This window comes from Buttiauxella sp. 3AFRM03, assembly GCF_003675305.1.
Taxonomy (GTDB): Bacteria; Pseudomonadota; Gammaproteobacteria; order Enterobacterales; family Enterobacteriaceae; genus Buttiauxella; species Buttiauxella ferragutiae.
Genome location: NZ_CP033076.1, coordinates 802,458 through 917,568 on the forward strand (window position 1 = coordinate 802,458; position 115,111 = coordinate 917,568).

Genomic DNA, 115,111 nt, shown 5'->3' on the forward strand with positions numbered 1-115,111 from the left:
GCGTCCCCTTTCCGTCACAGTGCTGGCATTGTTTTTTAACCGTCTGCAGTTCTACCCTGGGTGAGATCTTCACTTCACCATCTGCACCGATGTAGCCAGGGTAACGAACCACCTGTTCCTGAACATCCACCAGCCCTTTACCTTTGCAGTGTGGGCAGCCTGATGAGCTGGCAGCTGAGCGCGAATATTCAGTAAAGGCAAATCGGGCGAGAAGGAGCATGCAATTGCCAAACTGAGTTCCTGCCGCCTTACGTACATTTTTTGGCGCATCATCCATCGCCATACGTGCCAGCTCCTGCACGGCTTTCTGCTCATCTCCTGTGCTGATGCCGTTCTTACCGAGGAATGCCCAAAGACCAAACCTCGCTTTTGCCGCTGTGGAGCCGAGCGCTGCCATAATATCTGTTCCAGTGATCCTGTCAGGAGAGGTGGATTTGGATGAATCGGTGATAGCCAGTCCCTGCGGGCTAAAGTGTTTCAAGGATGCTTCAAGTTTCATGCGGCCCTCTCATTCTTAGTGTACCGGCAAGATTTAGCTTCAGGTTGCTGGCGACTAAGCTGCTGAGCCTGCGCCTGGTCAATTGGGTAGAAGTGTCCGTTTTGGAAACGACGATAGACAGTACCGAGAGCACCATTGCGGTTTTTTGTAATATTGATTTCAGCAATGCCGCGAGCGGGTGACTCCGGGTTATAAACCTCATCGCGATAGAGCATCATGATAATGTCGGCGTCGGCTTCAATCTCACCCGAGTTTTTCAGGTCTGCGTTGAGCGGGCGCTTGTTTGGCCGGGATTCAACGCTGCGGGATAGCTGGCTCAATGCAATAACAGGTGTTTTGTTCATCTTCGCCAGTGATTTAAGGCCCTTCGATACATCACCCACCGCCAGATCATGACGGCTGTTATTTTGCAGCTTAACCAGGCCAAGATAATCGACAGCAATCAGCTTTGTTTCTGGATGCGCCTGCTTGTGGCGTACAGCAGCCTGCTTAATCTGCTCCACATTGAGATCGGTAGCATCAATGATCCAGATATGGCGACCGGTCATACGGCTGATACCATTGGCAATTCTTGCCCAGTCCTCATCCTCCAGCTTGTCCGGAGATTTGAGGCGGGATGCCGAAATACCGCCAGCTGCCGACACATGGCGCTCTGCTATCTGAATAGCGCCCATTTCCATGCTGAAGAACAGTACTCCCGCGCCGGGCTCTGTCACTTTGTCGATGATATCCAGCACCATCTCGGTTTTACCCATTGAGGGGCGCGCAGCGAGCAGGATCAGGTCAGTTAAGTCAAAACCACCGGTAATCGAATCCAGTTCATCAATTCCCGTCAGTATTGTCCGTCCTTCACTGCGACCACTCATTTTCTCATCCAGCCGGTCGATGATTTCAGGCAGCAAATCATCAATGTTAATGGCTTTTACTGCGCTTTCTTCCGTATCAAGAGCACTGATGGCCATCTTCACTTCATCAAGTGCGTTCATGGCCTGCTCACTCGTCACCGATTTACGCAATGTATTCAGTGTGGCTTCCAGCAGGTCCTCAGCCGCTCGCAGTGCCGCGTTTCGCTTCAGTACAGCGGTATACTGGATGAGAGACGATTTTGCCCAGGCTTTCCTGCTGGAATCCATAATCGTCGCCTCATGCTTTGGCAGCGACTCGCACAGCAGAACGGGGTCAATAACACCGGTTGTTTTGGCCTGTCGACAGATAGCCTCGAATATTTCGCGATACTGCCAGTTTCCGAATGTTGAGGACGGAAGCGATGAAACGATCTCCATCACCTCAGGGTCGGTACCGCGCAGGAACATGCCCCCGATCACCGCCCCTTCAATGTCCTCATTTCGCCAGAGAGCTGAACTCATGCCGCCACCTGCCCTTTCTGCTTGCGGTAACTTTCCCAGTTAAAAATTAACTCAGTCCCGCCACCTTCAACCATACGGTCGGTGAGCCGTTCACCAATGGCATCAGAAATCTGCGCAGGGGTAAGATTGCTCAGCAGGATGGTGGGCAGCATGCGTTCGTAACGCGTATTGAGAATATCGAACAGAATGATTTTCTCAGCGTCCGTACCGTACTGAAGGCCAACCTCATCGATGATCAAAAGGTCACGACTGGTGTACAAATGAACCAGTTCATCCTCGGTCATGTCGGATTCTTTCGACCAGGTGCGTTTGATTGCGCGAATAATTCGCATGACTGAGGTCATCAGGACAGTGCTCTGATGGTTGCGGATGATATCTTTCGCCAGTGCGGTTACAAGATGGTTTTTGCCGGTTCCGGGCTTTCCGGTGAGGATTAGGCTTGTGCCGTTCGCCAGCATGTCAGGCCAGGCAGCGGCGTATGCTTTCATGATACTCAGGCATTTTGCGGCGCTGTCACAAACAACGTCGTAGTTGCTGAATTCGCATGCTTCAAAGCGCGGCACGATATGTGCTTCACCCAGTAACATCTCAGTCTGGAGGGCGACCTTTGCCTGCTCTGCAACATCGATTTCTTTCTGGATGCAGCCCGGGCAACGAGATGATTTTTCGGATACCCGGCCTCTGAACGCCATCCACAATCGTGTTTTCTGATAATCCCCGTGAAGACTACAGGTCGCCGGATTCGATTCCTGGCTATCATAGCAACGATCGGTGGGAGCAACTTTCCCATCAGAAAATGCCAGCTCTTCAGTGAGATTATCAATCGTGATACCCAGAGACTGAATGCCACGTTTGTGGGTGTCATAATTTATATGGCTCATGTGTTACCTCTCGCCCACACGGGTGTATTGGTTGTGCCGTAGTCACGATCGTTAAATCCGGAATGCTTGTTATCTTGTGGTTTATGCTGCTGCGAACCCGTTATTGCCCAGGTATTCTCAAACTCCAGACCCGGACCAAAGAAACGCGCCCCCTGCATCACAAACTCCGTACCTGATTTTCCGGTAGTCAGCAGGAATGCTGCGTAACGTTTAACCCCTTCCAGCATGCTCTCAGCCGTTACCCCATCATGTAGACGGGCATTCCACGCCTGGTAAGCTTTGTTCTTCGGGTTACTTCCCTGCCTGGCGGGATAAGCTTTCCAGGCACTTTCAAACTCTGGTGAATATCCATTCTTAACAGGCTTAGCAGGTGTACTGGCGTCAGCCTGTGCACCTGGAGTTTTAATCTCTGTAGTAATCTCTTGTGTATTCTCTGTAGTAGTCTCTGGTAATGGTTGGGTCATATTGCCCCGTTGCATTGGGCCATCCTGACCTGGTGCATTAGTGCAATCTGCTTCACTGCATTTGGTCATATTGCTCTGCTCCATTTGGTCAATTTGACCAAATGCTTCGTTCACTGGTTGCGCTGTGTTTTCAATAGCTCCCAGCGCGGCATAATTGATGCTGTACCACTTGCTACGGTCGCGTGGATCACGATTGTGATTCCCGCTTACCACCATCCCTTGCTGCTCAAGGCTTAACAATGCGCGTTTGATGGTTGCTTCACTCCAGAACGGGAATTGCTTCTGCCAGTTGGCAACGCTGTTGTATACCCATCGGCGATCCTGATAGTGATGCCGTGAGGAAGCCATCCAGTAATGGATTTGCTGAAGAATTACCGCTTCATTGAGGCCGATTGCGCAGGCCAGAGAAGGCAGCACCTGAAGGGGATTTTCGTTAATCAGCAGTCGACTCATTACCTACCCTCGAAAAAAAGTGTTGGAACGCCTCATGCTGCATGCAAAGCCTCCTGCAGGTCGCTGTCATGTGTGAACTTGCCGTCCCACCCCTTCTTCATCGGTAAATTACCTTTCAGGTAATGGCGATATAGCCAGACAGCACCTTTGCGCAGCAGGATTGGTTTGTATGCGTCAAAACTTTCGATATCCACATTATCGGGATCAATGCGCTGTCGCTTCTCCCTGAGATACTGATCGCGCGCATAGTGTTTAACCCGCCACGCTGCCTTACGAGATTCTGGACGTTCGTCGAACAGCCAGTTGTGATCAGCGAGAAAAGCGTTTATCTGGCTGACGTTCACGCCGTTCAGCAACTTGCAGAACTGGAAGGGACTCATGCCATCCTGGAAAAGGTTCTCCAGGTGATCGATGTACTGCGCCTGACGATGGACGTAACCGAGCGCTTTGTTTTTGGACTCAAACTCATCAGCCCATGCGCGAGCAGCAGCAGCCGGATTATTGAAATCAGGCATGATACTCAACGGATGCGCTGGATCTGGCTTGTGAAAGTAGGCACTCTCCATTTTCTCAAAGAATGACCATGCTTCATCGGTATCAATGATTTTGGACATGCGAGCGGCGCCGCGTACAGTCCACAGAACTTGCTGGCTTGTATGTTTACTAACCAACCCACTGATAGTAGGCAGCCTCTTAAAATGCTGTAACTCCAGGCCTTCCAACTTAAAGTAATGCTCACCTTCAATAAAACGTTCCTGGTTGCGGGTGAGGTTCATTTGGATATTTTTAACATCCGTTCCGTAACCAACGGCCAGCGCCTCGGTGGTCACAACACGTACACCTTCCCACTGGATTTCCGGCAGATTTTCAGCGTTGATAATTTTCAGTTGACGTTTCATTGGTTCTCCTTTGTGTTGCGTGACATGTCACGCTGGAGCTGGCTGAATACTTCAGGCATCACTGTGCGCGGTAGTCAGGAGGCATTACCGTCACCTTTCGGGCGTGGGAAGATGTCATCTAGTGAGCAATCTGCGCCCAATTTTTTGAAACCATCAATAATTAAACGACAGTCCTCTAGATTTGGTTTTCTGATGCATAATTCGTAATTTGAAATACGCGAAGGTTTCCATCCCAAGGCCACGGCAAATTCTGCTTGCGTTAGTCCAATACTTTTTCTCTGCCTAGCAATGTTGTTCATTGCAGTCTCCAAAAATAAATTCAACCCATTACACACATTTTGTGATTAACAGTCAACTACGATTTGTGTATAACATCTATCCACATAACGTGTTAGATTAAAGGAATGAAAACCATGCATGAAATTATCGGGGAAAGGATTAAAGCCCTGCGAGAGGCGAAGGGACTTAGCCAAGTACAGCTTGCCAAACAATGTGGCTGGGCAGCCCCTTCACGTCTTGGTAACTATGAACTGGGAACCCGGAAAGTTAGCGCGGATGATGCTTTGCTGCTTGCGAATGCTTTGGGTGTATCACCAGCAAAAATATTATTCGGAGACGATTCAGTGTCCGTTTATAAACAATACGACTACCCACTTTTCACTACAGTTCAGGCCGGGCAGTTTGCTGATGTTGGCACATTCACTGAACGTGATGCTCAGGAGTGGGTAGCTACGGCTAAAAAGGCCAGTAAAGACGCTTTCTGGCTAGAGGTTGCAGGACATTCAATGACAGCTCCGCAGGGAGTAAGACCAAGCTTTCCTGAGGGCATGCTGATACTTGTCGACCCAGCCGAGGATGTAGAGCCTGGAGATTTCTGTGTAGCCAGTGTGTTTGGTGACACTGAGGTGACGTTTAAGAAATTCACATGGGATGATGGACAGCCCTGGCTGGAACCGTTAAACCCCAACCCTAGATACCACAGCATTCCGTGCAATGAGACTTGCCGTATAATAGGGAAGGTAGTTAAGGCACAGTGGCCCGAAAATATCTTTGACTAGAAACCACATCAACACCCCTTGTAGTCGTTTAACTTAACCCGCATCTTGCGGGTTTTTTATTAATTACTGCACAGTGACCGGGCATACTTTTCACGTTATTTTAAGCGCCCTTACACACCACCGTCCCTTATATTAGAAAAATAAAATCACAAAACAAACAATCACATATCGTGAATAAAAAATAAAATACACATTTTGTGATTGCAAAAATAAACACACTATGTGAATATTATCTCATCGGCAAACAGCAGAGCCAATGAGATGAACACAAGCGACAAACAAGTTTTAAATAGCCACACCTTAAGATCCTCCTGCCATCAAATTGACAGGGTAATTTCTTGCCTGACTTTAGTTCAGAATTCAGGTGTCAATGAAAGCATCGAAGCGACGATCCTTCTATGCAAAGGGGTACTTGCGAGAACTGTTGATGAACTGAACGAAACATTTGGATCTGACTGGCCGGAGAATAAACAATGAAAACTCCAATCGAAATGCTGGAAATTATCAGCGCAGAAATCATCGAAAACACAACGTTACTTGAACTTATATATAAAAACAGCGCTGAAGAGCCTCAAGTTGATTGTTCAATCGCATGTCTACTTCGCTCTCTTTGTAAGACCCGCGAAAAAATAGAACATTACGTTGAGATATGTATTAATAATCAACGAAAATAAAAACAAGTAATTAATCGAAGTAAATACAGCTTAATCGCTGGGGAATTCCACAACCATAATTCAGTGGGGTACATATTATGAGTTTTATAAAAGACATTATTGCATATAAAAGTGCATTGCTCTATGCCGCATGCGGACAAGAGGTTATTGCAGCGCTATATCTACGCAAGGCTTACGGGGCTTAAGTATGGAGGAAAATGAAAAGACTCACAAAGAAATAGCAGATAAGGCGGACCAACTTTGCTGCTTACTAAAAGTCTCCGCTCTCGCGACTGTCGAATTAGAAGAATGTGAAATGAGTGCGTTATTCACTCTGGCCTTTGAATTATCGATTACCGTCAGTGCTTATCTCAATGATAACGAAAGTGGACTCATCGGTAATGACAAACCTAATTGAAATACGCCGCCACCGAATTGTTATTGCAAAGCTGAATTCAATGGAGCGAAAAACCGGTAGCCATTTTACGTTAGTGAAGTTACCGAACAATGAAGTGACGACCATTGAACTAAATGAAGAAATACTAACTAAAGCACTAATAAAAATATTCGAAGCGATGGTGTACAACTCCAATAAACGAATGGAAGCCGAGCGACATATATCAGACCATTACAGCGCATGTATGGGAAACAAATTAAATAAGCTTTCACCGCTGGGCATGGAATTTATGAATGCGGTTATAGCGAATTTAGCAGAACAGGCATTTGAGCATCAAGGAGTCAGCAATGGTAACTGAGCAACGAACCATCAGCTATATGGGTGTAAATATTCCGGCCCCAGTATTACCCATTGAGTTGCATGTTTTGCCCGATTTTACGGGGCGCGTAGTTGTCCACTTTGAAAAAGGGCGTGCCATTTGCGATCGCCGCCTTCATGAAAGTGAACACGTGGCTACCCTGGATGGATTTTTAGAGCTAGCCCGCATGGCTGGATACAAAGTGAGGAATGAGAAATGACCACCAGCAAAGTTAAAACAGGTATCGACGCAGCATTCAGCCGCCCTCTCCGTCCGGTGTATGTCGTGTCTCGTCACGGTTTCCGTAAGCGTTGCCTGAGCCGTAGCGCGGCGTTAAATAACCTGGCGCACTACATGACCACTTACGCTTTCCGTCTGGCGGGAGTCAGGACCCATTACCCGGATATGCCCGTACAGCGCGATGGCGTTTTAGTCCACCAACTCGGGCTACCAACTGAAATTTATCTGTCTGCTCATACCCGCTGCGTTCGCCGTATTCGTCGCCTGCTGGCCCGTAAGCGTGAGATCAAGCAGTGGCAGGAGAAGCACGACGCGCTAACCGAACAGTATCGCGAATTCATGAAAACGAAGCCGTTCTAAGGTGGGAATTATGCTTTTACCAACTGATATTCTCCGCGCCGCACTCTGCTGCGTGGCTGACCATGGATGATCGGCGCGATATGGCAGACCTTAACGACACTCTGGTGAAAGCCAGCGTCCAGATTGACGACGGATGTGACCTTACAAAGCAGCTGGTTTGGAAGATGAATGCCAGGCGGGATATGCGGAACGGCATCAGTGTACTGATGCCACCAGCTCCGAAGGTAGCGGCATCGAAGATCGAACCGAAGAAGAAGCCCCGGAAACGGGGTTATCGAGTAGTGCAAAAAGCGATTGGCGCGGTATGAGGTGGATATGAGCAATGTAATTCAATTGGCCCCTAACGAGTGGGTTTGCGAAAGTGTTCTTATCGCGGTTACCGGGTTAAAGCCCGGAACCATCCTCCGGGCCAGGAAAGAGTGCTGGATGGTTGGGCGAGAATATATTCACGTCTCACCGGACGGAAATCCGAAGCCATCCAGTGAGTGCATGTACAACCGTATGGCGGTAGACGCATGGGTTGCCTCACTCAAAAATAAACAACCAGGGTGATTTGACGCCATGAAAAAGGTAACCTCACATCGCTCTTGGGCGTCTGGAGGAATCAATGGATAAATTCACATATCCGACAGGCGTTGAAAATCACGGTGGCACATTGCGCATCTGGTTTAGCTATAACGGTAAGCGTGTCAGGGAAAACCTTGGTGTCCCTGACACTGCTAAGAACAGGAAGATTGCTGGGGAACTGCGGACATCAGTATGTTTTGCCATCCGAACAGGAACCTTTGACTATGCAGTGCGGTTTCCTGACTCACCTAACCTCAAGACTTTTGGGGTAGGTAAAAAAGAAATTACAGTGAAAGAGCTTGAAGAAAAGTGGCTGGATCTGAAAAAGATGGAAATATGTTCGAACGCGCTCAATCGCTATGAGTCGGTCGTAAGGAATGTAGTGCCAAGGATCGGGGGAGATAGACTGGTAACCTCAGTGAATAAAGAGGAATTACTGTACATCAGGAAAGATTTGCTGACCGGTCATCAAACACGATTGAAAATGAAATCCCCGGCCAAGGGACGAAGTGTTGTTACTGTGAATTATTACATGGCAACAATCGCCGGAATGTTTCAGTTTGCTGCTGATCACGGCTACTTAGAGGCGAACCCATTTAATGGAATTAAGCCGCTAAAAAAAGCCAGAGTAGAACCAGACCCGCTAACTCGTGACGAATTTATCCGCCTGATAGATGCATGCCGGCATCAGCAGACGAAAAACCTGTGGTCATTAGCAGTGTACACAGGAATACGTCACGGGGAGCTGGTCTCCCTGGCCTGGGAGGATATCGATCTTAAAGCGGGAACAATTACCATCAGGCGCAATTATACAAAACTTGGTGAGCTCACACTACCTAAAACCGAAGCAAGCACTAACCGGGTAGTGCACCTTATCCAGCCAGCGCTCAGCATACTGAAAAATCAGGCGGAAATGACAAGGTTAGGTAATCAGCATCAAATCGACGTTCAGCTCCGCGAGTATGGCCGAACGGAGCGCCATGACTGTACATTTGTCTTTAATCCACAGTTTGTCAGACGGTGTAAGCAGGTCGGGTTTATCTATAAGGTTGATTCGGTAGGTGACTCATGGGACGCGGCGCTGAAGCGCGCAGGTATCAGGCACAGGAAGGCGTACCAGTCACGGCATACTTATGCGTGCTGGTCTTTGTCTGCTGGAGCCAACCCGAGCTTCATTGCCAATCAGATGGGACATGCAAGCGCCCAGATGGTTTTCAATGTGTACGGGGCGTGGATGGCTGACAGCAGCACAGAGCAGATCGCAATGCTTAATCAGAAGCTGGCCGATTTTGCCCCACTGATGCCCCATAGCCCACACAACAACATAAGAGCATTATTAAAATCAGTAAGTTAAATACGGTTACCCGACATGTCAATTGTGTGGAAGGCAATACCACGCTGTACGCCTTGCCTAAAGCGGAGACGGTACTTCGTTGGCGCGAGATGACCGACGACAACTTCCGCTTTTGCTTTAAATTCCCGGCCACCATTTCCCATAACGCCGCGCTTCGTCAGTGCGGAGATTTGACCGCCGAATTTCTTGATCGCCTGTCTCCACTGGCACAGCGCATCGGGCAATACTGGCTGCAACTTCCCGCAAAATTTGCCCCTGCCGACTTACCTGCGCTGTGGTATTTCCTCGACGCTTTGCCAAAAGAATTCACCTACGGCGTCGAAGTTCGCCACCCTTCTTTCTTCGATAAGAGTGCCGATGAGCAAGCATTTAATCGGGGTTTGCATCTGCGTGGTGTTAACCGGGTTATTCTGGATAGCCGTCCGGTGCACAGCGCTATCGCCAACAACGAAGCGATGCACGAAGCCCAGCGTAAAAAACCCAAAGTACCGGTTCATGCCATCGTCACCGCAAATCACCCGATGGTGCGCTTTATCGGCAGCGACGATATGGTGCAAAACCAGGCGCTTTTCGACGTTTGGCTTAAAACCTTGCCAAAATGGCAACAAAACGCCACGCCTTACCTGTTCCTGCATACGCCTGACATTGGGCAAGTCCAGGATTTAGTCCATACACTATGGCGCGGATTGCAGCAGGCTCTTCCCGATTTGGGCAATGAACCTGCCATTCCTAAGCAAAACTCCCTATTTTAGGGGTAGCGACAGCTTATAGGTTGCACTGCTATTATATGCAGTGCTGGAACTATCTCTAAAGGATGTGAGTATGGTAAGCGCGCTCTACGCCGTTTTGGGTGCTTTGTTGCTGATTAAGTTCTCGTTTGATGTTGTCCGTATGCGTTCGCAATACCGGGTCTCTTATGGTGATGGTGGCTTTAGCGAACTTCAGAGTGCGATTCGTATTCACGGTAATGCGGTGGAATATATTCCTGTCGCATTGCTGCTTTTATTATTGATGGAAATGAACGGCGCTGAAACCTGGATGGTGCATGTTAGTGGGTTGCTGCTGATTGTTGGCCGCCTGATGCATGCGCACGGTTTTCACCACCGTTTAATCCGCTGGCGTCGTTCCGGCATGAGCGCCACCTGGGCTTCATTGATCCTGATGGTGCTGGCTAATCTGTGGTATATGCCATGGGAGTTGGTTTTCTCGCTGCATTAACGCAAAATATGCCCCTTTCGAAATTTCGAATTTCCGGATTTAACATTATGTCTGACCGCGATACCTTGTTTTCCGCCCCGATCGCCAAATTAGGTGACTGGACCTTTGACGAACGCGTAGCTGAAGTGTTCCCCGATATGATTCAACGTTCGGTACCGGGCTACTCGAATATCATTTCGATGATTGGCATGCTGGCGGAGCGCTTTGTGGCACCGGGTAGCCAGGTTTACGATCTTGGCTGTTCACTTGGCGCGGCAACGTTATCGGTGCGTCGTAACATCCAGCACGACAACTGCAAAATTATCGCGGTAGATAACTCCCCTGCTATGGTCGAGCGCTGCCGCCGTCATCTTGACGCCTTCAAAGCGCAAACTCCGGTCGAGGTCATCGAAGGTGATATCCGCGATATTGTTATCGAAAATGCCTCGATGGTGGTGCTGAATTTCACCCTGCAATTTCTTGAACCCGATGACCGCAAACTGCTGCTGGAAAAAATCTATCAGGGGCTGAACCCTGGCGGCGCGTTAGTGCTGTCGGAAAAATTCAGTTTTGAAGATGGCGAAGTCGGCGAATTGCTGTTCAATATGCACCACGATTTTAAACGTGCGAACGGCTACAGCGAGCTGGAAATCAGCCAAAAGCGCAGCATGCTGGAAAACGTGATGCTCACCGACTCTGTCGAAACACATAAAAAACGCCTCAAACAAGCCGGATTTGACCACGCAGAATTATGGTTCCAGTGCTTTAACTTTGGCTCTTTGGTTGCACTGAAATCAGGAACGCCTGCATGATCGACTTTGGTAATTTTTATCAGCTTATCGCAAAAAGCCCGCTGGCCCCGTGGCTGGAAACACTGTCGGCGCAAATTGCCACCTGGCAGCGCGAGAACCTGCACGGTCAATTCAAACACTGGTACAACACCGTTGAATACCTGCCTGAACTAGCGCCATATCGCCTGGATTTATTGCACAGCGTAACGGCAGAATCTGAGGCACCGCTCAGCGATGGTCAGCGTCTGGGTATTGAAAAACTGCTACGCAACCTGATGCCATGGCGCAAAGGGCCATATTCGCTGTATGGCGTGGACATCGACACCGAATGGCGTTCAGACCTGAAGTGGGATCGTGTTTTGCCACACATTTCTCCACTTACCGGGCGCACGATTCTGGATGTCGGCTGCGGGAGCGGTTATCACCTGTGGCGCATGATTGGCGCGGGCGCGCATCTGGCTGTGGGTATCGACCCAATGCAACTGTTCGTTTGCCAGTTCGAAGCGGTGCGTAAGCTGCTGGGTAATGACCAACGCGCGCATGTCCTGCCACTTGGCATTGAGCAACTGCCAGAGCTGAACATCTTTGATACCGTCTTTTCGATGGGGGTGTTGTATCACCGCCGTTCACCGCTCGACCACCTTTACCAGTTGAAAAATCAGTTAGCCAAAGACGGTGAACTGGTGCTGGAAACGTTGGTGGTAGAAGGCGACGAAAATACGGTACTGGTGCCTGGCGAACGCTACGCGCAAATGCGTAACGTCTATTACATTCCATCGGCATTAGCGTTGAAAAACTGGCTGGAGAAATGTGGTTTTGTTGACGTAAAAATTGTCGACCATTGCTACACCACCAGCGAAGAACAGCGCCGCACTAGCTGGCTGACGACCGAATCGCTGGCCGATTTCCTTGACCCGAATGACAGTAGCAAAACTATCGAAGGCTACCCTGCCCCGCTACGTGCCGTTCTGGTGGCGCGCAAACCGTAATATTATCTGCACAATCCAGCCCCGATAAATCTCGGGGCTTGAGACTGATGACAAACTTCTTCGTAGGTCAGATAAGCGCAGCGTCATCCGACACCACTGGCGTAAATGGTGGATGACGCTAACGCTTATCCACCCTACAAAACACATTTATCACCCTTTGTCAGCAATCTGGGCTTTTTATACCTCAGGCGTTTTCTTCAATCCATGCCGCAAGCGTTGCGGGTGTTTTCAACACACTGGCAACGTCCGTCGGTGGAATAGCACAGCCAAATTCTGCCTGCACTTCCAGAACGATATCTACCGCAGTAATTGAATCAAGAATATAGGATTCAATAAGCTCGTCGTTAAACGCGACTTTGCGGGACAACACATTTTCAAATATCGCTAATACTTTCTGTTCCATATATATGCCCTTAGATCTTCAGCAGGTACGCGCCTGAACATCGAGTAATTTACGGTCAATTTTGCCGTTAGTGTTAAGAGGTAAGGTATCCATGATGACAATCTGCGAGGGCACCATGTAAGACGGTAAAATTTGCGTGAGGTTAGCTTTAATCTCTTTTTCCGAGAGCTTTGAAGCGCAAAAGGCAGCCAGGCGTAATACAGCACCATCTTTTTTGGTCAGCGGTAAAACCACTGCTTCACTGACGCCTGAAAGCGCAAGCAATCGGCTTTCAATTTCATGAATTTCAATACGATAGCCATTGAGTTTAATCTGGCTGTCGTTACGCCCCTGGCAATATAAATACTCTTTACCCGCGCGCCCTAAATCACCGCTTTTGTAGCCGCGCCAATGCTTACTTTCATTCCACAAAAGCTTTTCAGCATTCTCTTTTGGTAATCCAAGATAGCCTCGCATCACATTTTTACCCCAGATAATTAATTCGTTATCTGCGGTAATTTCCATTTCTGAATGCGGCATCATCGCGCCGATAGGCAATAGATCTCCTTCTTCGTGCAGGATCTCATCGCTTATCTCAATCACTGTGGTGGCAATCGTTGCCTCTGTTGGGCCATAAGAGTTGAGTATTTTTGCCTCAGGGAAAAGACGGCGCAGATGTTTTACCAGGGTTTTGCTCAGCACCTCACCAATAAAGACAAAAACTTTCAGATCGCAGAGATATTCTGCACGAAATTCTGGTAGCAATAATTTTTGATAAGCGAAAGATGGAGTAGAAACCCATACAGAGACTTTTTGCTGTTGCAAATGGGCTAGCCAGTTATCCGCAGTAATATCCTCTTTAGCATTAAGCACGATATGACCGCCAGTCGCCAAATTGCCGAGTAATGGAATTAACGATAAATCAAAACTGAATACCGCGTGATTCATCAGCACCGGATGCGCAGGCAAAGAAAAATCATTACGAACCCACTGCATGAAATTCCAGACGCTTTCGCGACCAATCTGCACTCCTTTGGGTTTACCGGTGCTCCCCGAAGTAAACATAATGTAGGCTAAATCCTGCTCTTCCAACTGCTGAGCCGTGACTCCGGTTGCTACAAATGCCTTTTGCTGAACATCGTAATAATAAGGCGCACCAGCTAATTCACAGATTTCTTTCAAGCGTTCTGCCGGATAGATATTATCAACTGGAATATAGGGGATTTGATGTAATAAACAACTATAAATGGCGCTGGCAAACTCTGCTTGTTGATGTCCATAAAGCACCACAGGAACATTCTTGGCGAGTTTTAGCACAGCAAAACGTTCCGCCCAGTCAAGCACAGCACAACCGAGTTGCTGCCAGCTCAAACTATTATCGCTGCCACTTATCGCCAATTGCTGAGCGTTTTTCGGTTCAAGTAACACAGCATGTAGATAATCACTTAGCTGTTGTAATTCGTCATTATTCTTCATACAGGAGACATTCCGCTAAAAATATAAAGAGAGGCTGCTGCACTTGCCAGCGTCAACATTCGCCCCATAAAGACAATTAAAGGCATTTTTAACCATGTGGACATTTTTTGGCTGCGCTTTGCCAGCCAAAGGATCATATTGTGAATAACCGATATGCCACCAAACAACGCACCGCTGACAACGTAATTCAGCTCCAGTCCATTCCAGGCTCCCATGCAAAACAGCGTGCAGAAAATACCGATATTTTGCGCTGTCACTTTGTGGTTTCTGAAAAACTCAACCTTCATCAGATTCATATAAATCGGCATAAAGACTACGTCTCGCAACCACTCCGATAAGCTAATATGGAACCGACGCCAGAAATCTTGCGGGTTTTTTGCCAGTATCGGTAAATTGAAATTGGCGGGTAAATTCAGCCCAAACAAACGCCCGGCGCCTATCGCCATATTGCTGTAACCCGCAAAATCAAAATACAGATAGAAGCTATATGCCAGCGACATCACTACGCCAACAGTCAGCGTAAAAGGCCGATGGCTCCAGTGGCTAATCACCAGGTTATCAATCAACATGGCAAACAAAAATTTCTGCACGATGCCATAAAAGATTTGTTCCATAGATTGCAGGAACACCGCAGTTGTCAGCCGAAATTTAGGTTGAGTGATATCCTGAACCCAGCTTCGCCAGCGATACATCGGCCCGGCGAGAATAACAAAGGGTAAAAAGAGGTAGCTAAAGTACTGGAAGAAATTGCGGGAATCTTTCTTATTGCGATAAAGTAAAACGTCCACCGCTCTGAAAGTCATGAAAGAAAGACCTAACATTCCCCAATGATTATTCAGATGTAATTTAACCAGAACCAATGGCAGTAAACTCAATGTCACCGACTGCCAGGTTTTCAGCCACGACTTATCTTTTAAGACCGCAATCACGTATAAATACGCAAACATCAATAATGGAATAGTTATCTGGTTTTTGAAAACGTATCCCCAGACAGCAATTAACGCAAATGCAGTAAACAGTGAAGCGTAGGTCAATCGGTTACCCAGCAAACGATTAACGCCTGCAAACAATAGCGAACTGGCAAACAATACAGCAAAGAAAGGTGCACTGGTATACATTCACTGACTCCTAAAATTGCTGATATTCAAAATGCAATTTGATATTCATGCTGTTATCCACTGAAGACCATGTCACGATGGTTACCAGCAGAAACAGATAAAGGAAAAAGAGTCGGATGGCTTTTTTCATTTTTTGAATGCCTCGGAAATAAAACGGTCCATGGCCACCCATGCCAGTTCAGTAGGATGAAGACGATCCCAGTTCCATCCCGGTTGATAGCTTTGGTCGTACATATCAAAATAAGGCGTGTTATATTTTTTCAACGTCTGCTGGATGAAACGATCTGTCGGCTGGAATTTATCAGTATTCTTTAGCGCCCACGGATTAAGCGGATCGATAATGACGACGACATTAACCTGGCGTTCATGCAGCAGCTTCATCATTGCTATAAACGCCTCTTTTTCTCGGCCCGATGGAGGCGCGGTATACCAATCTTCTGGCGTTTTATCGTCGGCAAATATCTCTTGATCCATCCATAACGTGGCGGCACTTTCATGACGAGCACGGTTAAGTTGCTGGGCTTGCTGTAATTCTGCATTCCAGTTAATATTTAACTCGTTAGCGGGCGCCACCGGCCACGGCTGCGTATTTGACTGGCGAATATGTGCCAGTGATAAGAAATAATCTCTGATCATTTCGCAGAATGAAGAGAACTGATATTTAATTTCACGCCAGACAATTTTTGTGTGCCAGCCAAAAATACGCATCTGGCTAAAAGTGAGATGATCCACATCTTGCGCATCGATATGGGTTAAATAATGGGTCAAAACAGGACGCATAGTGGCATCTGACATTAATGGTTTAAACACCGAGTCCGGGAAATGGTCAGCGAAAATCGTCGGAGGAATACCATCAAAAAAGAAACTATCGGGTGACAAGAGCAATACCAGTTTCGTTTTTGGTGACAGATCTTGTTTAAAGCGCGTCAGCAAGGCGAGTTGCGTCATGTTATCGACGAAGCTATCACCGTAGGCCACAGTGGGCTGATGCAGTTTGGTATTAAAAAAATTATATACCGCAAAATGCTCATCTTCAGACGTGGCAACTTCCGATGCTCCGAGGAAGAAAATGGCGTTACCATTCAGAGCATGTGAAATGGTTGCCATTTTCTCTGCCTGAACTTTACGTGTACCTTCCATTGTTTTTATTAATGGTAGAAATTTTAATGCCGGTTGTAAGCTATCGATAAAAGGTGGAATGGTTAAAACCAAAGCAGCAAGGATTGCCATGGAAATGTGCAATAAAATAGCTTTATTTATTTTCATGATCGGCACAACTTTATCGAAACCAAATAAAATAGAAAATATTACTCTATCAACATATTTCTAAAGGGATTTTGATAATAAAGAAATGGACCACTCTATTCATTGAGTGATTGGTATCCGTATGTAACGCTATGTACAAAGCAACAAAAATAACCAATATTTAACAAATTAGCTACAATCACCCATTTTATTGCGGCCATTATGTATATCGAGAATCAAAGTCTCAGAGAACGGCTATGACGCAGAGAACATCTCTATGCTGGGTCGCCATGCATAACGCTCACAGCATGTCTATTTCACTAGTTGTTTATGCAACTGTTCAGCTATTTTCTCGATGCGTTCTGTTAGCTCTTTAGTGACATTGGTTAGCTCAGTATTCATCTCAATCAATTTGATCATCTGTTCGGCTTGTTCTGCTGCAAATTTTAATCGTTTTTCATTGGCCTGCGCTAAATCTTCCCGATGCAAAGCATCAGCTTCCCCGTGTGCTTTATCCCTTTCGGCCTGGCGCGTTTGCGCAAGTAAAATGAGTGGAGCGGCATAAGCAGCCTGGAGACTAAATGCCAGGTTTAACAAGATAAATGGATAGAGGTCAAAATGGCTCACGCCCGTAACGTTAAGAACGATCCAAACTAAAACAATAAGAGTTTGTGCGCCAAGAAAAAAAGGCGTGCCAAAAAACCGGGCAAACGCTTCAGCTTTTAATGCAAACCAACTTTCCCCGAAGGTTGGCATTAAATGCTGGTGAATACGATGGAAACGTAAATGATCGCGATTCGTTATTTTGCCAGATGGCTCTTTGCTGGATAACGTCATTTTCACTACTCCTCAGCCATTAATGGATATTAATAAAACTAAAGTCTAGCAGAGGATTAAAGCGCGTTTCGGGGAGGGTTTCGGGAAAAAAGAGCACAGGAAAAGTCTGAGAAGAAAAAGATGACAGGATCTGCCCATTCAAAGAAAGAAGCATCAAGCCTTTACTCTACAATGCCGATATCTGAGATCAAAGGCACAAATTATGATCATGTTTTGAGAAATAACTTGCCGTTTCATCAGAATATCTTACCGTAGGGAAAAATTGGTTTATACCAGTCTGGCGAAAAATGAAAAATATAAGCAATGTAGATATCAACAGAGAACGCCTGGAAAGGTGGTTATCTGAGACAAATTTGACACCGGGTTCACGGCTTCCTTCAGAGCGGGAACTATGTGAATTGCTGGATACCCGAAGAATGACATTACGGCAAGTTTTGCTGGAGTTGGAAGTTGCATCCCTTATCTTCAGGAAAAATCGTAGCGGCTGGTTTATTGCCCCCAAGCGATTCATCTATAACCCTAAAGCACAGTCCAGCTTTAATGCAGAAGCCCGGGCGCAGGGGCGGCAACCATTTTGGGGATACCTGGAAGAAGAACAGTGCGAAGTGCCCCCCCTTAATGTGGCAAAGGCTTTCTCAGATAATTCTCGCAGTTATCGGGTTACTGGCTGGTGTGGCCTTGATGGGCACAAAGTTTTTTATCACGAGTCTTATATTGATGCTGACTTTGCCCCTGACTTTATCAAAAAAATAAACAATCAGTCATTTGCAGATGTCTGGGAAAAAGAATATGGCCAGTTTTTGAGTATAAAAAGCATGCTATTTAAGCCCGTAAAAATACCCGACCAGGCATGCAAGGAATTAGGTGTTGCGCCAAATTCGTTCGTTATTCTGGTTGAAAAGCATCGGGCAACGCGTGAAAAAAGAGTCGTTCAAGTTGACTTCGAATACTGGAGATTGGAGTCCGTTGAACTATATATCCAGGATGAATGAGGGTAAAAATGAAAACATCTGAAAGAGTCTGCCTTGCTGAGCGAGCCAGGAATATCCCCCTGTATTTACATGCCTACGCATTTCATTTAAATATGCGATACGAACGAATTTTGCCAGGAGATCTACTGGATATCGCACATCAGAACCAATTACGGGGTGTGAAAATTCATGTTGAAGATGGTGAGTCTCAGGCATTACAAATGCTGAGTGACCTTCAGTTAATTGATTTCAGGAAGAAAGCAGAAAACTACGGTCTTGATGTTAATATTGAGACAAGCGCTTCTGATCAAAAAACTCTGAATGATGCCATCAGGATTGCCCACCTGACAGGCGCATCATCAGTACGTTTTTATCCTCGCTATGAAGGGCATCTGCAAGATGTAATGAAAAAAATAAGCCTGGATATAGAATACTTATCTCAATTTGATGATTGCGGCTTAACATTCACAATTGAGCAGCATGAAGATTTGAAAGGGGAGGAACTGGTCAGCTTAGTAAAACATAGCGGGATGAAGAATCTCTCAATTCTTTTTGATTTTGGCAATATGATCAATGCTAACGAAAAACCACTCGACGCCCTACGCGCAATGGCTCCTTATATAACACAAGTACATGTAAAAGATGCCAAAATCATTAAGGATAATTCCGGATGGGCGCATGAAGCATGCCGCTCGGGGTATGGGGAATTACCAATGGAAGACATGCTCAGGGAGTTACTGCTGCTTGGAGAAGATAAGCCCCAGGTAATTTCTTTCGGACTGGAGGAAGAAGTCGAATACTTCGCCCCTGCTTTCCGTTTCGATGATGAAGGCGATAATCCATGGATACCCTGGAGAACCGCAAGTTATACGCCACTTCCTGAAACCGATAAAGTTGATGAACGCCTTGCTCAGGAAGCAGAACACGCAATAGAGCAAATACACTACGTCAGAAATATATGTAATAAATTTATTAACGAAAAATAATTTAAAGTATTTCCAATCAACATCACAGGCACAATTTACATAACTTTCTAATCACAGTGACATTGCTCAATCGTGAATATAGAAAGTTAATCTCTCTACGCTTCTATGTAAGTGAAGGAATAATTATGTTCATGAACAAGTGGGCACGACTGTGTTTTTTAGTCCTTGGCGGTGGAACGATATTTAAGCTTTCAAGTATGAAGGATGTATTTTACGTCCCAATGCAAAATGATTGGGGTTTAACTAACACACAGATTGGTCTTGGTTTTACTGTATATACAATAGTCCAGACAACAGGGCTATTTCTTTCTCTTTATATTGCTGACCGCTACTCTAAGAAAATACTGTTACCCTTTGGATTGATTGGTGTTGGACTATGTGGGTTGTATTTATCAACCCTGCCTTCATTTACAGGCTTCCTGCTTTGCTTTGCAGCAATGGCCTTCTTTGGGGATGTTATTTTCTGGCCCGTGTTATTAAAAGCGGTACGCCTGCTGGGAAATAAAGAAGAACAAGGACGAATGTTTGGTTTCCTTGAGGCTGGACGTGGCGTAGTGGATGTCATTGTCGCATCAGGAGCATTGTTTATTTTTGTTCAATTCGGCGAGGGAAAAGCAGGCATGCAGGCTGGTCTACTTTTCTACACGCTAATAACACTTGCTGTAGGTGTTGTTACATACTTCATTGTTGATGATGATGACAAAGTTACCACTCAGGATAACAGCAATGCGAATATGGAAGTCATCAGAGGTATCAAGCATGTCCTTTCCTGTGCAAACGTCTGGCTGGCTGCATTTGGCATATTCTTTGTATATGCGGCTTACTGTGGATTAACTTATTTCATTCCTTTCTTAAAGGATATCTATATGTTACCCGTTGCCCTTGTTGGGGCCTACGGTATCATCAACCAATATGCGTTAAAAATGGTCGGTGGTCCTATTGGTGGATTCCTTGCCGATAAAGTAACCAAATCTCCGACAGTCTATTTGAAGTGGACATTCCTGCTCGCTGCTATTGCCATGATCTGCTTCATTCAGTTACCTCACCAATCCATGAATGTCTATGTAGGTATGGCGGTAACGTTAGGATTTGGCGCAATAATATTTTCCCAACGTGCGATATTCTTTGCTCCGATGGATGAGATCGGAATATCACGTCAGTATAGTGGTTCAGCAATGGCATTTGGTTGCATCATAGGTTACATGCCAGCAATGTTTGCTTATACCCTATACGGTGCTCTTCTGGATAATTTTAAAGGAATTACCGGATATAATTATGTATTTAGCATGATGGTAACCTTCAGCCTGCTTGGCTTCGTGTGCTCTACAGTTCTCGCCAGAAGAATTAAGAAGCAAAAAACGGTATTAGAAATAACATCCGCATAATCTTAGTTTTCCATTTATTATTTCTCAAATAATCAACTGTATTTATGACGAGAAATAGAAAATAAGCTTATAGATATAAATAAAAAAAGCCCCAGCAATACGCTGGGGCCTGGTACGAGCGAGCATCACATGGGCAACATGATGCACGGTCAAAAACTTTCAGCCTTCATCTTTCAAGTTGCAGGCTCACTTGCAACCAACACGGCCTTCATTGCAGCCACCACGTCGCCATCAACGCAGTAACGGTTAAATTCATCAGCTTCGACATCAGCACTCATTGATACACCCGCTTTACGGTAACGCATCGGTGAAGCCACTGTCTGCCCGGCAGAGCTATGCATTTCATCAATGCCGCCTTCGACAAACTTTTTCAAGTTGCTCAGCCTGACGCCTGCACCCGCCATTATTATTGGAGCACGGGAAAGCTGTTTTAGTTCCCTTAGTAGTGAAAGTCCTAGTTCAGCATTCTGCTGCTGGCCTGAAGTCAGGATGCGTGCCACGCCCAATTCGGTTAATTGCTCCAGCGCCTGATGAGGGTTATGGCACATATCGAACGCACGGTGGAACGTTACCGCCATTCCTTGAGCTTGTTCCATCACCCGCTTCATGCGAGGAACATCAATATGCCCTTCACCATCGAGCATGCCGATAACCAACCCCGGATACCCCAATTCACGCACGAACGCGATGTCTTCGAGCATGGTTTCAAATTCAGCATCTGTGTAACAAAAATCGCCGCCGCGCGGGCGAATAATTGGATGTACGGGGATCGAAACTCGTTGCTTCACCTGGCGTAACACGCCCGCAGACGGGGTCAAGCCCCCCTCTTTTGGCGCGGCACACAACTCAATTCTGTCCGCTCCTGCTTGTTGCGCCGTGACTGCACAGTCAATTCCATAACAACATATCTCAAGCAAAGGCATTGATTACTCCTTAAAAATCTTCAGCCTGGTGGTTGTGCCACTGGTTCAGAATGATAATCTGAAACGACGCTCCCAAAAAGGTAGCTTTACTCTAAATAGTTCGAGTTGCAGGTAGGCGGCAAAGGAGATTATCCGATGAGCTTACTTGAGTAAGTGATTCGGATAATTGAGAGCAGCCAACCCCCCTGCAACTTGAAATATGACGAGTATAATCATGGCATTCAATTTTGATGAAGGCATCGACCGTCGTCACAGCGACAGCTCGAAGTGGAATAAATATGGTGATGAAGTTTTACCAATGTGGGTGGCGGATATGGACTTTCGCTCACCTCCTTGTATCCTCGATGCGCTCCATCAGCGGGTTGAACACGGCGTTTTCGGCTACGGTGTCAGGCCACAAGAGTTAATAGAAGTGGTCATTGAACGCATGGCTAGCCGCTATCAATGGCAGATTAAACCTGAGTGGATTGTCATTTTGCCCGGCGTGGTTGCGGGGCTGAATTTAAGTGTCAGAGCCTTCACCTCACCGAATGAATCAACGATTGCCCCCACACCAATTTACCCCCCGTTTAGAAAATCATCCGCTTTTGCCCAGCGTCCACAGCTCAATGCGCCATTACGTCTGGAAAATGGCCGCTGGGTTATAGATTTACCGTCACTCGAACCCTTGCTCACCGGCAAAGAAAAACTGCTGATGCTGTGTAATCCGCAAAACCCTGGCGGTACCGTTTATCGTCGCGAAGAATTGCAGCAGCAACTCGAGTTTGCACAACGCCATGATTTAATTGTCTGTTCGGATGAGATCCATGGTGATTTGTTACTTGAGCCTGATGCGAAACATATTCCTTTCGCAACACTGAGTGCAGACGCTGAACAACGTTCCATTACCCTGCTCTCGCCATCCAAAACCTTTAATATCGCTGGTCTTGGCGCATCACTGGCGATTATCCCTGACCCGCAATTACGTAAGCAATTCAATACCACGCGTGATGGCATTGTGCCGAGCGTTGATGTGCTGGCATTGACCGCCGCGACCGCAGCCTGGCGTGATGGTGAATCCTGGTTGCAGGAGTTATTACCGTATTTGCGTCGCAACCGCGACCGCCTGGTAAGCGCGATTAACAATATACCTGGTTTGACCATGGCAATACCGCAAGCGACTTATCTGGGATGGGTGGATGCAACGGCTTTACCGGTCGACAACCCTACGTTGTTCTTCCAGAAAGCCGGCCTGGGCTTCTCGCCAGGCACCGACTTTGGCGAGGCAAAATTCGTGCGGATTAACTTCGGTTGCACATCGGCAAACCTTGAAGAAGCGATTAAACGAATGAAGGCGGCTGTACAATCAATCCGCTAGCTCACTGGCAACAATCTCTTCAATACTCCACGGATGGAATTTGATGGTCACTTTGCCGTCCGTGACCGCCAGTGTTGGGTTTGGCAAGCGTTCACGTTCACCTTTTGGCGAACTGGTTTTCACCGAAATTCCCGTCTGGCGCAACCCCGCGTCAGACATTAAATCCAGCGCCCGCGCATTCAGTGTTGCAGGCTCGCCCGGCAGCACAATTTCCACATGTTCCCAACCTTCATGCGGGTAGCGTTTTTCACCCGGCCACGGCAGTTCAACGACGCTAAATTTCCAGTGTGCAACACAAATCGGTTCATCGAGCTTAAACAGGCAAATTGGCCGGTCATTAATGATATTTTCTGAAAGCAACGTCCCACATTTTTCCAGACCTTCGCGCCAACGTTGCGCCGTTGTATTTTGATGGCAACGCAATGAAATGTGATCGGCGTCAAGCGGAGCTATTTCCAGGTCAAGGCGCGCAGCAAGGTTAGCTAACGCTTCGGTAAAACGCGGGAGATCCGCTGAAATATCATTCAGTTGTTCAATTGTCTGCCAGTTGGCCATCGCCCTATCCTCTCAAATCACGAATGGGGGCTAATCTACCTTTTTCATTCAGCATCACCAACACCCATTGGGCGGCTAATTTTCTGAATGGTTAAACCCTATACCGTTAAGAGTAGTACAGGGCGCACTGGGCAAGGCTTTTGCTGACTCAAGGGATTAAATACAGTTATACTTACGCCCTAATTTTATCCCCAACGATACGGCTGCTGTAAATTAACGGCTGCCATAAGCAAAAGTAAGGTATCCCGGTGAATATTCAGGCTCTTCTCTCAGATAAAGTCAGTCAGGCACTGATTGCCGCAGGTGCGCCTGCGGATTGCGAACCGCAAGTTCGTCAGTCAGCAAAAGTTCAGTTCGGCGACTATCAGGCCAATGGCGTGATGTCAGTTGCGAAATCACTGGGCAAGCCACCACGACAAGTCGCAGAGTTGGTGATTGCGAATCTGGATTTGACCGGCATTGCCAGCAAAGTTGAAATCGCCGGCCCTGGCTTCATCAATATTTTCCTCGACCCGGAATTCCTGGCGAAAAGTGTCGATGCGGCAGTCAGCTCAGATCGCGTAGGCGTGACCATTTCCGAACCGAAAACCGTGGTGGTTGATTACTCTGCGCCAAACGTGGCGAAAGAAATGCACGTCGGTCACGTGCGTTCCACCATCATTGGTGATGCCGCGGTGCGTACTCTGGAATTCCTCGGCCATAAAGTTATCCGCGCTAACCACGTTGGTGACTGGGGTACGCAGTTCGGCATGCTGATCGCGTATCTCGAAAAACAGCAGCAAGAAAATGCCGGTGAAATGGCGCTGTCCGATCTCGAAGAGTTTTATCGCGCCGCGAAAAAGCATTACGACGAAGATGCTGAGTTTGCCGAACGCGCTCGTGCATATGTGGTGAAACTGCAAGGCGGTGATGAATACTGCCGCACCATGTGGCGCAAACTGGTCGATGTGACCATGACGCAAAACCAAATTACTTACCAGCGCCTGAACGTGACCCTGACCCGCGACGACGTGATGGGTGAAAGCCTGTACAACCCAATGCTGCCGGGCATTGTCGCTGACCTGAAAGCAAAAGGTCTGGCGGTTGAAAGCGAAGGCGCAACCGTGGTCTTCCTCGACGAATACCAGAATAAAGAAGGTGAGCCGATGGGCGTCATCATCCAGAAAAAGGATGGCGGCTACCTGTACACCACGACCGATATCGCGTGTGCGAAATATCGTTATGAAACCCTGCATGCTGACCGCGTGCTGTACTTCATCGACTCCCGCCAGCACCAGCACCTGATGCAGGCGTGGACCATCGTGCGCAAAGCCGGTTACGTGCCAGATTCTGTACCGTTAGAGCACCATATGTTCGGCATGATGCTGGGCAAAGACGGCAAACCGTTCAAAACCCGTTCCGGTGGCACCGTAAAACTGACCGACCTGCTGGATGAAGCGCTGGAACGCGCACGCCGCCTGGTGACTGAGAAAAACCCGGATATGCCTGCTGACGAACTGGAAGCGCTGGCAAATGCAGTCGGTATTGGTGCGGTGAAATACGCGGATCTTTCGAAGAACCGTACCACCGACTATATCTTCGACTGGGACAACATGCTGGCCTTTGAAGGTAATACTGCGCCGTATATGCAGTATGCCTACACACGTGTGCTTTCCGTGTTCCGCAAAGCCGCTATCGACGAAACAGAACTGCTAAAAGCGCCAGTCGTGATTCGTGAAGATCGTGAAGCCCAGTTGGCGGCACGTTTGCTGCAATTCGAAGAAACGCTGAATGTGGTTGCGCGTGACGGTACGCCGCATGTGATGTGTACTTATCTGTACGATGTTGCCGGTCTGTTCTCTGGTTTCTATGAGCACTGCCCAATTCTGGCCGCAGACTCTGAAGAAGCACGTAACAGCCGCCTGAAACTGGCGCTGCTGACAGCGAAAACGCTGAAATTAGGTCTGGATACTCTGGGTATCGAAACCGTAGAACGTATGTAACAGTACAAGGCTCGCCGTTTTATACGGCGAGCCTGCTTTGAATGAGTTTAACGAATAATCCCACGCGCTGAATGCGCAAAAAACCGTTCATAAACAGCCGCAATAGCGAAATCGCTGAGCGATGCTTTTACCGCGATCTTCACTTCATCAATCGATAAAGACTGCTGATACAGCATGCTATAAAGCGTATGCACAAAATCCTGCTGCCTGGCTTCTAATGCCAAAAAGGCTGCTGCATTAACATCTACGCCGGTAGGTCTCGCATGGTTACCATAGGCCATCACGAATGGTGGAATATCCTGCACCACGCCCGACTGGTCTGCCACTCTGGCATGTGCGCCCAACACACAAAACTGGTGAATGGCACACAGGAAACCAACCTGCGCCCCATCATCAAGAATCACATGCCCGGCTAATCCGCTGTTGTCGCCCATCAACGTGCCGTTACCCACTACGCAATCATGGCCGATGTGAACACCATCGAGAAAGCGATTGTCATTGCCAATCAAGGTGGTACCTTGCCCCTGAATTGTGCCGCGATGAAGTGTGGATTTTGTGCCAATCTGATTACGGTCACCAATGACTAGCTTTGTCGGTTCGTTAGCGTATTTAAGATCCTGATTAACTTCACCTATAGAAGCATATTGACCAATAGTGTTATCGCGCCCAATGGTGGTAAGCCCATTAATGACAGAATGCGAGCCGACTATGGTTCCCTCGCCAATAACTACACCTGCGGAAATAACACAAAATGGACCAATGCTCACGTGAGCGCCGAGCACAACACCAGGCTCAACCACACTGTTACTGGCCACCCGAGCTAACGGGGAAATTGACATCAAATGTTTCCTGATGAAGGCACAGCAAAAACAACGCCAGCATCGGTTAATTATTAATCCAGAACGTGGATCAACAAGCAGGGAGAGATGAACGGGAAGCGCAGCCTCGCCATTCGAATATCGTTAAGGGGGGAAAGCAGTGGAAGGCTTATCGACGACATGAATAATAATGAAATGCGCGACACAATACGCCATTTATTTATTATTAAATTGGCGGAACTTTGCAGTAATGACGAGTCTATTTGATTTTATGAAAAATTGCAGACCCGGTTCCCCAGGCCTGCACGATGAACTTACAGATAAATGCGCAGATACTCACCCAGACAGAGGATCGCCATCGCCTGGCCGTATGGCATAGACGTCAGTGGGATCTGGCGATAGAACTCCAGATTACTGCCCATTCCCGTACCAAATGAAACCTGCAACAACTCCCCATCTGGCGAGATATTTTTCACAACACCCTTCATCGCCTTTTCCGCCACTTCGGCATACTGTTTGCCGATATAGCGCTTACGGATACCTTTCAGAATGCCGTAGGCAAAACCTGCCGTCGCTGACGCTTCCAGATAGGAATTTGGGTCATCAAGCAAGGTGTGCCACAAACCGCTCTCATCCTGGCATTTTGCCAACGCAGCCACCTGGCTTTCCAGTACTTGCACCAGATAACGACGCACCGCGTTATTTTCTGGCAAATCGACAAGCTCAAGGAAGTCAGGAATCACAATGGTCAGCCAGCTATTGCCACGCGCCCAACGCGCCTGAGCAAAGTTATGGTTACCTTCGTAATTCCAGCCGTGGAACCACAGCCCGGTTTCACGGTCCATCAAGTTCTGTACGTGCAGCAGGAACTGATAAGTTGCTTCTTCGACATATTCCGGGCGATTAAGCAATTTGCCAATTTTCGCCAGCGGCAACACGGTCATCATCAGCGTGTCATCCCACATTTGCTGATGGTTCTCTTCCGCCAGCGTAATGTGTTGCATGCCACCGTGTTCGGTGCGCGGCATTTCGTACATCGCCCACTCCGCCCAGCTTTCCAGCCACGGTAAATATGACGGATCGCGCGTTTCTTCGTAGCGATACGCCAGCGTCAGGAATGGCGCCATAGTATTGACGTTTTTGGTGGTTGCACCTTCAGCAAAACGGTCGGTGAACCAGTCATCAATAATCTCACACATCTTCTTATCGCCAGTCTGACGATAATATTGATAAATGCCGTACAAGCCGACCCCATGAGTCCACTCCCAACCTGCCCAGCCTTTGGTATCAATGACTCGTCCGTCATCCAGACGCAGCAAGAATTGGCCCGTTTCATCCTTAATATTAATCAGATTGTCCGTCACCTTGTGGATCAGGGTATTAAGCTCATCCCGGGCAATAAAATGCTCCGGCTGGCACAGTAATGGGCTGTGTTTGACGGGATAAATGATCATTAACTTAACCTCTGTGATGTATTCGAATTTAATGCTGAAGCCTTTTTCAACGATGGTGCTGCAGGCTTGTTACGATTGAGATAACCAATATTGTTGTTGCCCCATAGCGAGTCATATGGCATGCCTGCCAGCAGTTCTACAGTCGCTCGCGCTTCTGGGGTAATTGCTTCCGGCACCGCGCGGCCAGCCTCACGCATCTTCGCTGTTTCTTCACGTAGCACACTGTGAGTTTGCATATTCAATTTAAAGCGTAAGGAAATTAAGAAACCGCAAATCAGTACCGCGACCGTACCAAAACTCAGAATCATTAAAATGGTATGGCTTACCGCAGGTGGCTGCGTGGTCTGCCCGGAAACAAAACCGGAAAACTGCATCACAATACCCACCAGCATCACCGCACCAGCCTGAGAGGCTTTACGCGTCAGAGTCATAATCCCGGCGAAGATACCTTCACGGCGTTGGCCGGTAATAACTTCGTCCACATCTGCAATGTAAGTGTAGATGTTCCACGGTACGTAGTTGATACCGCCGCGGCCCAGACCAGCAAGTGCAGAAACCAGCAACAGCAACGAGAAGACGTCGCTTAAACCGGCGTAATACAGCACCGCGAAAGAAATGGAGCTCATACCGAACAATGTCACCACTAAACGGTAAGAAGGTGCCGGGCCGTACTTAATACACAGCGGGATCATGCCGATAACCGCGACAAATTGCAGAATGGCCATCGTACCCATCAGGCTGGATGCCATCGCTGCACTTTGCATCAACACAAACACCACGTAATAGGTAAACACAGCGTTGAACACGTCCTGCGCGATGTAGCCGCCCAGATACATACCGAGGTGTTGACGGAAAATCTTCACTCGCAACGTTGAGGTAAGCTCAACGTTCAGACGTTTCATACTCTGAGCAAAGGTCAGGTTTTTCTTCTCTTCTTCGGCGCGCAGTGCGGCTTCCGTCCACTCGCTACGCGGGCGTTCCCAGGTAAAGAACCACACCAGAGTCAGTACAATTGCGCAGATTGAAGCGAAGACCAGGCTTGAGTAGAAGAAGGAAATCGCGTTGTCTTTACCAAAGTGACTTAACAGAATACCCGGCAGGAATGCGGCAAGAATTGCCGACAACTGTGCCATTGAGATACGCGCACCGGAGAATTTCGTTTTCTGCTTAAAGTCATCTGTCATTTCCGGTACCAGTGTTTCGTAAGGCACCAGAATCATGGTGTAGACCACGTCAAAAATCAGATAGGTTACCAGGTAATACCAGTAACTCATCTCACCAACCCACATGAAGCTGTAGCTGAAGACTAATGGGATGCCGAGCAGAATAAAGAACTTACGGCGACCGAAACGTTTACCAAGCCAGGTAGAACCAAAGTTATCGGTCAGGAAGCCCATCAACGGACTGACGACCGCATCAAGCACGCGGGCCAGGGCGAAAATGAATGTCGCCTCAATCGGAGTCAGTCCACAGAAAGTAGTATAGAAATAGAGTAGCCATGCAGCGGTCAACGCAGTTGTGCCTGCACCAAGAAAGTCGCCCGATCCATAGGCAAGATAGTTTGCTAATCCAATCTTACGTGTTTTCATTGCCGTCAAACCCCGTTGCTTTTGTTATAAGAGATTGCTCGTTCTGGCGCCTTTTGGTGCCTGCGAGAATCTTAGGAAGCTAAGGTAAAATGACCCGGTAATTGAAACCTTTCCATTTTTGCCATGCCCTGGCGGATATTGGCAAAATCACAAAGAGTCCTGGCACCTGCCTCACCATTTTATAAAACAATGGTTTATTTTTATCAAAAGAGAGTGTTAGAAATGAGGTGCTGAAAGGAAAAAACCGCACAAAATGCGGCTTTGAGGGTTAATGATAATTTACGATAACCTGATTACTACGGACCTTTAGTGGCGGAAAAAGGGAACCACCACCGGGTACTTCCCAGACAAAACGCAGCGGTTCATTTGCCGCCACATTGGTTAACCCGCGCGTATTACCACTCTGCCCTTCTATCTCAACGCAGCGCGACAACGAGCATAATCTGACCAGCAATCCTGCGGGCGTTGGCCCAATCAACTCATAGCGCCAGGCGACCATTGTCATCACGCCACTTACCGCTTGTGACGGAGCCAACGCACGCGATGACGCAGCAACTCCGCGGTGGCTGAGTGTTGCGCCTACGCCACTTGCCTGCCATGCCCCTTCGCCTGCGGCATGGGCCATAAAGGGTAAAAATATGAGCATCCACCAGCGCCCCATCATTTCGCTCCGATAGTCGCAGTCATACGGATGTTACGATTTTCCGAAAGCTCAAGGCTGGAAAGCACCATTAATTGCGGCAGGCTACGGCGCAAGAAGCGCGCCAGTAGTGGGCGCAACGCGTGGTTGACCAACAACACTGGCGGTGCGCCGAGCATTTCCTGGCGCTTCAGGGCATCCTGAGCCTGCTCTAGCAGACGATCCGCAAGCCCCGGTTCAAGCCCACCGCCACCTTGCAACGCCTGCAATAACAAGCGTTCCAGCGCTGCATCAAGGCCAATAACCTGGACTTCGCCATTCCCCGGGAACCACTGTTGGGTAATCGCGCGGCCAAGTGCGACACGCACCACTGCGGTTAACTCATGTGGGTCACTCTGCACTGGCGCGTGCTCCGCGAGGGTTTCCAGAATGGTGCGCATATCGCGAATAGGGACTTTTTCAGCCAGCAAGTTTTGCAGCACTTTATGCAGTGTGGTCAGCGTCACCACCCCAGGCACCAGATCTTCGGTTAGCTTAGGCATTTCTTGCGAGACACGGTCGAGCAATTGCTGCGCTTCCTGGCGGCCAAACAACTCAGGGGCAAACTGTCCAATCAGATGATTCAGGTGGGTAGCGACGACGGTACTGGCTTCCACCACTGTAAAGCCCTGAATCTGCGCCTGCTCTTTTAAGGCGCTTTCAATCCAGGTGGCCGCAAGACCAAAAGCGGGATCGGTGGTCGTTTCGCCCGGCAGCGTACCTGCTGCAGTACCAGGGTTGATGGCGAGCCAACGACCCGGATAAGCATCACCGCTACCAATTTCGACGCCTTTCATCAGAATGCGATAACGCGCTGGCGGCAAATCCATGTTGTCACGGATATGTACCACCGGCGGCAGAAAGCCCATATCTTGCGCGAATTTCTTACGGATACTGCGGATACGCCCTAACAACTCGCCGTCTTGCTGGAAATCGACCATCGGGATCAAGCGATAACCGACTTCCATTCCCAGCGAGTCTTCGAGCTGAACATCATTCCACGTTGCTTCAACTGCCTGCGGGTTTTCTTGCGGTTTCACGGGAGCCGCTGGCGCTGCAGGTGACTCCATCTGTCGGCCACGCATCCACCAGGCCAAAGCCAGCAATGCTGCGGTGAACAGCAAGAAGACGAAGTTAGGCATTCCAGGCACCATGCCGAGCAGCCCTAACACGGCCGCACTGAGCATCATCACTCGCGGGTTGTTGAACAGTTGGGTCACCATCTGCTCGCCGACGTCTTGATCGGTTGCCACGCGGGTCACAATGACGCCTGCCGCCGTTGAGATAACCAGTGCAGGGATCTGCGCGACCAAACCATCACCAATGGTCAGTAGCGTATAGCTTTCTGCCGCAGCACCCACAGCCATATCATGTTGCAGGACACCCACCAACAAGCCACCGACCACGTTAATCACCATGATCATCAGACCGGCTACGGCATCACCACGTACGAACTTACTGGCACCGTCCATCGAGCCGTAAAAATCCGCCTCCTGAGTCACTTCAGAACGGCGTTTTTTGGCCTCTTCTTCACCAATCAACCCGGCATTCAGGTCGGCATCAATCGCCATCTGCTTACCTGGCATACCATCCAACACAAAACGTGCCCCCACTTCGGCAATGCGCCCGGCACCTTTGGTGATAACCATAAAGTTGATGATAACGAGGATGATGAACACCACGATACCGATGGCAAAGTTCCCACCCACCAGGAAGTGGCCGAAGGCTTCAACGACTTTACCCGCCGCCGCACCACCGGTGTGACCATCCATCAAAATGATACGCGTGGAAGCCACGTTCAGCGCCAGGCGCAATAACGTGGTAAACAGCAAAATGGTCGGGAAGGCGGCAAACTCCAGGGTCTTCTGGGTGAACATTGCCACCAACAGCACCATGATGGACAGCGCGATGTTAAAGGTGAACAGCAAATCCAGTACAAACGCGGGGAGCGGCAGCACCATCATCGACAAGATCAGCAGGATAAGTATCGGCCCGGCAAGAATCTGCCATTGCCCTGATTTCATTGTGGCAGGCAGACGCAACGTAGCGAGCAAATTAGCCATCGGAGTCCTTCTCGTTTGCAAAGTCCAGTGCTTCAGGCACCGGAAGATTTTCAGGTTTTTTCGGGATTAAACCACCAGCGACACGCCAGCGTCGCAGTTGCCATACCCACGCCAACACTTCTGCCACGGCGGAATACAACTGGCCGGGAATTTGTTGACCAATTTCCGCGTGGCGATATAACGCACGTGCCAGCGGAGGCGCTTCCAGCATCGGAATACGGTGTTCGTTGCCAATTTCACGGATACGCAGAGCAACCAAACCCGCACCTTTCGCCAGAACTTTGGGCGCACTCATTTTGTTTTCGTCGTACTGCAACGCCACGGAATAGTGTGTGGGGTTGGTGACAATCACATCGGCCTTTGGGACATCAGCCATCATGCGGCGGCGCGCAATTGCCCGCTGCTGCTGACGTATACGGCCTTTTACGTGCGGGTCACCTTCTTGCTGCTTAAATTCGTCGCGGATATCCTGGCGGCTCATGCGCAATTTTTTCAGGTTGCTGAAAATCTGGAAAAACACGTCAAAGCCAACCATTGGCGTCAACCCCAGCACAATCAACATGCCGCACACCGCCACCATATTTAGCGCGTGGCCTAACGCCGCCAAAGGAGGTTCACTCATCAACCGCATCATTTCCGGCCATTTGTGCAGCAAATACCAGGCCGTGACGCTGCCCACCAAAATGGCTTTCAGGATAGCTTTGAGTAATTCAGCTCCGGCTTGCGCGGAAAACATGCGCCCTAACCCAGCGATCGGGTTCATTTTGCTGAACTTAAACTGTATTGATTTGCCACTAAATAACAGACCGCCCAGCAGCGTCGGTGCGGCAATGGCCACAATCACCAAACCAAAAATCAATGGTAACAATGCCCACACTGCCTGTTTAATCAACAAACTGATCTGGCCGACGATAAGATTTGGGTCGTTAATTATGCTGTGGTCAAAGTGCAAACCAGCTGACAACATCGCAGCCAGTTGCCGTGCTAGTGGTTCTCCTCCCAGCCAGATAATGCTGATTCCCACCAGCAGCATCAGCAGTGAGGTTAATTCACGGGAACGTGGGATCTGCCCATCTTCGCGAGCTTTTTCAAGTCGGTGGGGTGTGGGTGCTTCTGTTTTATCGTCGTCGCTTTCTTCAGACACCGCAACAATCTCATGGCCGCAATTACCAGCACAGCATGCCAGAGGGGGATAAAGCTAATGGGAGGAAAACGGGGGGATTTGTGGGTTTGTTTGCGGCGTTAAAACACCCTCACCCCAGCCCTCTCCCGCAAACGAAGGAAAGGACCAGGGTGTTTTTATTAAAAATTAAAACCCTAAACTATCCAGCAAATCATCAACCTGATCCTGGCTTGCCACCACACCCGCCGCGCTGGCGTTCATTTGTGGGCCGTTAAGCAGGCTGTCAGCCGGGCGTTTTGCTCGGGCATCCAGTTCTGGCATGTTTTCCATCAACACCATCAACAGCTGGCGTTCAATTTCCTGGATAACATCCATCATGCGCTTGATTACCTGGCCGGTTAAATCCTGGAAATCCTGTGCCATCATGATTTCCAGAAGCTGGGCATTAGTGAAACTGGTATGCGACGGGACGCCAGATAAATAACTACGCGTATCGGTGACCAGTTCACGGGCATCACCCAGCTCGATGGGGTTTTCAAACCAGGCGTCCCAACGGCCAGTTAATGCTTTGGCATCGCTTTCCATTTTATTCTGGTGAGGCTGTGCGAGCTCCACGCAGTTCAGTGCGCGTTCGGCGGCCTGCGCCGTCATTTGCACCACGTAGTCCAGACGGTCGCGGGCATCAGGAATAGCTTCCGCCGCTTCAGCAATCGCCTGGTCAAGGCCCAGTTCGCGCAAGCTATCACGCAGCATACGGGTCAGGCTACCTATCCGAACGATAATATCGCCGGTTGAATTTAACTCTGACGCGGGGTTTGTAGATGAGTGCATGTGCCTCTCCTTACATGCCGAGCTTTTCGAAGATTTTGTTCAACTTCTCTTCCAGAGTGGCGGCGGTGAACGGTTTCACCACATAACCACTCGCCCCGGCTTGTGCTGCGGCAATAATGTTCTCTTTCTTCGCCTCAGCCGTCACCATCAGCACTGGCATTGCCGCCATTGCGCCATCGGCACGAATGGTTTTCAGCAACTCCAGGCCATCCATGTTCGGCATGTTCCAGTCAGAAATCACGAAGCCAAAGCCGCCACCATTCAGTTTATTCAACGCATCAACGCCATCTTCAGCCTCTTCAACGTTGTTGAAACCCAGCTCTTTTAACAGGTTACGGACAATGCGACGCATGGTAGAGAAGTCATCCACCACCAAAAATTTGAGTTCTTTATCTGCCATTTATAGAGTTCCTTCGGTTAAATACGTATTGCCTGTCCGGCACTAATCTTCATCAACATCTGCTGACTAATCTGGCTTAAATCGACCACTTCGCTAACGCCACCACTGTTAATGGCTTCACGCGGCATGCCGAACACCACACAACTTGCTTCGTTTTGGGCGATGGTCCATGCCCCGGCTTTATGCATTGCCAGCATCCCGGCGGCACCGTCATTCCCCATTCCGGTGAGAATCACGCCCACGGCATTTCTCCCAGCGAATTTCGCCACGGAATGGAACAACACATCCACGGCCGGGCGATGCCGGTTCACTGGTGGGCCATCGTGAATCTTGATTTGGTAGTTCGCCCCGCTGCGAGCAAGCTCCATATGTTTATCACCAGGGGCGATGTACGCATGCCCCGGCAAGACACGTTCGCCGTCTTCGGCTTCTTTCACCGCTATCTGGCACAACTTGTTGAGCCTGTCGGCAAATGAGCGCGTAAAACCTGGCGGCATATGTTGGGTGATCAGCACCGCTGGGCTTGAAAGCGGCAACGGTTGCAGCACATGGCGAATCGCCTCAGTACCACCAGTTGATGCACCGATGGCTATCAATTTTTCTGAACTGAGCAATGGCCCGGCTTTGATTGCCATCGGAGCCGCCGCTGGTGCGCGTGCGGCCAGTTTAGCTTTGGCCGCGGTACGCACTTTCTCAGCGATAGTTTCGCTGTATGCCAGCATCCCTTCGCGGATCCCCAACTGTGGTTTAGTGACAAAATCAATCGCCCCCAACTCCAGCGCCCTTAAAGTGACTTCCGAACCTTTCCCCGTCAGTGATGACACCATCACCACTGGCATCGGGCGCAGACGCATCAATTTTTCGAGAAAATCCAGCCCATCCATGCGCGGCATTTCGACATCCAGCGTCAGTACGTCCGGGTTAAATTTTTTAATCAAATCCCGCGCCACCAGCGGGTCTGGCGCAGTTGCCACCATTTCCATGTCGTCATGACTGTTGATTATCTCAGTCATGATTTGACGCATCAGGGCAGAATCATCGACACACAGCACAGTTATTTTTGTCATGATTTTTCCTTACTCAGTCCATATACCGTCTGCCCACGCAGCAAAAATTCACGACTGAGGTTACTGAAATTTTCCGAATGCCCGGCAAACAGCAATCCGCCCGGTTTAAGCAACGGTACAAAGCGCTGCAAAATTTGCTGTTGCGTTTCTTTGTCGAAATAAATCATCACGTTGCGACAGAAAATTGCATCAAATGGCCCAGGAATTGGCGCTTGCTTGTCCAACAGGTTGATTGGCGCAAATTCCATATGACTGGCCAGATCGCTACGTACGCGCACCAGCCCATCGTGTGGCCCGGTGCCGCGCATGAAATAGCGCTGCAACTGGAGTGGAGCCAGCGTTTTCAGTTCATCCTGGCGATAAACCCCACTTTGCGCCTTCTCCAGAACCTGAGTGTCAATATCACTGGCAAACACTTTCCAGCGCCCCGGCGCCATCCCGATAACATCGGCGAGCGTAATCGCGATGGAGTAAGGTTCTTCTCCGGTCGAGGCCGCAGCACTCCACACTTTGTATTCACCACTCCGTTTACGCGCATGCTCTGCGAGAATCGGGAAATGGTGACCCTCGCGAAAAAATGCCGTCAGGTTTGTGGTCAGGGAATTAATGAACGCCTGCCATTCGGCATTAATACCGTTGGCTTCCAGCATGCTCAAATAGTGCCCAAAATCCTCCAGCCCTAAAGTGCGCAAACGGCGCACCAGGCGGTTGTAAACCATGTCGCGTTTATGATCGGCCAGCACAATACCTGCGCGCTGGTAAATCAACTGGCAGATCCGACGAAAATGCGTGTCGGACAGCGGTAGACGCTGTGTCATCTGTAACATTAATGACGTTTGTCCGTTGGACAGTGGTGATGTCATAGCGCCTTCTTGATCATGGAGTGACAAGCACCCCGTTAGTGACTAAATCTTTGCTGATGCCTTGTTCAGTAGCACTTTCCAGATTAAACACTGCAACGACACCACTCAGGTGTTCGGCCTGGCTTGCCAGCGCATCGGTGGCGGCTGCGGCCTCTTCTACCAGTGCAGCATTCTGTTGGGTGACCTGATCCATCTGGCTGACGGCCTGCGCCACCTGTTCGATGCCGCGACGTTGCTCGTCAGAGGCGGAAGCAATTTCGCCCATAATGTCGTTAACCTGCGTCACCGAACGGACGATCTCCGCCATCGTCGTCGCGGCGGTATCCACCAGTTGCGAACCCTGATGCACGCGGTCAACCGACTCTTCAATCAACACTTTGATCTCTTTTGCCGCCTGCGCACTGCGTTGTGCCAGGTTGCGCACCTCGCCTGCGACTACGGCAAATCCACGCCCTTGCTCGCCAGCACGAGCCGCTTCAACGGCGGCGTTCAGTGCCAGAATATTGGTCTGGAAAGCGATGCCATCAATCACGCTGGTGATGTCACCAATTTTCTTCGAGCTTCCGGCGATGTCGTGCATGGTACGTGCGACATTGGCCGCTTGCTGGCCGCCTTGCTGCGCGGTATCGGCGGCAGTGCGAGAAAGCTGCGCTGCCTGGCGCGCGTTGTCGGCGTTCTGGCTCACGGTTGCGGTGAGTTGTTCCATACTGGCGGCGGTTTCCGCCAGCGACGCAGCCTGCTGTTCGGTACGTGATGAAAGGTCATTGTTGCCCGCAGCAATTTCTGCGATACCGGTGTGCATCGCGCTGCTGCCCTGGCGAACCTGCCCCACCGTCTCTTTAAGCTCCTGCTGCATGTTTTTCAGGCTGCGGAAAATCTCAGAGATTTCGTTACGCCCAAAGACACCGATCGGGCGTGCCAAATCCCCGGCGGCAATATGCTCAAAATGACTGCGGACGATTTCAAGTGGGCGCACCAGCATTCTGCGTGACCAGACGATTGAGCCAATCAGCATCAGAATCGCAATCACCGTGGCACAGGCAAAAATAATGGCCGAGATCTGGTAATTGGTTTTGCTGTCTGCACTCGACGCCGCCACGATGTCATTAATACTTTGCTGCCAGGCATTAAAGTTGGCATCAAAAATATCCTGTGACTTCTGAATCGGCGCGCTGAGGAAATCAGAAAGCTGATTGCTCTCAAGCCAGGTCGACTGATGCTGCAGATCATCGCGATAGGTGGCGTAACTTTGTTTGGTTGACGCCATCATCTCCTCACCTTCTTTATTCAAAGGTGGGATTTCCAGAAACTGGTTAAACAACATGTCAGCCTGTTTCAGGCTGCCGCGCGCGTTGGCCATCAGCCGTTTAATATCGTCTTGCGGATAACTGAGTGCCGTCAGCGTCCCGGCCCGGCTCAGCGCCGTGCTGGCCTGCAACAAAGCCGCACGGCTTTGCGTTAGGGTGTCACGTTGCTGGTTTCCGACTTCAACCATTTTTAAATTCTGAAAGTCATCCCTGAATGCCCAAAAGGACAGTCCATTACTGCCAATCTGCAATACGCCGCAGACGATCAAGATTAACAACAGCGTGGTCGAAATTCGGATACGGTTGAACATCACATCCCCTCAGCTGGCATGTCTGGCAGCCATTAATGATTCTTAGAAAGTTTCCCAATTGTCGTCATGCCCACTGACGGTGGCTTTACTGGTCTTGAGAACCGGTGTCGCCACACTCGAGGCAATAACAGCAGGCGTCGTCGCAGGTTCAGCCTGTAAACGGAAGGCTGCGACCAGTTGGTTTAGCATGCTGGCTTGTTCTTCAAGGGCGGCTGCGGCAGAAGCCGATTCTTCCACCAGTGAAGCGTTCTGTTGCGTGACGCGGTCCATTTCAGACACCGCCAGCGCAACTTGATCGATACCGCGGCTTTGTTCGTCAGAGGCGGAAGCAATTTCGCCCATGATGTCTGTCACGCGCGTCACCGCATTGACGATGTCGCTCATCGTTTCCCCGGCGCTTTCCACCAGCACTGAGCCGGTATCCACGCGGGAAACTGAATCTTCAATCAGCGATTTGATCTCTTTGGCGGCCTGCGCACTGCGCTGCGCCAGATTACGCACTTCGCCCGCGACTACCGCGAATCCACGGCCTTGCTCACCGGCACGTGCCGCTTCCACCGCGGCGTTCAGCGCCAGGATGTTGGTCTGAAAAGCGATGCCATCAATTACGCCGGTAATGTCAGCGATTTTTTTCGAGGAGCCTGCGATGTCGTGCATGGTTTTCACCACGCCATCCACCACTTTGCCGCCACGCTGGGCCGTTTCGGAGGCGCTTAAGGCCAGTTGTGAAGCCTGGCGGGCATTTTCGGCGTTCTGTTTCACCGTCGCAGTAAGCTGTTCCATGCTGGCAGCTGTTTCTTCAAGCGAAGCGGCTTGCTGTTCGGTGCGCGATGAAAGGTCATTATTTCCGGCGGCAATTTCGCTGGCTCCGCTATAAATCGCGTCGGAACCATCACGCACGCTGCCAACGGTGATAATCAGTTCTTGCTGCATATGGCGCACGCTGGAAGTCAGCACGCTGATTTCATTGCGCCCGCTGGACACGATATTTTCCGTCAAGTTGCCGTTAGCGATTTCACGAATATGGCCGATAACCACTGACAGCGGTTGCAGCAGAATGCGGCGCATCCCAGCCCACACCAGCAGAATCACTGCAAAGAGCGCTAACGCCAGTCCGGCGATTTGCCATTTGGCAAAGTTGTAATTATGGGTGCTGGCAATAAACGACTGCTCATACATGCGGTCGTTCATGGCGATGTAATTACCATATTCAGTCTGGAGGGCGTTTTGCAGGCTTTGCGTGGACTGCGCAAAATAGGCGTCCATGTTGCCACTTTCCAGGTAACCCACCAGTTCGCTCAGCGCCTGGTTGTAGTTCTGGTAATCGTCATCAATGCCTTTGACCAGGGTTTCCAGCTCTGGGTTAATAGCGGGGATTTGTTTAAACAGGGCGTAATGTTGCTGGGCGCTGGCCAGGGATTTTTTAGCGTTATTGAGCAGTTCGGTTTTAGCCGCACTTTGCCCGTTGCTGGCATCCATCATCATACGAGCGGCGGAGCGGCTGAGATTGATGCGGGTTTGCAGCATCAATTCCCAGGTATTAGCCAGTTCCGATTGTTGAACGCGTAACTCTCTGGAAACTTTAAAACTGTCGTTATTATCTTTAAGTGAGTTAAAAAACATTCCGCCAGAGATGAGCTGGAGGAGTGCAAACACCACCAACACCATCAAAAGCACGGTGACAACGCGAATACGGTTCAACATATAACACCCTTTTAATGATTTCTTATCGGTGTTATCGGCATACGGTGTCGAAACTTTACGTGAAACTTTTGGGATGTTTTTGTCGGATAAGGACGTCGGGGCACTGCGTTTGCCCAACCTACGGACGAGCGGACAATGGCGGTAGTTGCATGATTGCTGACATGTTGTTGCATAAGGCATTCTGTATTAACAAATGCGACAAAAAGTAAAAAATAGTTGAATCCGGACGCTGTTTGCTTCAATTTATGGGCCGAATACTTATTGGGCAAACATAATAATTATATATGGTTCAATAGGTTAAATTATTGTTACTAAACCGGATGGGGTTACTACGTAAGTGTCAAACTCAAACAAACTCACGCTGTTTATTTTGCTATTCATGTTCGCCGGTATTCTCTCGGGCGCCGCCATTCATGAATACGCTGCCGCAGACAACATCAAAAGTTATGCCGAAAACATCACGCTGTTTACCGACATTTTTTTACGACTGATCAAAATGGTGATTGCCCCTTTGGTGTTTAGCACCTTAACGGTTGGCATCATGAAGATGGGCGAAACGTCAACTATTGGCCGCGTCGGTGGTAAAGCGATGGTGTGGTTTGTCTCCTCTTCCATCCTTTCCATTCTGGTGGGTTTGTTCATCGTCACGCTTCAGCAGCCAGGTGCGGGCATGAATCTCCAGGTTCCGGCAGGTGATGTGCAAACCGGCCTTGCGGTTAGCGGCATGAACCTGAAAGCCTTTATCTCGCATACCATTCCAACCAGTATTGCGGGCGCGATGTCGAATAATGAAATCCTGCAAATTGTGGTGTTCTCTTTATTCTTCGGTATTGCGGGCGCTTCGCTTGGCGAGAAATTCAACACGCCATTAGTGGCAGCGCTGGATGTGGTTTCCCACATCATGCTGAAAGTGACGGGTTATGTAATGTACGTGGCACCGCTGGCAATTTTTGCCGCGATATCTTCTGTGGTGGCCACCGAAGGTTTGGGCATTTTGCTCAACTACGCCTCGTTTATCGGCGGTTACTATCTGGCGATCATCCTCACCTGCATGGTGCTGATTGGCGTCGGTTACATGGTGCTCAAGCGTGATGTGTTCCGCCTGATTGCCATGCTCAAAGACCCGGTTCTGGTTGCGTTTACTACCAGCAGCTCCGAAGCGGCTTATCCTAAAACATTGGATCAGCTCACGCGCTTTGGTTGCTCACGTAACATTGCATCCTTTGTTCTGCCGATTGGTTATTCGTTCAACCTGGTCGGTTCGATGGTGTACTGCTCTTTTGCTTCGATGTTTATCGCCCAGGCCTATAACATCCACCTGAATTTCTCTGAGATTGTGGTACTGATGCTGACGTTGATGCTGGCATCGAAAGGTATCGCTGGGGTGCCGCGTTCTGCACTGGTGGTGCTGGCTGCCACCATTCCAAGCTTTAATATCCCGGTGGCAGGTATTTTGCTGCTGATGGGTATCGACCACTTCCTCGATATGGGCCGTTCAGCGATTAACGTGCTGGGTAACGGTGTGGCAACAGCGATGTTGTCGAAAAACGAAGGCGAGATGGAAGAAGAAGTCGAAGCTGGCGAACGCGTAGAAGCGTAATACGCTGATGATAGTGGCGGATGGCGCTTGCGCTTATCCGCCCTACAAAAAAACCGCATCGCGTAGGTCGGGCAAGCGCAAGCGTCACCCGACAACCCGCTAAGCCAAATCAGGCTACGCGGCTAACATCATCGATCAGTGCCATCTCTTCGCTATTCAGCAACTTCTCAATGTTCACCAGAATCAGCATTCGGTCACCCAGTGCGCCGAGACCAGTCAGGTATTCCGTTGACAGCGTGACGGCAAATTCAGGTGCCGGGCGGATTTGTTCAGCCGTCAGCGACAACACATCAGACACGCCATCCACCACAATCCCCACCACGCGTTGGCCGAAGTTCAGCACGATAACCACCGTGTTATCGTTATATTCCACGTCATCTTGCGCAAACTTAATGCGCAGATCGAGGATAGGCACAATCACACCGCGCAGGTTGGTGACCCCTTTGATAAACGCAGGCGTGTTGGCAATACGCGTGACTTGATCGTATCCGCGAATTTCCTGCACTTTTAAAATGTCGATGCCGTACTCTTCGTCGCCGAGAGTGAAAACGAGGAACTCTTGCCCTACCGTTTCCCCGGTCATTTTTGTCACATTAGTTAATCCAGTCATTTAATTATCCTATTCTAAAACCCGGAGGATCAGGCGGCGTGGCCGGCCATACGTTGTTCACGGTTCAAACCTTGCAGCGCAGAAACATCAACAATCAGCGCCACACTGCCATCGCCAAGAATGGTAGCGGCAGAAATACCCGGCACTTTGCGATAGTTACTTTCGAGGTTTTTCACCACCACCTGGTGCTGACCAATCAACTGGTCAACTAACAGCGCGTAACGCCGTCCGGCACTTTGCAAAATCACCACGATGCCCTGCGTCGCTTCAGTTTTAGCGCCAGTCACATCAAACACTTTCCACAGTTCAACCAGCGGCAAGTATTCGCCACGCACTTCAAGCACGCGCTCGCCACCCGCCAGCGGATGCAAATCATCTTCCTTCGGCTGTAACGACTCCATCACCGCGTTGAGCGGCAAGATAAAGACTTCGTCACAAACTTTGACCGACATGCCATCAAGAATAGCGAGGGTCAGCGGCAACATAATGCGGATGGTGGTGCCGACATTGGCCTGCGATTTGATTTCAACATGGCCACCCATTTCCTGGATGTTACGTTTCACCACGTCCATACCGACACCGCGCCCGGACACATCAGTGACCTGCTCGGCGGTGGAGAACCCTGGGGCAAAAATCAGCATGCCCACTTCATCGTCAGACATGTTTTCGTGTACCGCCATGCCTTGCGACAGCGCTTTGGCAAGAATGCGCTCACGGTTCAGGCCAGCACCATCGTCAGAAACTTCGATGCAGATATTCCCGCCCTGGTGTTCTGCCGAAAGAATCAAATTTCCTACTGCCGATTTACCCGCCGCGTGGCGTTTTTCCGGCGATTCGATGCCGTGGTCGAGACTGTTACGCACCAGGTGAGTTAATGGGTCAATAATGCGTTCGATTAAACTTTTATCCAGCTCCGTTGAGCTACCCTGCAAAGTCAGTTCGACTTGTTTACCCAATTTACCCGCCAGATCACGTACCAGACGCGGGAAGCGACTGAAGACATACTCCATTGGCATCATACGGATAGACATCACTGACTCTTGCAGGTCACGGGCGTTACGTTGTAACTGACCCATACTGGTAATCAATTCGCCGTGTTCAACCGGGTCAAGTTCGTTGGAACGTTGGGCTAACATCGACTGGGTAATCACCAGTTCGCCTACCAGGTTAATCAGCTGATCGACCTTTTCCACGGCGACACGGATGCTGCTTGACTCACTGACACGCGGCGGTTTGCTTTCTCTTTCGCTACGTGGTGCAACGGGTGGCGCAACCGCAGCCACTGGTTGCTCTGCATTCACAGCAACAGCAACCGGCGTTTCAGCTGCTACAACTTCCGCAACTTCTTCTGCTGTGCCGCTTGCCACTAATGGCAGGAATTCGATCTGTTCAGGTTCGATAACAAAACAGAGCACTGCGCTGATGTCATCGGCACAGACGGTGGTTTCCAGCGTCGCGGTCACTGAGCTTTCACCCTGCTCGACATCGCTTATCGTGCCGAGGTTAGATAGCTCCTCGAGCAACAAACTGCGCTCGCTAGCTTTTAAACCGGTAATGGCAATGCGTAAATAGCCGTCACTGGCAGGCGCCGTTTCAACAGTTTCTTTTTCAACAACCGTTAATTTTGTAGCCTGCGTTGGGGCTTCACCTTTGGCTTCCAGAGCCAGTTGGCGTAACGCTTTGCAGATATAATCGAAACTCTCAGCATCCGGTTCCTGGGAGTTTTTATAAGCGTCCAACTGTTCCTGCATAATATCTTTGGTTTCCAAAAACAGGTTGATGATATCGGTGTTGAGTTGCATCTCACCACGTCGCGCTTCGTCCAGCAGGTTTTCCATTAAGTGCGTGGTTTCCTGCAAAATGGAGAAACCGAACGTTCCCGCGCCCCCTTTGATCGAGTGCGCAGCACGAAATATGGCATTCAGCTGTTCTGAATCCGGCGCTTCAGGCACCAGGTTCAGCAGATGTTGTTCCATATCAGCCAGTAGCTCGTCGGCCTCGTCAAAAAATGTTTGGTAAAAATCGCTGATATCCATACTCACGCTATCACCTCGTACCGGATTGTGGCGGTAATGTGTTCTGCGCCGGTTCTACGGCCACAGGTTGTTGGAGAATGCTTAGTGGCTGATTATCGCTTTCTGCGTTTTCGTGCACGATGGCCTCTTCAGCTTGTTTATTCAGTACCAGCAAACTAATGCGTCGGTTGATCGCATCGCCAGGTCCGCGGTTTGTCAGGCGCATGGTGGATGCCATGCCCACAACACGCAGGACCTTGCCGTCGATAAGTCCACCCGACATCAGTTCGCGACGCGAAGCATTTGCCCGGTCCGCAGATAACTCCCAGTTGCTATAACCACGCTCTCCCATGGCATAAGGCAAATCATCAGTGTGGCCAGACAAGCTAATTTTATTAGGAAAATCATTAAGTAACGGCGCAATACTGCGCAGAATATCGCGCATATAAGGCTCAACTTCAGCGCTACCGTTTTTAAACATTGGGCGGTTCTGGCTGTCGATGATTTGTATCCGCAGCCCCTCTTGAACCAGGTCAATCTGCAGATGCGGACGCAGTGCTCGCAACCTGGGATCGGCGTCAATCAATTGATCCAGTTTGTCGGCCAATCGCTTGAGACGACTGGTTTCCATTTTTTTCCTGAGATCTTCAATGTTGGGCTGTCTTTTCACTTCGCCCTGTTGTTGGGTCACATCATCGCCACCGCCAGGAATCGGACTTTGGCTATCGGCAATGCGTTGCCCGCCGGTAATCGCGGCAGAAAGTGGTGTACGGAAGTAGTCGGCAATTTGCGCCAGTTCTTTAGGGCTGGAGATGGAAATCAGCCACATCACCAGAAAAAAGGCCATCATCGCGGTCATAAAATCCGCGTAGGCAATTTTCCATGAACCGTGCGCGCCGCCGCCGTGGGCTTTGTGTTTGCGTCGTTTTACGACAACAATCGGGCGCGCGTTGTGTTTCATACTTCTTCTTCCGTGGCACGCTGCTGCGTGTTCGGGGAACGAACAGCACGCACATGTTCTTCAAGTTCAATGAACGACGGACGTTCACTGGAATAAAGAGTTTTACGGCCAAATTCGACAGCGATTGGCGGCGCATAACCGTTAAGGCTTGAGAGCAATGTGACTTTCACGCACTGCATCATTTTTGTGGTTTCAGCACTCTTTTGACGCAGAACGGTCGCCAGAGGCGAGATAAAACCGTAAGCCAGCAAAATCCCAAGGAAGGTTCCGACCATGGCGTGCGCAATCAGCGACCCCAGTTCACCTGCCGGTCTGTCGGCGGAAGCCAGTGCGTGAACCACGCCCATCACTGCCGCAACAATACCGAATGCCGGAAGGGAATCCCCCATTATTGCCAGGCTATTTGCCGGTATTTCCGCTTCACTTTCGTGGGTTTCAATTTCTTCATCCATCAACGCTTCAATTTCAAACGAGTTCATATTCCCGCTGATGATCAGGCGTAGATAATCAATAATGAAATCCAGCATCAAAGTGTCAGCTAAAATGCGCGGGTAGCTGGCGAATATTTCGCTCTCTTTAGGATTTTCAATATCACGTTCCAGCGAAAACATCCCTTGTTGACGTGACTTCGCCATCAAGCGATATAACAACGCCATGAGATCCATATACATGCTTTTGGTATATTTCGAGCGACGAAAAAGTAATGGCAACGCTTTTATCGTCGCTTTAATCGCTTTACCGTTATTACCCACGATAAAGGCCCCAATACCCGCCCCACCAATGATGATAAATTCAGCTGGTTGATAGAGTGCGCCAAGATGACCGCCAGTCATCATATAGCCGCCGAATACTGTCGCAATAACGACCAGATAACCTATTACAATCAGCACGAGTACATCCTTCTGCTGTTAAATGTGACGAGGAATCACAAATCAGAGGTGAAAACAGTCAGGCGCGGGGCAAAAAAAAGCAGCGATAATTGCTTATCGCTGCTGGAGTGTTTATCCACACCGAACTGTTAAACGGCCTGTTTGACCTGTTCATCCAGCAGTTGTGGAATAATATCGGCAGTATTCGAAGAAAGTTTACGTCTTTTTACTGCTCTCGATGGAGGCTGGCACAAACTACAAGCAAAGCTGCCTGCTGGCTGGTGTGCGTGGGTGATAAAGTTACCACCGCAGCAATTACAACTACTCAATTCAAGCATATTGCTTTCAACAAAACGGACAAGGGTCCAGGCGCGAGTCAGCGCCAGTAGCGGGCCACCCTCTTGTGCCGGACACTGTTCAAGATAGAGGCGGTAAGCTTTGATGACCGCGTCAACACCGGAACATAATCCGGTGCGTAGTAAAAACTGCCAGGAGTTGCAAAACATGGAAGCATGGATATTTTGCTCCCAGGTCATAAACCAGTCGGTAGAAAAAGGTAGCATTCCTTTCGGCGGAGGACTCCCGCGGAGCTCTTTATAAAGTTTGATTAGTCTGCCACGGCTTAATTGTGTTTCGCTTTCAAGCATCTGCAATCTAGCGCCCAGCGTTATTAATTCCATCGCCAGTTGTATGTCGCGGGCTTCCTGAACAATACTTTTCTCGCTCATTTTGTTACGCCCTTTTTTTGCGAGGTGCCTCGTCTATCGGCGACACCTCTTTTAATAAGCGGGTGGATAACAAAATGCCAGTATGGATTTGCTGTAAATCGTCCACACGTGAGTCTTGTGTTAAACGAGTAATTGATTGGTTATCACTAAAACGGAACTGACAAATCAGTTGATTGGTTTCCGCCAATTTTACCATTTGTGGCAAGGTTAATTCGCTAAGGGTATTGGCCATATCCTCGCTCACGCCCAAACGAAACATTGCTGAAGGTTTGTCGCCATTAATAAGGCGTTGCGCAAGAAGTAAATACGACAAATTAATATCGTAGATATGTTTTAACAACTCGGATGTATGCATTTTGTTCATCCTGAAAAACTAACTTTTATACATGCGGCGATGCCGCACCCCGTGAGTCGCCGGGAATTCCCGGTTAAAATTAAAACAACCAAAAAAAGCTCGTTAACTAACCGATAGGATGCACTGAATCCACCGCGCCAAAAATGCAGTGAAACTTCCTTGTGGGTGCGTTCATATCCGAGCGTAAAAATTTGTAAGAAATTAAGATTTTTCCTAATTCCGCGCAAACTCTACTCGTAGCCCTTTAGACATACAATGCGGGGGTCGTTGAATTTTCAAGTTTATGCGATGGAGATCACATATATTTACTGTATGCATCCCACTAAAACATCAGTGAGACTTTCCATTTGAATGTTTTATAAACAAACTCGGTATATCCGTTACGTTTATCTGGAAAAACCTTATCTTCGCGCTAACAACCCTATGACTTACGAGCAATAACACGGTCAGGAATTATCTTATCTGTGTAATTTATCTCGCATTTTCAATTAGACCAACGAATACACTAATAAAAATCCTACTTTCAGCATGTAACACCTTGTAAGACATTATTTTGCCTAAGAAAAAGAAGTCATTCGCTATAGAAATGGAGCGGCATAGTAACCAGAAAAAATAATACAAAAGGTTGATGGTAAAACGATCAATTTATACTTCACATTCTCATTACAACTATTTTACATTAGCGTTATTTATGAATTTTCTTGAGCAGGCTCACAGTTCCTGTGGTTACTATACTTGCGCAATAACGTAGATTGATATAGGAAGATGTTAACCGTCTGGTTCTCAGGCAACAGGAGGTTGTAATGAGTTACAAACATATACTGGTTGCTGTCGCTGTCAGTCCTGAAAGCCATTTGCTGGTCGCCCGGGCAGTTTCTATTGCCCGGCCAGTTAATGGGAAAATCACTTTAATTACACTCGCCTCGGAACCCGAACTCTATAATCAATTCGCCGCGCCTATGCTTGAAAACTTACGGGAATTAATGCTTGAAGAGACGCAGATCTTTATTGATGAACTGCTCGAAAAAGCTAATTACCCCATTGCTAATACTGTTATTGCTACGGGCGAATTAAGTGAGCATATTCTGGCAATCTGTAACCAGGGATCGGTAGATTTAGTGATTTGCGGCAACCACAATCAAACCTTTTTCAGCAAGATAATTTGCTCCGCGAAGGCGGTAGTCGAGTCAAGCAAGGTTGATGTGTTGTTGGTACCATTGGGCACTTAATGTTTATGGCTAATGTTTATGGCAGTCCGTGATTTTCCGTTCACCCGTTAATCTTCTTTCTCTTATAGCTCAATGAACGGTGAACGTATCAAGGGGTTAACGCCAACCCCTTGATAATCCCGGCGTCCGGCAAATCAATCGCCGCAAGCGGTAAACCTCCAGTTTGCCTCCGTGTCAGGGTCGGTTGCGATTCGTTCCCGACGATCGCGCCCTCCAGTCGTTCCCGACGACTGGACCCTGCCACCTGGAGCCAAAATGGAGGCGATTGAAGCCGGAACCAAAGGTCAACATCAGAGGATAAAGACCACACCGAACCGGTTTTGACCTTGTTCCCGGTATAAATTGCCCCAGAAATCGTAGGTCGGATAAGCGTGAGCGTCATCCGACAAAACAAGTTGGCGCGGAAATCACGCCAGCTTCGGAAACGTCGCCACCTTCTTATCCAAATTTGATTCATCGCAACGCTGCACGGCCTTCTTTAGGTCGTCAATAAACCTCTGTTGCCAGCGATGAATGTCATTCTTTTCAATCACCGCCATCATTTCACTGTGGCGTGATATCCGCTCGGCAAGCGGCATGGTTAATGCGCGATCCAGTGCCGCAGCAACATCATCGCGGTCGTATGGGTTAACAATGAGAGCAGACGATAATTCATTCGCCGCGCCAGCAAATTTCGACAGCACCAATACACCTGGATTAGCCGGGTCTTGTGCCGCCACATACTCTTTTGCCACCAGGTTCATGCCGTCACGCAGCGGCGTTACTAAACCGACATCGGCATGTCGGAACACTTTCATCACCAGTTTGCGGTCAAAGTGCTGGTTCAGATAATACAGCGGCGTCCAGCCCAGTTGCCCGTATTTACCATTAATACGCCCAGCTTCCGTTTCCAGTTGATGACGAATATCCTGGTACGCCTGAACATCGCCGCGCGACGTCGGCGCAATTTGCGTATAACGAATTTTGCCGTGGTGCTGCGGGTAGTTTTCCAGCAAGGCTTCAAACGCGAGGAAACGTTCCGGCAGCCCTTTGGAGTAGTCCAGTCGCTCTACAGAGAAGATGTTTTTGATGCTCCCCAGTTCGGCTTTGAGCTGCGCGAGTTTTGGTGGCAGCGGCCCCTCGGCGCTCTTTTTGATCTCTTGCGGCTCAATGCCTATCGGGTAAACCTCGGTGCGGAAGCTATTGCCAAACGCTTGATGCTGGTTCTTACCTTTATTTTCCAGACGCGTCTGGGTGGCGACACAATCGAGGAAAGCCTGACGGTCGTTCTCAGTCTGGAAGCCCAGCAAATCGTATTCACACAACGCCTCAATCAGCTCGCCATGTGGCGGCAGCGCGTTGAATATTTCAGGGGTTGGGAACGGAATATGCAGGAAGAAACCAATACGATGATCGAGCCCCTGTTTGCGGCATTCGGCGGCAAAAGGCAGCAAATGGTAGTCGTGCACCCACAGAATGTCGTCATTCTCCAGCAGCGGCTTGAGTTTGCTGGCCAACAGAGTATTGACCCGTTGATACCCTTCCCAGGCTTCTCGCTGGAAATCGACCAGATCCAAACGATAATGAAACGCTGGCCAAAGTACCGCATTCGAGAATTGTAGATAATAGCTTTCGTAATCTTGTTGGCTCAGATTGAATGACGCCCAGGTAATGTTACCTCGTTTGGTCTTTTTTAAAGCAGCATCGGGGTCTCCCACTTCACCGCTCCAGCCAAACCATAATCCACCCGCCGTTTTTAACGCGCCTAAAATTCCCACCGCCAGGCCACCGGCACTGGTTTTTTTATCGTCCGGCGGCGCAATGCGATTAGAGACTACCACTAAGCGGCTCATAATCTTCTCCCCGTAAAATGTCTGACTTTTGTTGTTCTATGTAATGCGTTAATTTTCCAAGCCAGTGATAAACCATGCGCACATTTGCCAGTCGGTAATGGGCACTTGTCACGCCCGCACCGACTTTGATGGTCAGCCCGCCAAGGGCATTGACCTGTTTAAATCCCGCCTCGTCCGTAAGGTCGTCACCAATAAATATCGGGGTGCGCCCGGCAAAAGGCGCTTCCTGCATAAATGCGCGTATCGCGGCCCCTTTGTCGATGCCCAGCGGTTTTAACTCCACCACACATTTCCCTGGCTGTAATGCCAGTTCGGGATAGCGTAACGTCATCGATTTCGCCAGTTCTAAAATGGCATCGGCGGCCTCCGGTGCGTGGCGATAATGCAGCGCAAAGGCCATGCCTTTGGCTTCAATCTCTGTGCCCGGAAACGGCAGGAGTGCTTCACTTAATTGCTGCTGGAGCGCGTTTACGACCGGCTCCGGTAGGGTCACAACGTGGGTTTTATCATTGATGTCACGGCGTTCAGCCCCATGCACGCCCGCAAGCGGGAAGTGAAAGGGTGTCGCGAGCCTATCGAGCTCGGACATTGAGCGCCCTGAAATCAATGCCAGTGCCCCGTTGCTCATCACGGACATTTTTTGCAGTAACGTGCGCACGGCGGCCGGAATGTAGACTTGATCCGGGTGCGGTTTGATTTCTGCTAGCGTGCCATCGAGGTCAAAGAAAAAGGCAAGGTTTCCTGAAAGTAGAGGCGGTACAGATGAGACTTCAGCCACCAGCGGCTCCTCCTTACATGGTTAATCTCGCCACCGTAACGGTAACGAGAGATGATGATTAGCCATGTAAGTATAGACAGGGTGACGGGTGTCGCAATTTTCCAGGATAAATCACCAGGCTGCATGCAGCCTGGTGTCATGGTATGGCAGAGATTAGAAGAAGCTGGCGATCAGGCCTGAAATAGCCACCAGCCCCATGACCGTAACGAACACATTGCTCGCTTTGCCACGGAATTTCGCCAGTGCCGGCACTTTGTGGATAGCGTACATCGGCATGATAAACAGGATCATCGCGATGATTGGGCCGCCCAACGATTCAATCATGCCAAGGATGCTTGGGTTCAGTGTTGCCACCAGCCACAGGCTCAGCAGGAAGAACAGCGCAATCGCTTTATTCAGTTTGCGGTCATCAAAACGCTTGCCGTTGTGGCGAGCAATTTTCTTAACCAGACCATGCAGACCTTCACGCGCGCCCAGGTAGTGACCGAAGAAGGAACTGGAAATCGCCAGAATTGCCACCAGTGGGCCAAAGATGGAGATTAACGGGTTATCGAATTTGTTCGCCAGGAAGCTCAGCATCGAAATATTTTGCTGTTTTGCTGCCAGCAAATCCGCAGGCGTCACGCTCAGAACACAGCTAAAGACGAACAACATGACAAATGCCAGCAGGATCGTCGAGGTTTTACGCAATGTCTGGCTGGATTTTTCATCCGCGTGATTGCCATATTCACGGCGCTGTGACAGCGCAAACGAGGAGATAGCCGGAGAGTGGTTGAAAGCAAATACCAGCACCGGAATGGTCAGCCACATGGTGCTGGTGAAATCGATAGCACTTGGCATCTGCGACAGCGCAGCAGTATTCCAGTGCGGAATCAAATAGAGTGAGAGGAACAGTAAAATACCCACTAACGGGTAAACCATCAGTTCGGTGATTTTCAGCATCACACGTTCGCTGGTCAACATTACCGCCATCAGCGCGACAATCAGCACAATCGACAAAATAGCTCGCGGTGGAGACGCCATTCCCAATTGGTTAACCATCAGAGAATCAATGGTATTGGTGATGCCCACGCCGTAGATCAGCAGAATTGGGTAGATGGCGAAGAAATAGAGCAGTGTAATTAAGATGCCCGCTTTAGCGCCGAAATGCTCTTCCACCACTTCGGTGATGTCGCTGCCAGGGTTACGTGAGGATAAAACAAAACGTGCAAGGCCACGGTGTGCAAGCCAGGTCATCGGCCCAACAATCACCGCGAGGGCGACTAGCGGCCAAAAACCGCCCATTCCGGCGTTGATTGGCAAGAACAACACCCCTGCCCCGACGGCGGTTCCGAACAGACTTAATACCCAGGTGGTATCAAACTTACGATTTTCAGGAACACGTACTTTACTGCTGGTGTAGTTTACATCACTGCTCATTGGCTCATCTCCTTGAGGCCTAATTTCAACGCCGCCAACTATACTTTAGCAGCGTGACTATTTCAGTGATTCACCTCTTGGTTTGCATTAGTTTCTGGACGGAAATACTGATAAGTGAAGTGATGTCACATTAAAAAACTGGTGGATGTCGCTTACGCTAATCCACCGGATGACTTTTCTGCGAGGCCAGGTATTTATACCGTGCGTTTCGCTTTCTGTTTGTAACGATCGAAGATAACCGCTGCTAACAGGATCAGACCGCGCACCACATACTGCGAAAATGGTGAAATATTCAGTAAGTTCATGGCATTTTCTACGGTGCCGAGAATCAAGATACCGGCAATCACGTAGGAAATTTTGCCAATCCCCCCTTTCAGCGATACGCCACCCAATACGCAGGCAGAAATCACAATCAGTTCGTAGCCAATAGAGGTCATTGGCTGGCCGCTGGTCATACGCGAAGCCAGTATTATCCCTGCAGCAGCCGAGACTAAGCCAGAAAGAATGAAGATAATGATTTTGGTGCGCACCACAGGAACACCTGCAAGACGCGCCGCTTCTTCATTACCGCCAATCGCCAGCGTGTTGCGGCCAAACGTGGTTTTATTGAGTAAGAAACCGAAGATTATCAGGCAACCGACCGTCAGCCAGATTGGTGCAGGCAACCCCAACCAGTTGGCATAACCCAGCGTAAAGAAGCGCTCATCTTCAATGCCGACCGCTTTACCATCAGAAATAATGTACGCAAGTCCGCGCACAATCTGCATGGTGGCAAGGGTGGTAATCAGGGCGTTGATTTTCAGCCTGGCGATGACAAAACCATTAACCAGGCCGCTTAATACGCCCAGCAACAACCCAGCCGCCACGCCAATCCACAGGCTTTCAGTCAGGTTGATGACCACCGCCGTGGTGACGCCCGCACAGGCAATCACTGACGCAACAGACAAGTCAAAATCACCAGATGCCAGGCAGAACAACATGCCACACGCCACCATTCCCGACATCGAAATGGCTAATCCCAACCCTTTCATGTTCACAAAAGAAGAGAAGTTTGGCACAAAGATGGCGCAGGCGATAAACAGCACCGCGAACACCACCAGCATGCCGTAGTTGTCCCAGATGCGCCCAAGACTTAAAGACGACTTTTTCTTGCTATCGCCCGACGAGGCATTGGTTGATGATGCTTTCGTTGATGATGGAGTCAATGCAGACATTTTTCTCTCCTTACTCATGCGGCTGACGCGCTGGTTTTTGGCATCGCCAGGCTTAATGCTTGCTGTTCATTGGCTTCGCCATGCAGCAGTTCACCGGCTATTTCCCCTTCGCGCATCACAATGATGCGGTCGGCAAGCCCTAACACTTCAGGCAAATCGCTGGAGGCAAACAGCACTGCCACACCTTGAGCCGCAAGCGCATAAATCACGTTGTAGATTTCGTGTTTTGCGCCGACGTCGATGCCGCGTGTTGGCTCATCTAGCAGAATCACTTTCATCTCTTCTGATAACCAGCGCCCTAAAATCGCTTTTTGTTGGTTACCACCAGAGAGATTCATGATCAGCTGTTCAGCCGATGGGGTTTTGATATTCAGGGAACGGATGTGAGAGGCGGCGTTGTCGGTTTCCCAACGGTTATTAATCAGGCAGCCTGCACTAATATGTTTGCGCCGCGCACTGATATTGATGTTGTCGCGCACCGAGTGCACCGGAATAATACCGTCCGCTTTACGGTCTTCCGGACAGAGCATCATGCCCGCACGAATCGCATCCGCCGGTTTATTGATGTTGATAACTTCGCCATCAATCTGCACTTTGCCTTCCGTGATGCGCGTGCCGCCAAACATCCCTTTCATTAATTCGCTACGCCCGGCACCGACCAGGCCAAATAGCCCAACGATTTCGCCGCTGCGTACTGAAAGTGAAATCGGCGTGCGCACACCTGGAGCTTTTACGCCCTCAAGCCGCAAACGCTCAGCCCCATGGTCGCGAGCTTGCCAGCCATAAATATCACCGAGGTCGCGCCCGACCATCGCCTGTACCAGCGAATCATGGTTGACCTGTTTCATGTCATCGAAGGTGCGCACGTAGCGACCATCTTTGAACACGGTAATCGCATCGCTGAGGGCGAAAATCTCTTCCATACGATGCGAAACGTAAAGGATGACGCGGCCTTCAGCGCGTAATTCACGAATCACGCGGAACAAATTGTCGATTTCACGACGTGAAAGCGAACTGGTGGGTTCATCAAAAGCGATAACTTTTGCATTACGCGCCAGCGCCTTGGCGATTTCCACCATCTGCCACTGGCCGATAGACAAATATTTGAGCGGCGTGCTCGGGTCAATATCCAGCCCCAGATGCTCAAGCTGTATTTTAGCTTCGTAATTGAGTAGCGAGCGGTTCACAAACCCTGCTTTATGCGGCAGTTGCCCAAGGTAAATATTCTCGGCAACCGACATTTCCGGCACCAGGTGGAGTTCCTGATAAATAATAGCGACACCGGCATTAAGTGCCGCAGGGGTATCAGCAAATGTCACGGGTTCCCCACGCAGGACAATGCTGCCCTCGGTAGGCGCGTAGTTCCCGCTGAGGATTTTCAGCAGCGTTGATTTTCCTGCGCCATTCTCCCCCATTAGAGCGTGAACTTGCCCGGCATAGCAGTCGAAACTGATGTCCTGTAAGGCTTTCACGCCGGGGAAGGTTTTGCCTATACCACGAAAAGAGAGATACGGTGTCTGGTGTTGCATGACATACCCCAATGTCGGATGACGCTTGTGCTTATCCGACCTACAGTTGGTGTTGACGTTGGTGAGATTTGGGTAGGGTGGATGAGCGCAAGCACCATCCACCACAAACGGTTACTTACCGCCGAGACCTTTTTTCGCCAGTTCTTCTTTAAAGTTTTCGCGCGTGATCAGCACCACGTCAGTCACTTCAGTGAACTTCGGTGGTTCAGCCCCTTTAGTGACCCAGTTGTAGAGCATTTCGCTGCTCTTATAACCGTGAACGTCCGGGCTTGGCAGCAGTGAACCATAGAAGCCGGTAGCCTGCGCCTTCGACAGCTCGCTTATCGCATCCACCCCATTGATACCTACACCAATCACGTCTGGCGCTTTAAAGCCCTGACCTTCAGTGGCGCGCACGCCGCCCAGCACGGTGTTGTCGTTCATGCCGACAATCAGCCAGTGTTTCACTTCAGGGTGCTGAACCAGCATGGAGTTTGCGGCATCGAATGCCCCAGGGATGTCGTTAGATTTAGTTGGGACTTTGTAGATTTGTTTTTCCGGGAAACCGGCGGCTTTCAGAGCGTCCATCGAGCCAGAAGTACGACGGCGAGCGGTGTCGAGTTCATCTGCTGTAATCGCCATCACCGCCGACTCTTTCACATCCCAGCCACGTTTCTGCATCTCTTTGTACAGCTCTTGCCCCTGGCGCTCGCCGATTTTGGTCGCTGCCATCATCACTAACGGCACGGTGTCCATCGGTGCGCCTTTGGCGGTGACAAACTGGTCATCCACGGCAATGACTTTCATGTCGTAGCTTTTCGCTTTTGCGACAATTGCTGAACCCAGTTTTGGATCTGGCGTACAGATAACAAAACCTTTCGCGCCGCTGGCGGCCAGGCTGTCGATCGCATTAAGGGTTTTTTCGCCGTCCGGAACCGCGATTTTAATCACTTCAAAACCGAGATCTTTGCCGGCTTTATCGGCAAATTTCCATTCAGTCTGGAACCAGGGTTCTTCTGGTTGTTTCACCAGAAAACCGAGCTTCATGGTTTCAGCGATAGCGGATTGTGACATAACCGCCGCAATGCCGATGGCCGCTAGCGCCTTAGTAAATTTGTGCATGGTAAACTCCCGCTCGATCTTATTTTATGTAGGGTAAGGTTTAGTTAAAACAAGCCATTAGCCGTTTCGACTTTTAGCTATTGGGCTTACGATAGTTGTAGCGGGAAATTAATCATCCATAGGAGAGCGCAATCACACGCCAGAAATACAGTAAAAGCGTACATACATTCAGCCATTAAAGGCATAAGAATGAGCAGATATGTATGATGAATTGAGAGGTAATTAGCTGAATTATCCATAAGTACAGCCAGCACATCCTTGCGGCTTTGGTGACTATCAGGCGGGAAATGTATTGATCAGAAAATAAAATGTTTTAATAAAAAGCAATGCAGGAGTAATACCATTTTTTTGTTAATACGAATACTCAGGGGAATAAAATATTCCCTGAGTATTCACCACTACCACGGATAATAAATATGATCCGCCTGGTCGCGGGCTGGCGCTTCATCACCTTCCAGGCGAGCTGCAACGGTCAATGCAAAATCAAACACTTTGCCCAGCCCCCTTCCGCTAATCAGATTACCGTCCTCAACGACATCAGCGTCAACATATTCACCGTCTTTCACCTGCTGCCATAAATCACCGGAGCAGACGTAACGGCGGCCTTTCAATAAACCATTTCCACCCAAGACACGTGCCGCGGCGGAGCAAATCGGGCAGATAAATTTGCCCTGTTGGTCATGACGGCGCACGAAGGCAATCACACTGGCGCAACCTGCCAAAAAGGTGCTGCCTTCCGGGCCGCCGGGTAAAACAACAGCATCAAAGGTTTCATCAAAACATTCGCTTAATGTGGCATCGGCAACCATCGGAATATCGTGGTAACTCACCACGGCGCGCGTATCTACGCAAGACAGTGTACGAACGTTAACTTGAAGGCGGCGCAAAATATCAATAATGACAATAGCTTCACCTTCTTCAAAACCAGGAGCCAGCAGAACAGCAACAGTTTTCATTCCAACTCTCCATGTTGCCCCCGCAGGCCTGCGGGGGCGAAATATTTACCAGTAGAGATTCCATACCTTGCGCACGCGGGTCAGTGCTTCCAGGTAGAAATAGTCACCCCAACTACAGCATTCATCGACACCTTTGCCGCTTGCCATGTGATAAACCGAGTGTTTCAACAAGCCTTCACACGCTTCATCGTCGCGTGCCAGGTAGTTATCCGTCAGTGACTGGATAATCCGCAGCGCCATCTCTTCATAATGGGCGCGATGTTCATCCAACACCGGCAGCGTGTTGACCAGTTCCAGCAAGCCACAGGCGGTAATCGCCGCCGCCGAGCTATCACGCACCGCATCGGTTCCCAGCAATGCCAGATCCCAATGACAGACATCATCTTCCGGCAAGCGGTTGATAAAGTAATGCGCCAGGCTGCGGGTGAGATCCACCATGCTGGTGTCACCGGTGTACAGGTAAGTGAGCAAGAAACCATAGATGCCCCAAGCCTGCCCACGCGACCAACACGAAGTGTCACTGAAGCCCTGATGCGTATTACCAAATCGTGGCTCGCCCGTTTCCACATCCATATAGAAAGTATGGAAAGTGGAAGAATCCGGACGCACGATATATTTTGCCGCCTGCTGTGCGTGTGCTGTTGCCGCTTGCGCGTAACGCGCATCACCCGTTTGTTCACTCGCCCAATAAAGCAGCGGAAGGTTCATATTGCAGTCAATAATCATCCGCCCCTGTTGTTCCGGGTCATTCAAATCGCCCCACGCCTGGATGATTTTGGCGACCGGGTTGTAACGTTCCATTAAAATGTCAGCCGCTTGCAGCGCAGTCTGACGAGCCGTTTCATTACCCGTTAACCGCCAGGCATTGATGCATGACAAGGTATAAAGAAAGCCCAGGTCATGAGTCGCGGTTTCAATACGCAGGTCTAAACGTTCCGCGAAAGAGGGCAAGTAGCGCTCGGCGGCTTCACGATATTTATCATCGCCGGTCAACTCCCACATCAGCCACAACTGGCCAGTCCAAAAACTGGTTGTCCATTCGACGTTGCCTGTTGGTGCCCATTTTCCGCCTTCACAGGCTTCATTCGGGAACTTGTCACCCAGGGCAATGATGTTTTTGTCCAGTTTTTTGGTCACGCTTTTTAACGCGGCATCCAGTTTGCGATTCAGTGCCAGACGGTCAACCTGATGTAATTCAATCGGGCGCAGCGGCTCGGTCACGACTTTTTCAGTGGCAACAGTACGGGTCATAACGTCTCCTAAGATTAATGTTTTACCGGCTCGGCCGGTGCGGTATTTAAAGCGGGTGCGAAATTGCGGGACTCATCGCGCTTTGACTGGCAGCGCGAGAGTGTGAAAGCAGAAACCAGGGTGAACAGCAGCGCACAACTTCCCATGATTAAGTAGGTCTGCCCGAAGCCAATTTTGTCGTACAGATATCCGGCTGGCGGTGCCACAACCACGGAACCGACGTAGATCATGGCCTGATAACCCAGTAGATACATGGTGGCGTTAATTTTTTTGTCGAAGTGCTCCGCGATGTATTTGAATACCGAAATCAGCAGTAGCGAGATCTCAACACCGTAGAACGGTTTGATGATCGAGATGATCAGCGGGTCGCTGGTCAGGCCGGATGCAATCAGACGGGCTCCGACTACGCAGCCACAGAACAGCAACCCTTTTTTGGCACCGTAGTGATTTACCAGCAACGGGATGAACATCATCATCACGAATTCCATGCCGGACTGGACGGTGCTCAGGTAGCCGTACCACGCATTGCCCTGCTCTTTGGTGTCGAAGAACGAAACGAAGTAGCGCGGGAACTGCTGTTCAGCAACAAACATCATCCATGCCACACCGGCGACATAGAGGCTAAACATCCAGAATTTGCGGTTTTTCAGTAACATCAGCACATCGGCAAAGACGATTTTGTTTGCGGAAATCACGTTGTTACTCCGCAGTTGCTCGTCGCCAATTTTCAGGCTGACCAACATCAGGAGCATCAGCACTGACGTGGCGCTGCTGACAAGGAAGTTGGCCAGCGGCGTGTAGTTGAACAGCAAACCGGAAACCGAAGCGGCCATTGCCCAGCCCAGTGAACCCCACATACGAATGCGCCCAAACTCCAGACCATACATGCGGCTAAAGCGGTCAGCATAGGATTCGGAAGCGGCCACACCGGCATACCAGCCCAGGCTCAGGTACAGCGCACCAATCACAATCCCCACCATGGTGTGCGTCAGTAGTAAAGGTTGGTAGATGAAAACAAAGAACGGGGCCATCAGTGCGGAAACGGCGCAGACAAAATAGAGCAGCCATTTACTCATGCCGATCTTATCCATGATGTAGCCATAGACCGGTTTCATCACTACGGCAAAGACTCCATTGATAGCAAAAACACTACCGATCGTGATGCTGTCTAAACCGACTTTTTGACTCAGCCACAAGGCATATAGCCCGAAGCTTGAGGACCAGGTGAAAAAGTAGAGAAAAATGAAACTGCTCATTTTTATTTGCGCGGTACGCGTTATTGTCGACATGTTCATTGGTGTTTCTCCAGAATCATCACGGCAGTTTATTCAACATGATTTGTGTTTCGAGCTTACCCATCACCAGGCGCACAACACCCTCGCTGACCATGGCTTGTGGGCGAGTGTTCGCATCAAATACCGCTGAATCCCCTGCCCAGACAGCACTGATTAACAGATGCGTGCCTTTACTCAACTCCCCTTTCAACAGCGGAACCGCAGCCCGTTCAGCAAAGAGCAGGTTACTGTTTGGCGGCGTTAACACCTGGTCGCCATTGCGCGGTTGCGGGCTCAAACAGTAAATGGCACTGGTATCCGTGACGGAGGTCAGTTGGCAGCAAGCTTTCGCCATTTGCGCTTCGGGAAGCGGACGGTTTGGCAGGCTGAAACCGCCTTCAGCACAATCCAGTTCACGTTCGGTTTTGAGGGAATGCACACGCACCTGCCAGTCGCCCAGCGGCAGTAACCAGGTGTCGATAGTCACGTCACTCCATGGCAGCCAACGGCTGTAAATCATGCCATCCGCGGTTGTGACGTTCTGGCAATCGCGACGCCCACGCCAGTAATCGTCTTTTTCAGATAACAGCAACATCGAATCTGGAGCCGCGTGATTTAAGCCATAACGCCCCCGTTCAATGGTGAAACCGTAGCGTGTGGAATAAGCAAATTTGCAGTATTTAGCTTCGGTATTAACGAAGTTATTCAGCTCAAGCTGGCCGGAAGTTAGCATCCATAAATGATTAGGCTGATGAACCAGAATTTGCGCAGCATGAGGAATGCTATGGTGTGCGTCACCAGGTGGCAGCGGCAACTCTTGCGCCTGCCAGAAGGCATCGTCCTGGCCTAACGCCAGCACCAATACGGTTTTTAGCCCCCAGTACGGAGAGCCCGGTGCGTTGTAATCTTCCGCCATGACCAGATTTGGGTAGCTGTAACCGACGCTCAGCACACCATCGCGGTCGAACAGCGGTTGTTGCAGCCACCAGCGTAAATGGCGCAGAACAATGCCCTTTACCACGCCAGGTTCAAAGACTTCCAGCCCGGCAAACGCCGCAGCACTCCAGAATGCGCCCTGTGCGAAGCGATAAGTCAGGCTGCGGCCAAAGGGAATAGCAGCGCCGTCGTCCGCAAAGAAATGGATAAAGTCGGCAGCGAACAGGGCCGCCCGCTCGCGCAGTTTATTGCAACGTTCAGGATCAACATCCGCCATTAATTTGGCGTAAATCAGCCCGTAGAAATGGAAGCCCATCGAAATATAGTAATCACGCGGGCGTCCTGGGCCGTCTGAATACCAGCCATCGCCGAGATAATATTGTTCCATGGCAGCAAAATGCGTTTCCAGCGCATCAGTATTGTTCGGCATTCCACAACGATGGAAACCTACCTGCACCAGAATTGGGAAGAAATGCCAGTTGTTATCTGGAATATCCTGGTTTTCACTTTGCCTGAGCCACTGCCAAAGATGCTGTTTTTCTTGTTCATTGAAATGCGCCAGCAGCGGCTTATGCGCTATCGCCAGCATTAACCCGTAGGCTGCCATTTCCACAATGCGCTGATCGAAAGGTGCAACCTCCCCCCAATAATCTGCGTGCTCCGGGTTAGTACCGTTTTTTATCGCCTGGATATAAAAAGATAATTGCTCTGGTTCACTTCCGCCCGCCAGCAATGGAGTCACACCCCACAGCAAACGCGAGAAAGTTTCCATATTGGCAATCTGCTGGCCGTAATGTGCAGTGAAATTAGCAAGGTCGACCCGACTGGCATCTTTTTTAAAGAATGGCGAAACGGCATTCAATAATTCGTTAACCAGTTTTTGTAGATCGTCCCTGCTTTCAAGGCGGTTGTTTATTGTAATGTTTTTAGGTTGCAAGATGTCCTCCCGTTAAACACGAGAATAGAGTAAGTTATTGTTATAGCTATTTTTCAGTGCGCTAATACTTCGCGTTGATGAACAGATTAGTCGCTTTTATTCAAGGCTCAGAGTGAGCCGCATCACAAAAATAAACCGCCATTTCAATTTCGCTGGATTTTTCTATTCGCAAGGTGAATAAATTACAAATGATGGCGTAAAAACTTAAATTTGTTGTCCTGGAGGGGAAATGAGCGAAGCACAATTGATGGAGCGCATCACACTTGATAGCCAGGTTATCTCATTTCACCGTTTACGCGCCTCAAGTGCTCAGTACTATCACTGGCATCAATGTGTTGAATTTCTCTATATTTCAAAAGGCTATGGCATTGTTGTCGTGGATAATCAACATTACACCGCGCGGCCTGGCCGGTTATTTATTTTCCCACCGTTCCGTTTGCACAAAGTGCATGTCGAAGCCAGTGACAAAAACCAGTATCACCGCACCACTATGCACATTGAGCACTCTTCAGTGATCGGCTCTTTGCAGGCATTTGCGCGCCAACAGGCTCAATTTTCAGCCCTGGCCGCCAGCAACGTGCCCGCGCAGGTGTACGATTTGAGTGAACAGGCAGAATTTATGGAAGTGATTCTTGGCGGGTTCGATAAGCTGGACCCGACAGCGCACTCAACGGCCAGTGATGTTGCGTTTATGGTGATGCAGATTATGGCGTTTCTCCCCGCGCAGCCGCAGGCATTTATCCCGCAACAGCCTACGGTTGCCTCGCGCATCATGCAGTGGGTCGAGAATAATTACAGCACCAAGTTTTCACTGGATGAACTTGCACAATCTATTGGATTATCGCGCAGCTACACTTCACGTATTTTTCGCCAGCAGACCGGCGGCAGTATTCATGAGTACTTACTGACGCGGCGCATCAAGAAAAGCTGCGACCTGTTGCGCACTTCGCCGTTAAGCATTGACGCCATCGCTCAGGAAGTGGGGTTTATCGAGGACACTTATTTCATTACTTGTTTTAAGAAGATGATGAATCAAACTCCGTTGCAGTACCGGAAACAGTCACGAGCGCAATTATCCGATGGGCAGAAAATATGATCTAACACAATAAACAAGCACTAGCCTATTCCAGTACTCAGCTGTGAATCACAATTTAGCTCATTATATTTAGAGAATATAAAAACAAAGTCGCGCATTAATAATCATTTCATTTTTAGCCTTTGCTATTTATTAGTACTCCAGGCTGAAAATAGTGATAAAACGACATAATTAATAGTTCTCCGAATACCCCTAAAGAGGTATGGTTTAAACATCCCCATGAATTTTTATTGTTTACCCCATCTTCACCGATGTTCCGATTCAATAAAGGAATGATTATGGCAACTTCCGGCATGGTTCAAAGACTTAACTTACAGATAAACCGCGACTTCTACTCCTCCAACCTTTATTTGCGCTTAAGTCACTGGTGCTCCGAAAAGAGTTTAACGGGCACAGCGATCTTTTTAAGAAATCAGGCACAATGCAGCGTCACGCAAATGATGCGTATTTTTACTTTTATGAAGCAAGCCGGTGGTAATCCTATTGTGGCGACGATTGAAGAACCGCCACGCGAATGCGATTCATTAGAAACGTTGTTCGAGCAAACGGTGGCCGATTATGACCAACGTTGCGCGACATTAACCACACTGACCGCAGAAGCTACCGCATTAAATGATTTCTCGACGCTCACTTTCCTGAAAACCATGGATCGGGAGCAGCAAGACGAAGGTGTGTTGCTCAATACCATTCTCGATGAAGTCCGTAATGCACATAAAGCCGGAATGTGCATGAGCCAGACCGATGAGCATTTGACGAATTTGGTGAATCATCAGCAGCATTGAGGCCTTTTGGTCGGGTCAATGACTAAGGCCCGGCCAGGTCACACCCTTCCCTAAGCGCACCACATCAGTTGTTCATGCAGACCCAGGGTCTCTTCAGGGAAGCTGCCCAACACGGTTTTATAACGCGCAGCCTCTTTGGGATACCCGCGCATCGATTGCAATATGATGCGCAAGGCGCTATCCCAGACAATGCCTTGTAAATCACTGTACGGCCATAAATCCGGGTCGGCGATAAACGGCATCAAATAATCGATACCGAGCTTCACACTTCGGCCATCCTGCACGGCATTCCAGCGGTCAAACTCGACATGCTCAGCGTAACGGTTCAACAACAAATGCGCTTCAAGGTTAAACAAGGAATAGTGGAACGGCACCGGACGCTCCAGTTCCATTGTCTGTTTCCCTTCCTGGTCGATTTGCGCCGCCATGCGTTGGGTTATCCCCTGCTGAATGATGCGAGCCACTAGCCCTTTATCACCATAGAACAGTGCATTAGCCGCACGCTGTGCGTCATACCAGGTGCCGTGGTTGTTATGCCAGACATATTCAGAGTGACCCACATCGCTGTAAAACATCCAGTGATTAAAGTCCCTGAACCATTGGTGCAAACCGATAATGTCGTCGGTATCCAACACTCCAGCTGGGCTAATCAGGCCAATGGCATCAATCACCATCCATAACAAGCGCGTATCGATAAGCCCGGTACCACGGCCAGAAACAATCCCTGGGATCGCCTGACCGTAGTTCAAATGCGGATTCATCCGCGTTTGTTCGTCAAGGAACCAGCATTTGATTTGTTCCGCCGCCGCCTGCGCGTACTTGCGCTGTCCAGTGAAGTACCACGCCAGCCCAAGCGTCAGGCTGCGTTCACACATACGGATTATACGCGTGGTATCCGTGTCGTTATTCTGACATTGCGGGTTGGTGTGCCCATCGCGACGAATATACGGCAGGCCGTTAGGCCTGCGCGGATTGGGCCACCAGTATGTCCCCAGGCTGTAGTAATCATGTGGATCGCCACTCACCGGACGCAATTTTTTATGCACCACGCTTTCCAGCGGTTGACCACGGAGTTTATCCGCCTCTCTGACCAGCTGACCCAGTGCCAGCTGTAACGGAGAAAAAGGCTGCTGTAAGCCACGGCGAGCATTCTCAAGACACGTCACATCCAGGGTATACAACTTCATTTACTGCTCCTTAATGACAGGCTATTCGCTGCCCACTTTCGGCATCAAAAATGTGGATACCGGTCAGTCGAGGCTGCAACCATACCGTTTCCCCCTCCCGAACATTTAAGCGTTGCTTAAACACCGAAGTAAATGCACCGCCTCCTGTGTTACAGAATAACTGCATATCAGAACCGGTATTTTCGATGGCTGTGATGGTCGCTTTCAGCGCCCCGCTCTGTTCTGCTTCGCTCACTACATTGACCTGTTCCGGGCGAATCGCATACACCACTTTTTGCTGCGGCTTGACTTGTACGCCCGGCGGCAAGCTTAACAAAGAGCCATCATTGAGGCGTAACATCATCTCGCCGTTTTGTAGTGTCACTTCACCTTTTAACTGATTGATTTCAGGCGAACCGATAAATCCGGCAACGAACAAATTAGCCGGACGATCGTATAACTCCAGCGGGCTACCCACCTGCTCAATACGCCCTTCCCGCAGTACCACGATCATCTGCCCCATGGTCATGGCTTCAATTTGGTCATGCGTCACGTACACCGAGGTGGTTTTCAGGCGGCGATGCAGTTCGCGGATTTCACCACGTACCTGAGTACGCAATTTTGCATCAAGGTTAGAGAGCGGTTCATCGAACAAAAACACCTGAGGATTACGTACAATGGCGCGCCCCATCGCTACGCGCTGACGCTGGCCGCCGGAAAGATCTTTTGGCAAACGATCCAGCAGGACGCCTAGTCCGAGCAGATCAGCGGCCGCTTCCACTTTTTGGCTGATTTCCGCTTTAGGCAGTTTTGCCATTTTGAGCGCAAAACCCATGTTTTCGCGCACTGTCATTTGCGGATACAGTGCGTAACTCTGGAACACCATCGCGATATCACGCAGCTTTGGCTCAACGTCAGTGACATCCTTCTCATTGATCGCAACCTGACCGCCAGTAATTTCCTCTAGCCCGGCGATCATGCGCAACAGGGTTGATTTCCCACAGCCACTTGGGCCAACCAACACACAGAACTCTCCATCTGGAATAGTCAAAGAGACATCTTTGATGACATGCACATCACCATATGATTTACAGACATTTTTCAGTACCACGGAACCCATGTGTCGCTCCTTATCCTTTGACCGCGCCGGACATAATCCCGCGATTGAAATGTTTTTGCAGACCGAGATAAACAATGATGCTTGGCAACATCGCCAGTAAGGTGATGGCAATGAAAATGTTTGGTGTAATACTTTCGTCCGTACGCAGACGGCCAAGAATAACCGGGATGGTATTCAGGCTGTCATGGTTCACCACAATCAGCGGCAGCAGGTACTGGTCCCAAATCATGATGAAGCCAAACGTCACAACGGTGCCGAGTGCCGGTTTCACCAGCGGTAAAATGACGTGGAAGAATATTTGCCACTCATTTGCCCCATCGATACGCGCCGCCTCTTCCAGCTCTTTAGGGATCGCCGCCATAAATTCGCTTAAGACGAAGATCGAAAACGCCCAACCCACAACCGGCATAATCATGCCCAGATAGGTGTTGTAGAGTGACGAATCAATCAGCGGCAGTTGCCAGTTGATAATCATGTACAGCGGAATGGCGATCACTTCCTCCGGCAGCATCATGGTAGAAAGAATGACCAGACTAACCAATGAAACGCCGATGAACTTCTTGCGTGCCAACGCATAGGCGGCAAGCGCACTAACGGCAACCTGCAAAATGGTGCCAAAGAACACCACCACCATTGAGTTCAGCAAATATTGCCAGACACCAATGTCTTGCCAGGCAAAGATAAAGTTCTCCATGGAAAACTCATTTGGCCATGCCAGCAGTTCGCCCGGTTTAACCGGTGCTCCGCTAAAGGCCGTGGCGACAATGCCCCAGAATGGCCCGACAAATACAATTAACAGCAAGCCATAAATCATCCAGCGACCTACGGTATCCCAACGTTTACCTAACATGGGCGGCTCCTTAATAGCGGGCGATGCGCTTTTTCAAAGTGAGATGACAAATCGTCAACACGACGGTGAAAGCGAATAACAGGAACGACACCGCCGAAGCATAGCCGTAGTCAAATTGCTCAAAACCGAGTTTGTAGATATGAGTCATGATCATTTCAGTGGCGCCGGATGGCCCACCCCCCGTAGTGGCATACACTTCTGCAAACACACGGAAGCCACGAATAAATGACAACATCAGCACCACAGAAATCGCCGGGATCATGCCAGGCAACGTGACGTAACGCAGTCGGTTCCACCAGTTCGCACCATCCACGTTTGAAGCGTCGTACAAGTCACGGCTAATGCCCGCCAACCCAGCAATAAAGATCACCATGTTGTACGGTACTGCTTTCCAGATATGCAGCAGCATGATCACCCAAAGCGACTGATCGGCACTGGCCAGGAACCCCTGGTCGGCAATACCGAACCAGCTCAAGATGTGGTTCACAACACCATTAGGCGTTGGGTTGAACAAGATACGCCACATTTCGGCGACGATTGCTGCACTGGTGACCGCGGGTAAGAAAATCGCCGTACGGATGAAACGCAAATGGCGAGCAGGCCCTTCAAGCAACATGGCAAGGAAGAATGCCAAAACCGCCCCGACCACCATTGTCACCACCACATACAGGAAGGTGTTAAAAACTGCCGAATGCAGTTCTATGTCGGCGAACGCGCGTGCAAAGTTGGCAAATCCAACCCATTCATCTGGTTGATTGAAGTTCACTTTGTAAAAACTCATCACCAGGCCTTGCAGCATCGGGATGAATTTAAACCAGGTGAAAATGACCAGTGCCGGAGCGAGGAAAAGCCATGGCACCAGATTTCGTTTCTGGCGAGGAGTCAACATCGTTATTTTCACTCATTTTTTACGGTTTTCGTTATTACCCCTCACTCTTGCCATCTCCCCTAAGGAGAGCGAAAGTTCTTTCCCCCTCTCCCGATGGAAGAGGGATGGGGTGAGGGTTACGTTATAACTACCCTTACTTCGCCAGTACCTGCTGTTTGGCAAGTTCAGCGTTGACCTTCTCGTTGGTGGTTTTGAGTTCAGCGGCAATATCGCTATTGCAGTCCGCCAGAATGCGGTTAAAGCCATCGGCGGTTATTTGGCGAATTGGCGTCCAGTTTGGAACTTGCGGCACGTAACGGCCTTGTTCAGCGTAAAGTTTGGCGAAAGTTGCCCAGCGTTCATCGTTGTAAACCGCCTGGGTATCGACCAATTTATTGACAGGCAAACGGACCACAGGCATGTGTTTACTGCCTTTACCCATGCCAATTTCTTGCCCCTCCTGGGAAATCATAAATTCAATAAATTTGCGCGCCGCCTCTTTGTTTTTACTGCTTTTCATCATGAAGACCGTGGTGCCTTCCGCAAGCGTAGCACTCCCTTTTGGTCCAGTTAGGGTCACCACTTCGAAGTTGTCCTTACCCGGGTCTTTATCAAATAAAGCGATGTGATAAGGGCCGGTGAAGAACATCCCGGTTTGGCCGGATCGGAAGGACGGAATGATGTCGGCGGTCGTGGCGTTAATAGCTCCAGGTTGCACGACTTTTTCGCACAACATGCCGCGCATAAATTGCAACGTTTCGCGGGCCTCAGGTTCGTCTAGCGAAGCTTTAAACTCCCCCTTCGCACCTTCACGAATAAAATCGCCACCGGCTTGCCACAAGAAGGCACTCATAAACCAGCTAGCGTAGCCGCGTGTGGTTGAGCCCGGGAGCAAAAAGCCGTAGGTGTCGTTTTTGCCGTTGCCGTCAGGGTCCTGGGTGGTAAAGGCCTTGGCTAATTTTTCGACGTCACTCCATGTTTTTGGCGCAGGCATCCCTAATTTTTCACGCCAGTCTTTACGCACAAAGAGCGCGAAGGTTTGGGCCGAAGTGGGGACGCCGTAGAATTTACCGTCGGTATAGCGGGTACTTTCCCAGGCGGTCGGGTAAAGGTTTTCACCACCGGCAATAGTTTTCGGGTCAATTTCTTCCGCGATACCGAGCTGGATGAATTGTCCGATGGCGACCGCATCGTTAAAAATCAGGTCAGGTAGTGCATTACCGGCTGCCGCGCGCGCCAGTCGCTGTTCGAAGTCGGTGGTAGCATTAAAGTACTCGATTTTAATGCCGGTCTTTTGCTCAAAGGTTTCGGCCTCTTGTTTGTAAATATTTTTGGAGTCGTTACTGGCACGAATCCAGACGTTCAAAGTTTCTGCTGCAAAGGTTTGCGATGCACTTAAACCAAGAGCAGAGATCAGTAATGCGGATTTTAATTTTGTAGGGAACATTTATATTCACACCCTTATTTTAAGAGATTTAATTGTTGAAACAAAAATGGAGTGAAGCAGGTTATTTCGCTAATGAAAAGGCTGCCCAGCAATTAAATAGAATGCCCTTATTAAACACAACGCCATAAAACAGAAATACTGTTTCACAATGCAAAAACGTGTTTGAAGTCACACTAAAAAACATATCAAAAATCACATAAACATTTTTAACCTTTAAAATCATAAAGATAAAAAATTAAACAAAACCTGCACAATATAAACAAGTATTTGAAAGCACTCATTTTCGTGATGCAAATCTCATTACAAGGCGTTATTTTACATCTCTGATATTAATTTGAGATTAATCACATAAATAATTATTCCGCCTCTTACACTGCGCACTCAATCCAAAAAAATTTATTTCTAGCCTCATATTTAACGAAAATTAATAACACCATTAACGGTATCAACACATTGATACTAATAAGGCGAACATTCTTAGCACCCTGAATTCATTCCATCGATGGACGGAGAAAATATGTGCCCGACAAAACCCAGTTTATTATCTTGCCTGTCATTGCTTTCGTTGGCGGTGGCGGGTTCATTACTGGCCTCACCGTTATATGCCGCCGATGCACATCCACTGCAAATTAAGCTCGATGATCTACGCTATAGCCAGCAGCAGATAGAGGCACAAAATCCACAATTTACCGGGGCTTATCAAAAACTGATTGCCAACGCAGACAAGGCGCTGAACAAACCACTGTATTCAGTGATGGATAAAACGCTAATCGCCGCCAGCGGCGATAAACATGATTACTACAGTTTTCCACCGTACTGGTGGCCCGATCCGAACAAAAAAGATGGCCTGCCCTACCTTCGCAAAGATGGCCAAACCAACCCTGATGCCAATAGTGATGCCACGGACAAAAAACGTCTGGTGAACATGAGCAATGACGTTTGGACACTGGCGCTGGCGTGGCAATTTTCCCACAACCCGGCATACGCCGAAAAAGCACGTGACCAATTGCTGAACTGGTTTGTGAAACCAGAAACGCGCATGAATCCTAACCTGCAACATGCGCAGGCTATTCCGGGGATTAACGATGGCCGAGGGATTGGCCTGATTGACAGTCGCGCACTGGTAGAAGTGATTGATGCCGTTGAATTATTACGCCCAGCGAATGTGGTCAGCGATGAAGATTATCAGAAGATAAAACAATGGTATGGCGATTTTTACCATTGGATGAGCACCAGCCAAAACGGATTTGAAGAAGACAATTGGCATAACAATCACGGCACCTATTTTGATTTACAGGCAGCGTCATTTGCCCTGTTTAGTGGCGATATAACCGCCGCTAAAAAACGACTACAAATCACCCAACTACGACGTATTCCCTCCCATTTTGATAAAGAAGGCCGCCAGATGGCGGAAATTGAGCGCACTCGCCCGTGGCATTACAGCAATTTCCATCTTGAGGCTTACAACAAGTTGGGGCGTTTAGGGGACATTGCTGGGGTTGATGTCTGGAATTTCACTCTTGATGACCATAGCTTGCGCCAGGGCTATCGCTACCTCGCGCACTACATAAATAGCACTGAAACCTGGCCCTGGAAGGATATTGATAAAATGGATGATCAAAAAGCACTGGTGAATATGGTCAGTGCCGCACGAGCCTGGCCTGACGACAAACTGTTTGTTGAAAAAGCCGAATGGCTGATGGCGAAGTATCCAGATGATATCTCGCATCTGATTACCCCATTAAAGCAACAGTGATAGAGAATAAGGATCGAGCGATGAAGCAGTTCACCACGCAACAACTTATTCTTCTTCAGCAACGAGTTTGCGCTCAACCCGCCATTATTGAGCAGTTGATTGCCGACAACAGTGTGGTTCTCAACAATCCAGTCGTTGTGCCAGAAACCGCCCTGGCAACCTGGAATCTCTATTATTTCTGCTCCGACCACGGCGTCAGGTTGGTGTGGGATCGCGCCTCACCAACCTGCCATTGCTGCCCGATAGACGGCCAAAACTTTAGCGGTGAACCCTATGATGGTGCGTGGTGGCGTGAGCTCAACGGCCTGAATGCCAAAGCCTGCCACCAGTTGGGTTTATTGTGGCAACTTACTGGCGAGCAGATCTATCTGGATAAAGTCAGTGAATTGCTGATGCGTTACGCTAAGTTCTATCCGGATTACAAAATTCACGGTGGCATTCCGTACAATGGTCCGGGGAAAATGAATGCCCAGACACTTTGCGAAGCGAACTGCATGCTGGATTTCGCCCTCGGTTTTGATTGCATCGCTGAGGCACTCACTGCCGAACAGCGCGAGTACGTTACAGTTCGTTTATTGCGCGCTGGTGCGCAGTTTTTGATGGCCCATCGCACTGCACAATTACACAACCATGAAGTGAAAATTGGCTGCGCGGTCGGTGTGTTGGGGCTGGTGCTGGAAGATGCCGCGTTAGTCGAATTTGCCGTCAACCAACCTTACGGTCTGCGTTATCAGCTTGAACAGGGCCTGTTCGAGGAAGGGCTGTGGTTCGAGGGATCTATTCATTACCACTTCTACGCCCTGCAAGGTTTTCTGGCTTTTGAAAAACTGGCTATAGGCACCCAGTGGAGTTTGCTGGATGAACCTTACTATAAAAAAATGCTTAGTTTCCCGCTGACTCTGTTAATGCCAGACGGCACTTTTCCGCGTATCAACGATTGTATCTATGGCCAGGAAAAACTCGACCACGGTCATCTTTATCACTTTGCCTGGCATTACTATCGCGATGAGCAGTATGCCGCCGCGCTTAAGGCTATCAATGCGCAACATCCGCGTCCTGGTCTTGATGCCCTGCTTTACACCACACCACTGCCAGAAAAGATACCGGACCTGATTCCTGCGGGTCATACTCATGCCCCGCATAGCGGTCTGACCGTGTGGCGTAACACAGAAAAGAAACGCGCATTACTGGTTAAGCATACGCCCTATGGCGGCGAGCATGACCACTATGACCGCCTGAACATTCTGCTGTTTAATGGTGCAAAAGAGATCCTGCCTGATCTTGGTACGACCGGTTATGGCGCGCCAATGCACTATGCGTATTACAAAAATAGCGCCACGCATAACACCATTACAGTCAACCAAACCAACCAACCCCCTGCCGTTCCTGTGGTCCTCCAGTATCATGAAAGCCAGGCTTTCTGCTGGCTGGATACAGAGGTTGACTGGCGACAAACGCCGCCTGAACTCGACAGCCATACCCGCGTACAATGGGACAGTGAAGCCTGGCGTGACGTGCGTTTTCGCCGCCGTCTGTTATGGCTGGATAACGCCTTAATTGACATTAGCAGCGTGCATAATCCGCATTGCCAGCAAATTGACTGGACGCTACATCTGCATGGGAAAGCACTGGATGTTGAAGGTGAACAGGCGCAGTTTAGTGCTCACGGCCCGTTGTCTATCATGAATGATGCGCATTGCGTATCGTTAACCAATTGCCAGCCGCGCCACTTCGCCACAGCCCACCACGGGCAAGCACTATGGCTGTATGGACATGCCGAGTTGTGGCAAGGACGCGCGCCGGATAATCCAGCCGTTGGTGAGTTGAGTTATCTGGTGTTACGGAGCCATGAAACGCATCCCGTGTTTGTAAGCGTTTGGGATTTCGACCACCAGCGACCTATCACCGATATGCAGATTACCCAGGATAACAATGGCATGCGTATTTTGCTTAAACATGGCGAAGACGTTGTAGTCGTCGACGTAGCAAACGACAGCGCTATCCTTCCACGCCTTCAGTATTCCCATCTCCCGTTATGATTATTCACTCCGCCTGTCTCGGGCGGAGTGTTAATTTATTGTTACTAACAAGCTGTTTTAATTGAAGTTTAATAAACAAGATCTGTGTCCCAGCGGTAATCCTTACATTCTGTAATGCTAATTACATATACAACTTTAAGGGTCTACCATGATAACCATTGAATTTATTGTCATTATTTTATGCCTGTTAGTGGGCACACGTTTTGGTGGGATGGGGCTTGGCCTAATCAGCGGCATTGGGCTGTTTATTCTCACCTTCATCTTTGGGCTTGAGCCAGGTAAACCCCCCGTTGATGTGATGCTGACCATTCTTGCTGTGATTGGTTGTGCCGCCACATTGCAAACTGCGGGTGGCCTGAATGTGATGATGCAGTTTGCAGAGCGTCTGCTGCGCAAACATCCCCAGCACATCACCCTGCTCGCACCGTTCACCACCTGGATGCTGACTTTCCTGTGCGGCACCGGTCATGTGGTGTACACCATGTTCCCGATTATCGCCGATATCGCACTGAAGAAAGGCATTCGTCCGGAACGCCCAATGGCGGTGGCATCAATTGCTTCGCAAATGGCGATTACCGCGTCTCCGGTTTCTGTGGCGGTGGTTTCGCTGATTTCGATTCTGGCGGCTAACCATGGTATTGGTCAGGCGTGGGGCATCCTTGATATCCTCTGCGTTTCCGTTCCTGCTTCATTGTTTGGCGTGCTGATTGCAGCACTGTGGAGCTTACGTCGCGGCAAAGATTTGCAGGACGACGAAGAGTTCCAGGAAAAACTCAAAGACCCGAAACAGCGTGAATTTATCTACGGCAGCAGCGAAACGCTGATGAACCAGGTGTTCCCAAAACAAGCCTACTGGTCAACGTGGATCTTCTTTGCCGGGATTCTGGTGGTGGTGTTATTGGGGGCCATTCCGGCGCTGCGCCCGGCCTTCGAGGTAAAAGGCTCATTCAAGCCGCTATCGATGAATCTGGTTATCCAGATGATGATGTTGATTGCCGGTGCCGTAATGCTGATCGCCTGCAAAGTGAATGCCTCGGCTGTCTCTAACGGCGCGGTATTCAAAGCCGGTATGGTGGCTATTTTCTCGGTATTTGGTGTGGCGTGGATGAGTGATACCTTTTTCCAGGCACATCTTGAAGAACTAAAAATGGCGCTGGAAGGCGTCGTGCAAAGCCACCCGTGGACTTATGCCATCGTGCTATTTTTGGTTTCTAAACTGGTGAACAGCCAGGCTGCCGCGTTAACTGCCGTGGCACCGATGGGGTTGATGCTGGGTGTTGAACCGAAAATGCTGATTGCCTTCTTCCCGGCGTCTTACGGCTACTTTGTGTTGCCGACTTACCCAAGCGACCTGGCGTGCATCGGCTTTGACCGTTCTGGCACCACAAAAATTGGTAAATTCATCATTAACCACAGTTTCATTTTGCCAGGCTTAATCGGCGTGAGCTGTGCTTGTACAGCGAGTTACTTATTAGTGATGACGTTCTTCTGATGACAAATCGCCCTTGAATAAGGGCGATTATAATTCGGAATTAATGCGCTTCGTTTTGCGGGGTGAATTTCAGTTCAATCAAAGAAATGGCTTTTTGAATCGCGCGGCGGGTCACCGGATCCGCCGCTGCCGGATGAGTGGCGAAATCAATGGTCTTTAATTGGTTCGCCATTTTTTCACGGACTTCTACCGGCGCAATCACATCAATGACATCCAGAATTTGTTTAATCACTAACTGGCACGCCACCACGTCAGAAACCAGTTCCTGGTCGGCAGATAATTGTTCGGACATTCTTTCTCTCCTGTTTCGCAATGGGCGTCATAGTACTCGCGCCTCTATCCCTGAGGCAATAATCCATTCTGGAATGCATCCCGAAGAACGTACTAAAACTTTGTGAATTCAGTTAACCACCCGAGTTTTGCATGCTATCTAAGTACGCCATTGACTTATGTACACTTCCTGTTAACCTAATCCTGGCTATACGCCAATGGCGGATATTATGCTTTTTATCGAAACGCCCATTTTTACAGAGGATGTCAACGCACTGCTCACGGATGAAGAATACCGATTGTTTCAGGTATTCCTGACGTTTTCCCCGGAAAGCGGCGATGTGATTCCCCATACTGGTGGCCTGCGTAAAGTGCGGTGGCCTGCAAAAAACAAGGGAAAACGCAGTGGCGTTAGAGTCATCTATTTCCATAAAAACGTCGATAGCATCATCAGACTATTGCTGATTTACCCGAAAGGGGTCAAAGACGATCTGGATGAAGCGGAAAAACGTTTTTTGCGGCAAATGAACGAGAGGTGGTAAATGGATAAACAACTGTTCGCGCGTCTGTCTGAAAGCATGACGCAAATGAATGAGATTGTAGAAGGTAAACGCGAGCCATCTCGCGTAACGGAAGTCACCGCGACTCAGGTCAAAACCATTCGTCAGGCGACGGGGTTATCGCAGGCCGGTTTTGCCCGGCTGATCTCCGTGAGCGTCGATACGCTGAAAAACTGGGAGCAAGGCCGCCGTGAACCGACAGGCCCAGCCAAAGCATTACTACGTGCGATCGAGAATGACCCTGAACATGTCATTCTCGCTCTGGCACCACGCTAAATACGCTTACTTTTCTTCAAACAGCCAACATGCCACCCGGTGACCAGGAGAAATCTCCTGCATTACTGGGCTGTGGCTCTGGCATTTATCCATCGCTCGCGGGCAGCGATTGGCGAATTTACAACCCGGCCAGTCGCTTATCGCCCCCGGTAACTCCCCGCTAATACCGCCCCTTTCCAGCATTTGTACATGCGGATCGGCCACCGGAATCGATGCCAATAGCGCCCGTGTGTATGGATGCGCCGGTTCGGTATAGAGCATTTCCGCCGGGGCTTCTTCTACCAGCGAGCCCAGGTACATCACGCCAATACGGTCAGAAATATGGCGTACCATCGATAAATCGTGCGCGATAAACAGGTACGTCAGCCCCAATGCCTGCTGCAAATCCTGCAAAATATTCACTACCTGCGCCTGCACCGAAACATCCAGCGCCGAGAGCGGTTCATCGCATAACACAAATTCAGGGTTAACCGACAAAGCGCGAGCAATGCTGATGCGCTGGCGCTGACCGCCGCTGAATTCATGCGGGAAGCGGTTTAAATGCTCCGCCTTCAGGCCAACCTTTTCCAGCAATTCAATAGTGCGTGCTTCGCGTTGAGCTTTGCCATAGCCGTGGATTTTCATCGGCTCGGCAATCAGTTGCGCGACCGTCATGCCTGGGTTGAGTGACGAATACGGGTCCTGGAAGATCGCCTGCATGCGGCGGCGCAACGGTTTGAGTTGCTTGTCACTCATGTTGGCAATGTTCTGGCCGGCAAACTCAATCTCGCCGTCAGTAATATCAAACAGACGCAGCACGCTGCGCCCTAGTGTCGATTTACCGCAGCCTGACTCGCCCACCAGCCCGTAAGTTTCACCGGGATAGATGTCGAAACTCACACCATCCACCGCTTTCACCGGGGGCGTTTTGTTAAACCAACCCTGCTGGCTGTGGAAATATTTGCGTAGCCCACTGACCCGAACCAATGGCTTAACGTCCTGCATTGTTCACCTCCGAATCCCATAACCAGCACATTGCCTGATGCCCTTCACCTGTCTGATACATTGGTGGCAGGCTGGTGCAATGTGCCATACGCTGCGGACAACGTTCGGCAAACGGGCAACCTGGTGGCGGGTTGAGTAACCCCGGCGGCGAACCGTCAATCGGCGATAAACGCGCGCCGGTTTCGCCCTGTCGCGGCAGTGAAGCCAGCAAGCCGCGAGTGTACGGGTGCGCCGGACGGTAGAAAATATCTTCCACACTGCCCTGCTCCATCACCAGGCCGCCGTACATCACCACCACACGCGAACACACTTGCGCCACCACGCCGAGATCATGGGTGATCAGCATAATGGCGGTATCGGTTTGCTGTTGCAGCTGTTTTAACAGACGCAGAATTTGCGCCTGAATAGTGACATCCAGCGCGGTGGTTGGTTCATCGGCAATCAGCAATGCTGGATGGCAAGACAGCGCAATGGCAATCATTACACGCTGGCGCATCCCGCCGCTGAATTCATGGGGATACTGGTTATAACGCTGTTCAGCATTCCCAATCCCCACCTGTTGCAGCATGGCGATAGATTTTTCTTTGGCTGCTTTTTTGCTGAGATTTTGATTCCGAATCAGGATCTCACTCATCTGTTTGCCGATGGTCAGCACCGGATTGAGCGCGGTCATCGGATCCTGGAAAATCATCGCAATGTCATTGCCACGAAGTTGGCGCATCTGTTCCGGCGTTTTGCGGGCTAAATCTTCGCCTTTGAAATGGACATGCCCGCCCACCACTTTGCCATTGTTGCCCAGCAGTTTAAGCACCGATTTACAGGTGACACTTTTGCCGCAGCCTGATTCGCCAACAATCCCCACCACTTCACCACGCTGCACCGCAAAGCTTACGCCACGCACCGCTTTCACTTCCCCTTCGCGGGTGAAGAAAGAGGTTTGCAGGTTGTCGAGTTCCAGTAAGTTATTCATCGCGGTTCGCTCCTGGCTCAAAGGCGGTACGCAAAACATCACCCAGCACGTTAAAACTCAGCACCGTCAGCAAAATCAAGACCCCAGGGAACATCGCAAGCCAGGTGGCTTCGCCAATGAAAGATTGTGCGTTATTTAGCATGCTGCCCCACGAGGCATTCGGCTGTTGGACACCCAGCCCAAGGAAGCTTAACGTCGACTCCATCAGGATCGCCGAGGCAATGTTGAGCGTCGCCGCGACCATAATGGTTGGCAAAATGTTCGGGATAATATGGCGGGCAATGATAATCAGCGAGTGTTCGCCACAGGCGCGCGCATACACCACATATTCACGCTCTTTGACCGACAAAGTTTCCGCCCGCACCAGGCGCGACATGTTCATCCACGTCAGCGCACTGATAATTAAAATGATGTTGGCGATGCCAGGCTTCAGGTAAGCGTTTAACACCAGCAGTAAGAAGAACGCCGGAATCGACAGCAAAATATCGACCACACGCATCATCAGGTTGTCGATACGCCCGCCAAAGTAGCCGCTAATCGTCCCCACCAGCGTACCAATCAAGGTTGAAAAGAGCATCGACAGGAAACCGACCATCAGGGAAATTTGGCCGCCGTACAAGGCTCGAGTGAAATAGTCGCGCCCGTAGTCATCGGTACCGAACCAGTGCGCGGCATCTGGCGGTAGCAACCTTGCGGTCAGCGACATCTGGTTAGGGTCCCACGGGCTGAGAGCCGCCAGTAATGCGGCAATACTGAAAATCACCAGAACCAGTAACGAGAATTGAGCTGGACGATTACGTTTCAGGCCATGTTTAACTTGTTGCCAACGTCTACTCATCGTCTTACCTCAATGCCTTAATACGCGGGTCGGCCACGCGATATAACAAGTCTGCCAATAAGTTACCGATAATCAGCATGGTCGATGAAAGCATGATCATCGCCATGATCAACGGGTAATCCAGCGAGGTTATCGACTGGATCCCTAACAGGCCCATGCCCGGCCAGGAAAAGACGCTTTCGGTGACATACGCCCCGACCACCAGTTCGCCAAACGAGAGGCCAAACAAAGTAATCACCGGCAGCAGCACGTTTTTGAGGACATGACGGAATAAGATTGTGCGACGAGTGGCACCGTAGGCCAGCTGGGTTTGCACGTAATCTGCCGACAGTTGCGTGATGGTGTTGGAGCGGATGTAACGCACATAGTTCGACAGATTATAAAAGCTCAGTGCGATACACGGCAAAATGCCGTGGCGAATCACATCCAGCCAGGAATCTTCAACGCCGATGGTGCGCATCCCCATGCTCGGCAGCCAGTTCAGTTGCACCGAGAACACCGTGATAAGCAGAATACCGAACCAGAAAATCGGCACTGAAATACCGATATAAGCGAACATATTCAGGAAGTGATCGAGCCAGCGATGCTTATAAGCACCAGCCAATAATCCGAGTGGAATAGCCACGACCATCGCCAGAACCAGTGATGCGCCCATCAAACCGAGAGTGGCCGGAATACGCTCAGCAATCATGGTTAATACCGGGCGATGGTAAATCAGTGAATAACCCAAATCCCCTTGCAGCACGTTTTTTAGCCACAACAGGTATTGCATAAACATCGGTTTATCCAGCCCAAGACTATGACGGATACGTTCAATATCCTCAGGGCTCATACGTGGCGTAATGTAAGCCTGCACCGGATCGCCAGGTGCCAGTTTGACCAGCAAAAACGACACCAGCGAAATGAAGAACAGCATCGGCACAAGTTGCGCCAGGCGTCGTACTAACACATTGTTCATACTGCTTTCCAGGTTTTACCCAAAAGAAAACCCCCGGCACGGGGTAAACCGTAATCCGGGGGCAAGTGCTTATTATTGTTGATAGATTTTTGACAGGTCCTGGAACATATAAACCGGCTTAGGTTCAGCCTCTTTGGTCCCGGCAAAACGTTTGTCTACCGCGACCACCGCATTGGTATAAGCAATCGGATACCATGCCATATCATTTGCGACGGTTTGCTGAACTTGCTTATAAATTTCAGCACGTTTGGTTTTGTCTGTTTCAGTCGCGCCCTGGTTCCATAACGCATCGAACGCCGGGTTCTTGTAATGCGCGTAGTTATAAGCTTCATTGCTCATATACAACGACTTATAGCCATCAGGCTCCATACCCATGATGTAACCACCGAGGCTCAGCTCATACGTGGTGTTCTTCATATCCAGGCTGCGCTGCGACATAGCGTTAGCGTCCATTGGCATCAGTTCTACCGCGACACCAATGTTCTTCAGCTGCTGCTGAATATACAGCCCCATGCTTTCCTGGGTTTTGTTGGTGTTGATATAAGCAAGACGCAGTTTCAGATTAGCCGGAGCGCCTGATTCTTTGAGCAGCGCTTGCGCTTTTTCAACGTCGCATTTATAGGTTTCGACATCGTTGGTTTGATACAGCGTGTCTGGCGTCAAAATAGACGCGGCAGGTTGCGCGTAATCCAGCGATGAGAATGCCGCCTGCACCAGTTCATCTTTATTGATGGCATAAGCGATAGCCTGACGCAGCGCTTTATTCTTCATGCTGTCGATATTCTGGTTGAACGTCATATAGGCCAGACGCCCTTCAGGATAGATAACGAAGTCGAATTTACCGCTCGATTTCAGACGGGTGACGTCTTGCGGATCAACCATCTTCATGTTGATTTCGCCATTTTGCAGCGCAAGGTTGGCAGAGTTGCTGTCTTTAGCAAAACGGTAAGTCACGGCATCCAGCTTCGGTTTACCGTTCCAGTAGTCATCAAAACGGGTCAGTGCGTAATACTGCCCGGCACGATACTCTTTAAATTTGAACGGGCCAGAACCGACTGGCGCATCGTTTTTGGTGCTCTTTTCCATATCGCCCTTTTCGTCAGCAAAAACATGCTGCGGAATAGGGTAAATCTGAACCAGAGTCCCAACAAATGCCGCACTCACCTGCGGCAACGTGAATTTCACCGTTTGGTCATCAATTTTGCTGACTTGAATGGGTTTATCGCCATAAACGAACATGCTGCGGAAGAAGCTATGTTGTTTTTCATCGAGCAATTTGTTGAACGTAAACACCACGTCATCGGCAGTAATCGCTTTGCCATCCTGCCATTTCAGATTGGGTTTAAGTTTTAAAAGGTATGAGAGGTTGTCTTCGGATGGCGTCAGGCTTTCTGCCAGCCCCCATTCAATCTTGTCGCCATTGAAGCTATACAGTGGGGCGTACAGCGCCTGCATAATCGTTAGCGTGGTGCGGTCGCTGGCATACAGTGGGTTCACCGCTAATGGATCACCGGTAGTAATACCGACAATTAAATTGCCGCCATCCTGGGAAGCTTGTTTTGCTGGAGCAGACGCGGCTGCAGTTTCGGTTTTCGCATCATCACAGCCAGAAAGTGCCAGGGCCAAAGAGGCAAACAGCGCAGATAACAACAGGGGTTTACGCATTTATTCACGGACTCCATCTCAAATAGAGTCCGCATAGTGCACCAGCCATACCCACAATGTAAATAAGTGTAAAACGCATAACGTTATGCGAAAAAGTGCTAAAGCAAAAATTGTCGATATAAAGTGGAATATGCAGCGTTAGAAGCCAAATTTCAGGCATAAAAAAACCTGCCGCGGCAGGTTTTTTTATTCAGGCTGACAGATCAAAACATGCCAGCTGGCGGTACATCTTTGAAGGTTTTGCAGTACTGCTCGAACATACTTTTCAGGATTTTGCGCATTTTCATTGTGTGCTCCAGTTTTTAGTTTTGCAGGTGTTGCTCGTTATGGGGCCTATAATATGACATCCGTCACACAAATCAATAGTTTTGTGATGCGCATCACACATTTTCATTGTGGATTTTACAAGCCATTCACATCAAATGGCTTGCAAATCCAACACTTAACTGGTTAATTGGCTCAATTATTTTTTAAAACATTATTTTAATTTTGAGTTTCATGCATGGAAAACTCCCCATCTCAGTCTCCAAAACGCGGCATCTCTGGTATGGCGCTACTGGTTGCTGGCGCATTTTTTATGGAATTTCTCGACGGAACCGTGATTGCCACAGCACTCCCGGAAATGGCAAAAACATTTGGCGTTGATGCTGTTGATCTGAATATCGGTATGAGCGCTTATTTGCTGACTCTGGCGGTGTTAATTCCGGCCAGTGGCTGGATTGCCGATCGTTTTGGTGCCCGCAAAGTTTTTACCCTCGCACTGGGGATTTTCACCTTTGCATCCGTGCTATGTGGGATTGCCAATACGCTGGAACAGTTTGTCGCCATGCGCATCTTACAAGGGGTTGGCGGTGCGTTGATGGTACCGGTCGGGCGGCTTGCGGTGTTACGTACCACGCCCAAGCATTTACTGATAACCGCTATCGCCACACTCACCTGGCCGGCTTTGGTTGCGCCAATTATTGGCCCGCCATTGGGGGGATTCATCACCAGTTACGCCTCGTGGCGCTGGATTTTTTATATCAACCTACCGCTTGGGTTGATAGCAATGGCGCTGGCGTGGCGGCTGATTCCTGATATTCATGATGACGATCGCCGCCCGTTTGATGGCATCGGTTTTACCAGTACCGCCGTGGCGATGATTAGCCTGGTCTACGGGCTGGAAATGCTCGGGCAATCGCAGGTGAATGTGTTGCCAACCGTCAGCCTGCTGCTATTGGAAGCCGCCTCGTTATGGTTTTCACTGCGGCATTTTAAACATGCCAAACATCCGATGATTCGTCTTGATGCTTTAAGGGTGCAAACTTTTGGCGTGACAATGTACGGCGGTTCGCTATTCCGCACCTCCATCAGTGCGGTACCGTTTTTATTGCCGCTGCTGTTTCAGGTCGGTTTCGGTATGGACGCGTTTCATTCGGGCTTACTGGTGTTAGCCGTATTTGCCGGGAACCTCGCCATGAAACCCGCCACCACGCCGTTGATTCGTGCGTTAGGCTTCAAAAAACTGCTGATTATTAACGGTCTGCTGAACGTCGCTTCTTTATTGGCGTGTGCATTTCTCACGCCGCACACCGCGGCATGGTTGACGATAGCCATCCTGTTCTTTGGTGGCATGTTCCGCTCAATGCAATTTACCGGCATCAGCACGCTGGCCTTTTCCGATGTGCCACCTGCGCAAATGAGCTACGCCAATACGCTTTTCAGCACCGCGACGCAGTTGTCGGTAGGCCTGGGGATCACGCTTGGCGCAATTGGTATTCGCCTTGGCGAGAAAATCAGCCAATGGTTTGATGTCACATCAATTCCCGGCATGCCGATTAAAATTTCATTTGTGATGATTACGCTGATTTGCTTGCTTGGGCTGGTCGACTTGTTACGGCTACCGCAAAATGCCGGGAGCAGCGTTTCCAAAAAGCAATAATGCAGTAAGTCTGCATAGTGTTTCGGGCCACAATTATACTTAACGCTATAGATTGAGTGCCGTTGAGGCCGTTATGAAACACATGACATTAAGGTTAATACTGTTTATATCGCTGGTCAGTTTTCAGGTCACTGCCGCCGAACCCAGCGTCCATTCCCCCTCTTTAAGCTTCCCTGCGTTACATAAACCGAGTCTGCATAACGGTGTGCAACAGCGCTGGCCCGAAGAGCCGCAAGCTGATATCAACCTTCAACGCTGGGATGCAGAACACCTTGAAGCCGCGCGTCAGACGCAACAACACGCTGATATGCAGTCGCATCAGTTCGATAGCAGGAAGTAATGATAGGAATTGAGAAAGATAGCGCGTAAAGCGCCGGAAATTAGGCGGTATTGAAGCAAAAAAATACGGCCAGCAAAAACTGGCCGTATTTCATATTAATCATTATCAGGCAAGGATTTCGCGAACGAACGCTTCAATCTCTTTGTCCTGGCAATTTTCGAAGAAGCACTTCTGGAAACGCTCGCCGGTTACCGCGGTTTTCACCAGCTCAGGGTCGATAGAACGTAAGGTGTCCAGATAGTTTTCTTTTACTACAGCCGCTTTAACCTGGTTGAGGATGCCCGCGTTACGAACCTGTGGCTCTTTACGCTCGATTGGGTAGCCTTCGCCTTTACGGCCAGTGAATGCTTTCTCGAACATGTAACGGACGTTCAGCTCTGCACCCCAACCGAAACCTTTAGCGAATGCCAGTGACAGCGCGTTACCGTTGTTGATTTGAGCGAACAGGAAAGCATCGGCTGGATCCAGGCAGTATCCGCAAACCACACCTGGATGGATGTTCAGAGACATCATTGCGCCCTGACCTGTACCGCAGCCGGTCACAACAAAATCAACGGCTTTCGAGTTCAACAGAATGCTGGCCATAATACCGAGGTGGATGTAGGTCAGGTGGTGATCCTGCTCATCGCTCATACCGACGTTGTAAACCGGGTACTCTTTCTCAGCAGCAACCGCTTGCAACTCATTAAGAATGATTGCATTTTTGCCAGCCTGACTGTTTTCCATCATCAGTGCTATTTTCATTTCCGTCTCCTGATTGGGTCACGGGATTTCCCGCGGTGAATAGCTTGGGTATACCTTAACGATACTATCTGGCAAACATACTTTCAAATTTAATGAAATTTTGTTTTAAAAAATTAAGAGGTGCTCACACTTCTGAGTTTTGCCCGGTTACGCACTTCGCTTACCACCAGCGCAAAACCTCTCTCCAGCACACCCATGCTTGCTGTCAGAAATCTTCTGAAAACCGTTGGTGAATACCACAGTAATTACCCTTTGATAAACGCCCGCAATTTAGGTTAAGAGATGCGTTATTACTGACCTTAAATGCAATTACACAGCTTTATACTGTTGGTAATATTCTGTTTGGCTGCATGCTAAAATAAGAAGAAATATCTTTTGAGACTCAGCGTGATGAAAACAATATATTTAGTTTTAGTGGCTGCGTTATTAAGCGGTTGCACCATGAATAAAACGCCACAACCCATCAAAGGGAGCGAAGTGGCAGGTGTTGTTCGTCTCGGGTTTGATATTGCGCCATTACAAAGAGCGAAAGTCGACACCTACGTTGCTCAGTCGGCTGCCAGCCACCAGTGTCAACAATGGGGGTATAGTGCGGCATTCCCTTATGGCGATCCGATCAAAACCTGCAGTCTGACCAGTGGCGCATTGTGCCTGAACCAAACCGTCACACTGGAGTACCAATGCAGGGGGAATGGAATGGAGAAATACCTGAGAGATGAAATAGCCGTACAATAATTGAGCTTAACGCCTATATGGGTTGGGCAATAATTGTTGTTCAATCCTATTAATTAAATAACAATCATTCTTATTAGTATTAAGCTATCATTTATAAAAAAGAATAATATTAGCAACCATTCTCATTACAATAATATAATTAACAATTCCTTTGCATTATAGAAATAATAAAATTAAAGTAGCGCCATTGTTAATTATCTGATTATCCTGGAGCGCATCATGCTTAAAGCTGAAATGATCGAAAAACTTAACGAACAAATGAATCTTGAGCTTTACTCTTCCCTGCTTTATCAACAAATGAGTGCCTGGTGCAGCTACCATAGCTTCGAAGGTGCAGCCGCTTTCCTGCGTCGCCATGCCCAGGAAGAGATGGAACACATGCAACGCCTGTTTGCTTATTTAACAGACACCGGAAGCTTGCCGCGCATCAATGCAATTCCTGCACCAGGCCAGGATTACGATTCACTGGATAGCCTGTTTAACGCCACCTACGAACACGAACAGTTAATTACCCGTAAAATTAATGAACTGGCACATGCGGCGATGACCTCTCAGGACTACCCAACCTTTAATTTCCTGCAGTGGTATGTTTCTGAACAGCATGAAGAAGAAAAACTGTTTAAATCTGTGCTGGATAAATTAAGTCTGGTCGGTAAAAGCGGTGAAGGCTTGTATTTCGTTGATAAAGAACTTTCTACACTAGATACTCAAGCTTAATAATAGCTAACCGGTAAGCATGCCTTATGTTTACCGGTTTTCATTAACCAAATCATCTCTTGATTTCCTCAATATTCTCTCGCTGATTTTCTCTCGTCAGGCATCTTATTAATCGCCTCAGTTATCTGATAACTATTTGTTCATCAAGATCTTTTCCCCAGCAAAGTTTGCCATGATCGCTTGTAACCTCAAATAGGCATTTTTAAGAAAGGCGAATATTGCATGAGCGTCTATACTGCAAAACAGCAGCATTTCGTTGTTTGCTATCGGCGACAGCTAAGCCCAACTCAGCGGGCGGCAGTTAGCCAGAAAGCGGCATTGCGTCTCTTTGGTAACTATTTCTTACCGTAATTATAACCTTAAGCATGACTTATAATTTAAAATAGTACCTGTCATTTTCTTCCTGCATCTGGTGATTACTAACATGGACAAGATGATAAATGTTTAACAAAAACAATAAATTAATTAAAAAGTTATTTTTCCATGAATCATGGGACATCATGATCATTAAAAATGATACACATTCGTTTCCTGATAATACTCTGGATATTCTCAGCAATTCCAAAGCACAACTGCTTAATAAAAAATACACTTTCCAGGCCGACCCTTTTATTATCGAAAAAGACGATAAGCTGTATGTCTTCTATGAAGCATTTAGTTTCCTGAACTCTAAGGGATTCCTGAAGTGCCGTATTCTGAATAACCAACTGGAAGAGCTAGAAGATATCAAACTGGAAGGTTTTGACGATTTGAAATGTCACCTGTCATTTCCTTTTATGTTTAGCTCTGGCGACAAACTGTATATGATTCCGGAGTCATCAGAGAGAAAGGAAGTCATTCTTTTCCAATCTATTGAATTCCCTGGTCGTTGGGAAAAAGTAAAAGTATTACTTTCCAACGTCGAATATACCGATAATGTTCTCTTCACTCATGAGGGAACCCACTATCTTATTTCTACGACTCTGGATAACGATATTGTCATTCATACAGCAAGGGGCTTATTCGGTGAGTGGGAAAAAATAAAACCCTCATTAACATTATGTAACCGCCACCATCGTGGTGCTGGAACCCCCTATTCCATCGATGACAAACTTTATATTCTAACCCAAGAATGTCATTTAGGTTTTTATGGTAAGTCCGTTTATATCAAAGAGATAGTTCATTTAAGCCCTTTGATTTTTGAAGAGAAACTTGTTGCTAATATTGTTCCAACAATCAATCAAAGCGCAGGTATTCATACTTTAAATTTCACAAATGATTATATTGCCTATGATACTAAAAATTTGACATTCAGCCTGTTATCGCCGTTAAAAAAGGTTTTCTTTAAGTGTTTTGTTAAATACAGGAAGCATTTTTTTGCCTGAAACACCAGATGAATGGCTGGTTGATTGCTGATACTATTGAACGACTTGACTGAGGGTCACATCAATACGCGCATTTTGTAATCTTAATCTGGAGATACTATGGCAATTCTTGTAACTGGTGGTGCTGGTTATATTGGCTCACATACCGTTCTGGCATTACTGGAAAGAGGTGATGATGTCGTCGTTATAGACAATCTCTCTAACTCGTCTAAAACATCTTTGGAGCGGGTGACAGAATTAACCGGGAAAGTACCAACATTATATGTTGCCGATATTTTAGACAAACAAGCGCTAAAAGAGATCTTCTCAAAACACAACATATCCGATGTTATTCATTTTGCTGGTTTAAAATCCGTAGGCGAATCAGTCAGAAAGCCGCTGGAATATTATGAGAACAATGTCGTTGGGACGCTGATTTTGCTCAATGAGATGTTACGCGCTGGTGTCAATAGCCTTATCTTCAGCTCTTCCGCAACGGTATACGGTAACCCCGAAAAAGTCCCACTAAACGAAGAGTGCCAAGTCGGTGGTACGACTAACCCATACGGGACGTCGAAATTAATGGTTGAGCAGATTTTGCGTGATTTTTCGCATGCACAACCTGAGTTCCGCATTACTTGCTTACGCTATTTCAACCCGGTTGGTGCGCATGCTTCAGGGCGTATTGGTGAAGATCCCAACGGTATTCCTAACAACCTGGTTCCATATATTTCTCAGGTGGCAATCGGAAAGCTCGAATGTCTGTCGGTATTCGGCAACGATTACCCAACGCCGGATGGAACCGGGGTTCGTGATTATATTCATGTTCTGGATCTGGCAAGCGGGCACCTGGCGGCGTTAGACCATAAAGCTGAGGGTTCACCATTCAAAGCCATCAACCTGGGGACCGGTGTCGGCTATTCCGTTCTTGACCTGATTAAGGCTTTTGAAAAGGCCGCACAAACGAAAATTAACTATCAAATCGTCGCCAGAAGACCGGGTGATGTGGCGGAATGTTGGTCAGATTCTTCCTTAGCCAAACAAGAACTGGGGTGGATCGCGACCCGTTCACTTGATGAAATGATGCGTGATACCTGGAACTGGCAGAAAAATAACCCGAACGGCTTTGGTTCTTAGCCGTCATAGCTTCAATACCCACAATAATTCAAGTTGCATCGCGGCGGCAAGAGAGCGAGTCCCGATGAGCTTACTAAAGTAAGTGATTCGGGCTCGTGAACGCAGCCAACAAAGATGCAGCTTGAAGAATGAAGGATATTATTGAGCGCGGACCTTCGACACCCGATACCAACCGTCACTCTGTTTGCCTTCGTTAGCCAGATTAATTCTCGCCTTGCCTTGAGAGTCCAGCATCGCCACCTCGATATAATACTGCCCATTAGCTAAAGCCACAGGCAGTGACAGACGATAACTCAGTGAACGCTCACCTGGCAGCCAGCTGCGAATGTCATCCGATGTTTTCCCCTGGGCGATAACTTTGTTCGTATTATTTACCAGGCGATACACCACATCATATTTCAGGTAACTCGGTGCAATGCCATCATTCGCCCACTGGCTATTCAGCGTCAGGGTACTGCCTCTGGTGACCACAGAATCATGGCTTAACGAGACTAAACGGAAACGATAACCCAGTTTTGTCAGCGCATTATCGACGATGGCTCGATACATCACCGGCACTTCACTCGACTTCAGATTAATCGTGCTGGCATGTTTCTCTATGGCCCAGTCAAATGTTCGTTGCACTTCTTCACGGGTATAGTGCTGTACTGTTTTCCATTCCGTCATATGACCGCAGATCTCAAAACTTATCGGCGAGCGTTTCCAGGCATCGTTAAAGCCGGAATATGCCGCCTGGGCTGCCTCTAAGCGCGGAGGATAATCATCTTCCATGAGATTCCAGGTTGTGGAAAAGTTCCGCCAGTCCCCCAGACAGTCAGCACGCCAGCCTGCACCTCGCCTCACTGCACTCGCGAGATTTTCGTTACCGGAAATCAGCATAATTTTTGGCGTTTTAGGAAATGCTGTGAAGTGCATTTTAACGTACTTTTCTAGTTGGGCTGGCGTGTAGCGTTCTTCAAGGGGCGGCAAGGAAGGGAAGTTGCTGTTATGCCATTCGCCCCAGGAGCCCACCATGCCGATATCGATGTAAGCAAGATTTTCATTACCGTCGTAGCGTTTACCGAAGGCATTCAGCAGGCGCTGGCTGTATTCAAGAAAAATAGGGTCATCTAAATTCGGCGCGAAGGTTTTTCTATCGGGTGTCCAGACTCCTTTCACCCCTTTTCTGATCAACCAGTCAGGGATTTTGCTCCCGCTCTCGGGGCCATCCAAAACCATAACCCGCAATCCGACATTCATCGCCGGTTGATGCGCAGCCGCAAACCTGAAAGCATCATCGACCAGTGCAAAATTATACTGCCCTTCTACCGGCTCAAGCTCAGACCAATAAAAACGCTCGTATTCAATCCCGGTATCAGGATATTGCGCGGGCGTCAGTTGTTGCCCAAAACCTTGATGAAAGCTGGCGATTCCCGTTCCGGGATTGGTGATGGGGCCTGACAGTGCCTTTGGCGTTACAACTGTCGTCGGTACGGCGATTACCGCCCCCGGAAAAACCATGCACATCAGTGAAACTAACGTTTTCATATTCATAGTCTTTCCTGCTTCTGTTGGGGCGTTAACTTCCCAGGATCAGTTACTTCGCAAGCTGAGCCACCAATCCCAAATCCCGACGTGGAAATTACGAAACAGGTCGATTCCCACAGCGGATTTGATCATGTAGAGAGTTAAGAATAGACACAAAATGGCGAAAACTGCGCCACAAAGAATCAGCAACGTCACAACGATACGCACCAGCGTCGATTCTTTACGTAACCGTTTGCGTAAATCACTTCCCAACAAAAAGACCATGTAGTAGCGCGTCCCAAAAAAGGGAAAGCTTTTACGAATATCGATCCGATGGTGCGACGAGAGCGTGATAGAAACGATCGCGTTCTCTATCTCCTGCTTTTGCTCAGCAGTCAGCTGCGCCTGAGTTTGTTCATCAAGCACTTCATAGAATCTGTCGATGACGATTGGGCGTCGAGTAGAGTTCGTCAAATTTAACCTATTGATTTATCTATTGAATGGTAGACACTTACCGTGTTCCTGGCAATCTCACGCCAGTCGTAGGTTTGCAGAAATTTGCTGTAATCCGCACTAGCCAACCCACGTTTTTCGTTAATTTTTTCAGCTAAATCAAGCACGTTACCGACTTTAAAATAGGCATCTGCGGGCAACCCGACTTCCAGATTTGCCGGAATATCACTCACCACAGCAGGCAATGAATAAGACATAGCTTCCAGCAGCGCTATAGGTAATCCTTCGTGATACGACGGCATGATAAATAACTTAGCCTGAGAAAATACCACCTTCAGTGCGTCACCTTTTAAAAAACCGGTCAGAATGACATTCGGGGTTTTTATCGCTAATTCCTTCAGGCGCATGCTGTAATCAGAAGGATGATCCGCATCGCCAACCAAAACTAATGGCTCGGACGCCCCTGATTGCTGGTAGGCAGTAATTAAATCATGAAACCCTTTCTCTTCCACAAAACGCCCCACCGCAACAAGATAATTCTTAGGTTTCAGGGCATAACGGTCGAGTGTTTTATGAATCATCTCCGGGGCCTGCGTTTGCGGAGTATTTACGCCGTTATAAATCAGATGAGCATCCATGCGACCATGTTTTTTCTGAATCAGTTGATTAATCACTTCAGAAATAACGATCACTTCATTGGCATAATTAACCGCAAACTTTTCACCTAATAAGAGAGCCTGTTTTGCAACTCGGCCCCACTTCTGGCGTTCATAATCAGGACCGTGATGGGTAAACACCACTTTCTTACCCAGTAAACGTAGCAGTGGCACTACCAGGCCCGGCCCGATGGCATGCACATGAACAATAGTGGATTTATCAAAACAGGTCTTAAACGCAGCCAAAACGGAATGAACAATGGCTTCCAGTGAGCGTTTTTTAGGTGCCCATAGCGCCACGGTTTCCACATTTTTGTACTGCGACTTACTGTAACCAACATACGGAGCGCGAGCGATAACACAAATATCCACATCAAACTGTTCTTTGATAGCCGGATAAAGATTTTGGCAATGTGTTTCCACTCCGCCTAACACATCGGGTATGCCACGTGTGCCAATGACAGTAATTTTCCTGGTCATATTAGGGTTTGCTCAACAGTTCTTGGTACAAGTTAAGCAACGCTTCCATATGATTACGCATGGCGTATTTATCACAGAGCCGCTGGTGGGCGTTTAACCCCATGTGGTGTGCTTTATCCGGGTTTTCAGCCAGAAAATCAAGGATATTCGCCAACTCCTGAGCATTGCCCGGTTCAAATAATGCACCATCCACACCATCACGTATTTGTTCGGGGATCCCACCAATACGCGAGCCCACAATCGGCCGCGCAAACGACATGGCTTCTAACACCGACATCGAGCAATTTTCATTACATTCAGAAGGCACGACGATCGCGCGCGCATGCTTAATCAATGAGTCTAATCCTTCGCCTTGTTGTACATAACCGAGGAATTCTGCCTGCGGGAATTGCTTCATCAGGTCATGATAGATCGGGCCATGGCCGACTATCTTCAGCGGGATTTTATTACGCATTAGCTCATGAGCCTGCGCTAATGTTTGAATCCCTTTCTCAGGGCTGATACGCCCGACAAACAACAAATAGCCGTGGTCTTCAATACCTTCGAAGGGTTGGCTGTCATCAATGCCATTAACAATCACCTCGATACGTGAATTTGGCAACGTGTGTCTTATGATGCCGCGCAGAAACTCACTGGGTGAAATAATGACGTCAAGAGCCTGATAATTCTTAGCAATATATTGCCAGGTGGCTTCTAAGGTCAGCAGCAAGCTCTTGGATGCTGAACCTTCATAACAGCGATATTTAAACGCATTAAATACTGAGCCCGTAATACAGGCATCGCAAACTTTGCCGTCGCGTAACATGGCGTAGGAAGGACAGGCAATTTTATAATCGTGGGCGGTTAATACCGTTTTACAGCCAAAATCCCGGGCAATTTTAATTATCGATGGGGTCAACTGATGGTAGATGTTGTGAAAATGAACAATATCCGGGCGCTCTTTCTCAAGCAGAGCCTTCATTTTTTTGCAGGCTTCGTTGTTGTGGATAAATTCAATTGCCGTCTTAATCCCGCCGAGCAGGTTACTTCCTTTATGGTAATCGACATTGCTGACAAAATAATCAGCATAGTCAGAGGGGAAATTTTTCTCGTGCTGCATGGAAAAATCAATCACCTCGACGCCTGCTTGTTTCAGCATTTCGCGTTCCTGGAAATAGACAGTTTCCGCGCCACCTTTAATGTAGAAGAACTTGTTTACCAGTAAAATTTTCATCGTGGCCACCTATTCATGAATGACTTTGCTGTCGGGTGGCGTCATAGGATCGCGCACAGGATGAGTCAATCCCTTGATTAATCCCGCAGAGAGTACGGCTAAATTAAGTACACTTTGCAAGCCATTAATTAATGAACGATTTTTTATCGTTTTCAGTATGATAAATGCAATCAGCGGCAATAAAGCCAGCGCGATAATATCAATATTAAAGGTTAATATCGCCACCAGTAATAGCAACATATAGGTCGCAAAAATCATCTCGTTTTTGACCATTTTTATGGCAATGGGCCACCAGGGTTTACCCCAGGCACTGCGTAATAATTCACCTGGCGCTTTGTTATACCCACTGCGCCAACGGTACATCAGCAATTTTAGTGTCGGCATATTGTGCGATGTGTGGCTGAAATAAGGCACATTCAGGCGGTGTAATTTATAACCCGCATCCACTAAACGCATGCCAAGTTCAGCCTCTTCATAGGCATGAAGATTGCGGTTGGTCAGATAGCCAATTTTTTCTATTGCGGTGCGGCGATATAAACCACCGCCCCCTAAATGGTCGCAATCCCCTAGCGGATAAATTTCATGTAGCCGCTGTTTGCGCGATTTAAATTCATAGTTAGAGGCATCATCCATTTCCACCGTTCCCGCAACACCAGCATATTCGGGATGGCTTTGCAGAAAGGTAATAGCGCTATCAATAAATCCTTTTTCCAGCTCCATATCGCCGTCCATCAACAACAAATATTCACCTTCGCTATACAGATAGCCAAGTTGATGGCCAACGCCACAACAGCGATCCGCAGGCTGGGTTAACGACACCACGGTGACCCCTTTATTGCTGGCCAATTGCTGAGTGCTATCGGTTGATAAGCTGTCGGCAACAATAATTTTATGAGGATATTCAGCAATCTGCTGCTGGATACTATCAATCGTTTTTTCAATACACTTGGCTTCGTTAAGTGTTTTAATGCTCACGGAGATAAACGGTTTATGACTCATATTATTGCTCTGCAAAACGATATACGGTTCGACGAATAACCAGACTTGAGCCCAGTGCCAGATAGAAAAGGAATTGGAGCATTGGTGTGATAGTGAGTATCTGACTGTAGGGCAAGCTCAGTAAGCAACTGATAGCAAAAACATTAAATGCAGGCGCAAAACTGAGTAATTGCAGATCCTGTGGGTCTAATTGCTCGCGATCTAACAGAGCTTTAGGTTGCACAATTTTCAGGATGTAGAGAATTAAACCGATAAACAAAAGGGTTCCCACCACGCCCACTTCCCAGAGCAACATACTCAAAGAAGTCGAATCGAGAATTAAATTATAGGTGAGATTCAGGAAGCCTGGCGACACCACACTTCCGCTGTTGGTCGCGTTTAATCCGTAACCAAATAGCGTCCCTGAAAGCCCCCAAAGATCGTTATTTTTTATCCAGAATAGCAGTGTTGTAAACCGCCCCACTTCGCCTGAAGGCAGAATATAGTTTGGGTCAAAAATGTAACTGAGTGAGTTAATAAAAACAGCAAGCGAGCTTTGTGTAGGGTCAGTACCGTAGGCCGTTGAATAACCCGCCGCTAAAATGACAATGGCGAAGGCAATGAGTAATGCCATAGCGGTGAATATCAACAGCAGGGCTTTGATATTCACTTTATTCATGCCTTTTACGAAGCTCGGCATCAACCAAACCCATGCCAGTAATATCGGTGACAACAGAATGACAAATTTCACTTCACCGACAATACACAAGCCAAAACCCAAAATGACATGCAAGGCCATCGATTTAAAACTGGTTAGCCCATGCTTAAATTCGGAGACTTTTAACAACATAATCAGCAGGCAAAACAACCCCATCGCAGCGGTATTCCCGCCTCCCAATGGGTCACCGCCAAAGGTCCCAACCACCGAATCCCATTTATCTTCTTCGCCACGCACCACAACACGCTGGGGTAGAACAAACAGCAATTGATAAAGCACCACCGGAAATTGAGCGTAAAACACCCAATATAAAGAACGTGTGACGCGATAGACCTGCGATTCACGACAAAAGCCTAACAGCAGGCAGAACATCACCAGTGAAAGTGCGATTTCATTTTTAAAACCGACAATCGCGTCAGTCACCCCGGCCTGCAAAATTGTCGATACTCCCGCCATGACCATGAAAATAAGGTACAACGTCAGCACCACGATTTCTTGTTTATCCAACTGCAATTTTTCATAGCGGGTTTGCATCACCAGCAAAATGAACATCAGCAATGTCAGGAAGAATGGGATCCACAGCACCGCTAACACACCCGTGAAGTACTGAACTAACCCGCAGACCATCAGGGTCATGAAAGAGTATGTCTGTAAATAATTCCCAGTGTTGAGATTCATAATACCACCGGCCTGTCTTTCAAAAGATTGGCGCGTTTATTTACCTTGAGATAAATAAACGCATAACGAACGAAAGTCAGTACTGAGAACAGAATAATCGAAGTGGCATAGTCATTATAAAAATAAGGCACTATGACAAACGCAATCAGTACAATCGCTAATTGTTCAAACTGGATACGCAGGAAATAACGGTGCGAACCAAAAATCAGTTCAATCACGGTCAACGGGCACACCGCTAAAGCCGGGAATAAATATGGCAACATGTAGCGTGAAGTGGGAATCGAGTTTATCCAGTCCTCACTAAAGCCCAGGTGCATAACGATGGGATAAAACAGAAACACCCCCAGTGTACACACAACACCCAATACCAGAAGCAGCAAACGGACCTTTTTGTACTCTTCAAAGTTAAAGGTGTTATGCCTGAAATCTATCGACCATTTCGAGAAAATAGCGTTGCGTACCGCATTCCCGACAATCACCACTGGCGCCAGGCAGAAGCGGCTGACAATAGAAAAATAACCCGCAGTCAATGCTGAGAACCAAAAGTTTATCAACATGATAGGCAAGTTACTGTTCGCCATCGCCAGCACTTCCGCACTACCGACTTTAGTGATGTGATGAACGTGCTTACTAAAGAATGCGAGGTTATTTTTGGGGCTCAAATGTGCCAGTTGCACACTACGAATATCGAAAGCACGAAGAATGCAGCCAATAGTCAACACCATCATCGAGCCTGCCCACGCCCAGTAAAATGCCTGGATATGCGTGGTGAGTAGCACGGAGAGCACCACTACCACGGAGACAGAGATACGCTGGAAGACCAAAAAGCCAAAATTAGCGGTACGTAACGATAAGTTTTCCGAAATCAAAATCCACGTATTTGAAAGCGTGAGCAGATAAAGGAAGAAAATATTCTGATTAAACAGCCATGCAGTAAGCAGCGCGTAAGGCAGAGCGATAATCAGACTTTGCAACAAGCAAAACACCACGTTTTGCGCCAGTTCATCATCTTGCTGCTTAGGAATGAGTAGCTGTGATGCAAAGGTACAAACCTGAGCCCCAATCAACGCAATACTGTAGTTAAGCGCGTACAGCCCCACTTCAGCCAGGTCATATTTGTGTGAAATTAACCAAATAGACAGCGCACCAATCAGTTGTGAAATGACTGATGAACCCGCAATTGTGGACGCGCTTCTCAGTAAACTCATATCCGGCCTGTGCTGCTCATCAATTCACTGGTTTGTAGGTTGAGTGAGCGTAAACCCTCTTTTGTCTCAAGATTTTTATCCACGACCTGATTAAGCACCACACCGACAACAACAGAATGATTAGCTTCGAGTTTATCTAGCGCCTGGATAATATGTTCCGCCGGTGCCGCACCCGCTTTCAGCATGAAAATTTGCCCATCAATGACACGACTAATCAGCTGGCTGTCCTGGCTCTGATTCACCGCAGCAACATCAATAATAATACGCTGGTAATGGCTGCGTAATTCACGCATCAGATGCTCAAGATTTTCCGACGACAACAGCAATAGTGAGGAGATCGTTGCATTGCCACGAGGTAGAAAATCCAGATTTTCATTCACTTTGACACTAAGATTCTCATGCGTGCCTTCGCCGCGCAGCAGCTCAGCAACGCCATGGGCAGACGGTTTCGCCAGCTCACTTGATAAGCCGTCTTTATTGAAGAAATCGAGATCAACCAGCAGCGTTTTCTGATCGAAACTAAATGAATTTGCTAACAGGTTAGCCAACAGCGTTCGGCCTTCCCCGTGGTCAGTCGACGTCACCGAAACCGCCTGCAACTGGCGATTATCGAGCATGATACGGGTACGAATACTGTGAATGATATCGGCATTGAGCGGGTTATTGGAGATTACGTCGCGGATTTGCGCACGGCTCCCCAGACCCGAATAGCGGCGAATCTCACCTAATGGCTCGAGGTTCAACCGTTTCTTCATTTGGCTCAGGTTATTAATGGTGCTGTCCATTGCTGATTTAACGATGAAGTACATGATGCTAAAAGCCAAAACGAATAACACCACCATGACCAGTAACAACGGTTTGTTAGGTTTAGATGGGCGTTCAGCAGGTACCGCCGGGTCGTACAAGACGGCATCCGAATCAGCATAATTACCGGACAGCGTCTGTTCCTGAGTGCGTTGATACAGCGTTTTATATGAATCTTCCGTTTTATCCAGCGCCAGTTTCAGCCCGTTATAACCTTCACGTTTCGAAGCAAGTTTCTGGAAGATCAATTTTTGCTCATTCAGCTGTTTCTGGTAGTTATTTTCATCAGCCAGTGCTGCCTGATATTGCTGACGCAGGCCAGTTTCCAGTTCACCCAGCACGCTGTAGGTTTGATCCTGAACGGCCTGAACTTGCGCCTGAGCTTCCTGAATCTTGATGTGTTTCGGGCCATACGATTTGCGCAGTTCATAGAGCGTCCGTTTCGCCTGAACGAGTGCAATGCGTAAATCCTGAATCTGAGCATGGTCTGAAATCACTGGCAGTGAGATCACATCTTCCAGCGATCTCCCGGCGCTTCTGCGCACTTCGTTATACTGCGATTCTGCCGCAACACGACGCTGAGTCGCATCCGCCAGGCGGTTAGTGACAATACTTAACTGCTCGGTTTCAAAACCATCCACACCGCGGAAGGTCAACAACCCCTCTTGCTTCAGATAATCATCAATGGCCCGCTTTTGCCCGGCAATTTGCTGCTGCAATTCGAGCATACGCTGCTGGTTGCTTTCACGCGCTTTCAGCGTATTGCCGCGCTTTTGCGCCGCACTGTAATCAATGAACGCCTGCGCCACACCATTGGCTACCTGTGCTGCAACCTCAGGCGAAGAGGATTCATAAGAGATTGATGCCAGATGCGTGGTGCGCACACCGTTAATGGTCAGGTTTTTCAGCAACGTCTTCAGTGCCTTATCAACACGTGCTTGCTGATTCTCAGGCGTATTCGCATTTTTGCTGTCCGAATTTTCGCCGATGAAATCAGGATTTTCATCCAGTTTCAAATTGCGCACCGCCTGCTCCAGCACAATACGCGACTGCATCAATGCATATTGAGTTTCGTAATAACCATTACGTGTCGAGTCATAACCGTCTACCTGCGGGAATGGGGAAATATTATCCGGCTGGGCTTTGATAAGCACCGTCGCCGTTGAGACATACTTAGATGTCATCATGCTGATTAATGGCCAGGCAACCGCCCCCGCAATCACGCCGGCGAGGAGGATTTTCCAACTGTTCTTTTTAATTTCTTTGGCAAACCTGGAGAAATCGATCGCGCTTTCTCGCTTCTTGCCATTTTCTACGATTGATAGTTTCATAGTTAGAAGAAGCCCATGCCAATTATAACGATATCACCGGGGTGAACGGAGTGTCTGACGTCCACGTTCTCAAGCAATTGGTTACTCCCCGACAGACGAATATTGATATTTTTACGATCCGCTCGGTCAGTGAAACCACCGGCCTGTGCAATAGATTTTTCAACCGTGAGTCCAGGTTCGTAGGCGAAACCATTCGGGTTCTTCACTTCACCTGAAACAAAGAATTTACGGAATTCCGCAATATTCACGGTCACCATTGGGTTTTGCAGATAATCTCCACTTAGGCGATTGGTTAACTCAGCACTCACTTGTTCCGGCGTTTTTCCTTTCAGCACTAATTTACCGATATAAGGGAAGGTAATCGTTCCACTTTTATCGATAATAAATTTCATCGTCATATCAGGTTCGCCGTAGACATTTATACTGACGGTATCACCTGCATCGAGAAGATATCCCATTGATTCAGCATCAGGATTATCCATGAGTGGTGGCTTAGATGCTGTACATCCGGCCAAAAGCACCGTGAATAATAAAAATGCCCAGAGTTTCATTATTTTCATTTTAAATCTGCACCTTAGCTGTAAACATAATCAGCGAATTGTCGTAGCCCAATGTTCTCAGGACTTCACGGTCGTCGTCAGCATCGATATAGAACGAATCGGTCTCTTTATTCGAACGCAAGGTATCTATTTGATATTTCAGTTCAAAATTAACCGAAGGTCTGAAGTCGTAACTCATAGAAAATGTGAATACGCCATCTCTGTCCGTTCTATCCTTATCTTGTTTCTTATAATCTTCCGTGGTGTAGGAGTAATCTAACAAGGTAGAGAAACGATCGTTGAGCCAAAAATGTTGATAAGAAATACCGTATTGCGAAACCAGAATGTAGCCCCCAATTTCTGAAGGGTCTTTAATGCGTTGCGAGGTATGCGCCGTAAAAATAGCCTGTTTGAGTGGTTTCCACTCGCCCTGAATATCCCAGTTTAGTCCATTAAAATCCTGCGAGTCAGGGTTGTTCTGAAACGTTTTATACAACCAGGCTACGTTCATATCGATGTTGGTTTTTCCCGTCACCTGGGACTTTATTCCGTACATCAAATAATATTCGTTACTGTCTTTTTCATTAGCATTATCATAATGCCGTTGGTTAGTAATAAAGCTATAACGGAAACGAGTTTCCCGTGAGTACTGGTCGAAAATTTCGGCTACCAGACTATTTTCATACCATTCCTGCTCTTGAATATAATTGTAAAAGTCGTCGTCGGTATTCTGCGCATCCTGGGTGTTACCAAAACGAAGCTTTTTATATAGCAGGGCGACTTCGGCTTTTCCACGCCCTTCAGGTGCTCCGTAGCTGTAACGTAGTTCGCTATTGAGCAAGTTGGTGGTCAGCGGCGATTCGATGCCAAACTCTTGAAATTGCTCAGGTACAAAACCTTCGGTGATACCACGCCCACGATCTTCATGGCCAATTGAGTCTTCAACATTGAACATTAACCCGTGCTTTAATCCATAACGCCACACGCCGTTAAAACGGAAGAAGTGGTCATTGTAGTTATCCGCAGAGTCATTATTATAATTGCGATAATCACCTGAATATATTACCAGGTATTTATCCTGGTATCTTTCGACCGCCATGCTTAATACCGGAGTAACGCTCAGGAAGTTTGAGCCAATAGCATCGCTATCATGTGGCTGATAAGTCACATTATCGTCATAACCGTAATTCACACCCGCTGTGCCTTGAAAATCAATACCTGCAAAGCCGATATGAGATTTCGGGGTTAAATCCGCCAGGGCCGGGTGCGTTAAAACTATTCCGGCAACGAGAATATATTTAATATGCATTTTTCCCGATAAATCCCTTGAAAATAGTTTTTATAATAATTTTAATATCTAGCCACAACGACCAGCTTTGGATGTATTCAATATCGTACTGTACGCGCTTTTCCATTTTATAAAGTGCATCAATTTCGCCACGATAGCCGTTAATTTGCGCCAATCCTGTGATCCCAGGTTTAACTTTGTGGCGAATCATGTAGTTTTCCACTTGCTTACGATATTGCTCGTTATGCGTGACGGCATGCGGCCTTGGGCCAACAATCGACATGCTGCCTTGTAGCACATTAAAAAATTGCGGTAGTTCATCAAGCGATGTGCGACGTAAAAAGGCGCCGAAGCGGGTAACCCGCGGATCGTCTTTGGTCGCTTGAACGACAGTGTCTGAGTTTTCCATAACGCGCATAGTCCGGAATTTCCAGACCTTTATTCTTTGCCCACTCAAGCCGTAACGGTCTTGTTTGAAAAATACCGGCCCACGTGAAGTCAGCTTTATCCCGATACCAATCACCAATAACAGAGAAGAAATCAATACCATGATAATACTCCCCAGTACCAAATCTTCGGCACGTTTGACAAAGGAACCAAAACCTTCAAACGGTGAACTCAGGATGCTGATGGTTTGTAAATTATGGACTGAGCGCAGCTCCGACATGTGAGAACTGTAAGAATTGAAGTCTGGCACGATGTAAGTGTCGACTGTCGTGTCGGACATCACCGCCAGGAAATGGCGAATCCTTTCCAACGCAACTAACGGTAAAGCGATATAGATTTCATCGATCCTACCCGCTTTTGCCTCTTCAACCAAACCACTGACTGAACCTTTAAAAGGGCTATTAATTCGGTCAATCAACTCACTAAATCGTGAAGCATCACGTTCATCGTAAAACGCCATATCTAACTTCACATTTGAATATTCTTTGAGCAATGCAGTTTCTGCGGCCAGCCCGTTAGATGTCACCCCAACAATAGCTACGCGAATGTTCTTTTTCGTTGATTTCTTGAGAATAAATAAATGGATTAAATAAAGTAAAAAAAGAGGAATCGCATACCAAAATAGAGTTACAGGAACAAACTTATTTTCCAGCGCGTTTAAATAACCCACTGATTGCAAACCACCCGATAAAAACCTAATAACTTCAACAAAAACAACAGCAAAGAAGGAACATAAGATCAAACGCAACTGGCCACGCACACTCCAGTTTTTAGGTCGATGTAGATAAAGCTCGGTATATTCACCAAATAGTAAAAATGCGGTAGAGAAGAGAATGCTGAACATTAATACAGTGCTAGTTGATTCCATCGATAATAGCAAGGCGCTCAATATTAAAATCGAGTTAATACAAATGAAATCAACTAACTTAATAAATACTGGATACCCTCCATGGGTAAATTTCAGCGAATTTCTCAGCATTGTTAGACTCGCGCTTAGTCGAATTATGATTATTGATATAGTCCTTTCCCGCTTTGATTATACCATAAGTGTAAAGAATACGATGTAAGATTGTTATGAATTGTAAAAGATAACTTCATTCAACTAAGGTGGCAACATTTAGCTGATGAAGGGCGTTACGGGTAGTCAGGTATTTGTTTTGTATAGATAAGTTAGATCAGTTTTTTAGGCTGCTATTTAACTTAGGTTCGTTGGGAGGAATGGTTTAGCGGAAATTAAAGCAAACAAAGTATTCGCTTAGTGAATACTTTGTTTGTGAAATAAATATTTTAAAAAGTGTGATTAATGAACGGTTTCTGTCGCAGACTGTGCTTGCCAATAACGATGTAATTCCAGTGCTGCTGGCCCAATAGCTGCCTGACTCGTTTCATATTCGTCTTCGGTCATCTGTTCCAGCTTAGCGATATTGGCTTCTTCACCATGTAAGGCTATCGCCTCCAGCGCGCCTTGCAGTGTTTCTGGCAAAGCTGTAATGCCACTTAGCGCGACACCGCGCATGTAGCCAAAACACCACTCTTCAACGATGGTGTAATCATTTCCGTCCACTTCTCGATAACCAAACAGTGGCTCGAACTGGTCAGGTGCATGGCACAGACGTTCTGCAATATCATTCATATGCTGAGAAGCAAGCTCGTTAAAGCGCTGCTGTTCTTGTGCGCTTTCCCAATGCGGAAGTTGCTTTTCACCACCCCACACTGCTGCTTGCCAGTCGGCAAGCGTAATCATCTTCGGTGCAGAAAGAATCGCGGTTAACATCCCATCCAGTTCAGAGACATCCAGTACGGAATCATCACTCCCGTATTTGGTGAGAGTGTCATCCAGCCATTCCAGTTCTTCTTCGTTTAGCGGCCCATGATTCATACTGTGTTCTCCAAAAAGTGATTGATTTTTAATTCGAATTTAGCAGGCAGACTTTTATGCTCTGTTCGGCCTGTGAATTGCAGCGACTTTAACCTAAAAATGAAGTTTTTATCAGGAAGGATATGATGAATATGTAAATTGCATAAAGAACAACCATTTAGCCACCATTACTGGCAACCTGATTAACCTTTATCGCTCCGTAATTCGCACAAAAAATTTCACGACTAATATCACACTAATAAATAAAGTAATTATCAGCATCAACAAGGTTATTTCCGCTTTGATGAGGCAATAATAGTGATCCATATCTCGAATTTATGTAAAATCCAGATAGTAACTTACCGTTAATGTGACAAAGATTCATTATTCAACTATTGAATCAAGCACTTGTCGCATGCCTCTTCTGACGAATAAGTTTCCTTAGCTGTTTATCCCCTGACATCAATGTTTTCGCATTCCTGAGCGCCGCTTTCTATGCAAAAAAGATTACGAATATCCCTGTTACTGGTATGTTTTTCATATCTGTTGTTCGCCCAATCTACGAGTTGGGCGAATGAAAGCGTCGAACCGTCCATCGAGCAAGCATCGGTTAAGGTTGATTCCAGCAGCATATTACCAAAGCTACAACAACGGCTGGACTCGCTTAAACAGCAGGTTTCTACCGCAAAAACCGATAAACAGTTCACCAGTCTGAATAATGATGCCCAGTTACTCGCCAATGATACCGAGCAACTGATGGCCACGCTGGAACCACAACTGGCGCAAGTCGTGGCGCAACTTGAGGTATTAGGCCCCGCTCCCACGAACGGCACGTTAACAGAAACCACCCAGGTGGTGAGCCAACGTAAAAGCTTAAACAGCAGCAAGGCATTGCTCACCACACAAATTGAGCAGGTCAAAGTCATCGCCATTGGTGCGCAAAATCTATCAGCGCAAATTGATGAAATGCGACGCGGTGCACTAAAAACCCAGATTGCACTGAACACAGGAACACTGTTAGGTGAAGCATTCTGGACGCCACTGCTCTACCCAAGCGATCAGGATGTCGCACGGTTCAACAAATTCTCGTCACAACTGCGTGATGCCTGGCAGCAAGCGTGGGACAAAGAGTGGCAGATAGGTTCTGCTGTCTATTTGCTACTGGCACTAACGATAGGTTTATTCGGCCGCAGAGTGCTGGATAAACCTATCAACTGGATCTTGTTGCATGTACTGCCACAGGGCCGTTTTCGCCGTAGTTTCCTGGCCTCAGTCACCGTCCTCGAGTGCCTGTTAACGCTGGGGATCTGCGTTCAACTGCTGTGCCATATTTTTACTCGTTTGCCCGTAACCTCGCTTTGGGTGCATGAGTTTGCCGGACAGTTGGTAGGGTTAACCTATTTTTCATCGTTGGTTGCCGCTTTAGGGATCTCGTTACTCTCTCACCGCCAACCTTCCTGGCGTTTACCTGGTATTGCTGATCCCGTCGTAAAAATCCTGGCTCCGTTTCCAGCCATACTGGCAACCTCTATCTTTATCTTCGGCACATTCGAGCAACTGAATGCCCTGGTGGGGGCAAGCATCGAGTTGACGCTGTTGGGTAATGGCCTGCTGGCCTTGCTGGTCGGGATAATCGGCCTGGTCGCCCCACTGCGGGTCAACCGCATACGCCGTATGATGCGTGATGAGGGTGAAGAATCTGAAGTACGATCAACCATTGCCGGGCTTATTCATCTGGCAATAAGCCTCACGTCAATGGTGATTCTACTTAGCTTGTTAATTGGCTATATCCCACTAGCACGTTTTATTAGCTTTGAATTGTTATGGATAGGACTGGTTCTGAGTTGCTGGTATCTGCTGGCCAACTTTGTGGTGGATCTTTGTGACATCGTATTTTCGCCGACCACCTATTGCGGGAAAATGCTCAAAAGCTCATTGAGCGTCAACGACCGACATCTGTCACTTGCCGACACACTGTTCACCGGTTTAGGTAAAACCCTGCTGTTGCTGCTGGCCACGGTTGCACTGATAAATGGCACTTTCGGTAGTACCACACCTCTTGAGTTACTCAACAACGTTGCAGAGATATGGGGTGGAAAAGGACTCGAAGGCTCAAATATTATCCCTTCCCGGGTGATGAATGCCTTGCTGTGCCTTGTCGTCGGCTTATATGTATTACGCTCTACGCGTCGCTGGCTGGATAAAGATTTCCTGCCAAAAACCAAGCTTGACCGCGGGATGCGAGCCTCGTTGGTGACACTGTTTGCCAACATTGGCTATGTGTTAATCATCATGCTGACCTTCTCTATGCTTGGCATCGAGTGGAACAAACTGGCATGGATAGTCAGTGCCTTATCGGTCGGTATCGGTTTCGGTCTGCAAGAGATTGTGAAGAACTTCATCTCCGGTCTGATTCTGTTGACTGAGCGCCCGGTGAAAGTGGGTGATTTGATCAGCATCAGTGGGGTTGAAGGGGATATTCGCCGTATTAACGTCCGCGCCACTGAGATCCAGCTCAGTGATAAATCCACGGTGATTGTGCCAAACTCGCAGCTTATCTCGCAAAATGTCCGTAATGCCACAATGGGTAATGCACAGGGTGTCGCGACTATCACCCTCACCTTCCCGCTGAATATCGATCCAGAACAGGTTCGTACCCTATTGCTGGATGCTTATCGTCAGCATGAATCGATTCTTGAAGCCCCTGCACCATCAGTGAGTTTTAAGGAGTTGGGGCCGAATGGCATTGTGCTGAGCGTGACCGGTTATGTCATCAGTCCGCGTATTGTCGGCTCAACGCGCAGTGACCTTCTATACGAAATACTTAAAATGCTGCGTAACGCGGGTGTCGACCTGAGCCAGTCACAGAAATGATCTTCGGTTAGTCACATAAAGAATCTAATCAAGCCGGTCAAGGACGACCAGCTAAAGGCAGGACGGGAAGCAAATCGCAGAAAGTAAAAAACCACCCGAAGATGGTTTCCACGACACTGCTTTATCATTGATTTTATAGCTTTTATTCCCATGGTGCCGGGGCGGGACTTGAACCCGCACAGCGCGAACGCCGAGGGATTTTAAATCGTGCGCTATTTATATAAAAATCATGTAGATAGCGTATATTTTCATAACTACCGCTCAAATTTCACGCCTTATCTTTCAAACTGTTAACTTTATTTCAATGGCAGTATTACGAGTATATTGATCTATTCCCAGAACAATATTACTGTATGTATAGGGGTCTTCCCCGATCATGGTGGGAAGACCCTTTTTAATAGCTCACGCCATGACTCATGGGTTCACGATAATAACTCATGAGAGACCTTCTGGCAGAGCACCAAAAAAGAGAATTATGATCCCGGACGCCGCCGCAATTCATGGAGTAACGACATTAACTCTGTATGAATTTCTTCCTAGCTATGCGAGCCACAACTTCTCATTGAAGTAGAAATCACCCGGCCACCGAGCCGGTTTTTTAATGTCCTGAACGAGAGTAACTCCTACCCTCTAGCCCTATCAGTATTTGATATCGCGAGCTACCTGGCGGCCTTGCTGTTTGTTATTACGGTGATCCTGGCGACAATCCGCATTACCGAAAACGCCTTCGCGACAATCTTGTTTGATTTCACGCGAAACCTGGCGAGTGTCCTGACGCACTTCACGGGCAGCTTGCCGCTGTTGTGACTGTATCGTTGCCTGTGCGGGCATTGTGGTTATCAGGGCAGTGGCAGTAAGCAGCATCAATACAGACTTCTTCATGGTAAACCCTCAAAATAAAGCGCATCAGTATGGCGCATATGAATTATACGTTTCACGGGTTCGGCTGCTTAGATCATCGTGCTGGTCGCAATACAATAATAAACTGGTTTTTTATTGCGCCTGCCGCTTCCCGTGCAACGCCTGCTTTATAAACTCCAGCTTTGCCGTCTGCCTGCGCATCTCCAAAATACGCAGCACTTCATAAGCTTTGTTCCCTGTCAGGGTGTGATCTGACAACTTATCCAAGTCAGCTTTCAACATCGAAACTTCTTCGTCAGTAATTGGCGGCCTCATTGCTCACTCCCTTCGTTTTATTAGCTCAAATTTGACATGAACAAACCTAGTGCGTCGCCTAACACCGATCGGTTAAGCAAAATGATCGGTTGAACGATCCGGCAGGGATATCACAACAAGCCTCATCACTTTCTGATGGGGCTTTTTTATGCTTTCGACATGGCTGGACGACACACAAACCTGGGCTGAACCCGACTCCCTTTCTCATTTTCAACGCGCTATCCCTCTTGAATGGATTTCTCACGTCCTTGAGTCCACTGACAAAGCCAGTATCAGAAAGCGTAAATTTCCCGCCGAGCTTGTGGTCTGGTTAATTATTGGCATGGGCCTTTATCGCGACCGCCCCATCACCGATGTGGTGACAAAACTCGATCTTGTTCTGGGAGACACCCTGGCGGCCAGCTCCATTGCTCAGGCCCGTGAGCGGCTCAGCGACAAACCGCTTGAGGCGTTATTCCATCTGACCGCACAACACTGGAGCCGTCAGGAAGATAAGGATGATCTGTGGTGTGGTTTACGTTTATTTGCCGTCGATGGCACGCTTTTTCGCACACCCGATACGCCGGAACTGGCTGGTGCCGCTGAAAGGCAATACAAAATACCGGATACTGGAAACGTTCAGCGAAGGCGACCATCTGGTGGAAATGCAGGTATCGCCACAGGCGCGCAGGCAGGACAGTTCACTATCGGAAACGTGGCAGGTGAGATTAATTGAATGTGAAGAAGACAGCGGGAATTACAGAGGTTTTATCACGTCACTGACCGACGGTGAACAATACCCGACGACATCACTGAAATATGTTTATCAGGAGCGCTGGGGCATAGAAAACGGTTATGGGGAGCTGAAACAGTTCCAGCTGAATACCGCGACGTTGCTGCGAAGTCAGAAGGTAACGGGGATTTACCAGGAAGTATGGGGTCTGCTGACAGCCTATAACCTGATAAGGCTGGAAATGAGCCAGATAGCGAAAGAAGCCAAAGTCTCGCCGCTGCGCATAAGCTTCGTAATGGCAATGAGGCTGATAAGAGATGAATTAATCTGGTGTTCACTGGGTAAGCCGGGAGCCATTCCGACAAAACTAAGAAAGATGCGGGAGGAGGTGAAGCAGTTCATCCTGCCGGAGAAAAGAAAACGGCCCAAAGAAAGGGCCGTAAGGATCTCAAAAACCCAGTACCCCGTTCACTCAAAACATCTTAAGTGAACGGGGTTAGCTCATATGGCGGGATTTTTTACTCACTAGCCTGAAATAAAGCCAACCTTCGTTCTATCAATGCTTGATATCGCGCTTTTCCTGACGGCAATCGGCATTACCTACAAGGCCGTCGCGACATTCTTGCTTGGCTTCACGTCCATCTTGACGCTCTTGCGCCTGCTCAGTTGCCAGCGTAGGTAGTGTGGTCATCAGGGTAGAAGCAGCAAGCAGCATTAATGCATATTTTTTCATGACAAATTCCTTAACGTCGTAAACCTAAAATGAGTTAGCACACCAGTATGGCAGGCACGAATCATACACTTCAGTTGCCTGACTCGTCGCGCCAGAAGGAATACAATTTTAAATTTTAGTACTTGATATCACGGGCTTTATCACGACATTCCTGCTTATTTTGACAGTAATCCTGTCGACAATCGACATTACCGACAAGCCCTTCACGGCACTCTTGCTTGATGTCATGTAGCGCGGCGAAGTTTTTTGGACTGTTTTGCGGATAATTCCGGACTATCTGGTATCGATTAAATTACTTGTTCTGGACAGTCCTGAATTGATTAGGTATTGCGAAGGTTAAAGTGTGGGTTCAAATGCAGCGATCGGACCGTATTCTCCGGCGAGAGCATTTGCATAGATAGTGGGGCCATGCTCTGTGCTGTCATTGGGTGAGACGGTGAACAGGTAGGATTTTTCGTTTGCTGTGATAACACAATCAATGGCGCTGTTATCGGGTTTGTTGGCAACGCTCCGCGCTCACCACCATGGTCAGACCCGAAGAACAGGTAGTTTTTACGACCCAGACTGACCATCCGCAGAGCATTCTCCGCGATGTTGTTATCCGCTTCAGCCCAGCCGTCGTCTGCGTAGTACGTCAACGCTTGCCACTGGTTCAGTGCATAGGTGAACGCCTTTGTCAGCTCTGAGTGTCGGAACAGGGTTTTCACCTTTTCACGCAGCCAGTTTTCCAGTGATTTAAGAAGCGCTTTCGTTTTCAACTGGCGTTCGGCAAGCCGCTGTTCTGCTGGCATTCCCCTGATATCCGCTTCGATGGCATACAACTCGCCGGTCCGTTTCAGTGCTTCATCTGTGAGCGCTGAGGGAGTGCGAACGTGAACATCATGGATTTTACGCCGGGCACGGTTCAGCGCTTCCTGTTCGGCAAGAAGACGTTTCAGTTCATCGATGTCATCGGGAAGCGGACTGGTCATCCGGGGTATTTTACCAGGCTCATTCGCCCACGACCAGGATAAAGAGGTTTACAGCATAGTCAGGGATGTCAGCAGTCTTTTAGGTTGCCGCCAGTCGATGCCCTCAAGGAGCATCGCCAGTTGTGCCGGGGTGAGAAAGACTTTGCCGTCGCGGGCCGATGGCCAGGAGAAGCGCCCGCGCTCCAGCCGTTTCGTCAGTAAGCATAACCCGTCGCCAGTTGACCAGAGGAGTTTCACCTGACGGCCACTTCGGCCGCGGAAGATAAAAACGTGACCCGACATCGGATCATCTTTCAGCGCGGTCTGCACCTTTGCGGCCAGCCCGTTGAAGCCGTTTCTCATGTCGGTGATGCTGGCGACCAGCCAGATTTTCGTGCCTGACGGTAGCGGGAGCACTGTTTAAGCTCCCGTATCAACATTGTCAGCAGGCTTTCGCTGATAGCTCCGTTTAGCCGGAGCGTCCCATGCCGGAAGGTTATTTCACAGGTGACGCTGAGTGTTTCAGGTTCATGAGCTTCCGATGAAGGCTGAACAACGGGGACAGTATCAGCATTGAGTGTTACGGGGATCAGCACTGGCATGTTGGTATCAGATTGTTGAGGCGCGCGAAGCTTTCCCTCACGCCAGTATTGCCGCCATTTGAACAACAGATTGTCGTTAATTCCCTGCTCACGAGCGAGTTGTGCGACTGATACACCGGGTTTGTATGAGAGTTCGACCATTTTGATTTTGAACTCAACGGGATAGTTGGGGTATTTCTTACGAACAGAAGTTAATGAATTCATGGATAGCGTCCACCATATTTGGTGTCCACTATGTTGTCAGAAATGTCAGGTTATGCCAGACGGTGCTGGAACGACACTTACTGATAACAAGGCCTCCACAGTAATATCAGCACTTATCAGACAAGCCCAAAGTTTACCTGCAGAACTGTATAAAACATTAACCTGGGACCGGGGTGCTGAAATGACCAACCACATCATGTTTACCGTAGCCACTGATATACAGGTCTATTTTTGTGATCCTCAATCCCCCTGGCAGCGTGGTTCAAATGAAAATACGAACAGATTGCTCAGAGAGTATTTTCCAAAAGGGACAGACCTTTCAGTTCACAGCCAGCAAAGATTAAATAGTGTTGCCAGGCAACTTAACGAGAGGCCGAGAAAAACACTAGACTTTGAGTCACCCGCAGAGCGATTTAACCAGTGTGTTGCATCCATTAGTTGAACTCACAGCGAGAAACGGATGTTCTGGTTGCCGCTCATATCGCACTGAGATGACAAGATTAGACGTAGTGATTGAATTAGCCTTAATATAGATTCAATTTCAGACAATTGAGGAAGCGGGCATGTTGCAGAATTTACAGGGAATTGAAGTATTGTTTATCGCTGGATTTGGGCCAATCTCGCAGAATACTGAATCTAGCTCCGAGTTTTATGTGCAGGCACTCGCTCTACCACTTAAGCCAATGGAAGGTAACTGCGATTACCTACAATCGGATGAGGGCATGCTGAAAGGCGTTAAGCATTTTGCCGTCTGGCCACTTTCACAGGCTGCAAATTCATGTTTTGGTGATGGAATGTGGCCAACTGAACATCCGATACCACAGGGATGGATTGAATATGAGGTACAGGATCTCAACTCTGCTACCCGTATCTTGAGCGAGAAGGGTTATCGCCTGTTGGTGGCTAACCGTCTAGAGCCGTGGGGGCAGAAAGTCACTCGCCTTCTCAGCCCTGAAGGGCTGCTCACAGGGCTTACGATAACCCCATGGCTTCGTGGGTAAACAATGTCCGCCTCTGGTACTGAACAGACTGCCTGTATATGGACGGGCCAAGAGAACAAAGTGCGCAAATTGAGCATGAAAAAAACAGTTAGGAATTTTTTGGAAGGGTTTTTTGATAACTTATTTTGATAAAATTTTGATAACTACTGGCAAGCTAACAAAAATCAACGGGAGCGTTAAGCTCCTGTTCATAGATTTAACAAACTACCGAATAAAATATGCTTGTTCTTCGCATCGCCAAACTCTCAACATTTCAGCGAGTTAGCACCATTCATCAGGCGTTCGAAATCGTAAGTGACGGTTTTAGCGTTAATCGCCCCTTCATACCTTTAACGTTCAGGTCTGTTGCTTCAAACCATTCCATATGACGCAACAGTAGATATAGAGCAATAAAATATCTTATTGATATACAAACTTATTCATCTTTTACCAAGTCAAATCAAGTATTTTGACACTATCTCTAAGTATCTGGTTTTTAGCCAATCATTTTAAGTTTTGATAACCACTTTTTTTGCTCACCACCCTTGATACTATGTGTGTTGAAATCAGTATTGAAAAAGTAAAAGCAATGCCGAAAGGATCTATGGAGGCCCTACGGGAGGAAATGATTCGCCGTATCAGTAAACAATATGAAGATGTTGACGTTATTGTTAAACCCGCTAGTAATGATGGCCTTTCTATAATTCGGGCTACCGATAAAGACGATGCGAAGAAATTCGTTGAAAAAACACTGCAAGACGCATGGGAAAGTGCGGATGATTGGTTCTTCTGATGTGGACAATATGATCATATCGGCGTGAGAATTTACTTCCCTCGCCCTAGTGAAAAACTTCCGATTCCTTCAACTGACATCCGGACCTTTGCCATAAAAGATACCACAGGTGATCGCTGCTGCTTGCTTGGCTTTTGTGATGGGGGATGGGTGGTTCTGTCGCTAGCGGTCGGACATCTTCATCATTAAGGGCCCGCAGAACCGTATCAAGAAGCGCCTGGTCGGCGGTACCCTCACCCGTTCTCGACAAAACATAAACATGCACTTCACCCAGTAAATTGTAGTGTTCCGGCCCATACGGTTTTGCATCGAGCACATCGGGTGAGGCTGATAACGCGAAATAAAGATATGCGCCATATGGCCCCGCGACACTCAGCGCCTGCATCGATAGCCATACGCGCTCACGGAATTCATCATCGCTTTCATAAACAGGGTCGCGTGGTGGTATCGCATCAGGATCGCCCGGGTCAATAAGTTGACGAATAACGCCGTAATCGGCAGCTTTTACGTCAAGCTCATGACCTTTCGCAGTAGCAAGAAATGTTGCCCCACCGCCTCGTTGACCCGCCCCCTGAGATGACTTTCACGTAAAGCAACGCCTTCCCCCTAGATGTATGCCGGATCAGATTCAACCAGACCGGTATAATTCGGGTCTTTGCTAATGAGTGACTGGGTCCACTCGACAATAATCACTTCCGGGTCAATGTTTTCAACAGCATCAGGCAAAGGAAGCTGTGATATATCGGTGGTATTTGTTGTCATCCTAACCTCACACGACCGCAGCGGAAAAATGTGCTGCTTTCAAGGTTCACACCCTCAATGCCCACTTCGATAAATCCATTACCCCCCTCAAGCACATACACACGCTCTATCTTCAGGCGGGGTTCCCATTTATTGATGGCGATAGCGGTTTCTTTTCTGATATTCGAAACAAGTATCCCATCCAGGGGGGAGTCGATCAGATTAAAAAGATGACTGCCGTAATCACGGCGCAGGACACGTGTTCCCACCGGGGTGGTTAGAATATTAATGATGGATTGATTTAAATGAGCATCACCGCTGAGCGGTCACCCGGTTTGTGCGTTCATGCCCTTCATATTTTCACCCATAAAAATCTATGGTCACCCCCGTTTTTGCAACACAGATTTTGATTTATGATAAGCTTGCGTAAATCTATTCGGCGTCTGGTGGACAGTTATGCCCGCGCCACGATGAGTTCCGCGCCTGCCGAACCTTAAAAATCCGTCGGCTTCCCGGAGCCATTTTTTATGTCAGATTCATCAGCAGGCCGATATGCCGTTCATGTCATCAATTATCTGTCGTCGCAAAACCAGAAAGTAACGTGTTAATTAACTGAGCTAACGAGGTTTCTCGTTGGCTCTTTTATTTACTGAACACCGCCTGATGGGCCGTAACTGCCCACACTATCCGGGCCAGCTTGTTCGCCAGCGCGCATGCCACAACGTTTGAATGATGGCTGGCAAGCTGCCTTTTAACCCACTCTGCCAGACGCCCTGGGTTGTGCTCCAGCCGCTGCATAAAAACCCTGGCACACTGCACCAGCAGCCGTCGCAGATTCTTGTCACCCCGCTTGCTGATGCCCATCAGTGTCGTTTTCCCACCCGTACTGTACTGCCGGGGAACCCGCACGGTTGATGCTGCAAAATCACGGCTGCTGGCATAGTTTTTACCGTCTCCCTGCCGTGTGGCTAACAGACTTGCCGTTACCGGCCCCACACCCGGGATAGTCAGCAGGCGCTGTGCGGTTTCATCCTCTGCCAGATGGTTTTTCAGCTCCTTATCGACTTCCCCTATTTCTCCGCTGAGATAAACATAATGGCTGTGCAACCTGTTCAACAGGCGTGCCAGGTATGCCGGAAAGTCGTTTTCTTCCAGCACGGCAGCCAGACGTCGTATCACGGTAATTCCGCGCGGCAGGCTGACGCCGAACTCCAGTAAAAAGGCATGTATCTGGTTGGTGGTTTTGACCCGTTCCCGTATTAGTGAGTCCCTGACCCGGTGCAGGGCAGCCATAGCCTGCTGGTCTTCTGTCCGGGGAGTCACGAAGCGCATGGAAGGACGTGACGCCGCCTCGCAGATGGCTTCAGCATCAATAAAATCGTTTTTATTGCTTTTAACAAAAGGACGAACAAACTGCGGTGAAATCAGCTTAACCTGATGCCCCAGCTTACCGATGGTCCGAGCCATGAAATGTGCACCCGCGCAGGATTCGAATGCCACGGTTGAAGGTGTGCATGTTGCGAGAAAATGGATAAGTTGAGTGCGGGAGAATTTCTTACGTAACAGAGGGTTGCCCTGTTTGTCCTGGCAGTGAATATGAAAAGAATGTTTACCGAGATCGATACCAATAAGTGCAACGTTTTGCATGATGGTTCCCTCTAAAATAAAACACCCTGTCAGCGTAACGCTCACAGGGTGGGGGTGACCATCTCATTAACCCGTACAAAGCGGGAAATATAAAGTAAATTAAGCATTAATATATTGCGTTTCCATCTATGACATGAATCACTTGCACACCATCACTTTGTTCTACCACAATGTCATACCCATTCAAGGATATCTCATAAAAACTGTTACGTTCAATCACTGTATTATTTTTTACTGATAACAATTTATCTGAATTGAAATCATCATCACCAACAATAGCTTTCAACATGGCATCTCTCGCAATTATTTTTTTTGAATCAATTGGGAACCTGTAGACAATATCCACATAACCCAGCTTGCCATCATTATTTTTATTTCCAACATATATCATTGACTCACCGACTTGTGCCTTCCTAAGCCCCCCATCAATTTCAAATTCATTTAATTTCAAAATAATCTTATCGTCATCTGATATTTCCGCACAATCTATATTATTGTTATATTTATATATAAACTCCTGCTCCCTTATGTTAACTCCAGAAGCATGTACATTTGATGCCATAAAATTATTTAATTTAAGCATTTTTTTCATAACATCTAAAAATGACAGCTTTTTCACAATTCAATCTCCACCCAAATAAAAATAACACTTAGTTTACCTACGTTATTAGTTCAAAAGCTTGCCAAAAAGTGTTAGCAGGATTATTGATATGCCACCGGAGGGGCATTACATCGGCTGATTCGGCGGCAAGGTTGTCGAATCTGTTTCATCATGATCATGATTATTGAAGATTTCCCTCACGCTGGCCATCGTTCCTTTGCTGTCTGATAACTCAGCCCTGGTGCCGCTATTGCCTTCCGCATCGATAGTCTGTTTTGCGAAAACAGCATCTTCAAATGTAACCTTCCCTTTAAAAACCCAGCCTTCTGGTGAGGCAGTCAGACTGATTTCACCACCAGACAGCTCGATGGCCAGCACGGTACCGTGACTGTCATAGGTGATAGCACTGCCATCGGTAAACTGTATTTTATAGACCCCGGGTTGTGGTGGATGCAGATACGCAACAGGTGCTGTGGGTTGGCGAAGGCCGTAGTCGTGTAGCCGTCCGCCCGTTCTTCACCTGGCTGGGGCAGGAAGGCTGTGCCGCTATCGAATCTGTCGCGATGGATATGAATACAGCCCTGGACCTGGAGGTGAGAGAGCAATGTCCGCAGGCGGAAGTCGTCTATGACCTGTTCCATGTGGTGGCGAAGTTCGGCCGGGAAGTCATCGACAGAGTGAGGGTCGACCAGGCAAATCAGCTGCGTGACGACAAAAAAGCACGGAAGGTCATTAAACGCAGCCTCTGGTTGCTGTTGCGTAATGCGGAGAATTTGCCGGACGGTCATGAGGTGAAACTGGCAGAGTTGCTGGCGGCGAACCAGCCGTTAAATACGGTGTACGTGATGAAAACGGCGCTGAAAGAGCTGTGGTATGCGCCGGATGAGGAGGTTGCGCAGCGTCGCTGGAATGAGTGGCACAGGCAGTCACAGGAAAGTGGCATTAAGGCGTTGCAGCAGTTCGCGGATAAGCTGAAGTGTTACGTGAGCGGCATAATCGCGAGTGCCACCCATCGTCTGAATACCAGCGTGCTGGAGAGAATGAACAACAGGATAAAAGTGATAAAACGTATGGCATATGGGTACCGGGATAACGACTACTTTTTTATGAAGATAAAAGCAGCGTTCCCCGGTAAGGCGCGATGAACCAAAAAAAAGCCCCGCATGGGGCTGAGTAAATCTGAAACTCAATAATCAACGGTCCGAACTTAGGATGCCGGGACGGCATCAGACTGAACACTGGATAGGAATCCCCACAAGGACGAATTGTGCAATTCGAATAACCCCTCCAGTGTTCAGACTAATACGCTCTCCAGCTAGC

Annotated in this window: 112 protein-coding genes and 7 pseudogenes (1 of these 119 running past the window's edge); 40 read left to right on the top strand and 79 right to left on the bottom strand. The window is 48.5% G+C overall.

What is annotated here, in order from left to right:
• The 6 genes from D8682_RS05085 to D8682_RS05110 all read right to left on the bottom strand — a co-directional run.
• A protein-coding gene (locus tag D8682_RS05085; RefSeq protein ID WP_121813695.1) for an antitermination protein crosses the window boundary here: on the bottom strand, positions 1–499 show its 5' portion. Its footprint begins 284 nt before the window's first position; only the first 499 of its 783 coding nucleotides appear in the window; it begins with the start codon at positions 497–499; its stop codon lies off the left edge, out of view.
• The gene (locus tag D8682_RS05090; protein WP_121813696.1) at positions 496–1,866 is read right to left on the bottom strand and encodes a replicative DNA helicase; all 1,371 of its coding nucleotides are present in this window, start codon (positions 1,864–1,866) and stop codon (positions 496–498) included. The genes D8682_RS05085 and D8682_RS05090 overlap by 4 nt, the downstream gene beginning before the upstream one ends.
• A complete protein-coding gene (locus tag D8682_RS05095; protein ID WP_121813697.1) occupies positions 1,863–2,747 on the bottom strand; it encodes an ATP-binding protein in 885 nt (294 codons plus the stop codon). Before D8682_RS05095 ends, D8682_RS05090 begins: the two co-directional genes overlap by 4 nt.
• Positions 2,744–3,664: a hypothetical protein gene (locus D8682_RS05100; RefSeq protein WP_121813698.1), complete on the bottom strand. Its 921-nt coding sequence runs from the start codon at positions 3,662–3,664 to the stop codon at positions 2,744–2,746. Before D8682_RS05100 ends, D8682_RS05095 begins: the two co-directional genes overlap by 4 nt.
• Positions 3,665–3,696: 32 nt before the next feature.
• Entirely contained in the window at positions 3,697–4,563 is an 867-nt protein-coding gene (locus D8682_RS05105; RefSeq protein ID WP_121813699.1) for an ORF6N domain-containing protein, read from the bottom strand.
• 74 nt (positions 4,564–4,637) lie between these two features.
• Entirely contained in the window at positions 4,638–4,862 is a 225-nt protein-coding gene (locus D8682_RS05110) for a helix-turn-helix transcriptional regulator (RefSeq protein ID WP_121813700.1), read from the bottom strand.
• A gap of 105 nt (positions 4,863–4,967) precedes the next feature.
• Here D8682_RS05110 and D8682_RS05115 point away from each other — a divergent pair, with 105 nt between their 5' ends.
• The 12 genes from D8682_RS05115 (at position 4,968) to cmoB (ending at position 12,527) form a co-directional block, all read left to right on the top strand.
• Positions 4,968–5,621: a LexA family transcriptional regulator gene (locus D8682_RS05115; protein WP_121813701.1), complete on the top strand. Its 654-nt coding sequence runs from the start codon at positions 4,968–4,970 to the stop codon at positions 5,619–5,621.
• Between the two features lie 473 nt (positions 5,622–6,094).
• Complete coding sequence (locus tag D8682_RS05120) at positions 6,095–6,295, top strand: hypothetical protein (protein ID WP_121813702.1); 201 nt, start codon at positions 6,095–6,097, stop codon at positions 6,293–6,295.
• Positions 6,296–6,482: 187 nt separating this feature from the next.
• Entirely contained in the window at positions 6,483–6,692 is a 210-nt protein-coding gene (locus D8682_RS05125; RefSeq protein WP_121813703.1) for a hypothetical protein, read from the top strand.
• Positions 6,676–7,029, top strand: a complete 354-nt coding sequence (locus D8682_RS05130; RefSeq protein WP_238392820.1) for a hypothetical protein — start codon at positions 6,676–6,678, stop codon at positions 7,027–7,029. Before D8682_RS05125 ends, D8682_RS05130 begins: the two co-directional genes overlap by 17 nt.
• Positions 7,019–7,249 (top strand): hypothetical protein, encoded by a 231-nt coding sequence (locus D8682_RS05135; RefSeq protein WP_202914373.1) that lies wholly within the window; start codon positions 7,019–7,021, stop codon positions 7,247–7,249. The genes D8682_RS05130 and D8682_RS05135 overlap by 11 nt, the downstream gene beginning before the upstream one ends.
• Positions 7,246–7,629 carry a hypothetical protein gene (locus tag D8682_RS05140; protein ID WP_121813704.1) on the top strand — a complete coding sequence of 128 codons (384 nt, stop codon included), beginning with the start codon at positions 7,246–7,248 and terminating at the stop codon, positions 7,627–7,629. Before D8682_RS05135 ends, D8682_RS05140 begins: the two co-directional genes overlap by 4 nt.
• A gap of 315 nt (positions 7,630–7,944) precedes the next feature.
• On the top strand, positions 7,945–8,181 hold the full coding sequence (locus D8682_RS05150) for an excisionase family protein (RefSeq protein WP_121813706.1): 237 nt from the start codon (positions 7,945–7,947) through the stop codon (positions 8,179–8,181).
• A gap of 55 nt (positions 8,182–8,236) precedes the next feature.
• On the top strand, positions 8,237–9,550 hold the full coding sequence (locus D8682_RS05155; RefSeq protein WP_121813707.1) for a site-specific integrase: 1,314 nt from the start codon (positions 8,237–8,239) through the stop codon (positions 9,548–9,550).
• On the top strand, positions 9,529–10,302 hold the full coding sequence (locus D8682_RS05160) for a DUF72 domain-containing protein (protein ID WP_121813708.1): 774 nt from the start codon (positions 9,529–9,531) through the stop codon (positions 10,300–10,302). The genes D8682_RS05155 and D8682_RS05160 overlap by 22 nt, the downstream gene beginning before the upstream one ends.
• Positions 10,303–10,372: 70 nt before the next feature.
• The gene (locus D8682_RS05165; RefSeq protein WP_064545876.1) at positions 10,373–10,768 is read left to right on the top strand and encodes an MAPEG family protein; all 396 of its coding nucleotides are present in this window, start codon (positions 10,373–10,375) and stop codon (positions 10,766–10,768) included.
• A gap of 47 nt (positions 10,769–10,815) precedes the next feature.
• On the top strand, positions 10,816–11,559 hold the full coding sequence (gene cmoA / locus D8682_RS05170) for a carboxy-S-adenosyl-L-methionine synthase CmoA (protein WP_064545874.1): 744 nt from the start codon (positions 10,816–10,818) through the stop codon (positions 11,557–11,559).
• A complete protein-coding gene (gene cmoB, locus D8682_RS05175) occupies positions 11,556–12,527 on the top strand; it encodes a tRNA 5-methoxyuridine(34)/uridine 5-oxyacetic acid(34) synthase CmoB (protein WP_121813709.1) in 972 nt (323 codons plus the stop codon). Before cmoA ends, cmoB begins: the two co-directional genes overlap by 4 nt.
• Before the next feature lie 184 nt (positions 12,528–12,711).
• Here the strand turns inward: cmoB and D8682_RS05180 are convergent, their stop codons facing one another.
• The 5 genes from D8682_RS05180 to D8682_RS05200 form a co-directional block, all read right to left on the bottom strand.
• The gene (locus D8682_RS05180; protein ID WP_064545870.1) at positions 12,712–12,930 is read right to left on the bottom strand and encodes an acyl carrier protein; all 219 of its coding nucleotides are present in this window, start codon (positions 12,928–12,930) and stop codon (positions 12,712–12,714) included.
• 18 nt (positions 12,931–12,948) lie between these two features.
• Complete coding sequence (locus D8682_RS05185) at positions 12,949–14,385, bottom strand: AMP-binding protein (protein ID WP_121813710.1); 1,437 nt, start codon at positions 14,383–14,385, stop codon at positions 12,949–12,951.
• Complete coding sequence (locus D8682_RS05190; protein ID WP_121813711.1) at positions 14,382–15,503, bottom strand: MBOAT family O-acyltransferase; 1,122 nt, start codon at positions 15,501–15,503, stop codon at positions 14,382–14,384. Before D8682_RS05190 ends, D8682_RS05185 begins: the two co-directional genes overlap by 4 nt.
• Positions 15,504–15,629: 126 nt before the next feature.
• Entirely contained in the window at positions 15,630–16,769 is a 1,140-nt protein-coding gene (locus D8682_RS05195; protein ID WP_121813712.1) for a D-alanyl-lipoteichoic acid biosynthesis protein DltD, read from the bottom strand.
• Between the two features lie 291 nt (positions 16,770–17,060).
• The gene (locus tag D8682_RS05200; RefSeq protein WP_121813713.1) at positions 17,061–17,585 is read right to left on the bottom strand and encodes a DUF1003 domain-containing protein; all 525 of its coding nucleotides are present in this window, start codon (positions 17,583–17,585) and stop codon (positions 17,061–17,063) included.
• A 287-nt stretch (positions 17,586–17,872) separates the two neighbouring features.
• On the opposite strand from D8682_RS05200, the gene D8682_RS05205 reads away from it, so the two are divergent.
• The 3 genes from D8682_RS05205 (at position 17,873) to D8682_RS05215 (ending at position 20,927) form a co-directional block, all read left to right on the top strand.
• A complete protein-coding gene (locus D8682_RS05205; RefSeq protein ID WP_064545860.1) occupies positions 17,873–18,577 on the top strand; it encodes a GntR family transcriptional regulator in 705 nt (234 codons plus the stop codon).
• 8 nt (positions 18,578–18,585) lie between these two features.
• Positions 18,586–19,542, top strand: coding sequence for a sugar phosphate isomerase/epimerase (locus tag D8682_RS05210; RefSeq protein ID WP_064546015.1), 957 nt, complete (start codon positions 18,586–18,588; stop codon positions 19,540–19,542).
• 131 nt (positions 19,543–19,673) lie between these two features.
• Positions 19,674–20,927, top strand: a complete 1,254-nt coding sequence (locus tag D8682_RS05215; RefSeq protein WP_121815642.1) for an MFS transporter — start codon at positions 19,674–19,676, stop codon at positions 20,925–20,927.
• A gap of 173 nt (positions 20,928–21,100) precedes the next feature.
• On the opposite strand, the gene cutC is transcribed toward D8682_RS05215, so the two are convergent.
• On the bottom strand, positions 21,101–21,850 hold the full coding sequence (gene cutC / locus D8682_RS05220) for a copper homeostasis protein CutC (protein WP_121813714.1): 750 nt from the start codon (positions 21,848–21,850) through the stop codon (positions 21,101–21,103).
• 214 nt (positions 21,851–22,064) lie between these two features.
• Between cutC and D8682_RS05225 the strand changes: the two genes are divergently transcribed.
• Positions 22,065–23,207: a MalY/PatB family protein gene (locus tag D8682_RS05225; RefSeq protein WP_121813715.1), complete on the top strand. Its 1,143-nt coding sequence runs from the start codon at positions 22,065–22,067 to the stop codon at positions 23,205–23,207.
• Here the strand turns inward: D8682_RS05225 and D8682_RS05230 are convergent.
• Positions 23,196–23,762: a VOC family protein gene (locus D8682_RS05230; RefSeq protein ID WP_064545852.1), complete on the bottom strand. Its 567-nt coding sequence runs from the start codon at positions 23,760–23,762 to the stop codon at positions 23,196–23,198. The two genes, D8682_RS05225 and D8682_RS05230, sit on opposite strands and share 12 nt — an antisense overlap.
• 248 nt (positions 23,763–24,010) lie before the next feature.
• Here D8682_RS05230 and argS point away from each other — a divergent pair, with 248 nt between their 5' ends.
• Positions 24,011–25,744: an arginine--tRNA ligase gene (gene argS / locus D8682_RS05235; protein WP_064545850.1), complete on the top strand. Its 1,734-nt coding sequence runs from the start codon at positions 24,011–24,013 to the stop codon at positions 25,742–25,744.
• Between the two features lie 47 nt (positions 25,745–25,791).
• Here argS and lpxA read toward each other — a convergent pair whose 3' ends face one another.
• The 12 genes from lpxA to tar form a co-directional block, all read right to left on the bottom strand.
• Entirely contained in the window at positions 25,792–26,583 is a 792-nt protein-coding gene (gene lpxA, locus D8682_RS05240) for an acyl-ACP--UDP-N-acetylglucosamine O-acyltransferase (RefSeq protein WP_121813716.1), read from the bottom strand.
• A gap of 293 nt (positions 26,584–26,876) precedes the next feature.
• Positions 26,877–28,016 (bottom strand): glycoside hydrolase family 105 protein, encoded by a 1,140-nt coding sequence (locus D8682_RS05245; protein ID WP_064545845.1) that lies wholly within the window; start codon positions 28,014–28,016, stop codon positions 26,877–26,879.
• The gene (locus tag D8682_RS05250; protein WP_064545843.1) at positions 28,016–29,605 is read right to left on the bottom strand and encodes an MFS transporter; all 1,590 of its coding nucleotides are present in this window, start codon (positions 29,603–29,605) and stop codon (positions 28,016–28,018) included. The genes D8682_RS05245 and D8682_RS05250 overlap by 1 nt, the downstream gene beginning before the upstream one ends.
• 268 nt (positions 29,606–29,873) lie before the next feature.
• Positions 29,874–30,251 carry a flagellar protein FlhE gene (locus tag D8682_RS05255; RefSeq protein WP_370090814.1) on the bottom strand — a complete coding sequence of 126 codons (378 nt, stop codon included), beginning with the start codon at positions 30,249–30,251 and terminating at the stop codon, positions 29,874–29,876.
• A gap of 14 nt (positions 30,252–30,265) precedes the next feature.
• Positions 30,266–32,347, bottom strand: coding sequence for a flagellar biosynthesis protein FlhA (flhA, locus tag D8682_RS05260; RefSeq protein ID WP_121813717.1), 2,082 nt, complete (start codon positions 32,345–32,347; stop codon positions 30,266–30,268).
• Positions 32,340–33,491 carry a flagellar biosynthesis protein FlhB gene (gene flhB / locus D8682_RS05265; RefSeq protein WP_121813718.1) on the bottom strand — a complete coding sequence of 384 codons (1,152 nt, stop codon included), beginning with the start codon at positions 33,489–33,491 and terminating at the stop codon, positions 32,340–32,342. The genes flhA and flhB overlap by 8 nt, the downstream gene beginning before the upstream one ends.
• A gap of 165 nt (positions 33,492–33,656) precedes the next feature.
• Positions 33,657–34,301 carry a protein phosphatase CheZ gene (gene cheZ, locus D8682_RS05270; RefSeq protein ID WP_064545826.1) on the bottom strand — a complete coding sequence of 215 codons (645 nt, stop codon included), beginning with the start codon at positions 34,299–34,301 and terminating at the stop codon, positions 33,657–33,659.
• Positions 34,302–34,311: 10 nt separating this feature from the next.
• Positions 34,312–34,701, bottom strand: coding sequence for a chemotaxis response regulator CheY (gene cheY, locus D8682_RS05275; protein ID WP_064545825.1), 390 nt, complete (start codon positions 34,699–34,701; stop codon positions 34,312–34,314).
• A 17-nt stretch (positions 34,702–34,718) separates the two neighbouring features.
• Positions 34,719–35,768: a chemotaxis response regulator protein-glutamate methylesterase gene (locus tag D8682_RS05280; RefSeq protein WP_121813719.1), complete on the bottom strand. Its 1,050-nt coding sequence runs from the start codon at positions 35,766–35,768 to the stop codon at positions 34,719–34,721.
• On the bottom strand, positions 35,765–36,631 hold the full coding sequence (gene cheR / locus D8682_RS05285; protein WP_064545822.1) for a protein-glutamate O-methyltransferase CheR: 867 nt from the start codon (positions 36,629–36,631) through the stop codon (positions 35,765–35,767). Before cheR ends, D8682_RS05280 begins: the two co-directional genes overlap by 4 nt.
• A 13-nt stretch (positions 36,632–36,644) precedes the next feature.
• Positions 36,645–38,249 carry a methyl-accepting chemotaxis protein gene (locus D8682_RS05290; protein ID WP_121813720.1) on the bottom strand — a complete coding sequence of 535 codons (1,605 nt, stop codon included), beginning with the start codon at positions 38,247–38,249 and terminating at the stop codon, positions 36,645–36,647.
• 42 nt (positions 38,250–38,291) lie between these two features.
• Positions 38,292–39,953: a methyl-accepting chemotaxis protein II gene (gene tar, locus D8682_RS05295; protein ID WP_064545818.1), complete on the bottom strand. Its 1,662-nt coding sequence runs from the start codon at positions 39,951–39,953 to the stop codon at positions 38,292–38,294.
• Between the two features lie 337 nt (positions 39,954–40,290).
• On the opposite strand from tar, the gene D8682_RS05300 reads away from it, so the two are divergent.
• Positions 40,291–41,553 carry a dicarboxylate/amino acid:cation symporter gene (locus tag D8682_RS05300; RefSeq protein WP_064545816.1) on the top strand — a complete coding sequence of 421 codons (1,263 nt, stop codon included), beginning with the start codon at positions 40,291–40,293 and terminating at the stop codon, positions 41,551–41,553.
• A gap of 109 nt (positions 41,554–41,662) precedes the next feature.
• On the opposite strand, the gene cheW is transcribed toward D8682_RS05300, so the two are convergent.
• The 6 genes from cheW to flhD all read right to left on the bottom strand — a co-directional run bounded on the left by cheW (position 41,663) and on the right by flhD (position 47,091).
• Positions 41,663–42,163: a chemotaxis protein CheW gene (cheW, locus tag D8682_RS05305; RefSeq protein WP_064545814.1), complete on the bottom strand. Its 501-nt coding sequence runs from the start codon at positions 42,161–42,163 to the stop codon at positions 41,663–41,665.
• Positions 42,164–42,192: 29 nt separating this feature from the next.
• A complete protein-coding gene (gene cheA / locus D8682_RS05310) occupies positions 42,193–44,199 on the bottom strand; it encodes a chemotaxis protein CheA (RefSeq protein WP_064545812.1) in 2,007 nt (668 codons plus the stop codon).
• Positions 44,200–44,209: 10 nt separating this feature from the next.
• Entirely contained in the window at positions 44,210–45,139 is a 930-nt protein-coding gene (gene motB / locus D8682_RS05315; RefSeq protein ID WP_064545810.1) for a flagellar motor protein MotB, read from the bottom strand.
• The gene (gene motA / locus D8682_RS05320; protein ID WP_064545808.1) at positions 45,136–46,029 is read right to left on the bottom strand and encodes a flagellar motor stator protein MotA; all 894 of its coding nucleotides are present in this window, start codon (positions 46,027–46,029) and stop codon (positions 45,136–45,138) included. Before motA ends, motB begins: the two co-directional genes overlap by 4 nt.
• A gap of 128 nt (positions 46,030–46,157) precedes the next feature.
• A complete protein-coding gene (flhC, locus tag D8682_RS05325; protein WP_064545806.1) occupies positions 46,158–46,736 on the bottom strand; it encodes a flagellar transcriptional regulator FlhC in 579 nt (192 codons plus the stop codon).
• A 4-nt stretch (positions 46,737–46,740) separates the two neighbouring features.
• Complete coding sequence (gene flhD / locus D8682_RS05330; RefSeq protein ID WP_064545804.1) at positions 46,741–47,091, bottom strand: flagellar transcriptional regulator FlhD; 351 nt, start codon at positions 47,089–47,091, stop codon at positions 46,741–46,743.
• Between the two features lie 803 nt (positions 47,092–47,894).
• On the opposite strand from flhD, the gene uspC reads away from it, so the two are divergent.
• A complete protein-coding gene (uspC, locus tag D8682_RS05335; protein WP_121813721.1) occupies positions 47,895–48,320 on the top strand; it encodes a universal stress protein UspC in 426 nt (141 codons plus the stop codon).
• A 407-nt stretch (positions 48,321–48,727) separates the two neighbouring features.
• Here the strand turns inward: uspC and otsA are convergent, their stop codons facing one another.
• The 10 genes from otsA to D8682_RS05395 all read right to left on the bottom strand — a co-directional run bounded on the left by otsA (position 48,728) and on the right by D8682_RS05395 (position 61,547).
• On the bottom strand, positions 48,728–50,152 hold the full coding sequence (gene otsA / locus D8682_RS05345; RefSeq protein ID WP_064545798.1) for an alpha,alpha-trehalose-phosphate synthase: 1,425 nt from the start codon (positions 50,150–50,152) through the stop codon (positions 48,728–48,730).
• Positions 50,127–50,930 carry a trehalose-phosphatase gene (gene otsB / locus D8682_RS05350; protein WP_064545796.1) on the bottom strand — a complete coding sequence of 268 codons (804 nt, stop codon included), beginning with the start codon at positions 50,928–50,930 and terminating at the stop codon, positions 50,127–50,129. The genes otsA and otsB overlap by 26 nt, the downstream gene beginning before the upstream one ends.
• A gap of 153 nt (positions 50,931–51,083) precedes the next feature.
• Positions 51,084–52,349, bottom strand: a complete 1,266-nt coding sequence (locus tag D8682_RS05355; protein ID WP_064545794.1) for an HAAAP family serine/threonine permease — start codon at positions 52,347–52,349, stop codon at positions 51,084–51,086.
• Positions 52,350–52,543: 194 nt separating this feature from the next.
• A complete protein-coding gene (araH, locus tag D8682_RS05360) occupies positions 52,544–53,563 on the bottom strand; it encodes an L-arabinose ABC transporter permease AraH (RefSeq protein WP_064545793.1) in 1,020 nt (339 codons plus the stop codon).
• Positions 53,564–53,577: 14 nt separating this feature from the next.
• Positions 53,578–55,092 (bottom strand): L-arabinose ABC transporter ATP-binding protein AraG, encoded by a 1,515-nt coding sequence (araG, locus tag D8682_RS05365; RefSeq protein ID WP_121813723.1) that lies wholly within the window; start codon positions 55,090–55,092, stop codon positions 53,578–53,580.
• Between the two features lie 111 nt (positions 55,093–55,203).
• A complete protein-coding gene (locus tag D8682_RS05370; protein ID WP_064545789.1) occupies positions 55,204–56,193 on the bottom strand; it encodes an arabinose ABC transporter substrate-binding protein in 990 nt (329 codons plus the stop codon).
• 398 nt (positions 56,194–56,591) lie between these two features.
• On the bottom strand, positions 56,592–57,149 hold the full coding sequence (locus tag D8682_RS05380; protein ID WP_121813725.1) for a DJ-1 family glyoxalase III: 558 nt from the start codon (positions 57,147–57,149) through the stop codon (positions 56,592–56,594).
• 45 nt (positions 57,150–57,194) lie between these two features.
• Positions 57,195–58,400, bottom strand: a complete 1,206-nt coding sequence (locus D8682_RS05385; RefSeq protein WP_121813726.1) for a glycoside hydrolase family 88 protein — start codon at positions 58,398–58,400, stop codon at positions 57,195–57,197.
• Positions 58,401–58,414: 14 nt separating this feature from the next.
• Positions 58,415–59,689, bottom strand: a complete 1,275-nt coding sequence (locus tag D8682_RS05390; protein WP_370090857.1) for an oligosaccharide MFS transporter — start codon at positions 59,687–59,689, stop codon at positions 58,415–58,417.
• Between the two features lie 25 nt (positions 59,690–59,714).
• Positions 59,715–61,547, bottom strand: a complete 1,833-nt coding sequence (locus tag D8682_RS05395) for a DUF2264 domain-containing protein (protein WP_121813727.1) — start codon at positions 61,545–61,547, stop codon at positions 59,715–59,717.
• Positions 61,548–61,776: 229 nt separating this feature from the next.
• Here D8682_RS05395 and D8682_RS05400 point away from each other — a divergent pair, with 229 nt between their 5' ends.
• Positions 61,777–62,643 carry an AraC family transcriptional regulator gene (locus D8682_RS05400; protein WP_064545778.1) on the top strand — a complete coding sequence of 289 codons (867 nt, stop codon included), beginning with the start codon at positions 61,777–61,779 and terminating at the stop codon, positions 62,641–62,643.
• Between the two features lie 278 nt (positions 62,644–62,921).
• Complete coding sequence (locus D8682_RS05405; RefSeq protein ID WP_064545776.1) at positions 62,922–63,425, top strand: non-heme ferritin-like protein; 504 nt, start codon at positions 62,922–62,924, stop codon at positions 63,423–63,425.
• A gap of 50 nt (positions 63,426–63,475) precedes the next feature.
• On the opposite strand, the gene D8682_RS05410 is transcribed toward D8682_RS05405, so the two are convergent.
• The 5 genes from D8682_RS05410 to D8682_RS05430 form a co-directional block, all read right to left on the bottom strand.
• The gene (locus D8682_RS05410) at positions 63,476–64,612 is read right to left on the bottom strand and encodes an alginate lyase family protein (protein ID WP_121813728.1); all 1,137 of its coding nucleotides are present in this window, start codon (positions 64,610–64,612) and stop codon (positions 63,476–63,478) included.
• A gap of 10 nt (positions 64,613–64,622) precedes the next feature.
• Positions 64,623–65,711 (bottom strand): ABC transporter ATP-binding protein, encoded by a 1,089-nt coding sequence (locus D8682_RS05415; RefSeq protein ID WP_121813729.1) that lies wholly within the window; start codon positions 65,709–65,711, stop codon positions 64,623–64,625.
• 10 nt (positions 65,712–65,721) lie between these two features.
• The gene (locus D8682_RS05420; protein WP_064545771.1) at positions 65,722–66,561 is read right to left on the bottom strand and encodes a carbohydrate ABC transporter permease; all 840 of its coding nucleotides are present in this window, start codon (positions 66,559–66,561) and stop codon (positions 65,722–65,724) included.
• A 10-nt stretch (positions 66,562–66,571) separates the two neighbouring features.
• Positions 66,572–67,456, bottom strand: coding sequence for a carbohydrate ABC transporter permease (locus tag D8682_RS05425; RefSeq protein WP_121815643.1), 885 nt, complete (start codon positions 67,454–67,456; stop codon positions 66,572–66,574).
• Between the two features lie 127 nt (positions 67,457–67,583).
• Positions 67,584–68,876: a sugar ABC transporter substrate-binding protein gene (locus D8682_RS05430; protein ID WP_121813730.1), complete on the bottom strand. Its 1,293-nt coding sequence runs from the start codon at positions 68,874–68,876 to the stop codon at positions 67,584–67,586.
• Positions 68,877–69,393: 517 nt separating this feature from the next.
• Between D8682_RS05430 and D8682_RS05435 the strand changes: the two genes are divergently transcribed.
• The 3 genes from D8682_RS05435 (at position 69,394) to D8682_RS05445 (ending at position 74,163) form a co-directional block, all read left to right on the top strand.
• Positions 69,394–70,632 carry an alginate lyase family protein gene (locus tag D8682_RS05435; protein WP_083963346.1) on the top strand — a complete coding sequence of 413 codons (1,239 nt, stop codon included), beginning with the start codon at positions 69,394–69,396 and terminating at the stop codon, positions 70,630–70,632.
• 20 nt (positions 70,633–70,652) lie between these two features.
• Positions 70,653–72,671 (top strand): heparinase II/III family protein, encoded by a 2,019-nt coding sequence (locus tag D8682_RS05440; RefSeq protein ID WP_121813731.1) that lies wholly within the window; start codon positions 70,653–70,655, stop codon positions 72,669–72,671.
• 148 nt (positions 72,672–72,819) lie between these two features.
• Positions 72,820–74,163, top strand: coding sequence for an anaerobic C4-dicarboxylate transporter (locus tag D8682_RS05445; RefSeq protein WP_121813732.1), 1,344 nt, complete (start codon positions 72,820–72,822; stop codon positions 74,161–74,163).
• Between the two features lie 40 nt (positions 74,164–74,203).
• Here the strand turns inward: D8682_RS05445 and D8682_RS05450 are convergent, their stop codons facing one another.
• Complete coding sequence (locus tag D8682_RS05450) at positions 74,204–74,455, bottom strand: DUF2766 family protein (protein WP_034496127.1); 252 nt, start codon at positions 74,453–74,455, stop codon at positions 74,204–74,206.
• 208 nt (positions 74,456–74,663) lie between these two features.
• On the opposite strand from D8682_RS05450, the gene D8682_RS05455 reads away from it, so the two are divergent.
• Together D8682_RS05455 and nadS are read left to right on the top strand one after the other, a co-directional pair.
• Positions 74,664–74,975: a type II toxin-antitoxin system RelE/ParE family toxin gene (locus D8682_RS05455; protein ID WP_121815644.1), complete on the top strand. Its 312-nt coding sequence runs from the start codon at positions 74,664–74,666 to the stop codon at positions 74,973–74,975.
• On the top strand, positions 74,976–75,269 hold the full coding sequence (nadS, locus tag D8682_RS05460) for a NadS family protein (RefSeq protein WP_121813733.1): 294 nt from the start codon (positions 74,976–74,978) through the stop codon (positions 75,267–75,269). It abuts the gene before it with no gap.
• A gap of 6 nt (positions 75,270–75,275) precedes the next feature.
• Here the strand turns inward: nadS and D8682_RS05465 are convergent, their stop codons facing one another.
• The 6 genes from D8682_RS05465 to azuC form a co-directional block, all read right to left on the bottom strand.
• Complete coding sequence (locus D8682_RS05465) at positions 75,276–76,253, bottom strand: ABC transporter ATP-binding protein (protein WP_121813734.1); 978 nt, start codon at positions 76,251–76,253, stop codon at positions 75,276–75,278.
• Positions 76,240–77,223: an ABC transporter ATP-binding protein gene (locus D8682_RS05470; protein ID WP_121813735.1), complete on the bottom strand. Its 984-nt coding sequence runs from the start codon at positions 77,221–77,223 to the stop codon at positions 76,240–76,242. Before D8682_RS05470 ends, D8682_RS05465 begins: the two co-directional genes overlap by 14 nt.
• On the bottom strand, positions 77,216–78,061 hold the full coding sequence (locus tag D8682_RS05475) for an ABC transporter permease (protein ID WP_121813736.1): 846 nt from the start codon (positions 78,059–78,061) through the stop codon (positions 77,216–77,218). Before D8682_RS05475 ends, D8682_RS05470 begins: the two co-directional genes overlap by 8 nt.
• Before the next feature lie 4 nt (positions 78,062–78,065).
• Positions 78,066–79,019 (bottom strand): ABC transporter permease, encoded by a 954-nt coding sequence (locus D8682_RS05480; RefSeq protein WP_064545752.1) that lies wholly within the window; start codon positions 79,017–79,019, stop codon positions 78,066–78,068.
• Between the two features lie 72 nt (positions 79,020–79,091).
• Positions 79,092–80,684: an ABC transporter substrate-binding protein gene (locus D8682_RS05485; protein ID WP_121813737.1), complete on the bottom strand. Its 1,593-nt coding sequence runs from the start codon at positions 80,682–80,684 to the stop codon at positions 79,092–79,094.
• A gap of 203 nt (positions 80,685–80,887) precedes the next feature.
• A complete protein-coding gene (azuC, locus tag D8682_RS05490) occupies positions 80,888–80,971 on the bottom strand; it encodes a stress response protein AzuC (RefSeq protein ID WP_115628089.1) in 84 nt (27 codons plus the stop codon).
• 215 nt (positions 80,972–81,186) lie between these two features.
• Here azuC and D8682_RS05495 point away from each other — a divergent pair, with 215 nt between their 5' ends.
• Together D8682_RS05495 and D8682_RS05500 are read left to right on the top strand one after the other, a co-directional pair.
• Positions 81,187–82,605 carry an MFS transporter gene (locus D8682_RS05495; protein ID WP_121813738.1) on the top strand — a complete coding sequence of 473 codons (1,419 nt, stop codon included), beginning with the start codon at positions 81,187–81,189 and terminating at the stop codon, positions 82,603–82,605.
• Between the two features lie 73 nt (positions 82,606–82,678).
• Positions 82,679–82,945 (top strand): hypothetical protein, encoded by a 267-nt coding sequence (locus D8682_RS05500; RefSeq protein ID WP_121813739.1) that lies wholly within the window; start codon positions 82,679–82,681, stop codon positions 82,943–82,945.
• Positions 82,946–83,050: 105 nt separating this feature from the next.
• Here the strand turns inward: D8682_RS05500 and D8682_RS05505 are convergent, their stop codons facing one another.
• Positions 83,051–83,689: an RpiB/LacA/LacB family sugar-phosphate isomerase gene (locus D8682_RS05505; RefSeq protein ID WP_064545746.1), complete on the bottom strand. Its 639-nt coding sequence runs from the start codon at positions 83,687–83,689 to the stop codon at positions 83,051–83,053.
• Between the two features lie 390 nt (positions 83,690–84,079).
• Here D8682_RS05505 and yecR point away from each other — a divergent pair, with 390 nt between their 5' ends.
• The 5 genes from yecR to galE all read left to right on the top strand — a co-directional run bounded on the left by yecR (position 84,080) and on the right by galE (position 87,621).
• On the top strand, positions 84,080–84,424 hold the full coding sequence (gene yecR / locus D8682_RS05510) for a YecR family lipoprotein (protein ID WP_064545744.1): 345 nt from the start codon (positions 84,080–84,082) through the stop codon (positions 84,422–84,424).
• Positions 84,425–84,643: 219 nt separating this feature from the next.
• Positions 84,644–85,141, top strand: a complete 498-nt coding sequence (gene ftnA / locus D8682_RS05515; RefSeq protein ID WP_121813740.1) for a non-heme ferritin — start codon at positions 84,644–84,646, stop codon at positions 85,139–85,141.
• Positions 85,142–85,363: 222 nt separating this feature from the next.
• Positions 85,364–85,492, top strand: a complete 129-nt coding sequence (locus D8682_RS27325) for a hypothetical protein (protein ID WP_255424161.1) — start codon at positions 85,364–85,366, stop codon at positions 85,490–85,492.
• An 89-nt stretch (positions 85,493–85,581) separates the two neighbouring features.
• Positions 85,582–86,505: a hypothetical protein gene (locus D8682_RS05520; RefSeq protein ID WP_121813741.1), complete on the top strand. Its 924-nt coding sequence runs from the start codon at positions 85,582–85,584 to the stop codon at positions 86,503–86,505.
• 99 nt (positions 86,506–86,604) lie between these two features.
• On the top strand, positions 86,605–87,621 hold the full coding sequence (galE, locus tag D8682_RS05525; protein ID WP_121813742.1) for a UDP-glucose 4-epimerase GalE: 1,017 nt from the start codon (positions 86,605–86,607) through the stop codon (positions 87,619–87,621).
• Positions 87,622–87,759: 138 nt separating this feature from the next.
• On the opposite strand, the gene D8682_RS05530 is transcribed toward galE, so the two are convergent.
• The 12 genes and pseudogenes from D8682_RS05530 to D8682_RS05585 form a co-directional block, all read right to left on the bottom strand.
• Positions 87,760–89,154 carry a DUF4832 domain-containing protein gene (locus tag D8682_RS05530; protein ID WP_121813743.1) on the bottom strand — a complete coding sequence of 465 codons (1,395 nt, stop codon included), beginning with the start codon at positions 89,152–89,154 and terminating at the stop codon, positions 87,760–87,762.
• 39 nt (positions 89,155–89,193) lie between these two features.
• On the bottom strand, positions 89,194–89,601 hold the full coding sequence (locus D8682_RS05535; protein ID WP_121813744.1) for a hypothetical protein: 408 nt from the start codon (positions 89,599–89,601) through the stop codon (positions 89,194–89,196).
• Between the two features lie 2 nt (positions 89,602–89,603).
• Positions 89,604–90,716, bottom strand: coding sequence for a glycosyltransferase family 4 protein (locus D8682_RS05540; protein WP_121813745.1), 1,113 nt, complete (start codon positions 90,714–90,716; stop codon positions 89,604–89,606).
• A 1-nt stretch (position 90,717) separates the two neighbouring features.
• Positions 90,718–91,929: a glycosyltransferase family 4 protein gene (locus tag D8682_RS05545; protein ID WP_064545730.1), complete on the bottom strand. Its 1,212-nt coding sequence runs from the start codon at positions 91,927–91,929 to the stop codon at positions 90,718–90,720.
• Positions 91,930–91,938: 9 nt separating this feature from the next.
• Entirely contained in the window at positions 91,939–92,928 is a 990-nt protein-coding gene (locus D8682_RS05550) for a glycosyltransferase family 2 protein (RefSeq protein WP_064545727.1), read from the bottom strand.
• Position 92,929: 1 nt separating this feature from the next.
• Positions 92,930–94,303: a hypothetical protein gene (locus D8682_RS05555; RefSeq protein ID WP_064545725.1), complete on the bottom strand. Its 1,374-nt coding sequence runs from the start codon at positions 94,301–94,303 to the stop codon at positions 92,930–92,932.
• Entirely contained in the window at positions 94,300–95,511 is a 1,212-nt protein-coding gene (locus D8682_RS05560) for a lipopolysaccharide biosynthesis protein (RefSeq protein ID WP_064545722.1), read from the bottom strand. Before D8682_RS05560 ends, D8682_RS05555 begins: the two co-directional genes overlap by 4 nt.
• Positions 95,508–97,646, bottom strand: coding sequence for a polysaccharide biosynthesis tyrosine autokinase (locus tag D8682_RS05565; RefSeq protein WP_121813746.1), 2,139 nt, complete (start codon positions 97,644–97,646; stop codon positions 95,508–95,510). Before D8682_RS05565 ends, D8682_RS05560 begins: the two co-directional genes overlap by 4 nt.
• Before the next feature lie 2 nt (positions 97,647–97,648).
• Positions 97,649–98,206: a polysaccharide biosynthesis/export family protein gene (locus D8682_RS05570; RefSeq protein WP_121813747.1), complete on the bottom strand. Its 558-nt coding sequence runs from the start codon at positions 98,204–98,206 to the stop codon at positions 97,649–97,651.
• A 1-nt stretch (position 98,207) separates the two neighbouring features.
• Positions 98,208–99,494: an outer membrane beta-barrel protein gene (locus D8682_RS05575; protein WP_121813748.1), complete on the bottom strand. Its 1,287-nt coding sequence runs from the start codon at positions 99,492–99,494 to the stop codon at positions 98,208–98,210.
• Entirely contained in the window at positions 99,484–100,899 is a 1,416-nt protein-coding gene (locus D8682_RS05580) for an undecaprenyl-phosphate glucose phosphotransferase (protein ID WP_121813749.1), read from the bottom strand. The genes D8682_RS05575 and D8682_RS05580 overlap by 11 nt, the downstream gene beginning before the upstream one ends.
• A 342-nt stretch (positions 100,900–101,241) precedes the next feature.
• Positions 101,242–101,799, bottom strand: a pseudogene (locus D8682_RS05585) (UPF0149 family protein); the annotation flags it as partial.
• A gap of 474 nt (positions 101,800–102,273) precedes the next feature.
• On the opposite strand from D8682_RS05585, the gene D8682_RS05590 reads away from it, so the two are divergent.
• Positions 102,274–104,652 (top strand): DUF3772 domain-containing protein, encoded by a 2,379-nt coding sequence (locus D8682_RS05590; RefSeq protein WP_121813751.1) that lies wholly within the window; start codon positions 102,274–102,276, stop codon positions 104,650–104,652.
• Positions 104,653–105,028: 376 nt separating this feature from the next.
• On the top strand, positions 105,029–105,223 hold the full coding sequence (locus tag D8682_RS05595) for a DUF4411 family protein (RefSeq protein ID WP_255424165.1): 195 nt from the start codon (positions 105,029–105,031) through the stop codon (positions 105,221–105,223).
• A gap of 68 nt (positions 105,224–105,291) precedes the next feature.
• Here D8682_RS05595 and D8682_RS05600 read toward each other — a convergent pair whose 3' ends face one another.
• Both D8682_RS05600 and D8682_RS05605 read right to left on the bottom strand, forming a co-directional pair.
• On the bottom strand, positions 105,292–105,534 hold the full coding sequence (locus tag D8682_RS05600) for a hypothetical protein (protein ID WP_121813752.1): 243 nt from the start codon (positions 105,532–105,534) through the stop codon (positions 105,292–105,294).
• 111 nt (positions 105,535–105,645) lie between these two features.
• Positions 105,646–105,795 (bottom strand): hypothetical protein, encoded by a 150-nt coding sequence (locus D8682_RS05605; protein WP_238392822.1) that lies wholly within the window; start codon positions 105,793–105,795, stop codon positions 105,646–105,648.
• Positions 105,796–105,976: 181 nt separating this feature from the next.
• Here D8682_RS05605 and D8682_RS05610 point away from each other — a divergent pair.
• Positions 105,977–107,030, top strand: a pseudogene (locus D8682_RS05610) (transposase domain-containing protein).
• 66 nt (positions 107,031–107,096) lie between these two features.
• Here the strand turns inward: D8682_RS05610 and D8682_RS26930 are convergent.
• From D8682_RS26930 to D8682_RS05625, 4 genes and pseudogenes are all read right to left on the bottom strand, one after another.
• Positions 107,097–107,273 carry a hypothetical protein gene (locus tag D8682_RS26930; protein ID WP_202914374.1) on the bottom strand — a complete coding sequence of 59 codons (177 nt, stop codon included), beginning with the start codon at positions 107,271–107,273 and terminating at the stop codon, positions 107,097–107,099.
• 503 nt (positions 107,274–107,776) lie between these two features.
• Positions 107,777–108,175, bottom strand: a pseudogene (locus tag D8682_RS05615) (transposase); the annotation flags it as partial.
• Positions 108,176–108,292: 117 nt separating this feature from the next.
• Positions 108,293–108,586, bottom strand: coding sequence for an IS66 family insertion sequence element accessory protein TnpB (gene tnpB / locus D8682_RS05620; RefSeq protein ID WP_370090816.1), 294 nt, complete (start codon positions 108,584–108,586; stop codon positions 108,293–108,295).
• Complete coding sequence (locus D8682_RS05625) at positions 108,583–109,029, bottom strand: transposase (protein WP_121813755.1); 447 nt, start codon at positions 109,027–109,029, stop codon at positions 108,583–108,585. Before D8682_RS05625 ends, tnpB begins: the two co-directional genes overlap by 4 nt.
• 79 nt (positions 109,030–109,108) lie before the next feature.
• Here D8682_RS05625 and D8682_RS05635 point away from each other — a divergent pair.
• Positions 109,109–109,471, top strand: a pseudogene (locus D8682_RS05635) (IS30 family transposase); the annotation flags it as partial.
• A 121-nt stretch (positions 109,472–109,592) separates the two neighbouring features.
• On the top strand, positions 109,593–110,030 hold the full coding sequence (locus tag D8682_RS05640; RefSeq protein ID WP_121813756.1) for a glyoxalase: 438 nt from the start codon (positions 109,593–109,595) through the stop codon (positions 110,028–110,030).
• A 245-nt stretch (positions 110,031–110,275) separates the two neighbouring features.
• Here D8682_RS05640 and D8682_RS27100 read toward each other — a convergent pair.
• A pseudogene (locus D8682_RS27100) lies at positions 110,276–110,409 on the bottom strand (NADP-dependent isocitrate dehydrogenase); the annotation flags it as partial.
• Positions 110,410–110,562: 153 nt separating this feature from the next.
• Here D8682_RS27100 and D8682_RS05645 point away from each other — a divergent pair.
• Positions 110,563–110,802 carry a DinI-like family protein gene (locus D8682_RS05645; protein ID WP_121813757.1) on the top strand — a complete coding sequence of 80 codons (240 nt, stop codon included), beginning with the start codon at positions 110,563–110,565 and terminating at the stop codon, positions 110,800–110,802.
• A 46-nt stretch (positions 110,803–110,848) separates the two neighbouring features.
• Here D8682_RS05645 and D8682_RS27420 read toward each other — a convergent pair whose 3' ends face one another.
• The 6 genes and pseudogenes from D8682_RS27420 to D8682_RS05670 form a co-directional block, all read right to left on the bottom strand.
• The gene (locus tag D8682_RS27420) at positions 110,849–111,286 is read right to left on the bottom strand and encodes a baseplate J/gp47 family protein (RefSeq protein WP_370090858.1); all 438 of its coding nucleotides are present in this window, start codon (positions 111,284–111,286) and stop codon (positions 110,849–110,851) included.
• 122 nt (positions 111,287–111,408) lie between these two features.
• Positions 111,409–111,564, bottom strand: coding sequence for a hypothetical protein (locus D8682_RS26680; protein WP_162302987.1), 156 nt, complete (start codon positions 111,562–111,564; stop codon positions 111,409–111,411).
• Positions 111,561–111,848, bottom strand: a pseudogene (locus D8682_RS05655) (GPW/gp25 family protein); the annotation flags it as partial. The gene D8682_RS26680 and the pseudogene D8682_RS05655, both read right to left, overlap by 4 nt.
• Positions 111,849–112,185: 337 nt before the next feature.
• Positions 112,186–113,190, bottom strand: coding sequence for an IS110 family transposase (locus tag D8682_RS05660; RefSeq protein WP_121813639.1), 1,005 nt, complete (start codon positions 113,188–113,190; stop codon positions 112,186–112,188).
• A gap of 106 nt (positions 113,191–113,296) precedes the next feature.
• A complete protein-coding gene (locus D8682_RS05665; protein ID WP_121813759.1) occupies positions 113,297–113,809 on the bottom strand; it encodes a hypothetical protein in 513 nt (170 codons plus the stop codon).
• A gap of 108 nt (positions 113,810–113,917) precedes the next feature.
• A complete protein-coding gene (locus D8682_RS05670; protein WP_121813760.1) occupies positions 113,918–114,169 on the bottom strand; it encodes a hypothetical protein in 252 nt (83 codons plus the stop codon).
• 62 nt (positions 114,170–114,231) lie between these two features.
• On the opposite strand from D8682_RS05670, the pseudogene D8682_RS05675 reads away from it, so the two are divergent.
• Positions 114,232–114,936, top strand: a pseudogene (locus tag D8682_RS05675) (ISL3 family transposase); the annotation flags it as partial.
• Between the last annotated feature and the right edge of the window lie 175 nt (positions 114,937–115,111).

What these genes read in the sequence shown, in the direction of transcription:
- D8682_RS05090 (WP_121813696.1), bottom strand. Translation starts at nt 1,866, where the DNA reads ATGAGTTCAGCTCTCTGGCGAAATGAGGACATTGAAGGGGCGGTGATC.
- D8682_RS05095 (WP_121813697.1), bottom strand. Translation starts at nt 2,747, where the DNA reads ATGAGCCATATAAATTATGACACCCACAAACGTGGCATTCAGTCTCTG.
- D8682_RS05100 (WP_121813698.1), bottom strand. Translation starts at nt 3,664, where the DNA reads ATGAGTCGACTGCTGATTAACGAAAATCCCCTTCAGGTGCTGCCTTCT.
- D8682_RS05105 (WP_121813699.1), bottom strand. Translation starts at nt 4,563, where the DNA reads ATGAAACGTCAACTGAAAATTATCAACGCTGAAAATCTGCCGGAAATC.
- D8682_RS05110 (WP_121813700.1), bottom strand. Translation starts at nt 4,862, where the DNA reads ATGAACAACATTGCTAGGCAGAGAAAAAGTATTGGACTAACGCAAGCA.
- D8682_RS05115 (WP_121813701.1), top strand. Translation starts at nt 4,968, where the DNA reads ATGAAAACCATGCATGAAATTATCGGGGAAAGGATTAAAGCCCTGCGA.
- D8682_RS05120 (WP_121813702.1), top strand. Translation starts at nt 6,095, where the DNA reads ATGAAAACTCCAATCGAAATGCTGGAAATTATCAGCGCAGAAATCATC.
- D8682_RS05125 (WP_121813703.1), top strand. Translation starts at nt 6,483, where the DNA reads ATGGAGGAAAATGAAAAGACTCACAAAGAAATAGCAGATAAGGCGGAC.
- D8682_RS05130 (WP_238392820.1), top strand. Translation starts at nt 6,676, where the DNA reads ATGACAAACCTAATTGAAATACGCCGCCACCGAATTGTTATTGCAAAG.
- D8682_RS05135 (WP_202914373.1), top strand. Translation starts at nt 7,019, where the DNA reads ATGGTAACTGAGCAACGAACCATCAGCTATATGGGTGTAAATATTCCG.
- D8682_RS05140 (WP_121813704.1), top strand. Translation starts at nt 7,246, where the DNA reads ATGACCACCAGCAAAGTTAAAACAGGTATCGACGCAGCATTCAGCCGC.
- D8682_RS05150 (WP_121813706.1), top strand. Translation starts at nt 7,945, where the DNA reads ATGAGCAATGTAATTCAATTGGCCCCTAACGAGTGGGTTTGCGAAAGT.
- D8682_RS05155 (WP_121813707.1), top strand. Translation starts at nt 8,237, where the DNA reads ATGGATAAATTCACATATCCGACAGGCGTTGAAAATCACGGTGGCACA.
- D8682_RS05165 (WP_064545876.1), top strand. Translation starts at nt 10,373, where the DNA reads ATGGTAAGCGCGCTCTACGCCGTTTTGGGTGCTTTGTTGCTGATTAAG.
- cmoA (WP_064545874.1), top strand. Translation starts at nt 10,816, where the DNA reads ATGTCTGACCGCGATACCTTGTTTTCCGCCCCGATCGCCAAATTAGGT.
- cmoB (WP_121813709.1), top strand. Translation starts at nt 11,556, where the DNA reads ATGATCGACTTTGGTAATTTTTATCAGCTTATCGCAAAAAGCCCGCTG.
- D8682_RS05180 (WP_064545870.1), bottom strand. Translation starts at nt 12,930, where the DNA reads ATGGAACAGAAAGTATTAGCGATATTTGAAAATGTGTTGTCCCGCAAA.
- D8682_RS05185 (WP_121813710.1), bottom strand. Translation starts at nt 14,385, where the DNA reads ATGAAGAATAATGACGAATTACAACAGCTAAGTGATTATCTACATGCT.
- D8682_RS05190 (WP_121813711.1), bottom strand. Translation starts at nt 15,503, where the DNA reads ATGTATACCAGTGCACCTTTCTTTGCTGTATTGTTTGCCAGTTCGCTA.
- D8682_RS05195 (WP_121813712.1), bottom strand. Translation starts at nt 16,769, where the DNA reads ATGAAAATAAATAAAGCTATTTTATTGCACATTTCCATGGCAATCCTT.
- D8682_RS05200 (WP_121813713.1), bottom strand. Translation starts at nt 17,585, where the DNA reads ATGACGTTATCCAGCAAAGAGCCATCTGGCAAAATAACGAATCGCGAT.
- D8682_RS05205 (WP_064545860.1), top strand. Translation starts at nt 17,873, where the DNA reads ATGAAAAATATAAGCAATGTAGATATCAACAGAGAACGCCTGGAAAGG.
- D8682_RS05210 (WP_064546015.1), top strand. Translation starts at nt 18,586, where the DNA reads ATGAAAACATCTGAAAGAGTCTGCCTTGCTGAGCGAGCCAGGAATATC.
- D8682_RS05215 (WP_121815642.1), top strand. Translation starts at nt 19,674, where the DNA reads ATGAACAAGTGGGCACGACTGTGTTTTTTAGTCCTTGGCGGTGGAACG.
- cutC (WP_121813714.1), bottom strand. Translation starts at nt 21,850, where the DNA reads ATGCCTTTGCTTGAGATATGTTGTTATGGAATTGACTGTGCAGTCACG.
- D8682_RS05225 (WP_121813715.1), top strand. Translation starts at nt 22,065, where the DNA reads ATGGCATTCAATTTTGATGAAGGCATCGACCGTCGTCACAGCGACAGC.
- D8682_RS05230 (WP_064545852.1), bottom strand. Translation starts at nt 23,762, where the DNA reads ATGGCCAACTGGCAGACAATTGAACAACTGAATGATATTTCAGCGGAT.
- lpxA (WP_121813716.1), bottom strand. Translation starts at nt 26,583, where the DNA reads ATGTCAATTTCCCCGTTAGCTCGGGTGGCCAGTAACAGTGTGGTTGAG.
- D8682_RS05245 (WP_064545845.1), bottom strand. Translation starts at nt 28,016, where the DNA reads ATGATCATTTATCCCGTCAAACACAGCCCATTACTGTGCCAGCCGGAG.
- D8682_RS05250 (WP_064545843.1), bottom strand. Translation starts at nt 29,605, where the DNA reads ATGAAAACACGTAAGATTGGATTAGCAAACTATCTTGCCTATGGATCG.
- D8682_RS05255 (WP_370090814.1), bottom strand. Translation starts at nt 30,251, where the DNA reads ATGCTCATATTTTTACCCTTTATGGCCCATGCCGCAGGCGAAGGGGCA.
- flhA (WP_121813717.1), bottom strand. Translation starts at nt 32,347, where the DNA reads ATGGCTAATTTGCTCGCTACGTTGCGTCTGCCTGCCACAATGAAATCA.
- cheZ (WP_064545826.1), bottom strand. Translation starts at nt 34,301, where the DNA reads ATGCACTCATCTACAAACCCCGCGTCAGAGTTAAATTCAACCGGCGAT.
- cheY (WP_064545825.1), bottom strand. Translation starts at nt 34,701, where the DNA reads ATGGCAGATAAAGAACTCAAATTTTTGGTGGTGGATGACTTCTCTACC.
- D8682_RS05280 (WP_121813719.1), bottom strand. Translation starts at nt 35,768, where the DNA reads ATGACAAAAATAACTGTGCTGTGTGTCGATGATTCTGCCCTGATGCGT.
- cheR (WP_064545822.1), bottom strand. Translation starts at nt 36,631, where the DNA reads ATGACATCACCACTGTCCAACGGACAAACGTCATTAATGTTACAGATG.
- D8682_RS05290 (WP_121813720.1), bottom strand. Translation starts at nt 38,249, where the DNA reads ATGTTCAACCGTATCCGAATTTCGACCACGCTGTTGTTAATCTTGATC.
- tar (WP_064545818.1), bottom strand. Translation starts at nt 39,953, where the DNA reads ATGTTGAACCGTATTCGCGTTGTCACCGTGCTTTTGATGGTGTTGGTG.
- cheW (WP_064545814.1), bottom strand. Translation starts at nt 42,163, where the DNA reads ATGACTGGATTAACTAATGTGACAAAAATGACCGGGGAAACGGTAGGG.
- cheA (WP_064545812.1), bottom strand. Translation starts at nt 44,199, where the DNA reads ATGGATATCAGCGATTTTTACCAAACATTTTTTGACGAGGCCGACGAG.
- motB (WP_064545810.1), bottom strand. Translation starts at nt 45,139, where the DNA reads ATGAAACACAACGCGCGCCCGATTGTTGTCGTAAAACGACGCAAACAC.
- flhC (WP_064545806.1), bottom strand. Translation starts at nt 46,736, where the DNA reads ATGAGCGAGAAAAGTATTGTTCAGGAAGCCCGCGACATACAACTGGCG.
- flhD (WP_064545804.1), bottom strand. Translation starts at nt 47,091, where the DNA reads ATGCATACATCCGAGTTGTTAAAACATATCTACGATATTAATTTGTCG.
- uspC (WP_121813721.1), top strand. Translation starts at nt 47,895, where the DNA reads ATGAGTTACAAACATATACTGGTTGCTGTCGCTGTCAGTCCTGAAAGC.
- otsA (WP_064545798.1), bottom strand. Translation starts at nt 50,152, where the DNA reads ATGAGCCGCTTAGTGGTAGTCTCTAATCGCATTGCGCCGCCGGACGAT.
- D8682_RS05355 (WP_064545794.1), bottom strand. Translation starts at nt 52,349, where the DNA reads ATGAGCAGTGATGTAAACTACACCAGCAGTAAAGTACGTGTTCCTGAA.
- araH (WP_064545793.1), bottom strand. Translation starts at nt 53,563, where the DNA reads ATGTCTGCATTGACTCCATCATCAACGAAAGCATCATCAACCAATGCC.
- araG (WP_121813723.1), bottom strand. Translation starts at nt 55,092, where the DNA reads ATGCAACACCAGACACCGTATCTCTCTTTTCGTGGTATAGGCAAAACC.
- D8682_RS05370 (WP_064545789.1), bottom strand. Translation starts at nt 56,193, where the DNA reads ATGCACAAATTTACTAAGGCGCTAGCGGCCATCGGCATTGCGGCGGTT.
- D8682_RS05380 (WP_121813725.1), bottom strand. Translation starts at nt 57,149, where the DNA reads ATGAAAACTGTTGCTGTTCTGCTGGCTCCTGGTTTTGAAGAAGGTGAA.
- D8682_RS05385 (WP_121813726.1), bottom strand. Translation starts at nt 58,400, where the DNA reads ATGACCCGTACTGTTGCCACTGAAAAAGTCGTGACCGAGCCGCTGCGC.
- D8682_RS05390 (WP_370090857.1), bottom strand. Translation starts at nt 59,689, where the DNA reads ATGTCGACAATAACGCGTACCGCGCAAATAAAAATGAGCAGTTTCATT.
- D8682_RS05400 (WP_064545778.1), top strand. Translation starts at nt 61,777, where the DNA reads ATGAGCGAAGCACAATTGATGGAGCGCATCACACTTGATAGCCAGGTT.
- D8682_RS05405 (WP_064545776.1), top strand. Translation starts at nt 62,922, where the DNA reads ATGGCAACTTCCGGCATGGTTCAAAGACTTAACTTACAGATAAACCGC.
- D8682_RS05410 (WP_121813728.1), bottom strand. Translation starts at nt 64,612, where the DNA reads ATGAAGTTGTATACCCTGGATGTGACGTGTCTTGAGAATGCTCGCCGT.
- D8682_RS05415 (WP_121813729.1), bottom strand. Translation starts at nt 65,711, where the DNA reads ATGGGTTCCGTGGTACTGAAAAATGTCTGTAAATCATATGGTGATGTG.
- D8682_RS05420 (WP_064545771.1), bottom strand. Translation starts at nt 66,561, where the DNA reads ATGTTAGGTAAACGTTGGGATACCGTAGGTCGCTGGATGATTTATGGC.
- D8682_RS05430 (WP_121813730.1), bottom strand. Translation starts at nt 68,876, where the DNA reads ATGTTCCCTACAAAATTAAAATCCGCATTACTGATCTCTGCTCTTGGT.
- D8682_RS05435 (WP_083963346.1), top strand. Translation starts at nt 69,394, where the DNA reads ATGTGCCCGACAAAACCCAGTTTATTATCTTGCCTGTCATTGCTTTCG.
- D8682_RS05440 (WP_121813731.1), top strand. Translation starts at nt 70,653, where the DNA reads ATGAAGCAGTTCACCACGCAACAACTTATTCTTCTTCAGCAACGAGTT.
- D8682_RS05445 (WP_121813732.1), top strand. Translation starts at nt 72,820, where the DNA reads ATGATAACCATTGAATTTATTGTCATTATTTTATGCCTGTTAGTGGGC.
- D8682_RS05450 (WP_034496127.1), bottom strand. Translation starts at nt 74,455, where the DNA reads ATGTCCGAACAATTATCTGCCGACCAGGAACTGGTTTCTGACGTGGTG.
- D8682_RS05455 (WP_121815644.1), top strand. Translation starts at nt 74,664, where the DNA reads ATGCTTTTTATCGAAACGCCCATTTTTACAGAGGATGTCAACGCACTG.
- nadS (WP_121813733.1), top strand. Translation starts at nt 74,976, where the DNA reads ATGGATAAACAACTGTTCGCGCGTCTGTCTGAAAGCATGACGCAAATG.
- D8682_RS05465 (WP_121813734.1), bottom strand. Translation starts at nt 76,253, where the DNA reads ATGCAGGACGTTAAGCCATTGGTTCGGGTCAGTGGGCTACGCAAATAT.
- D8682_RS05470 (WP_121813735.1), bottom strand. Translation starts at nt 77,223, where the DNA reads ATGAATAACTTACTGGAACTCGACAACCTGCAAACCTCTTTCTTCACC.
- D8682_RS05475 (WP_121813736.1), bottom strand. Translation starts at nt 78,061, where the DNA reads ATGAGTAGACGTTGGCAACAAGTTAAACATGGCCTGAAACGTAATCGT.
- D8682_RS05480 (WP_064545752.1), bottom strand. Translation starts at nt 79,019, where the DNA reads ATGAACAATGTGTTAGTACGACGCCTGGCGCAACTTGTGCCGATGCTG.
- D8682_RS05485 (WP_121813737.1), bottom strand. Translation starts at nt 80,684, where the DNA reads ATGCGTAAACCCCTGTTGTTATCTGCGCTGTTTGCCTCTTTGGCCCTG.
- azuC (WP_115628089.1), bottom strand. Translation starts at nt 80,971, where the DNA reads ATGAAAATGCGCAAAATCCTGAAAAGTATGTTCGAGCAGTACTGCAAA.
- D8682_RS05495 (WP_121813738.1), top strand. Translation starts at nt 81,187, where the DNA reads ATGGAAAACTCCCCATCTCAGTCTCCAAAACGCGGCATCTCTGGTATG.
- D8682_RS05500 (WP_121813739.1), top strand. Translation starts at nt 82,679, where the DNA reads ATGAAACACATGACATTAAGGTTAATACTGTTTATATCGCTGGTCAGT.
- D8682_RS05505 (WP_064545746.1), bottom strand. Translation starts at nt 83,689, where the DNA reads ATGAAAATAGCACTGATGATGGAAAACAGTCAGGCTGGCAAAAATGCA.
- yecR (WP_064545744.1), top strand. Translation starts at nt 84,080, where the DNA reads ATGAAAACAATATATTTAGTTTTAGTGGCTGCGTTATTAAGCGGTTGC.
- ftnA (WP_121813740.1), top strand. Translation starts at nt 84,644, where the DNA reads ATGCTTAAAGCTGAAATGATCGAAAAACTTAACGAACAAATGAATCTT.
- D8682_RS27325 (WP_255424161.1), top strand. Translation starts at nt 85,364, where the DNA reads ATGAGCGTCTATACTGCAAAACAGCAGCATTTCGTTGTTTGCTATCGG.
- D8682_RS05520 (WP_121813741.1), top strand. Translation starts at nt 85,582, where the DNA reads ATGTTTAACAAAAACAATAAATTAATTAAAAAGTTATTTTTCCATGAA.
- galE (WP_121813742.1), top strand. Translation starts at nt 86,605, where the DNA reads ATGGCAATTCTTGTAACTGGTGGTGCTGGTTATATTGGCTCACATACC.
- D8682_RS05530 (WP_121813743.1), bottom strand. Translation starts at nt 89,154, where the DNA reads ATGAATATGAAAACGTTAGTTTCACTGATGTGCATGGTTTTTCCGGGG.
- D8682_RS05540 (WP_121813745.1), bottom strand. Translation starts at nt 90,716, where the DNA reads ATGACCAGGAAAATTACTGTCATTGGCACACGTGGCATACCCGATGTG.
- D8682_RS05545 (WP_064545730.1), bottom strand. Translation starts at nt 91,929, where the DNA reads ATGAAAATTTTACTGGTAAACAAGTTCTTCTACATTAAAGGTGGCGCG.
- D8682_RS05550 (WP_064545727.1), bottom strand. Translation starts at nt 92,928, where the DNA reads ATGAGTCATAAACCGTTTATCTCCGTGAGCATTAAAACACTTAACGAA.
- D8682_RS05555 (WP_064545725.1), bottom strand. Translation starts at nt 94,303, where the DNA reads ATGAATCTCAACACTGGGAATTATTTACAGACATACTCTTTCATGACC.
- D8682_RS05560 (WP_064545722.1), bottom strand. Translation starts at nt 95,511, where the DNA reads ATGAGTTTACTGAGAAGCGCGTCCACAATTGCGGGTTCATCAGTCATT.
- D8682_RS05565 (WP_121813746.1), bottom strand. Translation starts at nt 97,646, where the DNA reads ATGAAACTATCAATCGTAGAAAATGGCAAGAAGCGAGAAAGCGCGATC.
- D8682_RS05570 (WP_121813747.1), bottom strand. Translation starts at nt 98,206, where the DNA reads ATGAAAATAATGAAACTCTGGGCATTTTTATTATTCACGGTGCTTTTG.
- D8682_RS05575 (WP_121813748.1), bottom strand. Translation starts at nt 99,494, where the DNA reads ATGCATATTAAATATATTCTCGTTGCCGGAATAGTTTTAACGCACCCG.
- D8682_RS05580 (WP_121813749.1), bottom strand. Translation starts at nt 100,899, where the DNA reads ATGCTGAGAAATTCGCTGAAATTTACCCATGGAGGGTATCCAGTATTT.
- D8682_RS05590 (WP_121813751.1), top strand. Translation starts at nt 102,274, where the DNA reads ATGCAAAAAAGATTACGAATATCCCTGTTACTGGTATGTTTTTCATAT.
- D8682_RS05595 (WP_255424165.1), top strand. Translation starts at nt 105,029, where the DNA reads ATGGTGGGAAGACCCTTTTTAATAGCTCACGCCATGACTCATGGGTTC.
- D8682_RS05600 (WP_121813752.1), bottom strand. Translation starts at nt 105,534, where the DNA reads ATGAAGAAGTCTGTATTGATGCTGCTTACTGCCACTGCCCTGATAACC.
- D8682_RS05605 (WP_238392822.1), bottom strand. Translation starts at nt 105,795, where the DNA reads ATGTTGAAAGCTGACTTGGATAAGTTGTCAGATCACACCCTGACAGGG.
- D8682_RS26930 (WP_202914374.1), bottom strand. Translation starts at nt 107,273, where the DNA reads ATGAAAAAATATGCATTAATGCTGCTTGCTGCTTCTACCCTGATGACC.
- tnpB (WP_370090816.1), bottom strand. Translation starts at nt 108,586, where the DNA reads ATGAGAAACGGCTTCAACGGGCTGGCCGCAAAGGTGCAGACCGCGCTG.
- D8682_RS05625 (WP_121813755.1), bottom strand. Translation starts at nt 109,029, where the DNA reads ATGAATTCATTAACTTCTGTTCGTAAGAAATACCCCAACTATCCCGTT.
- D8682_RS05640 (WP_121813756.1), top strand. Translation starts at nt 109,593, where the DNA reads ATGTTGCAGAATTTACAGGGAATTGAAGTATTGTTTATCGCTGGATTT.
- D8682_RS05645 (WP_121813757.1), top strand. Translation starts at nt 110,563, where the DNA reads ATGTGTGTTGAAATCAGTATTGAAAAAGTAAAAGCAATGCCGAAAGGA.
- D8682_RS26680 (WP_162302987.1), bottom strand. Translation starts at nt 111,564, where the DNA reads ATGACAACAAATACCACCGATATATCACAGCTTCCTTTGCCTGATGCT.
- D8682_RS05660 (WP_121813639.1), bottom strand. Translation starts at nt 113,190, where the DNA reads ATGCAAAACGTTGCACTTATTGGTATCGATCTCGGTAAACATTCTTTT.